At 57.2% G+C, this 115,343-nt stretch carries 106 protein-coding genes (2 of these 106 cut by a window edge); 60 read left to right on the plus strand and 46 right to left on the minus strand.

From position 1 onward, the window contains the following. Together lolA and HBN61_RS02455 are read right to left on the minus strand one after the other, a co-directional pair. Window positions 1–505, minus strand: the 5' portion of a protein-coding gene (gene lolA / locus HBN61_RS02450; protein ID WP_170046102.1) for an outer membrane lipoprotein periplasmic chaperone LolA. It extends 119 nt beyond the left edge of the window; the window shows 505 of its 624 coding nt (coding positions 1–505); its start codon is at window positions 503–505; the stop codon falls past the left edge of the window. A 52-nt stretch (window positions 506–557) separates the two neighbouring features. Next, complete coding sequence (locus tag HBN61_RS02455) at window positions 558–2,960, minus strand: DNA translocase FtsK (protein WP_169965316.1); 2,403 nt, start codon at window positions 2,958–2,960, stop codon at window positions 558–560. Window positions 2,961–3,386: 426 nt separating this feature from the next. On the opposite strand from HBN61_RS02455, the gene aat reads away from it, so the two are divergent. The 3 genes from aat to infA all read left to right on the plus strand — a co-directional run bounded on the left by aat (window position 3,387) and on the right by infA (window position 5,208). After that, window positions 3,387–4,067, plus strand: a complete 681-nt coding sequence (gene aat, locus HBN61_RS02460) for a leucyl/phenylalanyl-tRNA--protein transferase (RefSeq protein WP_170046103.1) — start codon at window positions 3,387–3,389, stop codon at window positions 4,065–4,067. Window positions 4,068–4,181: 114 nt separating this feature from the next. Beyond that, window positions 4,182–4,889 carry an arginyltransferase gene (locus HBN61_RS02465; protein WP_170046104.1) on the plus strand — a complete coding sequence of 236 codons (708 nt, stop codon included), beginning with the start codon at window positions 4,182–4,184 and terminating at the stop codon, window positions 4,887–4,889. 100 nt (window positions 4,890–4,989) lie between these two features. Then, a complete protein-coding gene (gene infA / locus HBN61_RS02470) occupies window positions 4,990–5,208 on the plus strand; it encodes a translation initiation factor IF-1 (RefSeq protein ID WP_002553999.1) in 219 nt (72 codons plus the stop codon). Between the two features lie 117 nt (window positions 5,209–5,325). Here infA and clpA read toward each other — a convergent pair whose 3' ends face one another. Further along, window positions 5,326–7,596 (minus strand): ATP-dependent Clp protease ATP-binding subunit ClpA, encoded by a 2,271-nt coding sequence (gene clpA / locus HBN61_RS02475; RefSeq protein ID WP_094992609.1) that lies wholly within the window; start codon window positions 7,594–7,596, stop codon window positions 5,326–5,328. A gap of 29 nt (window positions 7,597–7,625) precedes the next feature. Next, entirely contained in the window at window positions 7,626–7,988 is a 363-nt protein-coding gene (gene clpS / locus HBN61_RS02480) for an ATP-dependent Clp protease adapter ClpS (RefSeq protein ID WP_047274327.1), read from the minus strand. A 224-nt stretch (window positions 7,989–8,212) separates the two neighbouring features. Here clpS and HBN61_RS02485 point away from each other — a divergent pair, with 224 nt between their 5' ends. After that, on the plus strand, window positions 8,213–8,485 hold the full coding sequence (locus HBN61_RS02485) for a cold shock domain-containing protein (protein ID WP_170046157.1): 273 nt from the start codon (window positions 8,213–8,215) through the stop codon (window positions 8,483–8,485). A 77-nt stretch (window positions 8,486–8,562) separates the two neighbouring features. On the opposite strand, the gene icd is transcribed toward HBN61_RS02485, so the two are convergent. Beyond that, window positions 8,563–9,819, minus strand: coding sequence for an NADP-dependent isocitrate dehydrogenase (gene icd, locus HBN61_RS02490; RefSeq protein WP_094992611.1), 1,257 nt, complete (start codon window positions 9,817–9,819; stop codon window positions 8,563–8,565). A 466-nt stretch (window positions 9,820–10,285) separates the two neighbouring features. Between icd and HBN61_RS02495 the strand changes: the two genes are divergently transcribed. The 26 genes from HBN61_RS02495 to HBN61_RS02620 all read left to right on the plus strand — a co-directional run bounded on the left by HBN61_RS02495 (window position 10,286) and on the right by HBN61_RS02620 (window position 42,278). Beyond that, the gene (locus HBN61_RS02495) at window positions 10,286–12,508 is read left to right on the plus strand and encodes an NADP-dependent isocitrate dehydrogenase (RefSeq protein WP_170046105.1); all 2,223 of its coding nucleotides are present in this window, start codon (window positions 10,286–10,288) and stop codon (window positions 12,506–12,508) included. A 148-nt stretch (window positions 12,509–12,656) separates the two neighbouring features. Then, window positions 12,657–13,103: an NUDIX hydrolase gene (locus tag HBN61_RS02500; protein ID WP_169965324.1), complete on the plus strand. Its 447-nt coding sequence runs from the start codon at window positions 12,657–12,659 to the stop codon at window positions 13,101–13,103. Window positions 13,104–13,162: 59 nt separating this feature from the next. Next, window positions 13,163–14,296: a tRNA 2-thiouridine(34) synthase MnmA gene (mnmA, locus tag HBN61_RS02505; protein WP_170046106.1), complete on the plus strand. Its 1,134-nt coding sequence runs from the start codon at window positions 13,163–13,165 to the stop codon at window positions 14,294–14,296. Continuing rightward, the gene (gene hflD / locus HBN61_RS02510) at window positions 14,293–14,913 is read left to right on the plus strand and encodes a high frequency lysogenization protein HflD (RefSeq protein ID WP_070411976.1); all 621 of its coding nucleotides are present in this window, start codon (window positions 14,293–14,295) and stop codon (window positions 14,911–14,913) included. The genes mnmA and hflD overlap by 4 nt, the downstream gene beginning before the upstream one ends. 130 nt (window positions 14,914–15,043) lie before the next feature. Next, window positions 15,044–16,414, plus strand: a complete 1,371-nt coding sequence (gene purB / locus HBN61_RS02515; protein ID WP_070411975.1) for an adenylosuccinate lyase — start codon at window positions 15,044–15,046, stop codon at window positions 16,412–16,414. Window positions 16,415–16,496: 82 nt separating this feature from the next. Beyond that, window positions 16,497–17,663 carry a ribosomal protein uL16 3-hydroxylase gene (locus HBN61_RS02520; protein WP_170046107.1) on the plus strand — a complete coding sequence of 389 codons (1,167 nt, stop codon included), beginning with the start codon at window positions 16,497–16,499 and terminating at the stop codon, window positions 17,661–17,663. Next, on the plus strand, window positions 17,656–18,078 hold the full coding sequence (locus HBN61_RS02525; RefSeq protein ID WP_094992616.1) for a GNAT family N-acetyltransferase: 423 nt from the start codon (window positions 17,656–17,658) through the stop codon (window positions 18,076–18,078). The genes HBN61_RS02520 and HBN61_RS02525 overlap by 8 nt, the downstream gene beginning before the upstream one ends. A 151-nt stretch (window positions 18,079–18,229) precedes the next feature. Next, on the plus strand, window positions 18,230–18,973 hold the full coding sequence (locus tag HBN61_RS02530) for a secretin N-terminal domain-containing protein (RefSeq protein ID WP_094992617.1): 744 nt from the start codon (window positions 18,230–18,232) through the stop codon (window positions 18,971–18,973). 232 nt (window positions 18,974–19,205) lie between these two features. Further along, complete coding sequence (aceA, locus tag HBN61_RS02535; protein ID WP_047274311.1) at window positions 19,206–20,531, plus strand: isocitrate lyase; 1,326 nt, start codon at window positions 19,206–19,208, stop codon at window positions 20,529–20,531. Window positions 20,532–21,071: 540 nt separating this feature from the next. Further along, window positions 21,072–21,485 carry an NADH-quinone oxidoreductase subunit A gene (locus HBN61_RS02540; protein WP_003446990.1) on the plus strand — a complete coding sequence of 138 codons (414 nt, stop codon included), beginning with the start codon at window positions 21,072–21,074 and terminating at the stop codon, window positions 21,483–21,485. Window positions 21,486–21,495: 10 nt separating this feature from the next. After that, window positions 21,496–22,170, plus strand: coding sequence for a NuoB/complex I 20 kDa subunit family protein (locus HBN61_RS02545; protein WP_094992618.1), 675 nt, complete (start codon window positions 21,496–21,498; stop codon window positions 22,168–22,170). Window positions 22,171–22,244: 74 nt separating this feature from the next. Further along, complete coding sequence (gene nuoC / locus HBN61_RS02550; RefSeq protein WP_094992619.1) at window positions 22,245–24,029, plus strand: NADH-quinone oxidoreductase subunit C/D; 1,785 nt, start codon at window positions 22,245–22,247, stop codon at window positions 24,027–24,029. A gap of 2 nt (window positions 24,030–24,031) precedes the next feature. Further along, the gene (gene nuoE, locus HBN61_RS02555) at window positions 24,032–24,529 is read left to right on the plus strand and encodes an NADH-quinone oxidoreductase subunit NuoE (protein ID WP_047274305.1); all 498 of its coding nucleotides are present in this window, start codon (window positions 24,032–24,034) and stop codon (window positions 24,527–24,529) included. Next, window positions 24,526–25,881: an NADH-quinone oxidoreductase subunit NuoF gene (nuoF, locus tag HBN61_RS02560; RefSeq protein ID WP_094992620.1), complete on the plus strand. Its 1,356-nt coding sequence runs from the start codon at window positions 24,526–24,528 to the stop codon at window positions 25,879–25,881. The genes nuoE and nuoF overlap by 4 nt, the downstream gene beginning before the upstream one ends. A 132-nt stretch (window positions 25,882–26,013) precedes the next feature. Continuing rightward, the gene (gene nuoG / locus HBN61_RS02565) at window positions 26,014–28,728 is read left to right on the plus strand and encodes an NADH-quinone oxidoreductase subunit NuoG (protein WP_094992621.1); all 2,715 of its coding nucleotides are present in this window, start codon (window positions 26,014–26,016) and stop codon (window positions 28,726–28,728) included. Then, window positions 28,725–29,732, plus strand: a complete 1,008-nt coding sequence (gene nuoH / locus HBN61_RS02570; protein ID WP_047274301.1) for an NADH-quinone oxidoreductase subunit NuoH — start codon at window positions 28,725–28,727, stop codon at window positions 29,730–29,732. The genes nuoG and nuoH overlap by 4 nt, the downstream gene beginning before the upstream one ends. A gap of 12 nt (window positions 29,733–29,744) precedes the next feature. Next, window positions 29,745–30,293, plus strand: a complete 549-nt coding sequence (nuoI, locus tag HBN61_RS02575; protein WP_016780194.1) for an NADH-quinone oxidoreductase subunit NuoI — start codon at window positions 29,745–29,747, stop codon at window positions 30,291–30,293. A 9-nt stretch (window positions 30,294–30,302) separates the two neighbouring features. Continuing rightward, window positions 30,303–30,806 carry an NADH-quinone oxidoreductase subunit J gene (gene nuoJ, locus HBN61_RS02580; RefSeq protein ID WP_169965334.1) on the plus strand — a complete coding sequence of 168 codons (504 nt, stop codon included), beginning with the start codon at window positions 30,303–30,305 and terminating at the stop codon, window positions 30,804–30,806. 1 nt (window position 30,807) lies between these two features. After that, window positions 30,808–31,116, plus strand: a complete 309-nt coding sequence (gene nuoK / locus HBN61_RS02585; protein ID WP_003446970.1) for an NADH-quinone oxidoreductase subunit NuoK — start codon at window positions 30,808–30,810, stop codon at window positions 31,114–31,116. Beyond that, entirely contained in the window at window positions 31,113–32,966 is a 1,854-nt protein-coding gene (nuoL, locus tag HBN61_RS02590; RefSeq protein WP_094992623.1) for an NADH-quinone oxidoreductase subunit L, read from the plus strand. The genes nuoK and nuoL overlap by 4 nt, the downstream gene beginning before the upstream one ends. Window positions 32,967–33,004: 38 nt before the next feature. After that, window positions 33,005–34,537, plus strand: coding sequence for an NADH-quinone oxidoreductase subunit M (gene nuoM, locus HBN61_RS02595; RefSeq protein WP_170046108.1), 1,533 nt, complete (start codon window positions 33,005–33,007; stop codon window positions 34,535–34,537). A gap of 7 nt (window positions 34,538–34,544) precedes the next feature. Beyond that, entirely contained in the window at window positions 34,545–36,014 is a 1,470-nt protein-coding gene (nuoN, locus tag HBN61_RS02600; protein ID WP_094992625.1) for an NADH-quinone oxidoreductase subunit NuoN, read from the plus strand. A gap of 421 nt (window positions 36,015–36,435) precedes the next feature. Next, complete coding sequence (locus HBN61_RS02605) at window positions 36,436–37,287, plus strand: alpha/beta fold hydrolase (RefSeq protein ID WP_170046109.1); 852 nt, start codon at window positions 36,436–36,438, stop codon at window positions 37,285–37,287. 594 nt (window positions 37,288–37,881) lie between these two features. Then, on the plus strand, window positions 37,882–39,114 hold the full coding sequence (locus HBN61_RS02610) for a YcaO-like family protein (protein ID WP_170046110.1): 1,233 nt from the start codon (window positions 37,882–37,884) through the stop codon (window positions 39,112–39,114). A 4-nt stretch (window positions 39,115–39,118) separates the two neighbouring features. Then, window positions 39,119–40,075: a class I SAM-dependent methyltransferase gene (locus tag HBN61_RS02615; protein ID WP_170046111.1), complete on the plus strand. Its 957-nt coding sequence runs from the start codon at window positions 39,119–39,121 to the stop codon at window positions 40,073–40,075. Between the two features lie 85 nt (window positions 40,076–40,160). After that, window positions 40,161–42,278: a TonB-dependent receptor family protein gene (locus tag HBN61_RS02620; RefSeq protein WP_170046112.1), complete on the plus strand. Its 2,118-nt coding sequence runs from the start codon at window positions 40,161–40,163 to the stop codon at window positions 42,276–42,278. Here HBN61_RS02620 and HBN61_RS02625 read toward each other — a convergent pair. Next, entirely contained in the window at window positions 42,275–43,357 is a 1,083-nt protein-coding gene (locus HBN61_RS02625; RefSeq protein ID WP_094995144.1) for an AI-2E family transporter, read from the minus strand. The genes HBN61_RS02620 and HBN61_RS02625 overlap by 4 nt on opposite strands. A gap of 160 nt (window positions 43,358–43,517) precedes the next feature. On the opposite strand from HBN61_RS02625, the gene trhP reads away from it, so the two are divergent. Next, complete coding sequence (gene trhP / locus HBN61_RS02630) at window positions 43,518–44,873, plus strand: prephenate-dependent tRNA uridine(34) hydroxylase TrhP (protein ID WP_170046113.1); 1,356 nt, start codon at window positions 43,518–43,520, stop codon at window positions 44,871–44,873. A 30-nt stretch (window positions 44,874–44,903) separates the two neighbouring features. Here trhP and HBN61_RS02635 read toward each other — a convergent pair whose 3' ends face one another. Continuing rightward, complete coding sequence (locus tag HBN61_RS02635; RefSeq protein WP_169965347.1) at window positions 44,904–45,632, minus strand: dienelactone hydrolase family protein; 729 nt, start codon at window positions 45,630–45,632, stop codon at window positions 44,904–44,906. A gap of 59 nt (window positions 45,633–45,691) precedes the next feature. Further along, window positions 45,692–47,596, minus strand: a complete 1,905-nt coding sequence (gene htpG, locus HBN61_RS02640) for a molecular chaperone HtpG (RefSeq protein ID WP_170046114.1) — start codon at window positions 47,594–47,596, stop codon at window positions 45,692–45,694. Between the two features lie 336 nt (window positions 47,597–47,932). Here htpG and HBN61_RS02645 point away from each other — a divergent pair, with 336 nt between their 5' ends. Further along, a complete protein-coding gene (locus tag HBN61_RS02645; protein ID WP_094995140.1) occupies window positions 47,933–48,211 on the plus strand; it encodes a hypothetical protein in 279 nt (92 codons plus the stop codon). Between the two features lie 67 nt (window positions 48,212–48,278). Here the strand turns inward: HBN61_RS02645 and HBN61_RS02650 are convergent, their stop codons facing one another. The 12 genes from HBN61_RS02650 to sdhC all read right to left on the minus strand — a co-directional run bounded on the left by HBN61_RS02650 (window position 48,279) and on the right by sdhC (window position 62,873). Next, window positions 48,279–48,680, minus strand: coding sequence for an MAPEG family protein (locus tag HBN61_RS02650; RefSeq protein WP_094995139.1), 402 nt, complete (start codon window positions 48,678–48,680; stop codon window positions 48,279–48,281). Continuing rightward, entirely contained in the window at window positions 48,677–49,417 is a 741-nt protein-coding gene (locus tag HBN61_RS02655) for a DUF599 domain-containing protein (RefSeq protein ID WP_094995138.1), read from the minus strand. The genes HBN61_RS02650 and HBN61_RS02655 overlap by 4 nt, the downstream gene beginning before the upstream one ends. Window positions 49,418–49,569: 152 nt before the next feature. Further along, window positions 49,570–50,883: a branched-chain amino acid transport system II carrier protein gene (brnQ, locus tag HBN61_RS02660; protein ID WP_170046115.1), complete on the minus strand. Its 1,314-nt coding sequence runs from the start codon at window positions 50,881–50,883 to the stop codon at window positions 49,570–49,572. Between the two features lie 578 nt (window positions 50,884–51,461). Further along, entirely contained in the window at window positions 51,462–52,343 is an 882-nt protein-coding gene (sucD, locus tag HBN61_RS02665; protein WP_016780174.1) for a succinate--CoA ligase subunit alpha, read from the minus strand. Beyond that, window positions 52,343–53,509, minus strand: coding sequence for an ADP-forming succinate--CoA ligase subunit beta (gene sucC, locus HBN61_RS02670; protein ID WP_047274270.1), 1,167 nt, complete (start codon window positions 53,507–53,509; stop codon window positions 52,343–52,345). The genes sucD and sucC overlap by 1 nt, the downstream gene beginning before the upstream one ends. Window positions 53,510–53,735: 226 nt before the next feature. Then, window positions 53,736–55,172 (minus strand): dihydrolipoyl dehydrogenase, encoded by a 1,437-nt coding sequence (gene lpdA, locus HBN61_RS02675; protein ID WP_047274268.1) that lies wholly within the window; start codon window positions 55,170–55,172, stop codon window positions 53,736–53,738. A gap of 106 nt (window positions 55,173–55,278) precedes the next feature. Continuing rightward, complete coding sequence (odhB, locus tag HBN61_RS02680; protein ID WP_047274266.1) at window positions 55,279–56,499, minus strand: 2-oxoglutarate dehydrogenase complex dihydrolipoyllysine-residue succinyltransferase; 1,221 nt, start codon at window positions 56,497–56,499, stop codon at window positions 55,279–55,281. Between the two features lie 39 nt (window positions 56,500–56,538). Further along, window positions 56,539–59,370, minus strand: a complete 2,832-nt coding sequence (locus HBN61_RS02685; protein ID WP_169965353.1) for a 2-oxoglutarate dehydrogenase E1 component — start codon at window positions 59,368–59,370, stop codon at window positions 56,539–56,541. A gap of 259 nt (window positions 59,371–59,629) precedes the next feature. Beyond that, the gene (gene sdhB / locus HBN61_RS02690; protein WP_047274262.1) at window positions 59,630–60,334 is read right to left on the minus strand and encodes a succinate dehydrogenase iron-sulfur subunit; all 705 of its coding nucleotides are present in this window, start codon (window positions 60,332–60,334) and stop codon (window positions 59,630–59,632) included. A gap of 11 nt (window positions 60,335–60,345) precedes the next feature. Continuing rightward, the gene (gene sdhA / locus HBN61_RS02695) at window positions 60,346–62,121 is read right to left on the minus strand and encodes a succinate dehydrogenase flavoprotein subunit (protein WP_047274260.1); all 1,776 of its coding nucleotides are present in this window, start codon (window positions 62,119–62,121) and stop codon (window positions 60,346–60,348) included. A gap of 3 nt (window positions 62,122–62,124) precedes the next feature. Then, the gene (gene sdhD, locus HBN61_RS02700; protein WP_003446906.1) at window positions 62,125–62,493 is read right to left on the minus strand and encodes a succinate dehydrogenase, hydrophobic membrane anchor protein; all 369 of its coding nucleotides are present in this window, start codon (window positions 62,491–62,493) and stop codon (window positions 62,125–62,127) included. Continuing rightward, the gene (gene sdhC, locus HBN61_RS02705) at window positions 62,487–62,873 is read right to left on the minus strand and encodes a succinate dehydrogenase, cytochrome b556 subunit (protein WP_070411961.1); all 387 of its coding nucleotides are present in this window, start codon (window positions 62,871–62,873) and stop codon (window positions 62,487–62,489) included. The genes sdhD and sdhC overlap by 7 nt, the downstream gene beginning before the upstream one ends. A 351-nt stretch (window positions 62,874–63,224) precedes the next feature. Between sdhC and gltA the strand changes: the two genes are divergently transcribed. Next, window positions 63,225–64,514 carry a citrate synthase gene (gene gltA, locus HBN61_RS02710; protein WP_094995135.1) on the plus strand — a complete coding sequence of 430 codons (1,290 nt, stop codon included), beginning with the start codon at window positions 63,225–63,227 and terminating at the stop codon, window positions 64,512–64,514. Window positions 64,515–64,806: 292 nt separating this feature from the next. On the opposite strand, the gene actP is transcribed toward gltA, so the two are convergent. The 3 genes from actP to HBN61_RS02725 all read right to left on the minus strand — a co-directional run bounded on the left by actP (window position 64,807) and on the right by HBN61_RS02725 (window position 67,850). Then, complete coding sequence (actP, locus tag HBN61_RS02715; RefSeq protein WP_170046116.1) at window positions 64,807–66,465, minus strand: cation acetate symporter; 1,659 nt, start codon at window positions 66,463–66,465, stop codon at window positions 64,807–64,809. Beyond that, entirely contained in the window at window positions 66,462–66,773 is a 312-nt protein-coding gene (locus tag HBN61_RS02720; protein WP_047274253.1) for a DUF485 domain-containing protein, read from the minus strand. Before HBN61_RS02720 ends, actP begins: the two co-directional genes overlap by 4 nt. A gap of 225 nt (window positions 66,774–66,998) precedes the next feature. Continuing rightward, window positions 66,999–67,850, minus strand: coding sequence for a glycine betaine ABC transporter substrate-binding protein (locus tag HBN61_RS02725; RefSeq protein WP_094995134.1), 852 nt, complete (start codon window positions 67,848–67,850; stop codon window positions 66,999–67,001). 212 nt (window positions 67,851–68,062) lie between these two features. Between HBN61_RS02725 and HBN61_RS02730 the strand changes: the two genes are divergently transcribed. Next, the gene (locus tag HBN61_RS02730; RefSeq protein ID WP_170046117.1) at window positions 68,063–69,616 is read left to right on the plus strand and encodes a glycoside hydrolase family 17 protein; all 1,554 of its coding nucleotides are present in this window, start codon (window positions 68,063–68,065) and stop codon (window positions 69,614–69,616) included. Between the two features lie 48 nt (window positions 69,617–69,664). Here HBN61_RS02730 and HBN61_RS02735 read toward each other — a convergent pair whose 3' ends face one another. Further along, window positions 69,665–70,030: a hypothetical protein gene (locus tag HBN61_RS02735; RefSeq protein ID WP_094994003.1), complete on the minus strand. Its 366-nt coding sequence runs from the start codon at window positions 70,028–70,030 to the stop codon at window positions 69,665–69,667. 229 nt (window positions 70,031–70,259) lie between these two features. On the opposite strand from HBN61_RS02735, the gene mlaY reads away from it, so the two are divergent. Both mlaY and HBN61_RS02745 read left to right on the plus strand, forming a co-directional pair. Further along, entirely contained in the window at window positions 70,260–71,558 is a 1,299-nt protein-coding gene (mlaY, locus tag HBN61_RS02740) for a lipid asymmetry maintenance lipase MlaY (RefSeq protein ID WP_169965358.1), read from the plus strand. After that, window positions 71,551–72,339, plus strand: a complete 789-nt coding sequence (locus tag HBN61_RS02745) for an MlaA family lipoprotein (RefSeq protein ID WP_170046118.1) — start codon at window positions 71,551–71,553, stop codon at window positions 72,337–72,339. The genes mlaY and HBN61_RS02745 overlap by 8 nt, the downstream gene beginning before the upstream one ends. A 251-nt stretch (window positions 72,340–72,590) precedes the next feature. On the opposite strand, the gene HBN61_RS02750 is transcribed toward HBN61_RS02745, so the two are convergent. Next, window positions 72,591–73,535, minus strand: coding sequence for an RHS repeat domain-containing protein (locus HBN61_RS02750; protein ID WP_170046119.1), 945 nt, complete (start codon window positions 73,533–73,535; stop codon window positions 72,591–72,593). 741 nt (window positions 73,536–74,276) lie between these two features. Between HBN61_RS02750 and HBN61_RS02755 the strand changes: the two genes are divergently transcribed. Next, on the plus strand, window positions 74,277–74,627 hold the full coding sequence (locus tag HBN61_RS02755; protein ID WP_169965939.1) for a DUF6124 family protein: 351 nt from the start codon (window positions 74,277–74,279) through the stop codon (window positions 74,625–74,627). A gap of 83 nt (window positions 74,628–74,710) precedes the next feature. Here HBN61_RS02755 and HBN61_RS02760 read toward each other — a convergent pair whose 3' ends face one another. Next, window positions 74,711–75,871: a patatin-like phospholipase family protein gene (locus HBN61_RS02760; RefSeq protein WP_169965941.1), complete on the minus strand. Its 1,161-nt coding sequence runs from the start codon at window positions 75,869–75,871 to the stop codon at window positions 74,711–74,713. Between the two features lie 27 nt (window positions 75,872–75,898). Continuing rightward, on the minus strand, window positions 75,899–76,831 hold the full coding sequence (locus HBN61_RS02765) for a lipid A biosynthesis lauroyl acyltransferase (protein ID WP_094994009.1): 933 nt from the start codon (window positions 76,829–76,831) through the stop codon (window positions 75,899–75,901). A gap of 120 nt (window positions 76,832–76,951) precedes the next feature. Between HBN61_RS02765 and minC the strand changes: the two genes are divergently transcribed. From minC to HBN61_RS02800, 7 genes are all read left to right on the plus strand, one after another. Further along, window positions 76,952–77,689 (plus strand): septum site-determining protein MinC, encoded by a 738-nt coding sequence (gene minC, locus HBN61_RS02770; RefSeq protein WP_094994010.1) that lies wholly within the window; start codon window positions 76,952–76,954, stop codon window positions 77,687–77,689. Window positions 77,690–77,889: 200 nt separating this feature from the next. After that, window positions 77,890–78,702, plus strand: coding sequence for a septum site-determining protein MinD (minD, locus tag HBN61_RS02775; RefSeq protein WP_094994011.1), 813 nt, complete (start codon window positions 77,890–77,892; stop codon window positions 78,700–78,702). Between the two features lie 3 nt (window positions 78,703–78,705). After that, the gene (minE, locus tag HBN61_RS02780; RefSeq protein WP_003175252.1) at window positions 78,706–78,960 is read left to right on the plus strand and encodes a cell division topological specificity factor MinE; all 255 of its coding nucleotides are present in this window, start codon (window positions 78,706–78,708) and stop codon (window positions 78,958–78,960) included. Between the two features lie 90 nt (window positions 78,961–79,050). Continuing rightward, entirely contained in the window at window positions 79,051–79,686 is a 636-nt protein-coding gene (locus tag HBN61_RS02785; RefSeq protein WP_170046120.1) for an RluA family pseudouridine synthase, read from the plus strand. 128 nt (window positions 79,687–79,814) lie between these two features. Beyond that, the gene (locus HBN61_RS02790; RefSeq protein WP_094994012.1) at window positions 79,815–81,104 is read left to right on the plus strand and encodes a M18 family aminopeptidase; all 1,290 of its coding nucleotides are present in this window, start codon (window positions 79,815–79,817) and stop codon (window positions 81,102–81,104) included. A gap of 135 nt (window positions 81,105–81,239) precedes the next feature. Beyond that, the gene (locus HBN61_RS02795) at window positions 81,240–81,422 is read left to right on the plus strand and encodes a hypothetical protein (protein WP_048365256.1); all 183 of its coding nucleotides are present in this window, start codon (window positions 81,240–81,242) and stop codon (window positions 81,420–81,422) included. A 119-nt stretch (window positions 81,423–81,541) separates the two neighbouring features. Beyond that, the gene (locus tag HBN61_RS02800; protein ID WP_094994014.1) at window positions 81,542–83,701 is read left to right on the plus strand and encodes a mechanosensitive ion channel family protein; all 2,160 of its coding nucleotides are present in this window, start codon (window positions 81,542–81,544) and stop codon (window positions 83,699–83,701) included. Here the strand turns inward: HBN61_RS02800 and HBN61_RS02805 are convergent. Then, window positions 83,698–84,420 (minus strand): UTRA domain-containing protein, encoded by a 723-nt coding sequence (locus HBN61_RS02805; RefSeq protein WP_170046121.1) that lies wholly within the window; start codon window positions 84,418–84,420, stop codon window positions 83,698–83,700. The genes HBN61_RS02800 and HBN61_RS02805 overlap by 4 nt on opposite strands. Before the next feature lie 331 nt (window positions 84,421–84,751). On the opposite strand from HBN61_RS02805, the gene HBN61_RS02810 reads away from it, so the two are divergent. The 6 genes from HBN61_RS02810 (at window position 84,752) to HBN61_RS02835 (ending at window position 90,030) form a co-directional block, all read left to right on the plus strand. Beyond that, window positions 84,752–85,819 (plus strand): ABC transporter substrate-binding protein, encoded by a 1,068-nt coding sequence (locus tag HBN61_RS02810; RefSeq protein ID WP_170046122.1) that lies wholly within the window; start codon window positions 84,752–84,754, stop codon window positions 85,817–85,819. Window positions 85,820–85,920: 101 nt separating this feature from the next. Further along, window positions 85,921–86,736: an alkaline phosphatase family protein gene (locus tag HBN61_RS02815; RefSeq protein WP_170046123.1), complete on the plus strand. Its 816-nt coding sequence runs from the start codon at window positions 85,921–85,923 to the stop codon at window positions 86,734–86,736. After that, window positions 86,733–87,569: an ABC transporter permease gene (locus HBN61_RS02820; RefSeq protein ID WP_094994018.1), complete on the plus strand. Its 837-nt coding sequence runs from the start codon at window positions 86,733–86,735 to the stop codon at window positions 87,567–87,569. The genes HBN61_RS02815 and HBN61_RS02820 overlap by 4 nt, the downstream gene beginning before the upstream one ends. Then, window positions 87,556–88,356, plus strand: coding sequence for an ABC transporter permease (locus HBN61_RS02825; RefSeq protein WP_170046124.1), 801 nt, complete (start codon window positions 87,556–87,558; stop codon window positions 88,354–88,356). Before HBN61_RS02820 ends, HBN61_RS02825 begins: the two co-directional genes overlap by 14 nt. After that, window positions 88,353–89,342, plus strand: a complete 990-nt coding sequence (locus HBN61_RS02830; RefSeq protein WP_170046125.1) for an ABC transporter ATP-binding protein — start codon at window positions 88,353–88,355, stop codon at window positions 89,340–89,342. The genes HBN61_RS02825 and HBN61_RS02830 overlap by 4 nt, the downstream gene beginning before the upstream one ends. A gap of 34 nt (window positions 89,343–89,376) precedes the next feature. Continuing rightward, on the plus strand, window positions 89,377–90,030 hold the full coding sequence (locus HBN61_RS02835; protein ID WP_094994021.1) for an HAD family hydrolase: 654 nt from the start codon (window positions 89,377–89,379) through the stop codon (window positions 90,028–90,030). A 42-nt stretch (window positions 90,031–90,072) separates the two neighbouring features. Here the strand turns inward: HBN61_RS02835 and HBN61_RS02840 are convergent, their stop codons facing one another. Beyond that, a complete protein-coding gene (locus HBN61_RS02840; protein WP_169965956.1) occupies window positions 90,073–91,035 on the minus strand; it encodes a putative NAD(P)H-quinone oxidoreductase, PIG3 family in 963 nt (320 codons plus the stop codon). Between the two features lie 139 nt (window positions 91,036–91,174). Here HBN61_RS02840 and HBN61_RS02845 point away from each other — a divergent pair, with 139 nt between their 5' ends. Next, window positions 91,175–93,256 carry a carboxy terminal-processing peptidase gene (locus tag HBN61_RS02845; protein WP_169965958.1) on the plus strand — a complete coding sequence of 694 codons (2,082 nt, stop codon included), beginning with the start codon at window positions 91,175–91,177 and terminating at the stop codon, window positions 93,254–93,256. 91 nt (window positions 93,257–93,347) lie between these two features. Here HBN61_RS02845 and HBN61_RS02850 read toward each other — a convergent pair whose 3' ends face one another. The 4 genes from HBN61_RS02850 to HBN61_RS02865 all read right to left on the minus strand — a co-directional run bounded on the left by HBN61_RS02850 (window position 93,348) and on the right by HBN61_RS02865 (window position 95,660). Next, window positions 93,348–93,803: an SEL1-like repeat protein gene (locus HBN61_RS02850; protein WP_094994024.1), complete on the minus strand. Its 456-nt coding sequence runs from the start codon at window positions 93,801–93,803 to the stop codon at window positions 93,348–93,350. Further along, a complete protein-coding gene (locus HBN61_RS02855) occupies window positions 93,804–94,172 on the minus strand; it encodes a hypothetical protein (protein WP_094994025.1) in 369 nt (122 codons plus the stop codon). Next, window positions 94,169–94,507, minus strand: a complete 339-nt coding sequence (locus HBN61_RS02860; protein ID WP_094994026.1) for a helix-turn-helix domain-containing protein — start codon at window positions 94,505–94,507, stop codon at window positions 94,169–94,171. The genes HBN61_RS02855 and HBN61_RS02860 overlap by 4 nt, the downstream gene beginning before the upstream one ends. 415 nt (window positions 94,508–94,922) lie before the next feature. Beyond that, window positions 94,923–95,660 (minus strand): FKBP-type peptidyl-prolyl cis-trans isomerase, encoded by a 738-nt coding sequence (locus tag HBN61_RS02865; protein WP_094994027.1) that lies wholly within the window; start codon window positions 95,658–95,660, stop codon window positions 94,923–94,925. A gap of 266 nt (window positions 95,661–95,926) precedes the next feature. On the opposite strand from HBN61_RS02865, the gene HBN61_RS02870 reads away from it, so the two are divergent. Both HBN61_RS02870 and HBN61_RS02875 read left to right on the plus strand, forming a co-directional pair. Further along, window positions 95,927–97,741, plus strand: coding sequence for a di-heme-cytochrome C peroxidase (locus HBN61_RS02870; RefSeq protein ID WP_170046126.1), 1,815 nt, complete (start codon window positions 95,927–95,929; stop codon window positions 97,739–97,741). Between the two features lie 46 nt (window positions 97,742–97,787). Beyond that, window positions 97,788–98,924, plus strand: coding sequence for a catalase family protein (locus HBN61_RS02875; protein ID WP_170046127.1), 1,137 nt, complete (start codon window positions 97,788–97,790; stop codon window positions 98,922–98,924). A 74-nt stretch (window positions 98,925–98,998) separates the two neighbouring features. Here the strand turns inward: HBN61_RS02875 and cysB are convergent, their stop codons facing one another. The 4 genes from cysB to HBN61_RS02895 all read right to left on the minus strand — a co-directional run bounded on the left by cysB (window position 98,999) and on the right by HBN61_RS02895 (window position 102,014). Then, complete coding sequence (gene cysB, locus HBN61_RS02880) at window positions 98,999–99,973, minus strand: HTH-type transcriptional regulator CysB (protein WP_047277772.1); 975 nt, start codon at window positions 99,971–99,973, stop codon at window positions 98,999–99,001. A gap of 105 nt (window positions 99,974–100,078) precedes the next feature. Continuing rightward, window positions 100,079–100,588, minus strand: a complete 510-nt coding sequence (locus HBN61_RS02885) for a universal stress protein (RefSeq protein WP_170046128.1) — start codon at window positions 100,586–100,588, stop codon at window positions 100,079–100,081. An 83-nt stretch (window positions 100,589–100,671) separates the two neighbouring features. Continuing rightward, window positions 100,672–101,589, minus strand: a complete 918-nt coding sequence (locus tag HBN61_RS02890) for a 5'-nucleotidase (protein ID WP_094994031.1) — start codon at window positions 101,587–101,589, stop codon at window positions 100,672–100,674. 38 nt (window positions 101,590–101,627) lie between these two features. Then, entirely contained in the window at window positions 101,628–102,014 is a 387-nt protein-coding gene (locus tag HBN61_RS02895; protein WP_170046129.1) for a thioredoxin family protein, read from the minus strand. Here HBN61_RS02895 and HBN61_RS02900 point away from each other — a divergent pair. Together HBN61_RS02900 and HBN61_RS02905 are read left to right on the plus strand one after the other, a co-directional pair. Beyond that, window positions 102,013–102,459 carry a PilZ domain-containing protein gene (locus HBN61_RS02900; protein WP_170046130.1) on the plus strand — a complete coding sequence of 149 codons (447 nt, stop codon included), beginning with the start codon at window positions 102,013–102,015 and terminating at the stop codon, window positions 102,457–102,459. The two genes, HBN61_RS02895 and HBN61_RS02900, sit on opposite strands and share 2 nt — an antisense overlap. A 131-nt stretch (window positions 102,460–102,590) precedes the next feature. Further along, window positions 102,591–103,667: a 3-deoxy-7-phosphoheptulonate synthase gene (locus HBN61_RS02905; RefSeq protein WP_094994072.1), complete on the plus strand. Its 1,077-nt coding sequence runs from the start codon at window positions 102,591–102,593 to the stop codon at window positions 103,665–103,667. A gap of 59 nt (window positions 103,668–103,726) precedes the next feature. On the opposite strand, the gene ppk2 is transcribed toward HBN61_RS02905, so the two are convergent. From ppk2 to HBN61_RS02920, 3 genes are all read right to left on the minus strand, one after another. Then, complete coding sequence (ppk2, locus tag HBN61_RS02910; RefSeq protein ID WP_094994033.1) at window positions 103,727–104,896, minus strand: polyphosphate kinase 2; 1,170 nt, start codon at window positions 104,894–104,896, stop codon at window positions 103,727–103,729. A gap of 174 nt (window positions 104,897–105,070) precedes the next feature. Further along, on the minus strand, window positions 105,071–105,577 hold the full coding sequence (locus HBN61_RS02915; RefSeq protein WP_094994034.1) for a macro domain-containing protein: 507 nt from the start codon (window positions 105,575–105,577) through the stop codon (window positions 105,071–105,073). A gap of 161 nt (window positions 105,578–105,738) precedes the next feature. After that, a complete protein-coding gene (locus HBN61_RS02920; protein WP_094994035.1) occupies window positions 105,739–106,020 on the minus strand; it encodes a GNAT family N-acetyltransferase in 282 nt (93 codons plus the stop codon). Window positions 106,021–106,502: 482 nt separating this feature from the next. Between HBN61_RS02920 and oprI the strand changes: the two genes are divergently transcribed. Next, window positions 106,503–106,754 (plus strand): outer membrane lipoprotein OprI, encoded by a 252-nt coding sequence (gene oprI, locus HBN61_RS02925; protein ID WP_003172710.1) that lies wholly within the window; start codon window positions 106,503–106,505, stop codon window positions 106,752–106,754. Window positions 106,755–106,877: 123 nt separating this feature from the next. Here the strand turns inward: oprI and HBN61_RS02930 are convergent, their stop codons facing one another. From HBN61_RS02930 to HBN61_RS02940, 3 genes are all read right to left on the minus strand, one after another. Beyond that, complete coding sequence (locus tag HBN61_RS02930; protein ID WP_170046131.1) at window positions 106,878–107,933, minus strand: L,D-transpeptidase family protein; 1,056 nt, start codon at window positions 107,931–107,933, stop codon at window positions 106,878–106,880. Between the two features lie 109 nt (window positions 107,934–108,042). Beyond that, a complete protein-coding gene (locus HBN61_RS02935) occupies window positions 108,043–108,336 on the minus strand; it encodes a hypothetical protein (protein ID WP_003446817.1) in 294 nt (97 codons plus the stop codon). A 58-nt stretch (window positions 108,337–108,394) separates the two neighbouring features. Next, window positions 108,395–109,000, minus strand: a complete 606-nt coding sequence (locus HBN61_RS02940) for an arylesterase (RefSeq protein ID WP_170046132.1) — start codon at window positions 108,998–109,000, stop codon at window positions 108,395–108,397. Between the two features lie 10 nt (window positions 109,001–109,010). Between HBN61_RS02940 and HBN61_RS02945 the strand changes: the two genes are divergently transcribed. The 4 genes from HBN61_RS02945 to HBN61_RS02960 all read left to right on the plus strand — a co-directional run bounded on the left by HBN61_RS02945 (window position 109,011) and on the right by HBN61_RS02960 (window position 113,698). Further along, the gene (locus tag HBN61_RS02945; RefSeq protein WP_094994038.1) at window positions 109,011–109,694 is read left to right on the plus strand and encodes an ABC transporter ATP-binding protein; all 684 of its coding nucleotides are present in this window, start codon (window positions 109,011–109,013) and stop codon (window positions 109,692–109,694) included. After that, complete coding sequence (locus HBN61_RS02950; RefSeq protein ID WP_170046133.1) at window positions 109,694–112,198, plus strand: ABC transporter permease; 2,505 nt, start codon at window positions 109,694–109,696, stop codon at window positions 112,196–112,198. The genes HBN61_RS02945 and HBN61_RS02950 overlap by 1 nt, the downstream gene beginning before the upstream one ends. A 34-nt stretch (window positions 112,199–112,232) precedes the next feature. Next, a complete protein-coding gene (gene greB / locus HBN61_RS02955; protein WP_094994040.1) occupies window positions 112,233–112,730 on the plus strand; it encodes a transcription elongation factor GreB in 498 nt (165 codons plus the stop codon). Between the two features lie 110 nt (window positions 112,731–112,840). Then, window positions 112,841–113,698 carry a PI-PLC domain-containing protein gene (locus HBN61_RS02960; RefSeq protein WP_170046134.1) on the plus strand — a complete coding sequence of 286 codons (858 nt, stop codon included), beginning with the start codon at window positions 112,841–112,843 and terminating at the stop codon, window positions 113,696–113,698. 46 nt (window positions 113,699–113,744) lie between these two features. Here HBN61_RS02960 and HBN61_RS02965 read toward each other — a convergent pair whose 3' ends face one another. From HBN61_RS02965 to HBN61_RS02975, 3 genes are all read right to left on the minus strand, one after another. Next, on the minus strand, window positions 113,745–114,053 hold the full coding sequence (locus HBN61_RS02965; protein WP_170046135.1) for a class I SAM-dependent methyltransferase: 309 nt from the start codon (window positions 114,051–114,053) through the stop codon (window positions 113,745–113,747). 284 nt (window positions 114,054–114,337) lie between these two features. Further along, on the minus strand, window positions 114,338–114,775 hold the full coding sequence (locus tag HBN61_RS02970) for a DoxX family protein (RefSeq protein ID WP_094994043.1): 438 nt from the start codon (window positions 114,773–114,775) through the stop codon (window positions 114,338–114,340). A 103-nt stretch (window positions 114,776–114,878) separates the two neighbouring features. Then, a protein-coding gene (locus HBN61_RS02975; protein ID WP_170046136.1) for an MltF family protein crosses the window boundary here: on the minus strand, window positions 114,879–115,343 show its final stretch. It continues 954 nt past the right edge of the window; 465 of the gene's 1,419 nt are visible here — the last part of the coding sequence; the start codon falls outside the window, past its right edge; it ends in the stop codon at window positions 114,879–114,881.

Genomic DNA, 115,343 nt, shown 5'->3' on the forward strand with positions numbered 1-115,343 from the left:
TTAATTGCATTTCACTGATGTTGCCCTTACGGAAAGACAAACGAAGCGAATCGAACAGGGTGTCTTTGGTTTTAGGTTTCAGGATGAACTCCATGACCTCTCCCTGCGTCTTGGAGCTTACGTCATAACTTTGTTCAATTTTTGAGACGTCTCCCGACAACAGCAAAGCAGGCGTCTGGGTCAAGCGCTCATCCAGCTTCTTGATCGTCGCCTGCTCCAGATCCGGGTCCCAGAGGGTCACTTTCTTGCCATCAGAAATCATGGTCTGTTCTTGAGGCGCATCGGTGTGCCAATAGAACAGCCCCGGACGCTTGACCGACATGTCACCGGTCGTTTCCTGCAATTGGGTGCCGCTGCCATCCAGCGTCAACTGACTGAAACGGGCAGTGATGGTGTTGGACTGCCCCAGCAGTTGGCCTAACCGCTTTACATCCTGTTCGCCGGCATGAGCCGCAAGAGAAGACATAGCCAGAACCGGTAGCAACAGCATGCTGACAAAACGCATGAAAACCCTCTTTGATTAGTTAAACCAGGCCCGCGCGTACACCGCGGGCCGATCAGTCGCGTATTGGAGCTGGCGCCAGAACTTCACGCGAGCCATTAGTATTCATAGAGGTTACAACCCCGGCCATTTCCATGGATTCAATCATGCGTGCCGCGCGGTTGTAGCCGATTTTCAATTTTCGCTGAACGGCTGAGATAGAGGCACGACGGCTTTCCAGCACAAACTGGACAGCTTCGTCATACAAGGCGTCGGTTTCCGCATCCTCTCCACCGTCGCCATTTGCGCCTTCAAAGCCGCTGCCCGCTTCCTCCACCCCGTTGAGGATGTCGTCGTTGTAATCCGGGCTGCCGCGCAGCTTCCAGGCCTCGACCACACGGTGAACTTCTTCGTCGGATACAAACGCGCCATGCACGCGAATCGGCAGGCTGGTTCCCGGTGGCATGTACAGCATGTCACCATGGCCCAAGAGTTGCTCGGCGCCGCCCTGATCGATAATGGTCCGGGAGTCAATCTTGCTCGACACCTGAAACGCCATGCGCGTCGGAATGTTGGCCTTGATCAGACCGGTTATCACATCCACCGAGGGACGCTGGGTCGCAAGAATCAAGTGAATCCCTGCGGCACGGGCTTTCTGCGCGATACGGGCAATCAGCTCCTCCACCTTCTTGCCGACGATCATCATCATGTCGGCAAACTCGTCAACCACCACCACGATGGTCGGCAATTTGGTCAGCAACGGCGCTTCGTCGTGGATGCTTTCGCGCTTGTACAGCGGATCGGTCAACGGTTCGCCAGCCTCTTGGGCATCTTTGATCTTCTGGTTGAAGCCGGCAAGGTTACGCACGCCCATCTTGGCCATCAGCTTGTAGCGACGCTCCATCTCCGCCACGCTCCAGCGCAGGGCGTTGGCGGCGTCTTTCATGTCGGTCACCACCGGGCACAGCAAGTGCGGAATGCCTTCGTAGATCGACAGTTCAAGCATTTTCGGGTCAATCATGATCAGCTTGGCGTCTTCCGGGCCCGACTTGAACAGGATCGACAGGATCATCGCGTTGACACCTACCGACTTACCGGAACCCGTTGTACCGGCCACCAGCAAATGCGGCATTTTCGCCAGATCGGTAATGACCGGCTTACCACCAATGTCATGCCCCAATGCCAAGGCAACGGGCGACTTGGCATTATCAAATTCGGGAGTCGACAGCACCTCGCTGAAGCGCACGATCTGGCGGTCTTCGTTGGGGATCTCGATACCCACGGTGGTTTTACCGGGAATGACTTCAACCACGCGCACGCTGGTTACCGCCAGGGAACGTGCAAGGTCCTTGGCGAGGTTGGCGATGCGGCTGACCTTGACGCCTGCTGCAGGCTGAATTTCATAACGGGTAATCACCGGGCCAGGGTGGATCGAGTCCACCGACACCTCTACGCCAAACTCCTTGAGCTTGATCTCTAGCAAATGCCCCACCGCCGCGAGTGATTCAGGGGAGTAGTTGAGCTGCTTCTTTTCGGCCGGATCAAGAATCGAGATCGGTGGCAGCGTGCCCTCAACCGCACTGTCGACAAACAGTGGAACCTGTTTTTCTTTTTGCACGCGTTTGCTGGGTTCCGGCGCCTTGGCGGGTGCAGGGGCAATCACTGCCGGCACATGTTTTTCACGTTCGGACATGTGTTTGCTCAGGGCCTGCTCACGCTCGATCAGGCGTTCCTTGGCCTTGGCTTGCTCGCGCTTGTCGGGAACGCTCGGCGCTACCACTTCATTGACACGGGTATCGACTTCTCGCAATTGCGCGTGCAGTTGCTTGCGCTCGGCGCGGTCCGACCACCAGCGATTGGCGGCGCCCTGGATCAATTCGAACAGATCAAGAGTGATCTTGCCCGTGAGGTCCATCACCTTGAACCACGACAGGTCGGTAAATACGGTCAGACCAAATAGAAACAGAGCAATCAGCAGCAGCGTACTGCCTTGTACATTCAACGCGTTCTTGGCCAGATCGCCCAGGCTTTCACCCAGCGCCCCACCGGCGCCAGCCGGCAGGCCGGAAGCCGAGTGAAAATGAATGTGGGCCAGGGCTGCGCCTGACAGCACCAGAAACACCAGCCCGATCAGGCGCCACGAAAACAGCCAGCCGCTCCACTGCCAGGGCTGATGCCGCTCACGGAAGATCTGATAAGCCTTGACCGCCAGCAGCAGCGGGAAGATATAAGCGAAGTAGCCCAGCACCATGAACAGGATGTCTGCGCTGTAAGAACCGGCAGGCCCGCCGAAATTCTGCACATCCACCACGCGGCTGTTGTGACTCCAACCGGGATCGTCCTTGCCATAGGTCAGCAACGCCATCATCAGGAACAGGCAAAGGGCGCCAATCGCAATCAATGCACCTTCCTTGAGCCGGTAGTGCAGTTGCTGACGCCAGAGAGGAACTTCTTTAGGTGCTGCTGTGGATTTCTTCAAAACGCGTGTTTTCCTGCGCCTGTGGCGCGCCCAACAATTGATTGACTGCAAAAATACTGCTCACGGCGAGCAGGTGACAAGTTCAGACATGAAACTGGACTAGCCTTACACACAGCCTTGTACTATTACGTGTTTTTCCATGACCAGCCCGCCATGTAAAACAGTGAATACTGTGCAGCTTAGAACAGCTCAAACAGGCGGGCCATTGTACGGGTTTGCGCCGCCGATGCCATGCTGGCACCCGAGGTTACAGAAATTGTCTTGTACAACGCCCCAACGCGCCAATTTGAGCATGCATTGCCTTATGTGACAAAGACTTATAACAGGCCCGACACAGCCCCCTGAATTGACTGCCAGATCGACTGAGACCGCACTTGCGCGACAGAGTTGCAGCCGCCCTCCCCTTCTACTGTAAGACTCAATGCCATGCTGACCTGGTTGAAACGCGACTCCCTGACATTCCCGCCCCTGGCCAACGCCATGCGCGAGCCCAATGGTTTACTTGCCGCAGGCGGCGACTTGTCGGCTGACCGCCTGATTCAAGCTTATCGTCATGGGTGTTTTCCGTGGTTTTCCGAGGGCCAGCCCATCTTGTGGTGGTCACCAGACCCTCGCACGGTGCTATTTCCGCAAGAGCTCCATGTTTCACGCAGCCTGGGCAAATTGCTGCGCCAGCAGCGATACACCGTGACCTTCGACCGTGATTTTCGGGCTGTCATCCACGCATGCGCAGCGCCACGCACCTACGCCGATGGCACGTGGATCACGGACGACATGCAAAACGCTTACATCGAACTTCACGAACGTGGACACGCCCATTCTGTAGAGGTGTGGGAGCACGATGAACTGGTGGGCGGATTATATGGCCTGGCGATGGGCCAACTGTTTTTTGGCGAATCCATGTTCAGCCGCGCAGATAACGCGTCAAAAGCAGGATTTGCCACGCTGGTCAAACAGCTTCAAGCGTGGGGATTTGTCTTGATTGACTGTCAGATGCCTACCCGACATCTCGAAAGCCTCGGTGCGCGGTCAATTCCGCGCGCACAATTCGCCAACTATCTGCATAACCACCTGGATCAACCGACAAGCGCCAAGTGGCCCCGCTAATCAACGCCCGACAATTAAAACTGCCGCACTGGCCGCGGGCGAACAGTCGTGGTTTAACAGGCGAGTTTTCCGAGCTGGCTTACACTTAATTCAAAGATTCACCGAGGGCCGATCATGACCGAGCTGGCGCGTTTGAAGTTTTATGCCACTCAACCTCACGCTTGCAGCTACCTGCCCGATGAACAAGCTACGACGCTGTTCCTCGATCCCAGCCAGCCGATGGACGTGCAGGTGTATGCCGACTTGTCCGAAATGGGCTTTCGTCGCAGTGGTGACCACCTTTACCGCCCGCACTGCCTGCGATGCGACGCATGCACAGCGGCACGTATTCCTGTGGCGCTTTTTAACCCGAACCGTCAGCAGAAACGCATTTTCAAGCGCAATGCCGACCTGCACGTGCAAGTGGCCAGGCCGGGCTTCAGTGAAGAACACTTCGACCTGTATCAGCGCTACATCGAGCAGCGCCATGCCGATGGCGACATGTACCCACCGAGTCGCGATCAGTTTTCGACCTTTCTGGTGCGTGATCTGCCATTTTCCAGATTCTATGAGTTCCGGCTGGACGGACGGTTACTGGCGGTGGCCGTGACGGATGTGCTGCCTAACGGCTTGTCTGCGGTTTACACCTTTTATGATCCCGACGAAGAGCGCCGCAGCCTGGGCCGCTATTGCATCCTGTGGCAAATCACCGAGGCGGAGCGCCTTGGACTGGAGGCCGTTTACCTGGGCTACTGGATCAAAAACTGCAAAAAAATGAATTACAAGACCGAATACAGGCCTATTGAACTGCTGATTAACCAAAGATGGAGCACTCTTTACTGAACCCCCTTGGCGTGAACCCCACTTTTCGGGCACAATGCACGCCGCTTTTGCCTGGCGCAGTTGCACCGGGCCATTCACTGGACACCGAGGGCTTTACTGCATGTCGAAAGAAGACAGCTTCGAAATGGAAGGCACTGTCGTCGACACCCTGCCCAACACCATGTTTCGCGTGGAGTTGGAAAATGGGCACGTCGTAACCGCGCATATCTCCGGCAAGATGCGCAAGAACTACATCCGTATTCTTACCGGTGACAAAGTGCGCGTCGAGCTGACGCCCTATGACTTGAGCAAAGGGCGCATCACTTACCGCGCTCGCTAATCAAGTCAATACAAAACGCCCGGTTCTGCCGGGCGTTTTTGTTTGCCCGGGATTTGTCAGCGTCCGCTTACTCCATAAAAAAAGCGCCTTTCGGCGCTTTTTTTATACTTGGCTGCTTTAAGCCATTTCGACAGCCGTTTCAAACTCAAAGGTCAATTCGCCATCTTTCAGGTCGATGTGGACCACACCGCCATGATCGGCCAATTCGCCAAAGAGGATTTCTTCCGCCAGCGGGCGCTTGATCTTGTCCTGAATCAGACGCGCCATCGGACGCGCGCCCATCAGTACATCGTAACCACCCGCTGCCAGCCAGCCCCGCGCTGCATCGGTGACGTCAAGCTGTACGTGTTTGTCTTCCAGCTGCGCCTGAAGCTCGGTAAGGAACTTGTCCACCACACTTTTGATGACCTCGTGACTGAGGCGACCAAATTGAATAATGGTGTCCAGGCGGTTACGGAACTCCGGCGTGAAGCTTTTCTTGATCGCTTCCATGGCATCGGATGAGTGATCCTGGAAGGTGAACCCGATCGAAGCCCGAGATGCTGTCTCAGCCCCTGCGTTAGTGGTCATGATAATGATCACGTTGCGGAAGTCGGCCTTGCGCCCGTTGTTGTCAGTCAGCGTGCCGTGATCCATGACCTGCAGCAGCAGGTTAAAGACTTCAGGGTGCGCCTTCTCGATTTCATCGAGCAGCAACACGCAATGCGGCTGCTTGGTGATTGCCTCCGTCAGCAAACCGCCCTGATCGAAGCCCACGTACCCCGGAGGAGCACCGATCAGACGCGAGACGGTATGGCGTTCCATGTACTCGGACATGTCGAAGCGCACCAGCTCGACGCCCAGCGCTTTAGCCAGTTGACGCGCCGCTTCGGTTTTACCCACACCCGTCGGGCCCGCGAACAGGAATGACCCTACCGGCTTGTCAGGTGACTTGAGCCCTGCACGTGACAGCTTGATGGCTGTCGACAATGAATCAATGGCCGCATCCTGACCAAACACGGTCAGCTTCAGGTCACGCTCAAGGTTGCGCAGGAGTTCTTTATCAGAACTGGAGACATGCTTTGGCGGGATGCGGGCAATTTTCGCCACGATGTCTTCGACCTGCTCGACCTCGATACGCTTGACGCGTTTCTCAACCGGCTGCAGGCGCTGGTAAGCACCCGCTTCGTCGATAACATCAATGGCTTTGTCCGGCATATGCCGATCGTTGATGTAGCGTGACGCCAATTCGGCCGCGGCACGCAACGATTCGTCGCTGTATTCGATGCTGTGGTGCTGTTCAAATCGCCCCTTCAGCCCGCGCAGAATGCCTATCGTGTCTTCAACCGACGGTTCGGAGACATCCACTTTCTGGAAGCGACGCGCCAGAGCCCGGTCCTTCTCGAAAATACCGCGAAATTCCTGGAAGGTCGTGGAACCAATGCAACGGATATCGCCGGAAGACAACAGGGGCTTGAGCAGGTTGGACGCGTCCATCACGCCACCCGATGCAGCGCCAGCACCAATGATGGTGTGGATCTCATCGATAAACAGGATCGCTTGAGGGCGCTTCTTCAGCTCACCCAGCAACGCCTTGAAACGCTTCTCGAAGTCGCCACGGTATTTGGTGCCAGCCAGCAATGCACCAAGGTCCAGCGAATAGACGATGCTATTGGCCAGCAAGTCCGGGACCTGATTATCAACAATACGTTTAGCCAGGCCTTCAGCAATCGCGGTTTTACCCACACCGGCCTCGCCAACCAGCAACGGGTTGTTTTTGCGACGTCGGGCCAGAATTTGAGCCACACGCTCAACTTCATGCTCACGACCAACCAACGGATCAATACGGCCCTGGCGGGCCAGTTCGTTCAAGTTGCTGGCATAGGCGTCCAGCGGATTGCTTGAAGAAGAGGACTCGCCCCCTTCCTCGTCTTGCATGTCTTGCTCGCCGTCAGAATGCTCGCCATGCCCCGGCACCTTGGAGATGCCGTGCGCGATGAAATTCACCACATCAATACGGGCAACACTTTGCTGCTTGAGCAGGAAGACAGCTTGGCTTTCCTGCTCGCTGAAAATGGCCACCAGCACGTTGGCGCCCGTGACTTCGCGCTTGCCGGAGCTTTGGACATGGAACACCGCACGCTGCAAGACCCGCTGAAAACCGAGCGTAGGCTGGGTCTCACGGTCTTCATCGTGAACGGGGATCAGGGGCGTTGTGGAATCAATAAACTCTTGCAGGTCATGCTTGAGTTTGTCGAGGTTTGCGCCGCAGGCGCGTAGAACGGTTGCGGCTGCCTCATTATCTAAAAGCGCAAGAAGGAGGTGCTCTACCGTCATGAATTCATGACGCTTGGAGCGGGCTTCCTTGAAGGCAAGATTGAGGGTGACTTCGAGCTCGCGGTTTAACATGGCTTCACCTCATACCCAAGTGGTCGGCGTTAACCGTCCTTCTCGATTTCACAGAGTAGCGGATGCTGGCTTTCGCGTGCGTACTGGTTTACCTGCATGGCCTTGGTCTCGGCGATGTCGCGGGTAAAGATGCCGCACACTGCCCGTCCTTCTGTATGAACGGCCAGCATGACCTTGGTCGCCAATTCGCGATTCAAGTTAAAAAACACCTCAAGTACTTCGACGACGAAATCCATGGGCGTGTAGTCATCGTTGAACAAAACCACCTTGTACATCGGCGGCGCCTGAAGTGCGGGCTTAGCCTCTTGCACAGCCAAGCCAGCGGAGTCGTCGTCATCAAAATCGGGTCGATCCTGATTGAATGTTAGTCGAATCTGGCTGATTGCATGCATGGAAAGAAAGGTTCGTCGTTGTGCGGTTACAGTGATGGAGGCAGGCGCGTCAAATTTCAACAGCGCCGCCGCGTGACCTTGACTATCGGTAAAACGGTGTTACAACCATTGGTACCCAATGTGGGGAGTAAAGGTCCGCACAGTCAACCACTTTCAGGGTCGATGTGCGAGTGAACTGGATGATACTCCAGTGATGGAGTTGTTTGCAGCAGAGGGATATGAGTATGCAAGGCACGGTCAAGTGGTTCAACAATGCCAAAGGCTTCGGCTTTATCAACACGGACGCCAAGGAAGGCAAAGATGAACAAGGAGACAAGATCGACTTTTTCGCCCACTTTTCAGCCATTAAAATGGACGGCTACAAGACGCTTAAAGCGGGCCAGCCAGTCAATTTCGAAATCATTCAAGGCCCCAAAGGCCTGCATGCCGTGAATATAACAAGCAGCAAAGTCGCCTCTGCCGCGACCGCCACAGAGGCCAACAGCCTCTCGGTCTGACCCGCCGATCCCACAGTCAGCACCATAAAAAAGGCCGATTCACTCACGTGAGTCGGCCTTTTCTGTTAATGCCATGCCTACATATGGGCAATCAGCGCATCGCCAAAACCTGAAGATGACACCAGCTTGGCGCCCTCCATCAGGCGCTCGAAGTCGTAAGTCACGGTTTTGGCCGAGATCGCACCATTAGTGCCCTTGATGATCAGGTCCGCCGCTTCAGTCCAGCCCATGTGCCGCAGCATCATCTCAGCCGACAGAATAAGGGATCCGGGGTTGACTTGATCCTTGCCCGCGTATTTGGGCGCCGTGCCATGAGTCGCTTCGAACATGGCAATGGTGTCGGACAGGTTTGCACCTGGCGCAATGCCAATACCGCCGACTTCAGCAGCAAGCGCATCGGACAGGTAATCGCCATTGAGGTTGAGCGTGGCGATCACGTCGTACTCTGCGGGTCGCAGCAGAATCTGCTGAAGCATGGCGTCGGCAATGGCGTCTTTGACGATGACATTGCGCCCCGTTTTCGGGTTCTTGAATTGCATCCACGGCCCGCCGTCGAGCAAGGTTGCGCCGAACTCTTGAGCCGCCACTTCATAGGCCCATTCCTTGAAAGCACCTTCGGTGAATTTCATGATGTTGCCTTTGTGCACGATGGTCAGCGACTCGCGGTCGTTATCCACGACATATTGCAAGGCTTTACGCGCCAGACGCTTGGTGCCCTCTTTGGAAACTGGCTTGACGCCAATACCGCAATCCTGATCGAAACGGATTTTGGTCACGCCCATTTCTTCTTTCAGGAACTTGATGACTTTATTGGCTTCGGGCGAACCGGCCTTCCATTCGATGCCGGCATAAATGTCTTCAGAGTTCTCGCGGAAGATGGTCATGTCCACATCACCCGGCTTTTTGACCGGACTGGGCACGCCTTCGAACCAACGCACCGGGCGCAGGCAGACATACAGATCGAGTTGCTGGCGAAGAGCCACGTTCAGCGATCGAATACCGCCACCGACCGGCGTGGTCAGCGGCCCCTTGATCGACACAACGTATTCCTTGACGGCATCCAGTGTTTCCTGTGGTAGCCAGGTGTCCTGATCGTAAACCTGAGTCGCCTTCTCGCCTGCATACACCTCCATCCAGGAGATTTTACGCTTGCCGCCGTAGGCCTTGTTCACGGCAGCATCCACTACTTTGATCATGACCGGGCTGATGTCGACACCAATGCCATCACCCTCGATGTAAGGAATGATCGGGTTATCGGGCACGTTCAGGGAGTGGTCTGCGTTGACGGTGATTTTTTCACCTGCGGCTGGAACCTTGATCTTGTTGTATCCCATGCTGAACTCCATATGTGGGTTTAACATCTATGCCGCTCTCGAGCGTAACCCAGTTGAATGGGCACGCAAACCGAATGTTCTACATACCCGGTTACATGCCTGCCACAGCGCCCCTGACAACCCCGGATACAAAGGGCCTGGCGACAAATCACAGGGCGATATGCGAACGCTTCTTAGACCAATGGATGACCACTGATCCACCTCAGCCCTCGCCGGAACATTAGTGACCTATGTATACTGCGCCGGTGACCGCGGAGTCATCGCGAGGCACCACACTGCAATGAGTCTTTCAGGCCTAGAAAGGCTGAGCCGTTACCCCGGCTCGACCGCTTGACGCTCTACTGATGCATTCACATCACCGCGAAGAACCTCGACTTTCGGCTCATTGTTCACTGTGAACGAAAGCGCCTACCCTGCGCATCTCGAGAATCTGAGCACGCTCAGCAAAGAAGAGAGTTAATCCGAAATGCCCACCCGTTCGAAGATCATCTATACCTTCACCGACGAAGCTCCGGCCCTCGCCACCTATTCACTGCTGCCTATCATCGAAGCGTTCACCGCGCCGGCTGATATCGCTGTTGAGACGCGCGACATCTCTCTGGCAGGCCGAATCCTTGCCAGCTTCCCCGAGCAATTGGGTGCCAAGGCTGTAGCGGACCACCTCGCCGAATTGGGCGCCCTGGCCGTTACCCCTGAAGCCAATATCATCAAGCTGCCTAATATCAGCGCCTCGGTCCCGCAATTGCAGGCCGCGATCAAAGAACTGCAAGCGCAGGGCTTCGATATCCCGGATTACCCTGAGTCTGTAACCACTGACGCCGAGAAAGACGTTAAAGCGCGTTACAGCAAAGTCATGGGCAGCGCCGTAAACCCGGTACTGCGCGAAGGCAACTCCGACCGCCGCGCCCCGCTGTCGGTGAAAAACTACGCGCGCAAGCACCCGCACAAAATGGGTGCCTGGGCCGCAGACTCCAAGTCCCACGTGGCTCACATGAGCGAAGGCGACTTCTACGGCAGCGAAAAAGCAGCCCTGATTGAAGCCCCGGACAACGTCAAAATCGAATTGATCGCTCAAGACGGCACCACTACCGTCCTGAAAGAAAAAACGGCCGTACAGGCCGGCGAGATCATTGATTGCTCCGTGATGAGCAAAAAAGCCCTGCGCCAGTTCGTAGCGGCCGAAATCGAAGACGCCAAGAAACAAGGCGTACTGTTTTCGGTGCACTTGAAAGCCACCATGATGAAGGTCTCCGACCCGATCATGTTTGGTCAGATCGTGGCCGAGTTCTACAAAGACGCGCTGGAAAAACACGCTGACGTCCTGAAAGAAATCGGTTTCAACCTGAACAACGGCATCGGTGACCTGTACGCCCGCATCAAGGCCCTGCCTGCGGACAAGCAAGCCGAAATCGAAGCGGACATCCAGGCGGTCTACGCCAATCGTCCTGCGCTGGCCATGGTTAACTCCGACAAAGGCATCACCAACCTGCACGTGCCGAGCGACGTCATTGTCGACGCCTCGATGCCCGCCATGATCCGCGACTCCGGCAAGATGTGGGGCACCGACGGTCAGTTGCACGATGCCAAGGCCGTGATCCCGGACCGCTGCTACGCCACCATTTACCAGGCGGTTATCGAAGACTGCAAGCAACACGGCGCCTTCGATCCGACCACCATGGGCAGCGTGCCGAACGTCGGCCTGATGGCACAAAAAGCCGAAGAGTACGGCTCCCACGACAAGACCTTCCAAATCAAGACAGACGGCGTGGTTCGCGTGAGCGACAGCAACGGCAACGTGTTGATGGAACAAAAAGTCGAAGCTGGCGACATCTGGCGCATGTGCCAGGCCAAAGACGCGCCGATCCGTGACTGGGTCAAACTGGCCGTCAACCGTGCTCGCGCCAGCAACACCCCGGCTGTCTTCTGGCTCGACCCAAAACGCAGCCACGACGGCGTGATGATCGAGAAAGTTCAGGCTTACCTGAAGGATCACGACACCAGCGGCCTGGACATTCGCATCATGTCCCCGGTCGAAGCCATGAAATTCACGCTGGAGCGCACCCGCAAGGGTCTGGACACCATTTCGGTGACCGGTAACGTTCTGCGCGACTACCTGACTGACCTGTTCCCGATCATGGAACTGGGCACCAGCGCCAAAATGCTGTCGATCGTTCCGCTGATGAATGGCGGCGGCCTGTTCGAAACCGGCGCTGGCGGTTCGGCGCCCAAGCACGTGCAGCAACTGCTGGAAGAAAACTTCTTGCGCTGGGACTCGCTGGGTGAGTTCCTGGCGCTGGCAGCTTCCCTGGAGCACCTGGGCACGACTTACAACAACCCGAAAGCGTTGGTGTTGGCCAAAACCCTGGACCAGGCCACCGGCCAGTTCCTCGACAACAACAAATCGCCATCGCGCAAAGTCGGCAATATCGACAACCGCGGTAGCCACTTCTACTTGGCACTGTACTGGGCACAAGCCCTGGCAGCCCAGACTGAAGACAAAGACTTGCAAGCCCAATTTGCCCCTGTGGCAAAAGCCATGGCCGAGAACGAAGCAACCATCGTTGCCGAACTCAACGCTGTTCAGGGCAAGCCGGTAGACATCGGTGGTTATTACCACGCCGATGCCGACAAGCTCAGCAACGTAATGCGCCCTAGCGCCACGCTGAACGCGATCATCGCGTCGGTGTAAGAGCAACACCGCAACACCACAAACCCCGGCCCACGACGCCGGGGTTTGTGTTTTTGGCCCCCCGTGTTGCGACACCTGCACATTTGGGGCTTGGCACAAACTTTCTGTAGCATCCAGAACCCCACCACCTTCAAGCCGAGCAGATTTCATGGAATGGAAACCCCACATCACGGTTGCCACAGTCGTCGAGGACCACGGCCGCTTTCTCATGGTCGAAGAACTGAAGCACGAACGTGCCGTGCTTAATCAACCTGCCGGGCACCTGGACCCCAATGAAAGCCTCCTCGAAGCCGCGATTCGCGAAACCTTTGAAGAAACTGGCTATGACGTCGAATTGACCGGCGTGATCGGCATTTACCTGTACACCGCCCCCAGCAATGGTGTGACGTATCAGCGCGTGTGCTTTGCAGGCAAAGTGCTCAAGCATCACCCCGACTCGCCCCTCGATACCGGGATTATCGGCCCACTGTGGTTGACCCGAAACGAACTACTCGCACAGCGCCATCGCTGGCGCAGCGAACTGACCCTGCGCTGCATTGATGATTATCTGGCCGGCAAATTGTTCGACCTCTCGTTAATCCGCCCTTCGGTTTAGCCTTGAGCGCTCGGGCCTGCTAGAATCGCGTCCTTTTTCAAGACACTCATTGAACCCCTATGCGTGATCCAGCCTTAGTCGCCCCCGAAAAACAGCGCGTCATTGTCGGCATGTCCGGCGGTGTTGACTCTTCCGTTTCCGCCGTTCTGCTCATGGAGCAGGGCTATCAGGTGGAAGGCCTGTTCATGAAGAACTGGGAGGAAGACGACGGAACGGATTACTGCACCGCCATGGATGACTTGGCAGACGCCCAGGCCGTGTGCGACAAAATCGGCATCAAGCTGCACACTGCCAACTTTGCCGCCGAATACTGGGACAACGTGTTTGAACACTTCCTGGCCGAATACAAGGCCGGGCGCACGCCCAACCCGGACATCCTGTGCAACCGTGAAATCAAGTTCAAGGCGTTTCTCGACTACGCCCTGATGCTTGGCGCCGACCTGATTGCCACCGGCCACTACGTGCGCCGTCGCGACCTCGAAGGCCGCACTGAGCTGCTTAAGGGCCTGGACCCGAACAAGGATCAAAGCTACTTCCTGCACGCCGTCGGCGGCGAGCAAATCGCCCGTACCCTGTTCCCGGTCGGCGAACTGGAAAAGCCCGAAGTGCGTAAAATTGCCGAGAAACACGGCCTGGCGACCGCCAAGAAGAAAGACTCCACCGGCATCTGCTTCATTGGTGAACGCCGCTTCAGCGACTTCCTCAAGCAATACCTGCCCGCGCAGCCGGGCGAGATCAAAACCACCGAAGGCGAGGTCATCGGCCGTCACCACGGTCTGATGTATCACACCATTGGCCAGCGGCAGGGTCTGGGTATTGGCGGCCTCAAAGATGCCAGCGACGAGCCGTGGTACGTGCTGCACAAAGACCTCGAAAACAACGAGCTGATTGTCGGTCAGGGTAACGATCACCCATGGCTGTTTTCGCGCGCCCTGCTGGTTTCGGAAATCTTTTGGGTCAACCCGATTGATCTCGGCAACCCGCTGCGCCTGACCGCCAAAGTGCGCTATCGCCAGAGCGATCAGCCGTGCACGCTGGAAAAAACCGCAAGCGGCTACCGCGCGACCTTCGATGACCCGCAACGCGCCGTTACTCCTGGCCAGTCCGTGGTCTTCTACGAGGGTGACGTGTGCCTGGGCGGCGGCGTGATCGAAGTTGCTGAACCCTGGTCCAACAAGGGCGAACAGGCATGAATGCCACCCAGGAACAACTGATCGCGCTCGGCGGTGTTTTTCTGGCTGCCGTGCTGGTGGACAAGATCGCGCGTACCGGCCAGGTTGGTGAAGCTGACCTGGCCTGCATGCTTGGCACATTGCTGGTGCGCGACCCGAAAGACACGCTGGAAGTGTTTGGCGGCGACGACATCAACCTGCGCGAGGGTTACCGTGCGCTCATCGGCGCCCTTGAGCGCGATCCCAATACCTTGCAGCGCGAACCTTTGCGCTACGCACTGTCGATGCTCAATCTGGAGCGCCAACTGGCAAAGCGCGATGACATGCTTGAACTCATCGGCAAACGCTTGCCGCAGATCCAGTCGCAGGTCGAGCACTTCGGTCCGGCCCATGAAAACGTAGTAGCTGCGTGCGGCGCACTGTATCAGGACACCCTGAGCACCCTGCGACAGCGGATTCAGGTTCACGGCGACATGCGCAACCTGCAACAACCCAACAACGCCGCCAAAATTCGCGCGCTGCTGCTGGCAGGGATTCGCTCGGCACGCTTGTGGCGGCAATTGGGCGGTCACCGCTGGCAGCTGGTATTCAGCCGTCGCAAACTGCTCAAAGAGCTATATCCAATGCTGCGCGGCTAAAAACCGCCAGAACACACACTCTTGTAACGTCGCTTTCGCGTAAGACGCCGGTCACTTGGCAACGGACCGGCCGTTTTTTTCATGTATGATACGCGCCCCATTTCGTTGCCCGACTGTCCGAGAACACCCCATGAAGCTCTCTTCGCTCACTGCGGTTTCCCCTGTTGACGGCCGCTACGCCGGCAAAACCCAGGCCCTGCGCCCTATTTTCAGCGAGTACGGTTTGATCCGTGCCCGCGTACTGGTTGAAGTTCGCTGGCTCCAGCGTTTGGCCGCTCACGCCGCCATCCCTGAAGTACCGGCCTTCTCCGCCGAAGCCAACGCCGTTCTGAATGAACTGGCCGAGAACTTCTCTCTGGAACACGCCGAACGCGTCAAAGAGATCGAACGCACCACCAACCACGACGTCAAAGCCATTGAGTACCTGCTCAAGGAACAGGCCGCCAAGTTGCCTGAACTGGCCAACGTCAGCGAATTCATCCACTTTGCCTGCACCAGCGAGGACATCAACAACCTGTCCCACGCCCTAATGCTGCGCGAAGGCCGCGATGACGTGATGCTGCCGCTGATGCGTCAAACTGCTGAAGCCATCCGCGAGTTGGCCATCCGCTTCGCCGACGTGCCGATGCTGTCGCGCACCCACGGCCAACCGGCGTCGCCTACCACTCTGGGTAAAGAGCTGGCCAACGTGGTTTACCGTCTGGAGCGCCAGATCGCTCAAGTGGCCGCGGTACCGCTACTGGGCAAAATCAACGGCGCCGTAGGCAACTACAACGCCCACCTGTCGGCCTACCCGCAGATTGACTGGGAAGCCAACGCCCGCGCCTTCATCGAAGACGAACTGGGCCTGGGCTTCAACCCGTACACCACGCAGATCGAACCGCACGACTACATTGCCGAGCTGTTCGACGCCATTGCGCGCTTCAACACCATCCTGATCGACTTCGACCGTGATATCTGGGGCTACATCTCCCTGGGTTATTTCAAACAGCGCACCATCGCTGGCGAAATCGGTTCGTCGACCATGCCGCACAAGGTCAACCCGATCGACTTCGAAAACTCCGAAGGCAACCTGGGTATCGCCAACGCACTGTTCCAGCACTTGGCCAGCAAGCTGCCAATCTCCCGCTGGCAGCGCGACCTGACCGACTCCACCGTGCTGCGCAACCTCGGCGTGGGTTTTGCCCACAGCGTGATCGCGTACGAAGCCAGCCTCAAAGGCATCAGTAAGCTGGAGCTCAATGCCCAGAAGATCGCTGCGGATCTGGATGCCTGCTGGGAAGTCCTGGCTGAGCCTATCCAGACCGTCATGCGTCGCTACAACATTGAAAACCCGTACGAGAAGCTTAAAGAGCTGACGCGCGGCAAGGGCATTAGCCCTGAAGCGCTGCAGACTTTCATTGATAGCCTTGAAATGCCGGAAGCGGCCAAGGCCGAGCTGAAGCTGCTGACCCCTGCCAATTACATCGGCAACGCGGTCGAACAGGCCAAGCGCATCTGATCGCTGTACCACCTACTAACGCCCGGCCGTGCCGGGCGTTTTTATTCCCGAATACAAAGCGCAACTTTTCAATAGGTTACACATGAATCCTGATCTTCCTCTTCAACTTCTGGGCGGCATCACTGCACGCGAATTCATGCGCGACTACTGGCAGAAAAAACCGCTGCTGATCCGACAGGCAATCCCTGACTTCGAAAGCCCGATCGATGCCGACGAACTGGCCGGTCTGGCGCTTGAAGAAGAGGTCGAATCGCGACTGGTCATCGAGCACGGCGAACGCCCGTGGGAGCTGCGCCGCGGGCCTTTTGCCGAAGATGAGTTCGGCAAATTGCCCGAGCGCGAATGGACCCTGCTGGTACAAGCGGTGGATCAATTCGTGCCGGAAGTGGGCGAGCTGCTGGAGAACTTTCGGTTCCTGCCAAGCTGGCGTATTGACGATGTGATGATCAGCTACGCCGCGCCCGGCGGCAGCGTAGGCCCGCACTTCGACAATTACGACGTGTTCCTGCTGCAAGGGGCCGGCAAGCGCCACTGGCAGATCGGTCAGATGTGCGACTCAGACAGCGCACTGCTGGAACACGCCGACCTGCGTATCCTGGCTGACTTCGAGGCCACCGACGAGTGGACCCTGGAACCCGGCGACATGCTGTATCTGCCGCCACGCCTGGCCCACTGCGGAGTGGCAGTCGACGACTGCCTGACGTACTCGGTCGGTTTCCGCGCGCCGAGCGCAGCTGAAGTACTGACTCACTTCACCGACTTCCTGAGCCAGTACCTGCCCGATGAAGAGCGCTATACGGACGCCGACGCGCAACCGGTCAGCGACCCGCATCAGATCCAGCACGATGCGCTGGATCGCCTCAAAGGGCTGCTCGCTGAGCACATGAGCGATGAACGCATGCTTCTGACCTGGTTCGGCCAATTCATGACCGAGCCAAGATATCCGGAACTCGTGGTTGGCCCCGAACTCGAAGAGGAAGACTTGCTGGGCAGTCTCGACCAGGGCGCGGTATTGATTCGCAACCCGAGCGCCCGCTTAGCCTGGTCTGAAGTGGATGAAGACCTGTTGTTGTTTGCCAGCGGCCAGAGCCGCCTGCTACCGGGCAAACTGCGCGAGCTCTTGAAAATGATCTGTGCGGCTGATGCCTTGCACGCTGAAAACCTCGGCCCATGGCTGGCCGATGAAGATGGACGCAACCTCCTCTGTGAGCTGGTTAAACAAGGAAGCCTGGGGTTCGCTGATGAATAGAATTCACGTACGTGTCGCCGACTGGCAAAAGGATAACGCCGAACTTCGACGCATCCGTGAAGCGGTGTTTATTAATGAACAGCAGGTGCCGCCCGAGCTGGAGTGGGATTCGGACGATAGCAGCGCCGTGCACTTTCTGGCGTTTGAGGGTGATTACCCGATTGGCACGGCCAGGCTCCTGGCTGACGGCCATATAGGCCGGGTATCCGTGCTCAAGGACTGGCGCGGGCTGAAAGTTGGCGACGCGCTGATGCAAGCCACCCTCAAAGAAGCCGAAAAACGCGGCCTGAAAGAGCAGAAGCTAAGTGCGCAAGTGCACGCTACGCCTTTCTATGAACGACTCGGGTTCAAGATTGTGAGCGAAGAGTTTCTGGAGGCGGGCATTCCGCACGTGGACATGGTGCGCTGCGCCTGACACGAGCGATCCCCGTTGCTGGATAAGAAAACGCCCTGCCATCTTCGGATCGCAGGGCGTTTTGCCAAGTGTCATTCAACCTCGTCACATTTGCGCCGACAAACTGGCAAACTGCCCTCATCCCTTTTCAAGCCTTGCGGAGATAACAGACATGGTCTTACGCCCCCTCATCGCCGGTCTGATGTTGCTGTTCAGCCTCAACGCCGTTGCCGACACCCAAGTCATCACCCTGAAAAACCGCACCAGCGCAGACTTACTGCCGGTTGCACAGCAGTTTATCGGCAAGGACGGCAACGTCAGCGTTTACGGCAATCAACTTATCGTCGAGGCGCCGTCAGAGAAAATCCAAAGCCTGGAAGCGCTGCTCAGACAACTCGACAAACCTGCACGCCGTTTACTCATCACCGTCGACACCAGCGATAACAACCTGCCGGACACCAACAGCAGCACACGGGTTTACAGCACCGCCAGCCGTGACGGCGGCGTTCAGCAAATTCAGGCCACTGAAGGTGTGCCTGCATTGATCCAGACAGGCCAAAGCATTCCCCAGACCAGCACCCAGACCGACGCATACGGGCGCCTCTCTGCACAAACCACTTACCGCACTGTGACCCGGGGTTTCTACATCACAGCCAGTGTTACAGGTGAAACGGTACACCTGGCGATCAGCACCAACCGCGACCGCATGAGCCAGGAACAACCGGATGTAGTGAACGTGCAAAGTACCGACACACAAGTCAGCGGCCCCCTTGGACAATGGATCACAGTGGCGGGCATCAGCGGCCAGAATCAAGCAGGGCAGCAGGGCCAAACCCTTACGTACTCGACCCAAAACCGGGACGACATGACATTGCGGGTCAAAGTCGACGCGCTCGACCAAAAGGGCCAAAACTGACTGACGGGTCGTATTAGACCAAATATGTAGTGCAACCATAAAAGCACTACAAAACGTTTGACGGCTCAAAAAAGCGAAGGCATGATGGCCCCGCTCCCGCCGATCAGAGGCCCTGCAAAGCGCCCCCGACCGCAAGCGAGAAGCCATTCACGCACGTATACGAACAAAATGGTTGTGTGCCTGGTGGAGCAAAAATTTTTCAACCCAGACCTATGCGACGAGGTTTATCACCATGGCACTGACACGCGAACAGCAAATTGCAGCCCTCGAGAAAGACTGGGCCGAAAACCCACGCTGGAAAGGCGTGACTCGCGATTACTCCGCTGCTGACGTGGTCCGCCTGCGCGGCTCGGTTCAACCCGAGCACACCTTTGCAAAAATGGGCGCCGAAAAGCTGTGGAAACTGGTGACTCAGGGCGCACACCCGTCCTTCCGTCCTGAAAAAGATTTCGTCAACTGCATGGGCGCCCTGACCGGGGGCCAGGCAGTACAACAGGTTAAAGCCGGCATCCAGGCTATCTACCTCTCGGGCTGGCAAGTGGCGGCAGATAACAACTCTGCCGAATCCATGTACCCCGACCAGTCGCTGTACCCGGTGGACTCCGTTCCAACCGTGGTCAAGCGCATCAACAACTCGTTCCGTCGCGCCGACCAAATCCAGTGGAAATCCGGCAAAAACCCGGGTGATCAAGGTTACATCGACTACTTCGCACCCATCGTGGCAGACGCTGAAGCTGGCTTCGGCGGCGTACTCAACGCTTACGAGCTGATGAAGAACATGATCGAAGCGGGCGCCGCGGGCGTTCACTTCGAAGATCAACTGGCCTCGGTTAAAAAATGCGGCCACATGGGCGGCAAGGTATTGGTTCCAACCCAGGAAGCGGTACAGAAGCTGACGGCTGCGCGACTGGCTGCCGACGTGGCGGGCGTGCCAACCATCATTCTGGCCCGTACGGATGCTAACGCTGCCGACTTGCTGACCTCTGACTGCGACCCGTACGACAAGCCTTTTGTGTCCGGCGAACGCACCAAGGAAGGCTTCTACAAAGTGCGCGCTGGCCTGGATCAAGCCATTGCCCGTGGCCTGGCCTACGCACCGTATGCCGATCTGATCTGGTGTGAAACCGCCAAGCCGGACCTGGACGAAGCCCGTCGCTTTGCTGAAGCCATCAAGAAGGAATACCCGGACCAGATTCTGTCCTACAACTGCTCGCCTTCCTTCAACTGGAAGAAAAACCTGGACGACGCGACCATCGCCAAATTCCAGCGCGAGCTGTCGGCAATGGGCTACAAGCACCAGTTCATCACCCTGGCCGGCATCCACAACATGTGGCACAGCATGTTCAACCTGGCGCATGACTACGCCCGTAACGACATGACCGCCTACGTGAAGCTGCAAGAACAGGAATTTGCTGATGCTGCCAAAGGCTACACCTTTGTTGCGCACCAGCAAGAAGTAGGCACTGGCTACTTCGATGACATGACCACCGTGATTCAGGGTGGCTCGTCCTCGGTCACCGCCCTGACCGGCTCGACTGAAGAAGAACAGTTCCACTGATTGCCCGGCAACCAGTGAAACGACGGCCATTGCCTCGCCTGTAAAGAACAATCGCAATGCCTTGAACATAGCGCCCCGACCGGTTCGGGGCGTTTTTTTATTTGGATTTCGTGAAAATGTGCCCGCACGCCGACCAAAACCTGACCCAGATCCATACATCGAAAACAAAATCAGGTTAGAAAACCAAGTTCGAAACTTGCAACGGCTACATATATAAGCCAACTTGCGCAGGCAGGCTAAGCTGTAAAACAACACATTCGCACCCAAACGATATTCATTATCATTTGTAAGCGATCTGGTGCTTAGCCGTGCAAACAAAACATCATTGCTGAAATAAGCTGTAAGGCCCGCATCACGTGGCCTACGTAGACTTTGGAGGAAGCTATACCACTAAAGGACTGAATTAATTCATCTTAGAAAATTTACTTGCTGGGTGTTTAGCCATAAAATCCCGCCCATCAATTGCGCTGCGACATATCGTCACTGCTTTATTACCTTTTTGAGCTCAGAGACATTGGCTCTCTGTTAAGGATTACCAGCATGCCCGAAGCGACAGGACTCATAGCCCACAACTGGGGCTTTGCCATTTTCCTTCTCGGCGTTGTCGGCCTTTGTGCCTTCATGCTTGGCGTCTCCAGCCTCCTCGGGTCAAAAGCCTGGGGCCGCAGCAAAAATGAACCGTTCGAGTCCGGCATGCTACCCACCGGTGGCGCCCGCTTGCGGCTCTCCGCAAAATTCTATCTGGTCGCGATGCTGTTCGTGATCTTCGATATCGAAGCCCTCTTTCTCTTTGCCTGGTCTGTGTCTGTTCGCGAAAGCGGCTGGACCGGATTCGTCGAAGCTCTCGTTTTCATAGCAATTCTGTTGGCAGGCCTTGTCTACCTATTTCGGGTGGGTGCTCTTGATTGGGCACCGGAAGCTCGTCGTAAGCGGCAGGCCAAGCTGAAACAATGAGGCTTTGGCGATGCAATACGAACTCACCAGGATCGACCCGGATGCTCCTAACGAGCAATACCCGATCGGCAAACGGGAAACCGTTGCCGATCCGTTAGAAGATCAAGTCCACAAAAACATTTTCATGGGCAAGCTTGAAGACGTGCTGAACGGTACGGTCAACTGGGGGCGTAAAAACTCCCTGTGGCCGTACAACTTCGGTCTGTCGTGCTGCTATGTGGAAATGACCACCGCCTTCACGGCGCCCCACGACATCGCGCGCTTTGGCGCCGAAGTTATCCGGGCCTCGCCGCGCCAGGCGGATTTCATGGTTATTGCCGGTACCTGCTTCATCAAGATGGCGCCGATCATTCAGCGTCTCTACGAGCAAATGCTTGAACCTAAATGGGTCATCTCCATGGGTTCGTGCGCCAACTCCGGTGGCATGTACGACATCTACTCCGTGGTTCAAGGGGTGGACAAGTTTTTGCCCGTGGACGTTTACGTACCCGGCTGCCCACCCCGCCCTGAGGCTTTCCTGCAAGGCTTGATGCTCTTGCAAGAGTCGATTGGCCAGGAGCGTCGCCCACTTTCCTGGGTCGTTGGCGAACAAGGCGTGTACCGCGCCGAGATGCCATCGCAAAAGGAACAGCGCCGCGAACAGCGTATTCAGGTGACCAACCTGCGCAGCCCCGACGAAGTCTGATCCAGCCCCGCGTCTTTTTTATAGAACGAGACACTGGCTTCATTCTTTACGTTGAACGAAAGCGATAAAAAACCATGACTACAGGCTCCGCTCTGTACATCCCGCCTTATAAGGCTGACGACCACGATGTGGTTGTCGAACTGAATAACCGTTTTGGCCCTGATGCATTCACTGCCCAGGCCACGCGCACCGGCATGCCGGTGCTTTGGGTTGCCCGCGCCAAACTGGTCGACGTGCTGACCTTCCTGCGCAACCTGCCAAAACCCTACGTCATGCTCTATGACCTGCACGGTGTCGACGAACGTCTGCGCACCAAGCGTCAGGGCCTGCCATCGGGTGCCGACTTCACTGTGTTCTATCATCTGATGTCGCTTGAGCGTAACAGCGACGTCATGATTAAGGTCGCCCTGTCCGAAGGCGATCTGAGCCTGCCGACCGTGACCGGGATCTGGCCGAACGCCAACTGGTACGAGCGGGAAGTGTGGGACATGTTCGGCATCGACTTTGCCGGGCACCCGCACCTGTCGCGCATCATGATGCCCCCGACCTGGGAAGGTCACCCGCTGCGCAAGGACTTTCCTGCACGCGCCACGGAATTCGACCCGTACAGCCTGAGCCTGGCCAAAGTCCAGCTGGAAGAAGAAGCCGCACGCTTCAAGCCTGAAGACTGGGGCATGAAGCGTTCCGGCGAAAACGAGGACTACATGTTCCTCAACCTGGGGCCGAACCACCCTTCGGCTCACGGTGCCTTCCGCATCATCCTGCAACTGGACGGCGAAGAAATCGTCGACTGCGTGCCTGACATTGGCTACCACCACCGTGGCGCCGAAAAAATGGCCGAGCGCCAGTCGTGGCACAGTTTCATCCCGTACACCGACCGTATCGATTACCTCGGCGGCGTGATGAACAACCTGCCGTACGTGCTCTCGGTTGAAAAACTGGCCGGGATCAAGGTACCGGACCGCGTCGACACCATCCGCATCATGATGGCCGAGTTCTTCCGTATCACCAGCCACCTACTGTTCCTGGGGACCTATATCCAGGACGTGGGCGCCATGACGCCGGTGTTCTTCACCTTCACTGACCGTCAACGCGCCTACAAAGTGATTGAGGCGATTACCGGTTTCCGTCTGCACCCGGCCTGGTACCGCATCGGCGGTGTTGCTCACGACCTGCCTCGCGGCTGGGAAAAACTGGTTCAGGAATTCGTCGAGTGGATGCCAAAGCGTCTGGACGAATATCAAAAAGCCGCTCTGGACAACAGCATCCTGCGAGGCCGTACCATCGGCGTTGCACAGTACAACACCAAAGAAGCCCTCGAATGGGGCGTTACAGGTGCTGGCCTGCGTTCTACCGGGTGCGACTTCGACCTGCGTAAGGCGCGTCCCTACTCGGGCTACGAGAACTTCGAGTTCGAAGTGCCGTTGGCGGCCAATGGCGATGCCTACGACCGTTGCATCGTGCGTGTCGAAGAGATGCGCCAGAGCCTGAAAATCATTGAGCAGTGCATGCGCAACATGCCGGCCGGCCCGTACAAGGCGGATCACCCGCTGACCACGCCGCCGCCCAAAGAGCGCACCTTGCAGCACATCGAGACCTTGATTACGCACTTCCTGCAAGTTTCGTGGGGCCCGGTCATGCCGGCCAACGAATCCTTCCAGATGATTGAAGCGACCAAGGGCATCAACAGTTATTACCTGACGAGCGATGGCGGCACCATGAGCTACCGCACCCGGATTCGCACCCCAAGCTTTGCCCATTTGCAGCAGATCCCTTCGGTGATCAAAGGCGAAATGGTCGCGGACTTGATTGCGTACCTGGGTAGTATCGATTTCGTTATGGCCGACGTGGACCGCTAAGCATGAACAGCACGCTTATCCAGACAGACCGTTTCGCCCTTAGCGAAACCGAGCGCTCGGCCATCGAGCACGAGATGCATCACTACGAAGATCCGCGCGCAGCGTCGATCGAGGCGCTTAAGATCGTTCAGAAAGAACGTGGCTGGGTGCCGGACGGCGCGATTTATGCCATTGGCGAACTGCTGGGCATCCCCGCCAGTGACGTCGAAGGCGTGGCCACATTCTACAGCCAGATCTTCCGCCAGCCGGTCGGTCGACACATCATTCGCGTATGCGACAGCATGGTCTGCTACATCGGTGGTCACGAGTCCGTGGTCAGCGAGATCCAGACCAAGCTGGGCATCGGCCTGGGCCAGACCACAGCAGACGGTCGCTTCACGCTGCTGCCGGTGTGCTGCCTGGGCAACTGCGACAAGGCGCCTGCGTTGATGATCGACGACGACACTTTCGGTGATGTCCAGCCATCGGGCGTTGCAACGTTGTTGGAGGGCTACCCATGACCCTGACTTCTTTCGGACCTGCCAACCGCATTGCGCGCACGGCAGAAACCCATCCCCTGACTTGGCGCCTGCGTGACGACGGCGAGCCGGTGTGGCTTGACGAATATCAAGCCAAAAACGGCTATGCGGCGGCTCGCAAAGCCTTCGCTGACATGGCTCAGGACGACATCGTCCAGACCGTGAAAGACGCTGGCCTCAAAGGTCGCGGCGGTGCTGGTTTTCCCACCGGCGTGAAGTGGGGGCTAATGCCCAAAGACGAATCCATGAACATCCGTTACCTGCTGTGTAACGCCGATGAGATGGAGCCCAACACCTGGAAAGACCGCATGCTGATGGAGCAACTGCCCCATCTGCTGATTGAAGGCATGCTGATCAGTGCCCGTGCACTGAAAACCTACCGTGGCTACATCTTCCTGCGTGGCGAATACACCACAGCGGCCGTGCACCTGCGCCGCGCCGTCGAAGAAGCCAAGGCCGCGGGCCTGCTGGGCAAAAACATTCTGGGCTCGGGATTTGATTTCGAACTGTTCGTGCACACCGGTGCCGGGCGTTATATCTGCGGTGAAGAAACCGCACTGATCAACTCCCTTGAAGGCCGACGTGCCAACCCGCGTTCCAAACCGCCTTTCCCGGCGGCCGTGGGCGTTTGGGGCAAGCCAACGTGCGTCAACAACGTAGAGACCCTGTGCAACGTACCGGCCATCATCGGCAACGGCGTTGACTGGTACAAATCCCTGGCCCGCGAGGGCAGCGAAGACCACGGCACCAAGCTGATGGGCTTCTCCGGCAAGGTCAAGAACCCCGGCCTGTGGGAACTGCCATTTGGCGTGACTGCGCGCGAGCTGTTCGAAGATTACGCGGGCGGCATGCGAGACGGCTTCAAGCTCAAGTGCTGGCAGCCGGGCGGCGCCGGTACAGGCTTCCTGCTGCCTGAACACCTGGACGCACAAATGTACGCCGGCGGGATCGCCAAGGTGGGTACCCGCATGGGTACGGGCCTGGCCATGGCCGTGGACGACAGCGTCAACATGGTCTCGCTGCTGCGCAACATGGAGCAGTTCTTTGCCCGCGAGTCGTGCGGTTTCTGCACGCCTTGCCGCGATGGCCTGCCATGGAGCGTCAAGCTGCTGATGGCCATCGAGAAAGGTGAAGGCCAGCCGGGCGACATCGAGACCCTGCTGGGTCTGGTGGGTTTCCTGGGCCCGGGCAAGACGTTCTGTGCCCACGCACCGGGCGCCGTGGAGCCACTGGGCAGCGCAATCAAGTACTTCCGTCCAGAATTCGAAGCCGGCATTGCGCAAGCAAAACCCGGCGTTCCACCTCTGGCACGCCCGATTGTAATCGGCGCGTAACGTTCTGAATGAGGGTGGTCCGTGCCGCCCTCTGATCGTTCGATAACGCCGTAAGGCTGGGTAGCTTCGAACGAATAACAAGATTCCATTAGCCACGCCCGCTGACACCGGGCCAACGAAGACCTTTGAACCATGGCCACTATCCACGTAGACGGCAAAGAGCTCGAAGTCGATGGGGCAGACAACCTGTTACAGGCCTGTCTGTCGCTGGGACTCGATATTCCGTATTTCTGCTGGCACCCTGCCCTGGGCAGTGTTGGCGCCTGCCGCCAGTGCGCAGTCAAGCAATACACCGACGAGAACGACACCCGTGGTCGTATCGTGATGTCCTGCATGACCCCGGCCACTGACGGAAGCTGGATTTCCATCGACGACGAAGAAGCGAAAGTGTTTCGTGCCAGCGTTGTCGAATGGCTGATGACCAACCACCCGCACGACTGCCCTGTGTGCGAAGAAGGCGGTCACTGCCACCTGCAAGACATGACCGTGATGACCGGTCACAACGAGCGCCGTTATCGTTTCACCAAACGCACCCACCAGAACCAGGAACTTGGCCCGTTCATCGCTCACGAGATGAACCGCTGCATCGCCTGTTATCGCTGCGTGCGTTTCTATAAAGACTACGCTGGCGGTACTGACCTCGGCGTATTCGGCGCTCACGACAACGTGTACTTCGGTCGCGTTGAAGACGGCGTTCTCGAAAGCGAGTTCTCGGGCAACCTCACCGAAGTCTGCCCGACCGGTGTGTTCACCGACAAAACCCACTCCGAGCGCTACAACCGCAAGTGGGACATGCAATTCGCGCCAAGCATCTGCCACGGTTGCTCCAGCGGCTGCAACATCAGCCCGGGCGAGCGTTATGGCGAATTGCGCCGCATCGAAAACCGCTTCAACGGTTCGGTCAACCAGTATTTCCTGTGTGACCGTGGTCGCTTCGGTTACGGCTACGTAAACCGTACCGATCGCCCGCGTCAGCCGCTGCTGGCCGACGGCAACAAGCTGAGCGTCGACGCTGCACTGGACAAGGCAGCCGAACTGCTGCGCGGTCGCAATATTGTGGGTATCGGTTCGCCTCGCGCCAGCCTCGAAAGCAATTTCGCACTGCGCGAGCTGGTAGGCGCCGAGCATTTCTACTCGGGTATCGAAGCCGGTGAGCTGGAGCGTATCCGTCTGGTGTTGCAAGTCCTCAAGGACAGCCCGCTGCCGGTGCCGAACCTGCGCGATATCGAAGACCACGACGCGATTTTCGTCTTGGGCGAAGACTTGACCCAGACCGCCGCGCGTATGGCTCTGTCGTTGCGTCAGTCGGTCAAGGGCAAAGCCGAAGACATGGCCGACGCCATGCGCGTTCAGCCGTGGCTTGACGCGGCGGTGAAAAACATCGGTCAGCACGCGCTGAACCCGCTGTTCATTGCCAGCCTTGCAGAAACCAAGCTGGACGACGTGGCTGAAGAATGCGTTCACGCCGCGCCGGACGATCTGGCCCGCATCGGTTTCGCCGTGGCTCATGCCCTCGATGCCAGCGCGCCTGCCGTTACCGGACTGGACACTGAAGCTCAGGCACTGGCGCAACGCATTGCCGACGCCTTGCTCGCCGCCAAACGTCCTCTGATCATTGCCGGTACTTCACTAGGCTCCAAAGCCTTGATCGAAGCGGCGGGCAACATTGCCAAAGCCCTGCACCTGCGCGAAAAAGCCGGTTCCATCAGCCTTGTCGTGCCTGAAGCCAACAGCCTTGGCCTGGCCATGCTCGGCGGTGAATCGGTAGACGCCGCGCTGCAAGCGGTGATTGACGGCCAGGCCGACGCCATCGTGGTACTGGAAAACGACCTCTTCACCCGCGTAGATGCCGTGAAAGTGAACGCTGCGCTGGACGCAGCCAAAGTCGTGATCGTTGCCGACCATCAGAAAACCGCCACCACCGACCGTGCCGACCTGGTACTGCCAGCGGCCAGTTTCGCTGAAGGCGACGGCACACTGGTCAGCCAGGAAGGCCGCGCCCAGCGCTTCTTCCAGGTGTTTGACCCACGTTATCTGGACGCCAGCAACCTGATCCACGAAGGCTGGCGCTGGTTGCACGCCCTGCGCAGCACCCTGCTGAACAAACCGGTCGACTGGACGCTGCTGGACCATGTGACTCAGGCTACAGCCGCCTGCACGCCTGAACTGGCCGGCATCGTTGAAGCGGCGCCTTCGGCGGCCTTCCGCATCAAAGGCCTGAAACTGGCCCGCGAACCGCTGCGCTACAGCGGCCGCACGGCCATGCGCGCCAACATCAGTGTGCACGAGCCGCGTACCCCGCAAGACCCGGACACTGCGTTCGCCTTCTCCATGGAAGGCTACTCGGGCTCCGTTGAGCCACGTCAGCAAGTGCCTTTTGCTTGGTCGCCGGGTTGGAACTCGCCACAAGCGTGGAACAAGTTCCAGGACGAAGTCGGCGGTCACATCCGTGCGGGCGATCCAGGCATTCGACTGATCGAAAGCAAGGGCGATTCGCTAAGCTGGTTCGCCAACATTCCGGGCGCATTCAACCCGGCGCGTGGCACTTGGCAAGTGGTGCCGTTCTATCACCTGCTGGGCAGCGAAGAAAATTCTTCGAAAGCCGCGCCGGTACAAGAACGCATTCCTGCCGCCTATATTGCGCTGGCCAAGTCCGAAGCCGATCGCCTGGGCGTTAATGACGGTGCACTGCTCAGCCTGAACGTAGCCGGTGTGAGCCTGCGTTTGCCGCTGCGTATCAATGAAGAACTGGGTGCTGGCCTGGTGGCATTGCCTGCCGGTCTGGCCGGTATCCCGCCAGCGATCTTTGGCCTTACCGTTGACGGTTTGCAGGAGGCAGCCCAATGACCTGGTTCACGCCTGAAGTGATCGACGTGATTCTCTCGGTGGTCAAAGCCGTGGTAATCCTGCTCGCCGTGGTGGTATGCGGTGCGCTGTTGAGCTGGGTCGAGCGCCGCTTGCTCGCCCTGTGGCAAGACCGTTACGGTCCGAACCGCGTCGGCCCGTTCGGCGCGTTTCAGATCGCCGCTGACATGATCAAAATGTTCTTCAAGGAAGACTGGACACCGCCGTTTGCCGACAAGGTGATTTTCACTTTGGCACCGGTTGTGGCCATGAGCGCCTTGCTGATCGCCTTCGCGATTATCCCCATCACCCCGACCTGGGGTGTGGCGGACCTGAACATCGGGATCCTGTTCTTCTTCGCCATGGCCGGCCTGTCGGTGTACGCGGTGTTGTTCGCAGGCTGGTCGAGCAACAACAAGTTCGCCCTGCTCGGCAGCCTGCGAGCCTCGGCTCAGACTGTTTCGTACGAAGTGTTCATGGGCCTGTCGCTGATGGGTATCGTTGTACAGGTTGGCTCGTTCAACATGCGCGATATCGTTGAATATCAAGCGCAGAACCTGTGGTTCATCATTCCGCAGATCTTCGGTTTCCTGACCTTCTTCATTGCCGGCGTCGCCGTGACTCACCGTCACCCGTTCGACCAGCCGGAAGCGGAGCAGGAACTGGCCGATGGTTACCACATTGAATATGCCGGTATGAAATGGGGCATGTTCTTCGTCGGTGAATACATCGGGATCGTGTTGATCTCGGCGTTGCTGGTAACTCTGTTCTTCGGTGGCTGGCACGGGCCTTTCGGCATCCTGCCGCAGATTCCGTTTATCTGGTTCGCCCTGAAGACCGCGTTTTTCATCATGATCTTCATCCTGCTGCGCGCTTCTATTCCGCGCCCTCGGTATGACCAAGTGATGGATTTCAGCTGGAAGTTCTGCCTGCCGCTGACCCTGATCAATTTGCTGGTAACCGCCGCAGTCGTGTTGTTGAACACGCCCGCCGGCGCGGTTCAGTGAGGATAGAGACCCATGTTCAAGTACTTGTTTGACATCGTGCATGGCACCTACACCCAGCTTCGCAGCCTGGTGATGGTGTTTGGCCATGCCTTCCGCAAGCGTGACACGCTGCAATACCCGGAAGAACCGGTCTACCTGCCACCGCGTTACCGTGGCCGGATTGTCCTGACTCGCGACCCGGACGGCGAAGAGCGTTGTGTTGCCTGTAACCTGTGCGCCGTGGCGTGTCCGGTAGGCTGCATCTCGCTGCAAAAAGCCGAAACCGAAGATGGTCGCTGGTACCCGGAGTTTTTCCGCATCAACTTCTCACGCTGCATTTTCTGCGGCTTGTGTGAGGAAGCCTGCCCGACCACCGCCATCCAGCTCACGCCGGATTTCGAAATGGCCGAGTTCAAACGTCAGGATCTGGTGTACGAGAAAGAAGATCTGCTGATCTCCGGTCCCGGCAAGAACCCTGACTACAACTTCTATCGTGTTGCGGGTATGGCCGTTGAAGGCAAGCCGAAAGGCGCTGCTCAGAACGAAGCCGAGCCGATCAACGTGAAGAGCTTGCTGCCTTAAGGAAGAACGATGGAATTCGCTTTCTATTTCGCATCGGGTGTTGCTGTCGTGTCCACGCTGCGCGTGATCACCAACACCAACCCTGTGCACGCCCTGCTCTACCTGATTATTTCGCTGATTGCCGTGGCGATGACCTTCTTCAGCCTCGGCGCGCCCTTTGCCGGCGTCCTCGAAGTGATCGCTTACGCCGGCGCCATCATGGTGCTGTTCGTGTTTGTGGTGATGATGCTTAACCAGGGCCCGGCCTCAGTGACGCAGGAGCGTCACTGGCTCAAACCCGGTATATGGATCGGACCGAGCATTCTGTCCGCCATCCTGCTGGCCGAACTGCTGTACGTGCTGTTCGCACAGCAGAGCGGCGCTGCCATCGGTCAAACCACCATTGATGCAAAAGCCGTCGGCGTGAGCCTGTTCGGCCCGTATCTGCTGGTGGTCGAACTCGCCTCCATGCTGTTGCTTGCAGCAGCGGTGACGGCGTTCCACTTGGGCCGCAACGAGGCGAAGGAGCAATAAGATGCCTGGAATACCTTTGGAACATGGCCTTGCGGTAGCAGGCGTCCTGTTCTGCCTCGGTCTGGTTGGACTGATGGTTCGCCGTAACATTCTCTTCGTATTGATGAGTCTGGAAATCATGATGAACGCTGCTGCACTGGCGTTCATCGTTGCCGGTGCACGCTGGGCGCAACCGGATGGACAGGTCATGTTCATTCTGGTGATCACCCTGGCAGCCGCCGAGGCCAGTATTGGCCTGGCGATCCTGCTGCAGCTGTATCGCCGCTTCCACACGCTTGATATCGATGCTGCCAGTGAGATGCGCGGATGAACCTTCTCTTTCTGACTTTCGTATTCCCCCTGATCGGCTTTTTGCTGCTGTCGTTCTCCCGTGGACGCTTCAGCGAAAACCTCTCGGCCCTGATCGGCGTTGGCTCCATCGGCCTGTCGACCCTTGTGGCCGCGTACGTGATCTGGCAATTCAACGTCTCGCCGCCTGAAGGCGGTCACTACACGCAAGTGCTGTGGCAGTGGATGGCGGTGGGTGAGTTCAAGCCGAACTTCGCCCTGTACCTGGACGGTCTGTCCGTCACCATGCTCGGCGTGGTGGTCGGTGTAGGCTTCCTGATCCACATCTTTGCCTCGTGGTACATGCGCGGTGAAGACGGCTACTCGCGCTTCTTCGCTTACACCAACCTGTTTATCGCCAGCATGCTGTTCCTGATCCTGGCCGATAACCTGCTGTTCGTGTACTTCGGCTGGGAAGGCGTGGGCCTGTGCTCCTACCTGTTGATCGGTTTCTACTACAGCAACCGCAACAACGGTAACGCCGCACTCAAAGCGTTCATCGTGACCCGCATCGGCGACGTGTTCATGGCCATCGGCCTGTTCATTTTGTTCCAGCAATTGGGCACGTTGAACATTCAGGAGCTGCTGGTTCAGGCACCGCTCAAGTTCCAGGCCGGCGATTTCTGGATTGTACTGGCGACCCTGATGCTGCTGGGTGGTGCGGTCGGTAAATCGGCGCAGCTGCCCCTGCAAACCTGGCTGGCAGACGCCATGGCCGGCCCGACGCCGGTGTCGGCACTGATTCACGCCGCTACCATGGTGACCGCAGGTGTTTACCTGATCGCGCGTACCCACGGCCTGTTCACACTGGCGCCTGAAGTGCTGCATCTAGTGGGCATCGTGGGAGGTGTGACACTGGTACTGGCCGGTTTTGCGGCACTGGTGCAAACCGACATCAAACGTATCCTCGCCTATTCCACCATGAGCCAGATCGGCTACATGTTCCTCGCCTTGGGCGTCGGAGCATGGGATGGCGCGATTTTCCACCTGATGACCCACGCCTTCTTCAAGGCATTGCTGTTCCTTGCTTCGGGTGCGGTGATTGTTGCCTGCCACCACGAGCAGAACATCTTCAAGATGGGCGGTCTGTGGAAGAAACTGCCACTGGCTTACATCAGCTTCATCGTCGGCGGCGCGGCCTTGTCTGCACTGCCTCTGCTGACCGCAGGCTTCTACTCCAAAGACGAAATTCTTTGGGAAGCATTCGCCAGCGGCAACAACGAGTTGCTGTACGCCGGTCTGGTGGGTGCCTTCATGACTTCGCTGTACACCTTCCGCCTGATCTTCATCACCTTCCACGGTGAAGCCAAGACACAAGCCCATGCAGGCCATGGTGTGTCGTACTGGCTGCCACTGAGTGTACTGATCGTCCTGTCGACCTTTATCGGCGCCATGATCACGCCTCCACTGGCGGGTGTACTGCCACAAAGCGTTGGCCATGCCGGCGGCGAAGCCAAGCACAGCCTGGAAATCGCCTCGGGTGCCATCGCATTGGCGGGTATCCTGCTGGCCGCCCTGCTTTACCTGGGCAAGCGTCGTTTCGTGACGGCTGTGGCCAACAGCGGTATTGGTCGCTTCCTGTCGGCCTGGTGGTTTGCTGCATGGGGCTTCGACTGGCTGTACGACAAACTGTTCGTCAAACCGTACCTGTTGATCTGCCGCCTGCTGCGCAAAGACCCTCTGGATCAGACCATCGGTCTGGTACCGAAGATGGCCAAGGCCGGGCACAACGCCCTGAGCCGCAGCGAAACCGGTCAACTGCGTTGGTACGCTGCTTCCATGGCTGCCGGTGCGGTACTGGTCATGGGCGCCATCGTACTGGTAGCGGTCTGATATGAACCTTCGACATTGCGAAAGGAATTGAGCCCGTCATGATTCTGCCTTGGCTAATCCTGATCCCCTTTATCGGCGGCCTGCTGTGCTGGCTGGGTGAGCGCTTCGGCGCCACCTTGCCACGCTGGATTGCGTTGCTGACCATGTCCCTTGAACTTGCGCTCGGCCTCTGGCTGTGGGCGCACGGGGACTACCACTTGGCACCTAACCCGGGCGCAGCCCCGGCCTGGGCGCTTGAGTTCCAGCACACCTGGATCGAACGCTTCGGCATCAGCGTGCACTTGGCGCTCGATGGCCTGTCCCTGCTGATGATCTTGCTCACCGGCTTGCTCGGTGTGCTGTCGGTCTTGTGCTCCTGGAAAGAAATCCAGCGTCACGTGGGCTTCTTCCACCTGAACTTGATGTGGATCCTGGGCGGTGTGGTCGGCGTGTTCCTCGCCATCGACCTGTTCATGTTCTTCTTCTTCTGGGAAATGATGCTAGTGCCGATGTACTTCCTCATCGCGCTCTGGGGTCACAGTTCATCGGACGGTAAGAAAACCCGCATTTACGCAGCGACCAAGTTCTTCATCTTCACTCAGGCTTCCGGCCTGATCATGCTGGTGGCGATCCTCGGTCTGGTGCTGGTCAACTTCAATGAAACCGGCGTGCTGACCTTCAGCTATGCCGAGTTGCTGAAAACCAAGATGTCACTCACTACCGAGTACATTCTGATGCTCGGCTTCTTTATTGCCTTTGCCGTGAAACTGCCGGTTGTACCGTTTCACTCCTGGTTACCGGATGCTCACGCACAAGCGCCGACTGCAGGCTCGGTCGACCTGGCCGGTATCTTGCTGAAAACCGCGGCGTACGGTTTGCTGCGTTTCGCCCTGCCCCTGTTCCCGAACGCTTCGGCCGAATTCGCGCCGATTGCCATGCCCCTGGGTCTGATCGGGATTTTCTACGGCGCATTCCTCGCTTTCGCACAAACCGACATCAAGCGTCTGATCGCTTTTTCCAGTGTTTCCCACATGGGCTTCGTACTGATCGGGATTTACTCCGGCAGCCTGCTGGCTCTGCAAGGCGCTGTGATCCAGATGCTGGCGCACGGTGTATCGGCGGCGGCGCTGTTTATTCTCAGCGGTCAGCTGTACGAGCGCCTGCACACCCGTGACATGCGTGAAATGGGCGGTTTGTGGTCGAAGATCGCCTACCTGCCGGCCATTAGCCTGTTCTTTGCTGCCGCGTCGCTGGGCTTGCCGGGCACCGGTAACTTTGTCGGCGAGTTCCTGATCCTGATTGGCTCGTTTGCCAGCTTCCCTTGGGTCACGGCGATTGCCACGACCGGCCTGGTGTTTGGCTCGGTCTACTCGTTGATCATGATTCACCGCGCCTACTTCGGCCCTTCCAAGTCGGACGCCGTACTGGCCGGCATGGACGCACGTGAAATGATCATGGTGCTCGGTCTGGCGGTACTGCTGATTTTCATCGGCGTGTACCCGCAACCGTTCCTCGACACCTCTGCTGCGACCATGAATGGCGTGCAGCAATGGCTCGGCACCGCCTTCACTCAACTCGCTTCGGCCCGGTAAGAGCGCTATGGAATTCACGATCCAACACTTTATCGCGCTTGCTCCACTGTTGATTACCAGCATCACCCTCGTTGTGGTGATGCTGGCAATCGCGTGGCGCCGCAACCACTCACAGACCTTCCTGCTCTCGGTAGCGGGTCTCAACCTGGCACTGCTGTCGATCTTCCCGGCGTTGAAAGTCGCTCCATTGGCCGTCACTCCGCTGTTGATGCTGGACAACTTTGCTTACCTGTATATCGGGCTGATCCTGGTCGCGACCCTGGCCTGCGTGACACTTGCGCATGCCTATCTGGGTGAAGGCGGTACAGGTTACCCGGGCAACCGCGAAGAGCTTTACTTGTTGATGCTGCTGGCAGCGTCGGGCGGTCTGGTACTGGTCAGCGCACAACACCTGGCAGGCCTGTTCATCGGTCTGGAACTGCTCTCGGTCCCTGTCTACGGGCTCGTGGCCTATGCCTTTTTCAACAAACGTTCACTGGAAGCCGGCATCAAATACATGGTGCTGTCGGCCGCCGGTTCAGCGTTCCTGTTGTTTGGTATGGCCTTGCTCTACGCAGAAGCCGGCAGCCTGAGCTTCAGCGGCATCGGCCATGCGTTGGCCGCTACCGGTGCTCCGAGTGCCATCGCGCAGCTCGGTTTGGGGATGATGCTGGTCGGTCTGGCGTTCAAGCTGTCGCTGGTGCCTTTCCACCTCTGGACGCCGGACGTGTACGAAGGCGCTCCGGCGCCCGTAGCGGCATTTTTGGCGACCGCTTCGAAAGTCGCGGTATTTGCTGTGATGGTACGGTTGTTCCAGATCTCTCCTGCCGCCACCACCGGCGTCATGAGCGACGTACTGACCGTGATCGCGATTGCCTCGATCCTGTTCGGTAACTTGCTGGCACTCACGCAAACCAACCTCAAGCGTCTGCTGGGTTATTCGTCCATCGCCCACTTCGGCTACCTTCTGATTGCTCTGGTCGCCAGTAAAGGCATGGCCATGGAAGCCATCGGCGTCTACCTGATCACCTACGTACTCACCAGTCTGGGTGCGTTCGGTGTGATCACATTGATGTCCTCGCCTTACAAAGGCCGTGACGCGGACGCCCTGTATGAATACCGCGGCCTGTTCTGGCGCCGTCCGTACATGACCGCCGTACTGACGGTGATGATGCTGTCGCTGGCCGGCATTCCCCTGACCGCAGGCTTCATCGGCAAGTTCTACATCATTGCTACCGGTGTTCAGGCGCAGCAATGGTGGCTGGTGGCTTCCCTGATCCTGGGCAGTGCCATCGGCGTCTTCTACTACCTGCGTGTGATGGTCACTCTGTACCTTGTTGAACCGAAACTGCATCGCCACGATGCTCCGCTCAATTGGGAACAGCAAGCAGGCGGCGTGATGTTGCTCGCTGTGTCGGTATTGGTTTTCGTGCTGGGTGTTTACCCTCAGCCGATGCTGGAACTGGTACAACGCGCCACCCTGGGCTTGCTGGGCTAACCCCTCTCGCTCGACCCGCTACCCCGTGAAAGCCTGGCTTTCACGGGGTATTTTTTTATCAGCTGTTTATAAACAGCCCGCGAGTTGGGTAATGCCAAAATAGTTCTGAATATTGATTGCCAAAGACTCGATATTGATACTTACCTACACACTGTTAATTCACCCACGCTTAGCCATTGGCACTGCTTTCCCCTCTGCTGTTTATATCTTGCGAAACACTCAGCAACGACAGCAGCCTGCGCCTCTATACGTCCCCTTCCTGCACATACAAATCATCAAACACTTATTACAAAACTGAAAAACACGGTGCATTGACAGGTATTTTTATCCCTCATACATTCGCTTCCTCGCGAGCTTCCTGCCTTAGAAATAATAAATAGAACTGCGCACCGACTTTTTAAATACCAAAGGAAAATGACCCATGCAGACTCTTCACCAGTCCAGCGGTTATTACTCAACGACCGATGGCCACCAGTTGTATTGGGAACGTCATGGAAACCTCGGCGGCGAACCCGTTTTCTTTATTCACGGCGGACCAGGCGGAAACTGTAATGAAAAACATCTGCTGTTCTTTGATCTTAAGCACGTTGATGTCGTTTTATTTGATCAACGGGGCTGCGGGCGCTCCACGCCCCAAGGGCGATTGACGGATAACAATACGAATGCACTGGTTCAAGACATAGACGCTCTGCGCCATTACTTTGGATTTGAACGCATCAGCGTGCTCGGGGTGTCATGGGGCAGTTGGCTGGCACTGAAATATCAGCACCGGTTCAAGCATCGCGTTAACCAGTGCGTTGCTGCGTCGGTATTTGCTCCTGAACAAAAAGTGTTTAGTGCCTATGAACAGATACTCGTGCAAACCCTTGAACGTTTACCCGATGTAGGCTTGACCCTCAAGCAAACCTACAAGGCGCTATGCACAGGTAGCCACGAAGTCCGCCGCGCTGCAGCGCTCAACTGGAGCAAGGCCCATCTCGCAGGGATCATGTCCGATGAGCAACTGGAAGACTTTGTAGACAGCTCAGCCATCGCCTCCATCCGTCTCGAACTGCACTATCACCTCAACCGCTATTTCTTCACCCCTGAGGACCTGAACCTTCGAATCGGCCCCAACACGACCCTTATCCAGGGAATAGACGACCCATGCGGACTGCTGAGCATGCGCTGGCTGCAAGAGCGCTCGAGCGGCCCAAGCTTGCTGGTCAAGGCAGGCCACAATGCACTTGAGCCCACCTTACTGAGCCACATCCGACAAACACTCGCCCCATAAGGCTTTAGTAAGAAAATACTGCCTATCGCGTCGAACTCTCGCTTAATTCCTGAAATGAGTGATGTGCCCTACACAATTTAAAAAAACGCCCTGACTGTAAAAAAGCACTCTATTGACAGCCCTACAATAAACACCTCACACACTCACCCTTGTACCTACACTCAAGTTCACGCCTCCGTATTATTAAACGCCGGGCACACCCGCATTCCAGCGCCTTCCCACACCAACTGAACAGTGAATAGCACCGAACAAAAATAAACATGTACCAAAACATTAATTCGCTCGCACAAGTTGAAACTGCGTTCATTGACAGCCAAGAATACAGGCAACTAAATTAAAAGCGCGCTTAGGACGCCTAAGCCAACTCAATATTTCAATTAAATTTCAATCCACTTAAAGCAGGTTTTCAATATGGGCTACCACATGGCTATGAACACCCAGGCACTGCCTGATGCAGACTCACTGGACTCCCAGTCCGAGCAGCAGCTTATCGATCAACTTGAATTGTCCGATGCCGAGAAAGAAGAACTCCACGCTGACTAACTCCGTAAGGAGGGAACGTTTCTGACTTCCCTCCTTACACCGGACTCTCCCATGACGACATTAATTCCTCCTGACGAACGTGAGCTTTCTTTGCCCGAGGCGTATGCAAGAGTGCTTCAAGAGCTGAACTGCCTCGGGCTGGCCTGCTCCGTTCGTACACTCGGAGAGCGCATTGTGAACACTCGCGTGATGCTGAGTGACGCCAACTCAGGGCATCAGGGGGTCGGTTCCGGAAAAGGCTACACTGACAGCGCCTTGGTTGGAGCCCACTATGAAGCCTTGGAACATTACCTGAGCGAGCATCATGAGATGCACGTCGGGGTTGAACTGCGTCCTGCAAATCGATTCACGCGCGACGGTATCTTTCACGACGACAGTCTTCTGGATAGCGTCATTCAACACACTCAGGCCAGCATCGCCAGCCGCCTTTACCACAGCCCTCTCGACACAGCGTCCTTCTATTACCCGATCGCTTTTAGCTTGCCTGACTACCCCGGCAGGCCGTTGGCAGGTGACACATTTGATTACGCAGGTATACGCCGCTACTTCAGCAACAGCGGCATCGCCATTGGCGCCACCTACCAGGAAGCAGCTCTGCACGCCATCAATGAATGCCTTGAGCGCGATGCACTCTCACTCTTCCTGCTCAGCCATTTTTACTACCGGCACGACCGGCCACTGCGCAGGGTCCAACGCCCGCAGGCACGCCACCCTCTCTGCAACCTTTGGCAGGAAGCTGAGACAGAGTTGCATGCCGAAGTCATTCTGCTCGACATCAGCAGTGAGTTTTGCGTCACCACCTGTATGGCTTTCACCCACTCCGGTAACCAGCCCATCACCCTTTTCGGCTGCGGCACGTCATTAAGTGCGTCCCATGCGGCAGCTCGCGCACTTACCGAACTGGTGCAAGTCCGTTGGGCGGCAACCCGCGCCGACACAGCGCAACATATCGACTTGCAAATGCGCCATTTAGCTGCGTTTCCTCGCCTGCAGCGCTGCCTGCGCCTGGATATAGACGACCTGATGATGCATACCCGCCAGCAACTGGTCGCGCTGCCAATGCACGGCGCCCTAGGCACGCTGGACGAGCAGATCCACGTCATCGCCCGTGATGTACGCGCGCACAACCGCGAACTGGGTATCAGCACCCTCTATCAAACGGACAGGGGTACCACCCTGGCCAACGTCGTGATCCCGGGGCTTGAGCGTTTTTATATTGTGAGCACCGGCAACGTTGTTATTCCCCAAGCCCGGGGACAGGCGCTCAATGAGTGTGTCAGGTGATGCCATGACTCATGCCCTGACCGTACACCGCGAGCAGCACGTCCAGCAGCAGATACACACGCTCTGCAGCATGACGGTGCATCAACACGCGTCGTGGACAGAACCCCTTGGTCCCGGGCTGAACAACGTGTTTATGCTTAATATCGAGGACTCGCTCTGGGTGGGCCGCAAAACGCTGACAACGGCCTTCGGCGGCCGACAGCACCTGTCCAGCCTGATCCGGCCCTCCATGTTGCTCGGGCGTTTTACCCGCATTATTTACGGGAGCCATGGCGTCACTGTGCAGTTCATCACGGCAGGCGAAGCAGAAAAGACACAGCTCTTTCAGCGAGCGCCCAACCTGACGGGCAGCGAGCTGTACTTTCCCTTCCCCGTCCTTGATAGCCATGCACAGGAGTACGTCATGCATGAAGAACACTGGCGCTTTAGCGAAAAACTGGCCCAGACACTGAATGAGGATGAACGACACTTTCGAGACCATTGCACCGCCTTGCTGCAAAGTCGACTCAAGCCCGGCGCCCGACTGCTAGACCCGGCATGTTCCACCGGCGCATTCATAGCGTCCATGGCCAGTGCGTTGCCCCACACCCGTTGTATCGGCGCCGACTGCTCGTTAAGCATGGTGGAGCAAGCGCGCACCCATCATCGATTACCCAATCTGCAGTTTCACCATCGTGCTGCACAAGAAGCGCCTCAGCCCACAGCCGAATGCGATGTTTTATTTCTGCGCTTCCTGAATGCCGAGGTGATGAGCAGAGACCACGCGCAACACTTGCTAATGATGCTGTTGAAGCACTTGAAACACGGCGCAATGGCCATCGTGTTCGGGCATACCCCGGTGCTGCCCAACATACGGTATTGGGCACATGCGGCTGGATTGAAGCTCATCTCTTCCTTGGCCGCTCGGCCGGATCACTTGGAGTTGTTCGAGTGCTATGTATTGCAATCGCCTGTGGACTAACACATTAGGCCAGTTTGGCAGTTGCGAGCGATTCTCGCCTTGTATAGGCTTGCGCGCCGCCCGCCCAACCCTGGACCTGTCATTCATGCGTTCTATCCGCTTTGCACTGCTGCCTTTGGCCCTTGCCTGTGCTTCTTGCGCCCTCGCAGAGACACTTGAGCTGGGAGAAGTGCAAGTACGCAGTCAAGAAAGCAGTGAGCTGGACATAGCCCGAGCCCGGATGAATGAAGTCCCCGGCGCCAGCAATGTGATTGATTTGAACACCGTTGAAACCGGCCGGACGAGCAGCAATACCGACGTGCTCGCGTACCAGCCTGGCGTCTATGCACAGTCATCGGGCAATGACGGTGCCAAGGTTTCAGTGCGCGGTTCCGGCCTTAATCGCGCGCCGGGTGCCCACGGCTCAGGGCTGTACGTGATGTTTGACGGGCTGCCGCTGACAGGCCCCGGTGGCACCCCTTATGAATTATTTGAACCGTTATGGCTCAGCCGCGCAGAAGTCCTGCGTGGCGCCAATGGGTTTGACACCGGTGCACTGGCCTTGGGCGGCTCGATCAACTACGTCACCCGCACCGGCTACGACGCGACCCCGCTGCAGGTGCGTTATGAAACAGGCAGCTACGGTTATCAAAAACGTCAGCTCAGCTCAGGGCAAGTACTGGGCGATCTTGATTACTACATCTCCCTGAATGACGCCACTACCGACGGTTATCAAGACCATACCCGGGGTAGCAGCAAAGGCGTTGCGGCCAATGTCGGTTATCGCTTCAACCCGCAACTGGAGACGCGTTTTTATTTGCGCTATCGCGAGACTGATAACCAACTGGCAGGCCGTGTTACCAAAGACCAGATCAAGCATCATCCACGCTCGGCCAACCCTGCTTATGTCAAGGGAGATTACAGCCGTCCTCAACCGGGAAGTACCTGGTTCGCCAACAAAACGACGATGTACCTGGACGACGACTCGCAGCTTGAAACCGGACTGGTGTACCACGACTACCCGATGGACCTGCGTGAAGGCCCTAACGGGCTGAAAGTCGCGTATACCGATGTCAGCGGCACTTTGAACTACAAACGCCGTGACACCGTGTTCGGGCTGGAAAGCAAGACAACCGTGGGCTTGCGTAGCACCAAGCACCTGCCCAATAGCGGGGCATCGGAATACGTGCGAATTCCTGCGGGAAACACCGCGGCGTATCCTGCGGGCACAAAGATGCGCGACTTCAGTTACCAGGGTTCGGACACGGTGCTGCACGCCGGCAATGACCTGGAGCTGATGCCCGATCTATGGCTCACCACGGGCATGGCCCTGATCTACACCCGCCGTGAGAGCGACGTGAGCTATCCGGACAGCGGCGGCAAGGTCAGCCAGCATGATTGGGATTACGCGCCACGTGTCGGCCTGCGTTACGCGTTCAATCCCGCGTTGCAGGTGTATGGCAATGTGAGTCGCTCCGTCGAGCCGCCGCATCCCTGGTCGATGATCTGGGGCTCGCCTTTTACGTTTCCTGTCAATAATGGCCCGGCCACTGGTCGTCAAAGCACACCTGTCGCTTTACACAATCAAACAGCCACCACTCTTGAGTTGGGGGGCCGGGGTGATGCCTGGTTTGGTCAATGGGATCTCGCCTGGTATTACTCGGCCATTCGGCATGAACTACTCAGTGTCGAGACGCAAGCTGCAACCGCCACTCAAGCGCCAATTATCGGCGAATCCAATGCCAGCCCAACCGTCCACCAAGGGATTGAGGCCGGACTCAACAGTCTGTTGTGGGAAAAAGACGGTATTGGCAACGTCTCGTTGCGCCAGGCATACACCTTCAGTGATTTCCACTACCGCAATGATGAACGTTTTGGCAGTAACGCGTTGCCCGGCATTCCCCGTCACTACTATCAGGCCGAGCTTCGCTACGACCATGCGCAAGGGTTCTACGCCGGGGTCAATACGCAAGTGGCCTCGCGCATGGCCGTGGATTACGCCAATTCGTATCACACCTCTTCCTACATGTTGTGGGGAGCAACATTCGGGTATGCCTCACCCAAGAAAGACTGGCAAACCTGGCTAGACCTGCGCAACCTGACACGCCAGCGCTATGCCGCTACCGTCACCCCAGGGTATGACGACAACGGCAAGGACGCCGCGCGCTCGACCCCCGGCGAAGGCATGGGCGCCTACGTCGGGGTGTCATACAACTTGCGCTAGTTGCGTGGCTGAATGTCGGCGGGCAGTCGCACTTTGCGGCGCGTCCCGCTGAACAGCCCCCAGCTGGAGAGAAAAAGGGCAGCGATCAATGGCCCGATCACAAAGCCATTTAGGCCAAAGATGGCCATACCGCCCAACGTGGATATCAGAATCAGGAAGTCCGGCATTTTGGTGTCTTTGCCGACCAGAATCGGGCGCAGCACGTTATCCACCATGCCGATCACCAAAACCCCATACAGCGCCAGTACCACCCCCTCCCATACCTGACCTGTCACCAGAAAGTAAATGGCCACGGGAGCCCAGACGATCCCGGCGCCCACGGCGGGCAGCAGAGAGAGAAACATCATCAACACTGCCCAGAACAATGAGCTGTGGATACCCAGGAACCAAAACATCAGTCCGCCCAGAGCGCCCTGTGTGATCGCAACCGCCAAGTTGCCCTTGACCGAAGCCCGCACCACGCGACGCAGTTTGAGCTGCAGCAAACGCTTCTGCTGCTCCGCCAGCGGAACTGCATTACGAATGGTGCGCACCATCTGCTGGCCATCACGGATAAAGAAATACAACAGGTACAGCATGATGAAAAAACTCACCACCAGTTCGAAAGTACTCTGACCAAAACTGAAGACTTGGGTGGCAAAGAACTGACTGCCTTCCAAAGCGCCTTTGGACACTTTCTCACTCAAACCGGCGATATTGCCCAGACCAAAGCGATCCAGCCAATTCTGTACATTCATCGGCAAGATGTCTTTGAACTGCATGACGTAGCTGGCGACGTTGATCTTGCCGCTCTGCACGTCGTTGTAGAGCATGGCCACTTCCTGCACCAGCAAGGCGGTGGTGATGATGACCGGCAAAATGGCAATCACGGTACAGATGCCCAGGGTGGCAAATGTCGCTAGGTTGCGCCGCCCCTTGAACTTGAGCACTAATTTGCGTTGTAAGGGGGCGAACAGAATCCCCAGAGCGACTGCCCAGAAAATCGCACCGTAGAACGGCAACAAGATCCAGATAAAAGCAATTGTGACCAAGGCCAACAATAACAGCAGGGTTTTGCGTTGCAGGCTTGTTTCGTTCATAGGCCGTCCATGTCAGTAAGGCGCGCATTCGTCGGTTAGCGCCAGCTTAGTCCGCAAAGCGTCTGCCAAGTGCCATCGTTGCTGCATAAAGCATAGATCCAGATCAACATTCCACTGTTTAAGCCCGATTACTATCGCGCCCTTTGCGAATGGCTCGACTATGTCCCTTGCACCGCCCGAACTCCTCGCCCCTGCCGGCACCCTGAAGAACATGCGTTACGCCTTCGCTTATGGCGCCGATGCCGTGTACGCAGGCCAACCGCGCTACAGCTTGCGGGTGCGCAATAACGAATTCGACCACGACAACCTGGCTATAGGCATTAAAGAAGCGCAGGCCCAAGGCAAACGTTTTTACGTCGTGGTCAACATCGCCCCGCACAATGCCAAGCTGCGCACCTTTCTCAAGGACCTGGCGCCAGTGATCGCCATGGGCCCCGATGCGTTGATCATGTCCGACCCCGGTCTGATCATGCTAGTGCGCCAGCACTTCCCGCGCATGCCAATCCACCTGTCAGTGCAGGCCAATACCGTGAATTGGGCCAGCGTCGAATTCTGGCGTCAGCAAGGGCTTAGCCGAATCATCCTGTCGCGCGAATTATCGCTGGAAGAAATCGAAGAGATTCGTCAGCAAGTGCCTGACATGGAACTGGAGATCTTCGTGCATGGCGCGTTGTGCATGGCTTACTCCGGTCGGTGTCTGTTGTCCGGCTACATGAACAAGCGAGATGCCAATCAGGGCAGTTGCACCAACGCCTGCCGCTGGAAGTATGACGCTGCCCCCGCCACCGAGAATGAACTGGGCACAATCGTGAACGTGGCTGACCCGTCTGTGGAGCCGACATTAGGCGTGGGCCGGCCGACTGACGAGGTGTTTCTGCTGCATGAAACCAGTCGTCCTGAAGAGCCAATGGCGGCGTTTGAAGACGAACATGGCACTTACATCATGAACTCCAAGGACCTGCGCGCCGTACAGCACGTGGGCCGGTTGACGCAAATGGGCGTGCACTCGCTGAAAATCGAAGGCCGCACCAAGTCGCACTTTTACTGCGCGCGGGCCACTCAGGTGTACCGCAAGGCCATTGATGACGCCGTGGCAGGGCGTGAGTTTGATCGCAGCCTGATGACGGATCTGGAGTCTCTGGCGCAACGCGGATACACCGAAGGCTTCCTGCGCCGCCATGTGCATGACGAATACCAGAACTACCTGCATGGCAGCTCACTGTCCCAGCGTCAGCAGTTTGTGGGCGAGCTGACCGGGGAACGGCGCAACGGCATGGCCGAGGTCAAGGTCAAAAACCGGTTTTCCGTGGGCGATCATCTGGAACTGATGACCCCGCGCGGAAACTACCACTTCGATCTTTATCAATTACTCAACACTGCCAACTTGCCAATTGAGGTTGCGCCCGGGGATGGCCACACGGTGTACCTGCCAATCCCCGATCAAGTGGATTTGAGCTACGCCTTGCTGATGCGGGATCTGACCATCAGCGAGACGATCAAACAGGCTGCGCTGTAAACGCGCACGGGCGTAACAAGGATCAAGTGGTCAATCCCTGAACACTTCATCCAGCAGGTTATGCATGGCGATGAAGGCGCGCTTGGCGGTTTTCGCGTCATACATCATCTTGCCCGGAACGTTGGCGTGTGGATCAGTGAACGAGTGCACGGCGCCACCGTAGCTGACCAACTGCCAGTCAACGCCCGCTGCATTCATCTCGTTTTCAAAGGCCGGGAGCTGCTCGTTGGGTACCAAGGGGTCGGACGCACCGTGCAGCGCCAGCACCGCCCCTTTGATGCTGTTCGCATCAATGGGGTTAGGCGTATCAAGGGTGCCGTGGAAGGATATGGCGGCTTTGAGCGGTGCACCACCGCGGGCCAGCTCCAGCGAACAACAGCCTCCAAAACAAAAGCCGAAGGTTGCCAATTTGGCGCTGTCGACTTTGGCAAACGAGGTGTTGCGCAAGTTATCGTAAGCGGCCCACATACGTTTGCGCAGCAAGGCGCGGTCGTTTTTCAGCGGCATCATCGCAGCGCCCGCCTCATCAGCATTAGCAGGACGTATGCCTTGACCGTACAAGTCGGCAATCAATACCACATAGCCCTGTTCGGCCACGGACTTGGCAATCTCTTCAGCCCCTGCGCCAATGCCCATCCAATTGGGCGCCATGAGCAAGCCCGGCAACGGATCCACTCGGCTTGAGTCATAGGCAAGACGGCCCTCGTAAGGCTGGCCATCGATTTGATAGATCACCGACTGGAGCGTTATTGATTCCATTGAAAACCTCTGAGTTCAAAACAAAAAAAACCCGCCGAAGCGGGTTTTTTATAGACGTCTTACACGGACAACTCAACTAACAACTTATTCAGACGACGGACATAGGCCGCCGGATCTTTCAAGCTGTCGCCAGCCGCCAGTGCTGCTTGATCGAAGAGTATGTGCGACAAGTCGCCAAAACGCTCTTCACTTTGCTCCGCATCCAGTTTCTCGATCAGCGGATGAGCCGGGTTGAATTCGAAGATAGGCTTCGAATCCGGAACTTTCTGTCCGCTGGCTTCCAGAATCTGGCGCATCTGCAAGCCAAGGTCCTGCTCGCCTATCGCCAAAATGGCCGGTGAATCGGTCAGACGGTGCGAAACACGCACTTCACTGACGCTGTCGCCCAATGCCGTCTTGATGCGCTCAACCAGACCTTCTTTAGCCTTGGCCACTTCTTCTGCGGCTTTCTTGTCCTCTTCGGAGTCCAGATTGCCCAGATCAAGGTCGCCACGCGCCACGTCAACAAAGGTTTTGCCGTCAAATTCGCTGAGGTAGCTCATCAGCCACTCATCAATACGGTCGGTCAACAGCAGCACTTCGATGCCTTTCTTGCGGAAGACTTCCAGGTGCGGGCTGTTTTTAACCTGAGCATAGGTTTCACCGGTCAGGTAGTAGATCTTGTCCTGACCTTCCTTGGCGCGCTCAAGGTAGTTCGCCAGGGAAACCGTTTGCTCGCCGCCTTCCTCGTAGGTTGAAGCGAAGCGCAGCAGCCCGGCGATTTTTTCTTTGTTGGCGAAATCTTCAGCCGGACCTTCTTTCATCACCTGACCGAAGTTTTTCCAGAAGCCCTGGTATTTCTCAGGCTCGTTTTTCGCCAGTTTTTCCAGCATGTCCAGGACACGCTTGGTCAGCGCCGACTTCATGGAATCGATGATCGGGTCTTTTTGCAGGATTTCACGCGACACATTCAACGACAGGTCGTTGGAGTCGACCACGCCTTTGATAAAACGCAGATACAGCGGCAGGAAAGACTCAGCCTGATCCATGACGAATACGCGCTGTACGTACAGCTTCAGGCCTTTAGGCGCTTCACGCTGGTAGAGATCAAACGGAGCGCGGGCCGGCACATAGAGCAACGAACTGTATTCCAGCTTGCCTTCGACCTTGTTATGGCTCCAGGCCAACGGGTTTTCGAAGTCGTGGGCGATGTGCTTGTAGAACTCCTGATATTCCTCGTCCTTGACTTCAGCGCGAGGTCGAGTCCACAAGGCGCTGGCGCGGTTAACGGTTTCCCATTCCAGCGCAGGTGCTTCTTCGCCTTCTGCGCCAGCCTGCTCTTTAGGCAGTTCGATGGGCAAGGCGATGTGGTCGGAGTATTTTTTAATGATGTTGCGCAGACGCCAGCCATCAGCGAACTCTTCTTCACCGGACTTGAGGTGCAGCACAATTTTGGTACCACGCTCAGGCTTCTCGACAGTAGCAACTTCGAACTCGCCTTCGCCCTTGGACGACCAGTGCACGCCTTCGCTGGCAGGGGTACCGGCACGACGGCTGAACACGTCTACTTTGTCTGCAACGATAAAGGCGGAGTAGAAGCCCACACCGAACTGACCGATCAAGTGCGAATCTTTCTTTTGATCGCCCGAGAGGTTTTTCATGAAATCGGCGGTGCCGGACTTGGCAATCGTGCCCAAGTGGGTAATCACGTCGTCACGGTTCATACCGATGCCGTTGTCTTCGAGGGTGACGGTCTTGGCGTCCTTGTCGAAGCTCACACGGATTTTAAGTTCGTCGCCGCCTTCCAGAAGTTCTGGCTTGGACAGCGCTTCAAAACGTAATTTGTCGACAGCGTCAGAGGCGTTCGAGATCAATTCGCGAAGGAAGATTTCCTTGTTGGAATACAGCGAATGGATCATGAGGTGCAACAGTTGCTTGACCTCGGTCTGGAAGCCCAGGGTTTCCTTTTGAGTTTCCACGCTCATTGTTATAAAACTCCAATTTGATGGCATGAGCCACGCCCTAGAGGGTTGGCGGCGGGATGTCATGAAAGTTGGGGCTGGTACTGAAATTTCAAGGCCTGTGTTTTGAATCTACCCCAGCCCCCTCGTCATTGCGGGTTAACGCACCCGGTTAAGGGCCTCTAAACAGGGCATTACGACGATATTACCGTGCCATGACTAATCTGCTTGGCTTGTCAGTCGGTGACTGCGTAGAATTCGCGCGCGGCGTGCATTTATATATCTGCACACCCAAGGAACTTAAGCTATCGGCCTGTGCTCAAACGGCCGGTAGATATACTCAATAAGGAGAAACACCCCATGCGTAAGACTTTCGCTGTTGCCTTGATGTTGGCTGCTTCCCTCGGTCTCGCTGCTTGCGACAAAAAATCCGAAGATAAAGCACAAGACGCTGCTCAACACTCCGAGCAAGCTCAAGAAAAAATGAATGAAGCACAAGACAAAGTAAACGAAGCTGCAAAAGAGAACGCCGAAGCCGCTAAAGATCAGGCTGAGTCGAACAAAGCCGCTGCTGAAGAAGCCGCTCCGGCTGCTCCAGTTGCACCTGCTGCTACAGAAGCTGCTCCTGCTACCAAGTAATTCATTTACTTGGCTGCAAAAGAAAGCCCGCTCAATGCGGGCTTTACTTTGTCTGCGATTTGCCGAGTCAGACCAACAAACTTTTGAATGCAGGACTCAACATTAACAAGAGTGTGCAAAGCATCCCGACCACCCACGCCAGAGAGCGTTGCAACGCCCTATCAGCCCAGTAACACAGCAAAAACACAATGCGTGCGCACACAAACACAATGGCCAATGTGTCAATTAGCAAACCCTGTGTTTGGGTGGTGTGCGCCATCAATACAGCCGCCGAGAACAGCATGAAGGCTTCAAAACTGTTCTGATGCCCCGCCAGTGCTCGCGCGCCCAGGCCTGTCAAACGCGCCTGTTGTTCACGCGGTAATTGATTGTCATAGCCGCCCTGCTCTTTCATGGCTTTGGCCACGGGCACGCGTGCAATAAAGATCAACAGTGCGCTGATAAAAACACACCAGAAAGGAATACTCATGGGGTTGCGTCCTTGTTTGACTCAGGCAACGGCGCCTCAGTCGGGGTGTAGACCATGACACTCAACACGTCAGAATGAAACTCGCGTCGGTATAAAACCACGACGACACCCGCGCTCATCAGCATAAACAACCACGGGCTGACAAACCACGCCAGCATGGTCATGCCGAAGTAATACGAACGCAGGCCAAAGTTGAACTGGTTGGCTGCCATCGAAATCACTTTGGCCGCGCGCAATGCAAATGCCTTGCGCTCTTGTTCCGCAACATCGCGCTCGCCAATCATGGGCGCCGATCCAATGAGGATGGCGGCAAAGTTGTATTGGCGCATGCACCAGCTGAAGGTAAAGAAGGCATAAACGAATACCAGTGCCAGGCACAACAACTTGATTTCAGACATGCCCTGCGACGCTTGTTGCACCATGGGGATATCTGCCAACAGCGACACCGCCCGCTCCGATGCGCCCAGCACAGTCAGAATACCCGCGAGAATAATCAGGGTGCTGGAGGCAAAAAAGGATGCATTGCGTTCCAGATTGCCAATCACACTCGCGTCGGCAATGCGGTTGTCGCGCAATAGCATGCGGCGCATCCAGTCCTTTCGATACAAGTGCAAGACGCTGGCCAGACAGGCCGTGTCACGCGCTTTCCAGGTGGCATAGCGTGTGTAGCCACCCCAGCACACGACAAACCAGAGTGCGGCTAAAAGATGAGTCCAATTTGACTGAATGAACGACATGGGTTTTCCCGAAGCGCACGTGAGGGTAAGAGTTATGCACTTGCGTTCGACGCTTTAGCCAGCAAAAAGACACGCCCATAAAAAATGCCCTGTATCAAATTGATACAGGGCATTTTCATGTCGTCATTGCCCGCTTGTGGCGGGCTGAATGATTACGCCAGCGCTTCTTGACGCTTGCCCAGCATGCGGTCGCAAATCACCGCACCCAACAGAACCACCAGAGAAGGCACCAGCCACGCCAGCCCTTGCTCACTGAAAGGCATGTTAACCAGTCGATCAGGAATCCAGCCCGCCATGCCAGCCCCTTTAAGGGCATCGATGGAACCGAAGATGAAGGACACCAGCATCACCGGGCCCACGATTCGTGCTTGAGCGTGCCACAAGCCTTTGCAGAAACTCAGCGCCACCAGCACGATGCACGGCGGGTAAATCGCTGTCAGCAACGGAATGGAGAACGCGATCAACTGAGTCAGGCCCAGGTTGGACACCGCCAGCGAGAAGACTGCCAGTATCACCACCAGAGCCTTGTAGGACAGTGGCAGAACAGTACTGAAGTATTCAGCACAGGCGCAGGTCAGACCGACCGCAGTTACGAGGCAGGCCAGTGCAATCAATACCGCCAGAAAACCGCTGCCCAACGATCCAAAGGTGTGTTGTACGTAAGCGTGCAGTACCGCAGCGCCGTTGGTGGCACCCGCAGCCACTTCATGGCTGCCCGAACCGAGACGGAACAGGCTGACATACACCAGCGCCAGGCCCACACCTGCGATCAAACCGGCAATGATTGCATACCGGGTGATCAACTTCGGTGACTCCACACCACGGGAGCGGATGGCATTAACAATGACAATGCCGAATACCAATGCACCCAGCGTGTCCATGGTCAGATAACCATTGATGAACCCTTGGGAGAATGGCGCGGCAACGTATTCCGGGGTTGCCACGCCAATGTCGCCAGCCGGCAACGCAAACGCAGCAATGCCGAGGATCGCCAGCGCGATGATTTTCAGCGGCGCCAGAAAACGCCCTACGGTGTCCAAAAGGCGGCCCGGGTACAGTGAAACGAAGAACACGATAAGGAAGTACACCGAGCTGTAGAGGAACAGCGCCAGCGGGCTTTCACCGGTCAAAGGCGCGAGGCCGACCTCAAACGACACGGTGGCCGTACGCGGGGTCGCGAACAGCGGACCTACCGCCAGGTACGCAACCGCAGCCAGCAAGCCGCCAGCGATTTTACCGATCGGGCTACTCAGCGCATCCATACCGCCGCCGACTTTCGCCAGCGCCACAACGGTGATGACCGGCAAGCCTACAGCCGTGGTCAGAAAGCCCAATGCAGCAATCCAGACATTAGGTCCGGCTTGCAGGCCAACGATCGGCGGGAAAATGATATTGCCAGCCCCAACGAACAGGGCAAACGTCATAAACCCAAGCGCCAGGATGTCCTGGCCTTTCAATACTTTCATTACGGAAATACCACACTACTGAATCGGAATTTAGAGGGGGAATTTCCCGTGCGGATGTGGGAAATGCTGTCGAACTGTATAAGTCCAACCCGTCTAGCGCGTGGCTTCCTTGTGGGATGCGAACGCAGAATTGGCTGTCAGATTACCCATTTTTTTCCTGCAACGCACTGTTGCAGGGCGCTCTGTCCGATGAACGAACGCAGTTGTCGCTTTGATGACATCGAAATTCGCCTTGGTGTGCTTTTCCTACAAGACGAGTCATAACAACCTACGCTTTCAATCACTAATCTGCTGGCAAACCTGCCAACAGGGTGTGCAAGCTTTGGAGCCATTGAAGAGTAGCGCGAGAGAGCATCACAGGTCGTAAGGGTCGTTAAAACGCTATCGCGGTTTTCGGCTGGGCGCGCAGAAACATGACGGCGCACTAGAACCTCAAGCATTCCGGAACGGCGTCGATCCCGGCTTGCCTATGTGATATCAGCTCTGCCATAGCGCTTTTCAATGCACCGGAGCCTGAACGCACAAAGGCCACCCGAAGGTGGCCTTTGCCTGGTGTAACAGTCAGCTAAGCCAATGGCTTATTTGATTGCCCAGCCAGTCAGCTCGGACAACGCCTTGCCGATGTCTGCCAGCGAACGCACGGTTTTAACGCCTGCGTCTTCCAGAGCAGCAAACTTCTCGTCTGCAGTGCCCTTACCGCCAGAGATGATTGCGCCAGCATGGCCCATGCGCTTGCCTGCGGGGGCAGTCACACCAGCGATGTAGGAAACAACCGGCTTGGTCACGTTTGCCTTGATGTAAGCAGCCGCTTCTTCTTCAGCCGAACCGCCGATCTCACCGATCATAACGATCGCTTCGGTCTTCGGGTCTTCCTGGAACAGCTTCAGAATGTCGATGAAGTTGGAACCAGGAATCGGGTCACCACCGATGCCCACGCAAGTCGACTGACCGAAACCGGCGTCAGTGGTCTGCTTGACAGCTTCGTAAGTCAGGGTGCCGGAACGCGACACGATGCCTACTTTGCCTGGCAAGTGGATGTGACCTGGCATGATGCCGATCTTGCATTCGCCCGGCGTGATCACGCCTGGGCAGTTAGGGCCGATCAGGGTCACGCCCAGCTCGTCGCACTTAACTTTAGCGTCCAGCATGTCCAGGGTAGGAATGCCTTCAGTGATGCACACGATCAGTTTGATGCCACCGAACGCTGCTTCAAGGATAGAGTCCTTGCAAAACGGAGCCGGTACGTAAATAACGCTGGCAGTTGCACCCGTAGCCGCAACAGCTTCTTTTACGGTGTTGAAAACAGGCAGGTCCAGGTGAGTGGTACCGCCTTTGCCCGGCGTAACGCCACCGACCATTTTGGTGCCGTACTCAATGGCTTGCTGGGTGTGGAAGCTACCCTGCGAACCGGTGATGCCCTGGCAGATAACCTTGGTGTCTTTATTGATCAGGACGCTCATTACTTGCCCTCCGCAGCTTTGACAACTTGTTGAGCAGCGTCGGTCAAGCTGGTAGCAGCGATGATGTTCAAGCCGCTTTCTGCCAGTACTTTAGCGCCCAGTTCAGCGTTGTTGCCTTCAAGGCGCACAACCACCGGGATTTTAACGCCGACTTCTTTCACTGCACCGATGATGCCTTCGGCAATCATGTCGCAACGAACGATGCCGCCGAAGATGTTGACCAGTACTGCTGCAACATTGCTGTCGGACAGAATGATCTTGAACGCTTCAGTTACGCGTTCTTTGGTAGCACCGCCGCCAACGTCGAGGAAGTTGGCTGGCTTGCCGCCATGCAGGTTGACGATATCCATGGTGCCCATGGCCAGGCCAGCACCGTTAACCATGCAGCCGATGTTGCCTTCCAGCGCTACGTAGTTCAGTTCGAACTGGGCAGCGTGCGCTTCGCGCGGATCGTCCTGGGACGGATCGTGGAAAGTCTTCAGCTTAGGCTGGCGGTACATGGCGTTAGCGTCGATGTTGATTTTCGCATCGAGGCAGTGCAGATCGCCGTCAGTCTTGATGACCAGCGGGTTCACTTCCAGCAGGGCCAGATCGTGGTCCTGGAACAGTTTGGCCAAACCAACGAAGATCTTGGCGAACTGGGAAACCTGCTTGCCTTCCAGACCCAGCTGGAAAGCCAGCTCACGACCCTGGAATGGCTGAGCGCCAACCAGTGGATCGATCGTGGCTTTAAGAATTTTTTCAGGCGTATCGTGAGCGATTTTCTCGATGTCCACGCCACCTTCGGTGGAAGCCATGAACACGATACGGCGGCTCGAACGGTCAACGACAGCGCCCAGGTACAGCTCTTTAGCGATATCAGTGCACGATTCAACCAGGATCTTGGTGACCGGCTGACCATTGGCGTCAGTCTGGTAGGTCACCAGACGCTTGCCCAACCACTGTTGTGCGAATGCTTTAGCGTCTTCTTTGCTGCGAACCAGCTTTACACCGCCCGCTTTACCGCGACCACCTGCGTGAACCTGGGCTTTTACAACCCATTCGGTTCCGCCGATTTTGTCGCATGCTTCTGCGGCCGCTTCCGGGGTATCTACTGCATAACCCTTGGATACTGGCAGGCCGTATTCAGCGAACAGCTGCTTACCCTGATACTCGTGAAGATTCATGCTTTTTACCGTCTTCGTTAGGTACTGCGCATTCGGCGCTGCACTTTTATTAGTGCCGCACCACCTGTGACTGCTGCTTGCACTGTTTCGACAAACCCGACACCCGCGTGGGCAGAGTCGGGCCTGATTGAAACGGGACAAGACTGCGTCCGGCGGAAGTTCCGCGGTGAGGCTTGCGAGCAAGGCTCACGACGGGCAAACCGCCGTGGTTTCTTATTGTCTGGTCTTAACGTTTCTTACGGTTGGCAATGTGGATGGCGCCGCCATTCACTGCCAGCGCTGCTTCGTGCAACGCTTCGGACAAGGTTGGATGGGAGAAAACCATCATGCCCAAGTCCTCGGCACTGGTGCCGAACTCCATACCGATAGCGCCCTGCTGTACCAGCTCTGCAGCGCTCGGGCCAATCACGTGGACGCCCAGTACGCGGTCAGTTTTGGCATCAGCAATGACTTTTACAAAGCCACCGGTGTCGTTTGCTGCCATGGCACGGCCACTGGCTGCGAACGGGAAGGTGCCGACGTTAACTTCAACGCCTTCAGCTTTCAAGGCCTGTTCGGTTTTACCGACCCACGCGATCTCCGGGTGCGTGTAAATAACCGATGGAATCAGGTCGTAGTTCATCTCGGTCTTGTGACCTTTAATGCGCTCGACAACCATGATGCCTTCTTCGGAAGCCTTGTGAGCCAGCATCATGCCGCGCACCACGTCACCAATGGCGTAGACGCCCGGTACGCTGGTGGCGCAATGATCGTCAACAAACACGAAGCCGCGTTCGTCAATGGTCACGCCGCTGTCGGCTGCCAGCAGCTCGGTGGTCACCGGACGGCGGCCTACCGCTACGATCAGCTTGTCGAAGGTAATGGTCTGTTCGCCGTTGGCGTCGGTGTAGGTCACAACGACTTCTTCGCCGTTCACCTTGGAACCGGTTACGCGGGCGCCCAGCTTGATGTCCAGACCTTGTTTGGTCAGGGTTTTGTAGGCTTCCTTGGACACAGCAGCATCAGCCGCCATCAGGAACGTATCCAGGGCTTCCAAAACAGTGACCTGAGCCCCCAGACGCGACCATACCGAACCCAGTTCCAGGCCGATTACGCCAGCGCCGATTACGCCAAGACGCTTGGGTACGGACTGGAATTCCAGGGCGCCGGTCGAATCAACGATTACGTTGTTGTCCACTGGAGCCGGTGGAATGTCGATCGGACGCGAACCCGAAGCCAGAATCACGTTCTCGGCTTCGATGATTTCGACGCTGCCGTCAGGCTTGGTCAGTTCAACTTTCTTGCCGGCCAGCAATTTGCCGTGACCTTGCAAGGACGTCACGCCATTTGCCTTGAACAGGGTCGCAACACCGGAAGTCAGACCTTTAACGATGTTGGCCTTGCGGCCTACCATCGCCGGCACGTCCATCTTCACTTCACCGGTGCTGATACCGTGGATGGCGAACGCATCCTTGGCTTCGTGGTACTTCCAGGAGCTGTCCAGCAGCGCCTTGGATGGAATGCAGCCAACGTTCAGGCACGTACCGCCCAGCGCCAGTTTGCCTTCCTTGTCGGTGTATTTTTCGATGCAAGCAGTCGAAAGGCCCAGTTGAGCGGCCTTGATGGCTGCAACGTAGCCACCAGGGCCCGCACCAATCACTACAACGTCAAATTTCTGAGACATGTAAAAGAATCCTCTTTTAGCGACAAGCTTCAAGCCGCGAGCTGCAAGCCAAAGCCAGGCCGCGAACGACACAAGGCTTCAGACTTGCAGCTCATGGCTGCTTCTATCAGATATCCAGCAGCAGACGCGCCGGATCTTCCAGCAGGTTTTTGATTGCTACCAGGAAACTTACAGCTTCTTTGCCGTCGATCAAGCGGTGATCGTAAGACAGAGCCAGGTACATCATCGGACGGATGACCACCTGACCGTTGACGGCCATAGGACGCTGAAGGATGTTGTGCATGCCCAGGATCGCAGCTTGCGGCGGGTTAACGATCGGGGTCGACATCATCGAACCAAACGTACCACCGTTTGTGATCGTGAACGTGCCGCCGGTCATTTCATCAATCGACAGCTTGCCGTCACGGGCTTTCTTGCCGTAGGCAGCGATGCCGCCTTCGATTTCAGCCAGGCTCATCAGCTCTGCATTACGCAGAACAGGAACCACCAGGCCGCGGTCGCTGGAGACGGCAACGCCGATGTCTGCGTAGCCGTGGTAAACGATGTCGGAACCGTCGATAGATGCGTTGACAGCCGGGAAGCGTTTCAGCGCCTCAGTGGCGGCCTTCACGAAGAACGACATGAAGCCCAGACGCACGCCGTTGTGGGACTTCTCGAACAGGTCCTTGTACTTCGAACGCAGTGCCATGATTTCAGTCATGTCCACTTCGTTGAAGGTGGTCAGCATCGCCATGTTGGACTGCGCTTCAACCAGACGCTTGGCCACAGTGGCACGAACGCGGGTCATTGGAACGCGTTTTTCAACACGGTCGCCAGCAGCGAATACCGGTGCAGTTGCAGCCGGTGCAGCGGCTTTGGCAGGTGCGGCAGCAGGAGCAGCTTTTTTGGCCGCTACAGCAGCAACAACGTCTTCCTTGGTCACACGACCACCTTTGCCAGTACCGGCAACGGAAGCAATGTTGATGCCGTTTTCTTCAGCGATTTTACGAGCCGCCGGTGCAGCGATCGGGTCATCTTCGCCATCGGCAGCAGGTGCAGCGGCTTGAGCGGCAGGAGCAGCGGCAGCCGGTGCAGCAGGAGCAGCAGCGCCGCCTTCAACGATGGAGCCCAGTACTTCGTCGGACAGAACGGTGTCGCCTTCGTTCTTAACGATTGCGCCCAGTACGCCATCAGCAGTGGCCAGTACTTCCAGCACAACTTTGTCGGTCTCGATGTCAACGATCAGGTCGTCACGCTTTACAGCGTCGCCCGGTTGCTTGTGCCAGGTGGCAACGGTGCCGTCGGCAACCGATTCCGGAAAAGTTGGGGCTTTAATCTCGATAGCCATGTTCGTGGTTCCTTTAATTCGGTTCAGTGCGCGAAGGCGTTAAACAGTAAACGCATCTTGCAACAGTTTGGCCTGTTGCTCGGCGTGCATCGATGCATAACCACAAGCAGGTGCAGCAGAAGCGTCACGGCCCGCGTACTCAAGTACGAGCGACTTGTCGTGACCGCCAATGATGCGGCGCATGTGATGCTGGCTGCAGTACCAGGCACCCTGGTTCATCGGCTCTTCCTGACACCACACTATGTGTTTCAGGTTTTTGTACGGAGCCAGGACTTCAATCAAGTCGTCCTCAGGGAACGGATACAGCTGCTCAAGACGCACGATGGCGATGTCTTCACGACCTTCGGCACGGCGTTTTTCCAACAGGTCATAGTAGACCTTGCCGCTACACAGCACGATGCGCTCGACTTTCGCCGGATCCTGCGCGTCGATTTCCGGGATAACGGTCTGGAACGAACCTTCTGCCAGATCTTCCAGGGTCGAGACGGCCAGCTTGTGGCGCAGCAACGACTTCGGCGTCAGAACCACCAGCGGCTTGCGCAGCGGACGGATAACCTGACGGCGCAGCAGATGGTAGATCTGTGCCGGCGTGGTCGGTACGCATACCTGAATGTTGTGTTCGGCGCACAGCTGCAGGTAACGCTCAAGACGTGCCGAGGAGTGCTCAGGGCCCTGACCTTCATAACCGTGTGGCAGCAACATAGTCAGACCGCACAGGCGACCCCACTTGTGCTCGCCGCTGGTGATGAACTGGTCGATAACGACCTGCGCACCGTTGGCGAAGTCGCCGAACTGGGCTTCCCAGATCACCAGCGCGTTTGGCGTGGTGGTCGAGTAACCGTATTCAAACGCCAATACCGCTTCTTCCGACAGCAACGAGTCGTACAGATCAAAGCGAGGCTGACCTTCGTACAGGTGCTGCAGCGGAATGTAGGTGCTGGCGTCTTTCTGGTTGTGCAACACGGCGTGACGGTGCGAGAACGTACCGCGACCGATGTCCTGACCCGTCATGCGGATCGGGTGACCTTCGAACGCCAGGGTCGCGTATGCCATGGTTTCGGCATAACCCCAGTTGATCGGCAGGCCGCCGGCTTGCATTTTTTGACGGTCTTCGTAGATCTTCGACACCTGGCGCTGCATGACGAAGCCTTCTGGGATTTCCAGCAGCTTGGCCGACAGTTCTTGCAGGGTTTTCAGATCAAAACGCGTGTCATGGCGCGCTGTCCAGGCATGGCCCAGGTACGGACGCCAGTCTACGAACAGCTCTTTGTTTGGCTCTTTGACCAGACTCTTCACAACATGCAGACCGTTGTCCAGCGCGTTGCGGTATTCGTCGATCTTGGCCTGAACGCGATCTGCGTCAACCACACCTTCCTGAGTCAGACGATCGGCATACAGTTCACGCGTGGTGCGCTGTTTGGCAATCTGCTGATACATCAGCGGCTGGGTGCCGTTTGGCTCGTCGGCCTCGTTGTGACCGCGACGGCGGTAGCAGAACAGGTCGATCACGACGTCACGCTTGAACTGCATGCGGTAGTCGATGGCCAGTTGAGTCACGAACATGACGGCTTCAGGGTCATCACCATTCACATGGAGAATCGGCGCCTGGATCATTTTCGCAACGTCGGTGCAGTACTCGGTCGAACGCGAGTCCAGCGGGTTGCTGATGGTGAAGCCCACCTGGTTGTTAATCACCAGGTGTACGGTGCCGCCGGTCTTGAAGCCGCGTGTTTGCGACATCTGGAAGGTTTCCATGACCACGCCCTGACCTGCGAATGCAGCATCACCGTGGATGGAAATCGGCAGAACCTTGTCGCCCGTCTTGTCGTTACGACGATCCTGGCGTGCACGTACAGACCCTTCAACCACCGGAGAAACGATTTCCAGGTGGGACGGGTTAAACGCCATTGCCAGGTGAACTTCGCCACCGGAGGTCATGACGTTGGAGGAGAAGCCCTGGTGGTATTTAACGTCACCGGAACCCAGCTCGATCTTTTTCTTGCCTTCGAACTCGTCGAACAACTCGCGCGGGTTTTTACCGAAGGTGTTCACCAGGACGTTCAGACGACCACGGTGGGCCATGCCGATGACGATTTCCTTGGTGCCGTAGTTGCCCGAACGCTGGATCAGCTCGTCCAGCAATGGAATCAGGCTCTCGCCGCCTTCCAGACCGAAACGCTTGGTGCCCGGGTATTTGGTCCCCAGGTATTTTTCCAGACCTTCGGCAGCCGTGACGCGCTCAAGCAGATGGCTTTTGACTTCAGCCGAATACGTTGGGCGGCCGCGCACGCTTTCGAGGCGCTGTTCAAACCAGTGGCGCTGCTCGGAATCGACGATGTGCGTGAACTCTGCGCCAATGGTGCGGCAATATGTCTGCTGCAACGCTTCGAGAATTTCGCGTAGGCTCGCTTCCTCTTTGCCGATGTACAGGTCGCCGGCACGGAAGGTCGTATCAAGATCGGCATTGGTCAAGCCGTAATGATTGATCGACAGGTCTGCAGGTGCAGGACGCTGCCACAGCCCCAGCGGATCAAGCTGGGCTGCCTGGTGGCCGCGCATCCGATAGGCCTGGATCAATCGCAGCACTTCAACCTGCTTCTTCTCGTGCTCACTGCTCACGCTCCCGGCGGAAACCGGTTGGGCGCGGCGCTGGTTCTTTGCCAGCAGCACGAAATGATCGCGGATTGTGGAGTGCGAAACATCGTTGGCAGAGTTGCCGTCAGTCGGCAACGTCTGAAATTTGGTGCGCCATTCTTCTGGCACAGCGTTAGGGTCGTGCAGGTAGAGCTCGTAGAGCTCTTCCACATAGGCAGCGTTACCACCTGAAAGATAGCCGCTGTTCCACATGCGCTGCATCACGCTTTCTTGCATGCTTGGTCACCCTCGGTTAGGGGACACCATCGACGAGAACACCAGAGCATGCTTGAGAAAGTCCGAATACAGCGACTAAAACAAGCCACTTAGGATCACGCTGATAGTCCGGGTACCAGCCCGGATGCCCCTGCTGGTCTCATTTCTTCAAAATAAGAGCCGCAACTTTGTGAGCTGCTGCTCAGGTTAAAACTACGGCGCCGGTTGAAGCCTGCGCCGTAGCATCTTCGGTTACAGCGATCTACGGTATAGCGGTGTATCAGACGCCGCTTTGCAGCAGCATGCTACGCACGTGGCCGATGGCCTTAGTCGGGTTCAGACCTTTAGGGCACACGTTTACGCAGTTCATGATCCCGCGGCAGCGGAATACGCTGAACGGGTCATCCAGTGAAGCCAGACGCTCGCTGGTCTTGGTGTCACGGCTGTCAGCCAGGAAACGGTAGGCTTGCAGCAGTGCAGCAGGGCCCAGGAACTTGTCCGGGTTCCACCAGAAGGACGGGCACGAAGTCGAGCAGCAAGCACACAGGATGCACTCGTACAGACCGTCGAGCTTTTCACGCTCTTCTGGCGATTGCAGACGCTCGATGGCCGGGGCCGGCGTATCGTTCTGCAGGAATGGCTTCACCTTCTCGTATTGCTTGTAGAAGATGCTCATGTCGACGACCAGGTCACGGATAACCGGCAAACCTGGCAGAGGACGGATCACCAACTTGTTACCTTTTACGACAGCGGACAGTGGCGTTACGCACGCCAGACCGTTTTTGCCGTTGATGTTCATGCCGTCCGAGCCACAAACGCCCTCGCGGCAAGAGCGACGATAGGAGAAACCTTCGTCCTGCTCTTTGATCAGGGCCAGAACGTCCAGCACCATCAAGTCTTTACCATTGGTATTGACCTGGAACTCTTGCATGAACGGTGCAGCGTCCTGATCCGGGTTGTAGCGATAAACACTGACTTTCAACATATCGGCCACCCTTAGTAAGTACGAACCATTGGCTGGAAGGTCGGAACGGTTTTCGGCGAGAAATTCACCGCACGCTTGGCTACGCGCTTCTCACCCGGGAAATACAGGGTGTGGCACAGCCAGTTAACGTCGTCACGATCTTCGTAGTCTTCACGGGCGTGAGCACCGCGCGATTCTTTACGGGTTTCAGCAGCGATTGCAGTGGCTTCTGCCACTTCAAGCAGGTTTTGCAGCTCAAGTGCTTCGATACGGGCCGTGTTGAACGCCTGGCTCTTATCGTTGATTTTCACGTTGGCGATGCGCTTGCGCAGCTCTTGCAGCTGGGCAATACCCTTCTGCATGTATTCGCCGGTACGGAATACACCGAAGTAGTTCTGCATGCAGCTTTGCAGCTCTTTACGCAGGGTTGCCACGTCTTCGCCATCAGTGCGCGAGTTCAAGCCATCCAGACGCGCCAGAGCAGCGTCGATATCAGCCTGACGTGGACGAGCGTAATCAACGCCTTCTTTCAGGGTCTGCTCAAGGAACAGGCCAGCAGCACGACCGAACACCACCAGGTCGAGCAGCGAGTTGCCGCCCAGACGGTTGGCGCCGTGAACCGATACGCAAGCCACTTCACCGACCGCGAACAGGCCAGGAATGATTGCGTCGTTGCCTTCAGCGTCCTGAGTAATTGCCTGACCATGAATGTTGGTGGCAACACCACCCATCATGTAGTGGCAAGTAGGAACGACTGGAACTGGCGCCAGAACCGGGTCGACGTGCGCAAATGTTTTGGACAGTTCGCAGATGCCTGGCAGACGGCTGTGCAGAACTTCTTCACCGAGGTGATCAAGTTTCAGCATCACGTGGTCGCCATCCGGACCGCAACCGTTACCCGCGATGATTTCTTTAACCATCGAGCGAGCGACTACGTCACGGCCAGCGAGGTCTTTGGCGTTCGGAGCATAACGCTCCATGAAACGCTCGCCGTGCTTGTTGATCAGGTAACCACCTTCACCACGGCAACCTTCTGTAACCAGTACACCCGCGCCGGCGATGCCGGTTGGGTGGAACTGCCACATTTCGATGTCCTGCACCGGAACGCCTGCGCGCAGTGCCATGCCAATACCGTCACCGGTGTTGATCAGTGCGTTGGTGGTCGAGGAGTAAATACGGCCCGCACCGCCAGTCGCCAGTACGGTCGCATTAGCGCGAACGTAAGAGGTTTCACCGGTTTCAATGCAGATGACGATCATGCCAACAAAGGCGCCGTCTTCGTTTTTCACCAGATCCACACCGTAGTATTCGTTCAGGAATACAGTGCCAGCCTTGAGGTTGGCCTGGTACAGGGTGTGCAACAGTGCGTGGCCGGTACGGTCCGCCGCAGCGCAAGTACGTGCCGCCTGGCCGCCCTTGCCGAAATCCTTCGACTGACCGCCGAAAGGACGCTGGTAAATACGGCCCTGCTCGGTACGGGAGAACGGCAAGCCCATGTGCTCAAGTTCAAACACGGCTTCCGGACCTACGGAACACATGTATTCGATAGCGTCCTGGTCACCGATGTAGTCGGAGCCCTTGACGGTATCGTACATGTGCCAGCGCCAGTCATCGTTCGGGTCTGCAGACGCGATGGCGCAAGTGATGCCACCCTGAGCCGATACGGTATGCGAACGGGTCGGGAAGACTTTGGTAATTACAGCAGTCTTGTGACCGCCTTGTGCCAGCTGCAGAGCAGCACGCATGCCAGCACCGCCGCCGCCTACAATAATGGCGTCGAACGAAAGTGTATTAACTGTGTTAGCCATGACTCAGATACCCCAAAGAATCTGCACACCCCAGACGAAGTAAGCGAACATTGCAACGCCGCATACTGCCTGGAAGAGGAAACGTACTGCTGTCGCGGACTTGCCCAGCGCCATTGGCGTGAGGTAGTCAGTCGCGATGGTCCACATGCCGACCCAGGCGTGAGCGCCGAGTGCAACAAGGGCCAGCAGGCTGAAGATACGCATCCAGTTGCTTGCGAACAGCTCATGCCATTGGGCGTAGCCAATGCCTGGGTTCGCAACGAGGTACCCGATCAGGAAGATGAAATAAGCCGCTAGAACGACCGCAGACACACGCTGTGCCATCCAGTCATAGAGGCCCGAACGCGACAGGTTCGTAACGCTGGTTACCATATCCAAACTCCCGCCAGAACGATCATCACCACGGAAATGACGATTACGATTTTCGAGCCCAGTTTGCCGCCTTCCAGCGTCTCACCGATGCCCATGTCCATGATCAAATGGCGAATACCTGCCACCAGGTGGTACAGCAAGGCAGATAGCAGGCCCCACGCAACGAATTTGGCCAGCGGACTGGTCAAGCATGCCTTCACCTCGGCAAAACCTTCTTCCGAACCCAGGGATTTGCTCAATGCATAAAGCATGATGCCCAGGCCGAGAAAGAGAATGATGCCCGATACACGGTGCAGAAATGACGTAACGCCGGTAATGGGGAGTTTGATGGTCCTTAGGTCTAGGTTTACAGGTCGTTGGCTATTCACGGCTTTTTTCACACTGAAGAGCCCCTAACAATCAGGGCAAGTTTGTTGGGATGTGCACTGGTCAGGTACCCACCACCCAGGGAGTGACGACCCCCATCTAAACGGGCCCAAAAGCCCCTGGCGGTCGGCTGCCGAGTATAGACAGTTAGGTCACTAATGACAACGCAATCACCTCCCCCTAATAGCGCATTGCAATGCAGCTACAAAAGGCGTAAACGGCAGGGATAATCGTTAAAAAACGCTCCTGAAAGCCTTGTACAGCAAGACTTTAGGCAAATTGACATTCAAATTTATCTCACTATAGTGGTGCGGGCCCTGCGTGGGGGGTCTGTCTGATGATTTCAAGCATAAATAGGAGGCCACATGGCTGACAAAAAAGCGCAGTTGATCATCGAGGGCGCAGCCCCCGTCGAACTGCCCATTTTAACTGGCACCGTGGGTCCCGATGTAATCGATGTGCGAGGCCTCACGGCCACGGGCCGGTTCACATTTGACCCTGGCTTCATGTCGACCGCGTCCTGCGAGTCGAAGATCACCTATATTGATGGTGACAACGGTATCCTGCTGCACCGCGGCTACCCGATCGAACAACTGGCCGAACACTCTGACTACCTTGAAACCGCTTACCTGCTGCTGAACGGCGAACTGCCGACCGCAGAGCAGAAAGCCCAGTTCGTCAGCACCGTCAAGAACCACACCATGGTTCACGAACAGCTGAAGACCTTCTTCAACGGCTTCCGTCGCGACGCCCACCCGATGGCCGTCATGTGCGGCGTAGTTGGCGCCCTGTCTGCCTTCTACCACGACTCCCTCGACATCAATAACCCGCAGCATCGCGAAATTTCCGCGATCCGCCTGGTTGCCAAGATGCCGACCCTGGCCGCTATGGTTTACAAGTACTCCATGGGCCAACCCATGATGTACCCACGTAACGACCTGAGCTACGCCGAAAACTTCCTGCACATGATGTTCAACACACCGTGCGAGATCAAACCGATCAGCCCGGTACTGGCCAAGGCCATGGATAAGATCTTTATCCTGCACGCCGACCACGAACAGAATGCCTCGACTTCCACCGTACGCCTGGCAGGCTCCTCGGGTGCCAACCCGTTCGCCTGTATTGCTGCGGGCATCGCCGCACTGTGGGGCCCTGCCCACGGCGGCGCCAACGAAGCCGTGCTGACCATGCTCGACGAAATTGGCGATGTCTCCAACATCGACAAGTTCATCGCCAAGGCCAAGGACAAAAACGATCCGTTCAAACTGATGGGCTTCGGTCACCGCGTTTACAAAAACCGTGACCCGCGCGCAACGGTCATGAAAAAGACCTGCGACGAAGTTCTCAAAGAGCTGGGCATCCAGAACGATCCGCAACTCGAACTGGCCATGCGCCTGGAAGAGATCGCCCTGACCGACCCGTACTTCATCGAGCGCTCGCTGTACCCGAACGTCGACTTCTACTCGGGGATCATCCTCAAGGCGATCGGCATTCCAACCAGCATGTTCACCGTGATCTTTGCCCTGTCGCGCACCGTAGGCTGGATCTCGCACTGGAAAGAAATGCTCTCCAGCCCGTACAAAATCGGCCGTCCGCGCCAGCTGTACACCGGTTACGAGCAGCGTGACCTGACCAAACTCGAAGACCGCAAGTAAGCGCCTGCCCAACGACAGCGCTCTGCCTGCAACGAATACGGCCTCTATCTGATAGAGGCCGTATTTTTTTGCCCGCAAGCCGCACACCAAGATCACGCTAAGCGCCCTGCAATCATTGCTAAGACAGGCAACTACGATCACAGCCCTGGACACCCGGCCGCTTGACGAATCACGCTAACCGTCCCACACAAGCTCCGGTTTGCCACATCGGACGCGCTGCCCGTGATGCACAAAAAATCCCCCTGCCTTTCGACAGAGGGATTTTTCAGTAGCCCAGCCTTACATTATTTTCTTAGTGCGACACCGCCCCGCTCGCCCCCAGGCCCGTCTGCGAACGCACAAACTGAGGGAAGAACAACGCACGCTCTTTCTCTGCCGACTTGGATTTGTCAGTGATCGAGAAGAACCAGATCCCCACAAACGCAATGATCATGGAGAACAGCGCCGGATACTCGTAAGGGAAGATGGCTTTTTCATGATGAAGGATCTGTACCCAAATGGTCGGGCCCAGAATCATCAAGCCGACTGCGCTTACCAGCCCCAGCCAACCACCAATCATTGCACCGCGCGTGGTCAGGTTTTTCCAGTACATGGAAAGCAGCAACACAGGGAAGTTACAACTGGCTGCGATGGAGAACGCCAGGCCCACCATGAACGCAATGTTCTGGCTTTCAAACAAGATGCCAAGGCCAATCGCCAGCACGCCGAGGGCGATGGTGGTGATTTTCGAGACACGAATCTCGTCCTTGTCGTTCGCCTTGCCCTTTTTAATGACGCTGGCATACAAGTCGTGAGACACCGCCGAAGCACCTGCCAACGTCAGGCCCGCGACCACCGCCAGAATCGTTGCAAAAGCGACGGCGGAAATGAAGCCCAGGAAGATACTGCCGCCCACGGCATCGGCCAAATGCACAGCCGCCATGTTACTGCCGCCCAGCAGCGCGCCTGCCGCGTCTTTAAACGCAGGGTTCGTGCTGACAAGGATGATCGCGCCGAACCCGATGATGAACGTCAGAATGTAGAAGTAACCAATGAAGCCAGTCGCATAGAGCACGCTCTTACGGGCTTCCTTGGCATCACTCACGGTGAAGAAGCGCATCAGAATGTGCGGCAGACCGGCAGTACCGAACATCAGTGCCAGACCGAGGGAGAACGCCGAGATCGGATCTTTGACCAGACCGCCCGGGCTCATGATGGCTTCACCTTTAGGATGAACCTGCACCGCTTCGGCAAACAGCGAGTTGAAGTCGAAGTTGACGTGTTTCATGACCATCACAGCCATGAACGTTGCACCGGACAACAACAGCACGGCTTTGATGATCTGTACCCAGGTGGTGGCCAGCATGCCACCGAACAGCACATACAGGCACATCAGGATGCCCACCAAGATCACCGCAACGTGGTAATCGAGACCGAACAGCAACTGGATCAGCTTGCCCGCACCGACCATCTGGGCGATCAGGTAAAACGCCACCACCACCAGCGATCCGCAGGCCGACAGGGAGCGGATCTGAGTCTGCCCAAGACGGTAGGACGCCACGTCGGCAAAGGTGTACTTGCCCAAGTTACGCAGACGTTCCGCAATCAGGAACAGGATGATGGGCCAGCCCACCAAAAAGCCGATGGAATAAATCAGGCCATCGTAGCCAGAGGTGTACACCAGCGCGGAAATACCCAGAAAGGACGCGGCCGACATGTAGTCACCCGCAATCGCCAGACCGTTCTGAAAACCGGTGATCTTGCCGCCCGCGGCGTAGTAGTCCGCCGCCGACTTGTTACGCTTGGAGGCCCAATACGTAATGCACAGTGTTGCACCTACGAACACCACAAACATGATGATCGCTGACACGTTAAGGGGTTGCTTCTGCACCTCACCGGTCAGGGCCTCGCCCGCCCAGACGCCAGAAGACAAGGCTGCCAGGCCCAGTGTTGCCAATAGACGCCGGATCATTGCGCAGCCTCCTTGAGAATTGCATTGTTCAGGTCGTCAAACTCGCCATTGGCCCGGTGGATATAAATAGCTGTCAGCACAAAGGCTGAAACAATCAGCCCGACACCAATCGGTATTCCCCAAGTAATGGACGAACCGGGGCTCAATTTCGCCCCCATGATGTGCGACCCGTAGGCAATCAACAGGATAAAGCCGGCATATAACCCAAGCATGATCGCCGATAGAATCCAGGCGAAACGCTCTCTTTTTTTGACCAGCTCCTTGAAACGGGGGCTGTTTTGAATCGTGAGGTAAATGCTGTCGTTCATTATTTTTGTCCTCGCAGCACAGATGAGATGGAACGATTTCACTATTAGGGGGCTTGAATTTCTAAGCCAGACGACTTTAGTAGTAGAACCGTCTTCCACTGTAGCCCCCGGTTTATCTGGCCTGCATGGAAGTTGACATCATTTTGCCTACCCCAGAAACGCAAAAACCGCCTGACGCACGCATCAGGCGGTTACGCAAACACCGAGCTAGACACCTCGCTGTTTTTATTGAGTCCACGCAGCTACTCGATCGGGGTGCTTGGCTACCCACTCCCGAGCCGCCACTTCTGGCTTCTCACCTTCCTGTATGGCCAGCATCACTTCGCCAATTTCGTCTTTCGATGCCCACTGGAATTTTTTCAAAAAGGCCGCCACCTCCGGTGCTTTGCTGTCCAGCGCTTTGCTGCCAACACTGTTAACGGTTTCTGCGGCCCCGTAGACCTGCTTTGGGTCATCCAGAAAGCGCAGTTTCCATTTGGCAAACATCCAGTGCGGCACCCACCCAGTGACCACCACCGGCTGTTCTTTGGCATAAGCCCGCCCAAGCTCTGACGTCATGGCCGCGCCGGAACTGGCTTGCAGTTTATAACCAAGGCCGTAATCCTTGATCGCCTGGTCCGTTTTGAGCATCACACCAGACCCCGCATCAATCCCGACTATTTTCTGTTGATAACCCTTGTCCTCTTTAAGATCGGCAATTGACGTGGCTTCAACATAGTCAGGCACGATCAAACCGATTTTTGCGTCCTTAAAGTTGGGCCCGTAATCCACCACCTTGTCCTTATTCTTCGCCCAATACTCGCCATGGGTGACCGGCAACCAGGCGGACAACATAGCGTCCAGCTTGCCGGTGGCCACGCCCTGCCACATGATCCCGGTTGCCACCGGCATCAACTTCACGTCATAGCCCAACTTCTGCTTAATCACTTCTGCGGCCACATGGGTTGTGGCCACACTGTCCGACCACCCATCGACGTAACCTATATTAAGTGTAGGTTTCGCCTGCGCGCAGACTGCGCCCGCCCCCAAAGCCAGCACCAAAGCAGCCCCCACACTCAAGCGTCGTCGCATCGTCATCAATGAATCCTCACCGTGTCGGGCCCGACGGGTGCCGGACCGCTTGAACCCGTAGCTCGATGATCAACCTCTGAATCACTGCAACCTGCTCTGACGGCGACCTCAAGCCAGCTGCAAGCGACATGCGCTTAGACGTAACAAAATCATTCACACATGCTGGGCAGCCCTAATTGCAGGTAAGATGCGCGGCTTTGCTCCCATACGGCCTGACCATGTCTGCGACTGCCCGCTTCCCCACCCTACCCTACCTCTTCGCGTGCGTGCTGAGCCTGTTTGCCGTGGCCGGTTTCTGGTACGGCTTAGGCCAACCCGTGATCCTGCCCGATGCGGCCACGCCAACCCACAAGTTGCAGTGCGCCTCGTATACGCCGTTCGGTAAGGATCAATCACCCTTCGATCAACCGTTCGTGCCGCGCATTGAGCAAATGGATGCTGACCTGGCCCTGCTGGCCACGCGTTTTAATTGCGTACGCACCTACTCGCAGGCCGGTCTTGAAGCTTTGCCCGAGCTGGCTCGCAAACATGGGCTCAAAGTCATGATGGGGGCCTGGGTAAGCCGTGACCCGGTAGCCACCGCCGAAGAAGTCAATGCGCTGATTGCATCGGCCAATGCCAACCCGGATATCGTCAGCTCGGTCATCGTGGGTAATGAGGCGCTGCTACGCAAAGAAATCACTGCCCCGCAGTTGGTCACGCTGATCGAGCAGGTGAAGAGCCAGATAAAACAACCCGTCACCTATGCGGACGTCTGGGAGTTCTGGCTGCAACACCCGGAAATCGCGCCCGCTGTCGACTTCCTGACCATTCACCTACTGCCCTATTGGGAAGATGACCCTGCCGGGATCGATCAGGCGGTTAACCATGTCGCACAAATTCGCCAAGCCTTCGGTAGCAAGTTTGCGCCCAAGGACATTGTGATCGGTGAAACCGGCTGGCCCAGCGAGGGTCGCCAGCGCGAAACAGCACTGCCAAGCCGGGTCAATGAAGCCCGTTTCATTCGTGGTTTTGTGACCCTTGCCGAGCAGAACGGCTGGAAATACAACCTGATTGAAGCCTTCGATCAACCCTGGAAACGCGGCAGTGAAGGTGCTGTCGGGGGTTACTGGGGCTTGTTCGATGCGGACCGTCAAGACAAAGGGATACTCGCAGGCCCTGTGACCAATCTGCCGCACTGGCCCGTCTGGCTAGGTCTCGGCGTCGCATTATTGATCGCTACCTTACTGATTGGCGGCCGGGTTCGCAGCAGCCGTGCTGCACTGCTGTTGCCTGCTTTGGGCGCACTGTCGGGGTGCACGATCATTGCCTGGGCTGAACTGGCGTCTGTCACCAGCCGCTTTGCCGGAGAATGGCTATGGGCCGGGATCCTGTTGGGACTCAATCTGATCGTCATGGCCCATACCGCGCTGGCATTAGGGCAAAAAGACGGATGGCGCGAGCGACTGTTCAATGTGCTCGAACGCCGCGCTGGCTGGTGGTTGGCCGCTGCCGGGTTTGCCGGAGCCGTAATGATGCTCGGCCTGGTGTTTGAACCGCGCTATCGCAGCTTCCCGAGTGCTGCGCTGTTGCTGCCGGCACTGGTATACCTGCTGCGCCCGGTGCGCGGGCCGCGCCGTGAGTTCGGGTTACTGGCGTTTATTATCGGCGCGGGCATCCCCTTGCAGCTGTACCGCGAAGGCCTCAGCAACGAACAGGCGTGGGGTTGGGCGATGGTAAGCGTATTACTGGTGATGGCATTGTGGCGCAGCTTGAGACTGCACCACCGGTAATTGCTGCAACGCTGCGCGAGGCTGCATGGGATACAACCCTCGCGCGGTTTAAATCCGCTTGGCCCTCACCAGTCGCAACCCTGCAATCACCACCGCAAACACAGCGAGACTGGCGTTATACAACGCCAGTGCTGGCAGCCCAAAAGCCAATGCCAGCACCGCCAAAGCATTACCAAGAGGGCCACGCACAAAAAAGGCCACAACCGCAGTGGCAATCGCAGCCCAACCCAACACCCTGAAATGAATCAACAAGCCCAAATTCGCGCGCAACTGGCACTCCCAGCGGGTCGCCTCAGCCACGCAGGTGCCCACCCACTGCGGATCTTCCATCAAGCCATAGCGCAGGCCATAACCAGCAGCCAGCCACACGGGCACAGCAATGAGCAGCAATATCAACGGCAAACGAGGGCGCATAACAACTCCGATAGGCAAAAGCGGCGCTCAGCTTAATCATACTTGTCGGGTATGCAAGCCTTGCAATCAGATATCTGTTCACTAAAGTCAATCAACGTGTATCGTCTGGTAGCCAATTGCCGCCTGCGACACGTAGGGGGATTTATTTAGGGGTGCAAAAGGCACTTCGAAGGTAGCCCTGTGGTCATAGCCTGCGAATCTTCTCAGCACCTTCTCTAGGATAGTCTTCATGCTTCGTTCTCTGTCCCTCCTTGCCTTGCTCGGCGGCCTTGTATTGAGTGCGTCCGCACAGGCGGTCGATGTCGACCCCGCAACCTATGGCTACCCGATCACCAATCCGTTTGAAGCCACCATCGCCACCACGCCACCGGAGATGCGCCCGTATCTACCGAGCGAAGATGACATTCGACAATCGGATTACAGCCTGACCCTGCGCCCTGAGCGCGAGTTCACCCTGCCCGCCAACTTTTGGGCAGTCAAAAAACTCACCTACCGCATGGCCCGACAAGATCACCCGGCGCCCTTGATGTTCCTGATTGCCGGCACCGGCGCCCCCTACAACAGCAGCCTCAACGAATTTCTGAAAAAACTGTTTTACCAGGCCGGTTACCACGTGGTGCAGCTCTCATCGCCCACCAGCTATGACTTCATGAGCGCCGCCTCACGCTTTGCAACGCCCGGCATCAGCCAATACGATGCCGAAGACCTCTACCGCGTCATGCAAGCGGTGCGTGCGCAGCAGGCCGATGTCCCGGTGACCGACTACTACCTCAGCGGCTACAGCCTGGGCGCGCTGGACGCAGCCTTTGTCAGCCACCTGGATGAGACGCGCAAGAGCTTCAACTTTAAAAAAGTGCTGATGCTCAACCCGCCAGTCAACCTGTACACCTCCATCAGCAACCTCGACAAACTGGTACAGACCGAAGTCAAAGGGATCAACAACAGCACCACCTTCTACGAACTGGTGCTGAACAAATTGACCCGGTACTTCAAACAAAAAGGCTACGTCGACATCAACGCTGCACTGGTGTACGACATCCAGAACTCCAAGGAACGACTGACCAACGAACAAATGGCGATGTTGATCGGCACCATGTTCCGTTTCTCGTCAGCCGACATCGTGTTCACCTCCGACCTGATCAACCGTCGTGGGCTGATCACGCCGCCCAATTACCCGATCACCGAAGGCACCAGCCTCACGCCGTTCCTCAAGCGCTCACTGCAGTGCGACTTCGATTGCTACCTGACTGAGCAAGTCATCCCCATGTGGCGGGCCCGCACCGATGGCGGAACGTTGTTGCAATTGATCGATCAGGTGAGCCTGTACGCCCTGAAGGACTACCTGCAAAACAGCCCGAAAATTGCCGTCATGCACAACGCCGACGACATCATCCTCGGCCCTGGCGACCTTGGGTTTCTGCGTAAAACCTTTGGCAATCGGCTGACTGTCTACCCGTATGGCGGCCATTGCGGCAACCTCAACTACCGTGTCAACGCTGACGATATGCTGGAGTTCTTCCGTGGCTAAACATTTATTTCTGGTTGCCGCCCTGCTCAGCGCTGGCGTTGCCCAAGCGGACAACAGCAAGGCCAACCTTGAACGAACCGCAGATGTCGATGGCTTCACCCAACCCTTGAAACTCCTCAAGTTCAATCCCGGGCTGGATCAACGCGAGTTTGAACGCGCCACCATGAACGCCCTGAGCGTTTATGACCCGCTGGAGCCGGTGAACCGCCGGATCTACCACTTCAACTACCGCTTCGATCAGTGGGTGTTCCTGCCGGTGGTCAATGGCTACCGCTACGTGACGCCAAGCTTTGTGCGCACAGGCGTGAGTAACTTTTTCAACAACTTGGGCGACGTCCCCAACCTGTTTAACAGCCTGCTGCAACTCAAGGGGCAGCGCTCCCTGGAAACCACCGGGCGACTGTTGTTGAATACCACCTTAGGGGTCGGCGGCCTGTGGGACCCGGCCACGTCAATGGGCCTGCCGCGCGTCAGCGAAGACTTCGGTCAGACCTTGGGTTTCTATGGCGTTCCAGGTGGGGCTTACTTGATGCTTCCGATTCTTGGCCCGTCCAACCTGCGGGACACCACCGGGTTAGTGGTCGACTACGGCGTCAATCAGGAAATCAACTTCCTCAACGTGCCACACGAAAGCACGCGTCACCCGGAAATTTGGGTATTGGGCGCTGTCGACAAGCGCTACACCACCAGCTTCCGTTATGGACAGTTCGATTCGCCATTTGAGTACGACAAATTGCGTTATATCTACACCGAGGCACGCAAGTTACAGATTGCTGAATAAGTAGTTAGGGGCTGAGGCACTGACCTCAGCCCTTAACTTCCCCCCCAAAAAGAGTGCCCACCTTCTAAACGTTAATCAAACGCCCTGCACGCATAGCCACGCACGGCCATGTTAAATCTTGAACCCTTCACAACCACGACGCTGCTGACCGTTGTGAGAGACCCGACTTAAATCACCCAACTATTGTAGATCGCCACTGAGCACTCAATGTGCTGCACAATCACTGCACATTGAGTTCCGCCTTTTTTAATTTAGACGCTGACGCTGCTTAATCGCCCCAAACTATCATAAGACAGCGTGCGACCCGCTTCGTCTTTTATCAGGCTTCCATCCGCATCATAGCTAAATTCAATTCGAGATGGATATTCAGGCTGCAAGGAATGAGTGACCGCCATTAATTGGCAGGGATCAGCGCTGTTAGTGTATTCGTAAAAACTCTCGTTCCTGCCACCCTTAAAGGCAGTTTCTAAATAGGTAATATTATCTTGAGCATCAAACGCGAATACTTGGCTCTCAATCACCTTGCCGTAAGGATCAACCGGTGCCTGACTGCCACTGCAGGTATATTCCATCAAACGACCACGGGAATCATAGTCATACTGCTCATCCCGCAGCACCTCATCGCCTTGATTTAAAATACGTCGAGACAGTCTGTCGGCCGCATCATACGCTTGATAAAGCGTCTGAATGACATTGTTACCCAAGTCAAACGTCCTGAGCGTTTCACGACCAAAATCATCGTATTCAAGATCTATCTTCAAGCGCTGACTTCCATCAACGGTTTCAATGCTCTTAAGCTGCCCAAAATCATCATAGGTGAACACTGAGCGGGTCGTTCCCAGTTCAGTCGCAATCAATTGGGCTGTCCGAGGGTCATAGTCATAAGTCTGGGTTTGCCCAAGCACATCGACATAGCTGAGTATTCGCGATTGACGGCTGTACTCATAATGCATAACTCGCGGAGGTTCACCCACTTGCACACGACTTTCGCTTTTAATTTCCCCTGTACTGAAGTATTCGCGTGTCAGTGTATTACCCCCTTCTACAGTTGATAGTAAACGGGCGTTCTCGGCATCATATTTATAGGTTGCAGTACTCTCCACAGCGATTCGCTCTTCAGGGTCTTCACCCAATTCAGGACGATACACATAATGGGTTTCCAGACCACTGGGGCGCATGACCTTGTAGGGTTGCATTTCACCGCTCTTAAGGATGCTCCGATCAACTTGTCGTGCAGCCGCGGCAAGTTGATCGGAGCATCCCTAACAGTCCTGCCGGATTCCCCGCAATGACCCCTCTGACCACAGGGTCTTTCAAGCTTACGTTTACAGCACGCCCTGCCACTCGATGAGCCCAAGCCGGTTGCGATGCCTGTTTTTTATCTTTACGTGCCATAAATCGCTCTCCGATAAATATCGACTAGCCACTGAGAAATTAATTGCTATTAGCACTCTTGGGTAAATCAAGACGAGTGGAATAGCAATTTTTCCTACACTTCGTGCGACGTGTAAGACCCTACGTGGATTAAGCGCGTTTATTTAAAATCGCGAAACTGTCAAACTTGACAGGTATTTATGCATACAGCCCACGCGCCTCTCAGCCACCCAAATCAGCCATTTCGTACGACGTTTCTCTTTCAAATATCCGACATATCCGAGAAAATCCCGCTCGCTTGCGCCCAGTCAAATCGAGGTCTAGTCTCGGCCCATCGCTGCACATTCAGCGGTCGGGTTTAGTCGCCCGTTTTGTATGCGGCGCAAGGCGCCACCTCCGCGAGGCGCTTTTTTTACGGCCTGCGTTTTATGGTGGCCGTGCGCAGGGCGCCCTCGTGGCGCGCCGGGTTCCGTATACACCGGTCGACTAACCTGCGTACGGCTGCCACCCCCTCGTTTAGTCGCGACAGGTGATAGCTCCTTTTATGTATACGGAGTTGCCCCATGAAAAAGATCGTCCCCGACCCACCCGCTTTCACCCTGCAAGACGCTGCGCCGTGCGATCCACAGTTGTTGGACCGGGCCGCCGCCGATCGCGCGCTTGATTACTACCTGCACGGCCATAAGCCCACTCGCCCCGTGGACACGACCACGTATGCCATCGCGAACAGCGTCAATTTAGAAGCGGCTTTGGCCCAAGCGTCAGACTTGTTGCGCTGCGCCGGGGCATCGGCGACTGAGGCGGGGAATGGCATGAGCGGGCCTGCGCGCGACCTGGTGTTGTCGATCACACATTTGGTTGCACTGGCCAAAGCCTACGTTGATAAGTCGCTGGACAGTCTGACAACGCACTGACGCAGCACGCGCCTGAGTGCAAGCAGGCGCGACACAACAGGTTGTGCCGCCGGGCATCCGCTCCCGGTGCGCGTCAACACCCCCTACAGATTGTGGGCGTCAATGCCCAAAAAGCGCGAGAGTGCTTCGCGTTGGGCCAGCGCATCCTTGCGCCCCAGTTCGATCAACTCGGTGCAGTACCCCTTCTCGAACAACAAATAGCTGAGCACACCTGCGCCACTGGTTTTGGTCGCACCCGGCCCACGTAAAAACAGGCGCAGGGCGGCGGGCAGTTCATGGCGATGCCGCGCGGCAATTTCGTCGAGGGGCTGGCTGGGGGCAATCACCAGCACGTCCACCGGCGCCAGGCCCGGGCCGTGGGGTTGGTCGGGCAGTAAACGGCTGAAGTGGTTCAGGCGCTCCAGCAGTTCAATGTCGCTCTCAAGGCTGTCAATAAACGTACTGTTGAGCAGGTGGCCGCCGATTTGCGCCAGACTCGGTTGTCGGGCGTTTAAATGGCGCGCTTGTGCGCCTGCCGTGTCCGGCCCTCGCGGGTTGCCGCTGACACCGACCACCAACACCCGCGTAGCGCCCAGATGCAGGGCCGGGCTGATAGGCGCAGACTGACGCACGGCGCCATCACCGAAGTACTCTTCGCCGATGTTGACCGGAGCAAATAAAAGCGGGATGGCCGAGCTGGCCAGCAGGTGTTCGACCGTCAAGGCGGCTGGCCGCCCGATACGGCGATGGCGCAACCAACCGTCGATGGCGCGCTCACTTTGGTAAAAGGTCACGGCCTGGCCCGAGGTATAGCCAAAAGCAGTCAGTGCCACGGCGCGCAACTGCTGCGCCGCAATGGCCTGATCGATCCCCGAAAAGCTGATGTTGTCGTTGAGCAAATCGCGCAACGGCGAACTGTTGAGCAGCGCCACCGGAGCCTGAGGGCCAAGCCCCAACACACTGCGACTCACAAAACGGCTGGCCTGATGAATCACGCCCGGCCAGTCACTGCGCATCACCCGATGGCTTTCGAGGTGCCGCCAGAAGGCGGTCAATCGCTCGACGGCGAGGGTAAAGTTCAGTGCGCCGCTGGCCAGGCTGACTGCATTGATCGCCCCGGCCGAGGTGCCGACGATAACCGGGAACGGGTTGGGCGCGCCCGCGGGCAGCAACTGGGCAATGGCCGCCAGCACCCCCACCTGATACGCGGCACGCGCGCCGCCGCCCGAGAGAATCAGGCCGGTTACCGGCGGCACGCCGCTCACCGACGGGCGCCCTGCAGGCGGCGCGGGTCAGCGGCGCGCGTCGTACAACTTGGGCTCGCCCGGCGGGCGGGTTTTGAAACGGCGGTGAGCCCACAGGTATTGCTCGGGGCATTCGCGAATGGCCCGTTCGACCCACTGATTGATGCGCAGGCAATCGGCCTCATCGCTTTCTCCGGGGAAATCCTTCAAAGGCGGATGAATCACCAATTTGTAACCACTGCCATCCGCCAGCCGTTGTTGAGTAAAGGGCACAACCTGCGCTTTGCCCAGCTTGGCAAACTTGCTGGTGGCGGTCACGGTTGCCGCCTGAATGCCAAACAAGGGCACGAAGATACTCTGCTTGGCGCCGTAGTCCTGATCCGGCGCGTACCAAATCGCACGGCCTGAACGCAGTAACTTGAGCATGCCGCGAACGTCATCACGCTCCACCGCAAGCGAATCCAGGTTGTGGCGCTCGCGGCCGCGTCGCTGAATGAAGTCGAACAGCGCATTCCCATGCTCGCGGTACATGCCATCGATGGTGTGTTTTTGCCCGAGCAAGGCGGCGCCGATCTCCAGCGTCGTGAAGTGGAAAGCCATGAGGATCACGCCCTTGCCTTCCAACTGCGCCTGCTTGAGATGCTCCAGCCCTTCTACATGGGCCAGCTTGGCCAGACGCGGCTTAGGCCACCACCAGCTCATGGCCATTTCAAAAAACGCGATACCGGTTGACGCAAAGTTTTGCTTGAGCAAGCGCTTGCGCTCAGCGGCGCACTTTTCGGGGAAGCACAATTCAAGGTTACGCGCGGCAATGCGCCGACGAGCACCGGCAACCCGGTACATCAGCGCACCCAACACACGCCCTAACCCCAACTGCACTTTATAAGGTAGCTGCACCACCAGCCAAAGCACGCCAAGGCCCAACCACAGCGGCCAAAAACGCGGGTGTAAAAAAGCAGCACGAAAACGCGGGCGATCCATTAATGATTCCGGACAGACACAAGGGCCGGGCATTCTACATCGTTCGACCCCGCTTGCGGCTCGCGGGCGTTCTCGTTATAAGTCTCAGCACTTTAAGTGACAAGCCGCAGTAAACCGACCATGAGCCAAACCGAATCGCTAGACCAAGCCCCTGTGTTCCAGCTTAAGGGCAGTATGCTCGCCATCACGGTGCTGGAACTGGCCAAAAACAACCTTGACGCCCTGGATCGCCAACTGGCTGCCAAAGTGGCACAAGCCCCGAATTTCTTCAGCAACACCCCGCTCGTCCTGGCATTAGACAAAATGCCCGCCGGCGAAGGCGCCATTGATTTGCCGGGCCTGATGCGCGTCTGCCGCCAACATGGCCTGCGCACCCTGGCCATTCGCGCCAGCCGCATTGAAGACATTGCCGCCGCGATTGCCATCGACCTGCCCGTGCTGCCGCCGTCCGGCGCACGTGAGCGACCGATTGAGCCGGTCGAAGCCGAGGTCAAGAAAAAGCCCGAAAAACCGCCCGAGCCGGTGGTCAAACCGACCCGCATCATCACCAGCCCCGTACGCGGTGGCCAGACGGTGTATGCCGAAGGTGGCGACCTGGTGGTCATGGCGGCGGTCAGCCCCGGTGCGGAACTTATGGCCGATGGCAACATCCATGTGTACGGGCCAATGCGCGGTCGTGCACTGGCCGGACATAAAGGCAATACCAAGGCGCGGATTTTCTGCCAGCAGTTGAGCGCCGAACTGGTGTCGATTGCCGGCAAGTACAAAGTGTCGGAAGACCTGCGCCGTGATCCATTGTGGGGTGCAGGGGTTCAAATCAGTCTGTCAAGTGACATGTTGAACATCACCCGTCTTTAACGGATACTCTCGCCATTTTCCAACCATCTCAAAAGCGTAGAGAAAACAGTTTAAACCTTGTAGGAAATCAACAATCAGCCAGCGCTTACTCATGTAAACGCCGAGCTGCACGATCATCCGCCAGGACTGTTCACCTGCCGTCGTTAATAGAGATGTTATTCAGGGGCTAAAAAGTCCTTTTTCCTTAGGGGTGAAACACCTTGGCCAAGATTCTCGTGGTTACATCCGGCAAGGGTGGTGTGGGTAAGACCACCACCAGCGCCGCTATCGGTACCGGCCTCGCACTGCGCGGCCATAAAACAGTCATCGTCGACTTCGACGTTGGCCTGCGTAACCTGGACTTGATCATGGGCTGCGAGCGCCGCGTGGTGTATGACTTCGTGAACGTGGTCAACGGCGAAGCCAACCTGCAACAGGCACTGATCAAAGACAAGCGCCTGGAAAACCTGTACGTGCTGGCCGCCAGCCAGACCCGTGACAAGGACGCATTGACCAAGGAAGGCGTCGAAAAAGTTCTGATGGAACTCAAAGAAACCTTCGAATTCGTGGTGTGCGATTCCCCGGCCGGTATCGAGACCGGTGCGCACTTGGCCATGTACTTCGCAGACGAAGCGATTGTCGTGACCAACCCTGAAGTTTCCTCGGTACGTGACTCGGACCGCATGCTCGGCCTGCTGGCCAGCAAGTCCAAGCGTGCTGAAGAAGGCCAGGACCCGATCAAGGAGCACTTGTTGCTCACCCGTTACAACCCGGAGCGCGTCAGCAGCGGAGAAATGCTCGGCGTTGAAGACGTCAAGGAAATCCTCGCCGTGACCCTGCTGGGCGTGATTCCGGAATCCCAGGCTGTTTTGAAAGCTTCCAACCAAGGCGTGCCCGTCATTCTTGACGACCAGAGCGACGCTGGCCAGGCCTACAGCGATGCGGTTGATCGCTTGCTGGGCAAGACCGTGGAACATCGTTTCCTCGATGTTAAGAAGAAGGGATTCTTCGAGCGTATCTTTGGAGGCAACTAAACAATGAAATTTCTCGACTTCTTTCGCGCCAACAAAAAGCCAAGCACCGCGTCGGTCGCGAAAGAGCGTCTACAGATCATCGTGGCGCACGAACGCGGCCAACGGAGCACTCCGGATTACCTGCCCGCCTTGCAGAAAGAGCTGGTAGAAGTGATTCGTAAATACGTCAATATCGGCAACGATGACGTGCATGTCGCGCTGGAAAACGACGGCAGCTGCTCGATTCTGGAACTCAACATCACCCTGCCAGATCGTTAACCGATCCGGCCGACACCACGGCGACCTGGGCGCCTTCTTTGCGGAGAAGGTTCCCACGTCGCCGTTGGCGTTTCTCAAGAGGCTGTTTTAATGCCGTTGTCGAACATCCATATCATCCATGAGGACGCTGGCGTTCTTGTGGTCAACAAACCGACGTTGCTGCTGTCCGTGCCCGGCCGCGCAGAAGACAACAAGGATTGCCTGATTACCCGTCTGCAAGAAAACGGCTACCCCGAAGCGCGCATCGTGCATCGCCTTGATTGGGAAACGTCCGGGATCATTTTGCTGGCGCGGGATGCTGACACCCACCGCGAATTGTCTCGCCAGTTTCATGACCGTGAAACCGAAAAAGCCTACACCGCATTGGCCTGGGGCCAACCGGCGCTGGACAGCGGCACCATCGATTTGCCACTGCGCTACGACCCGCCGACCAAACCCCGGCATGTGGTGGATCACGAATTCGGCAAAAACGCGCTCACCTTCTGGAGAGTCCTGGAGCGCTGCGGTGATTACTGCCGTGTGGAACTGACGCCGATCACCGGCCGCTCGCATCAACTGCGGGTGCACATGCTGTCCATCGGCCACCCGCTGCTGGGCGACGGCCTGTATGCCCATGAACAGGCACTGGCCGCCTACCCGCGACTGTGCCTGCACGCCAGCATGCTGAGCTTCACCCACCCGCAAACGGGTGAGCGCCTGCGCTTCGAGTGCCCGGCGCCCTTCTGATCCCAGGCACACCCCGTGCGTCGTCGCTGTCGAGAAACGAAAGCAACGACGACGGGATTCACCCGCTCTTGGGATCAAATTGTGTGGCCAATGCGCTAAACTCGCGGCCTTGCTGTCTGGAGTAACTTATGCGCGAAGAGTTGAACCAAGGCCTGATCGACTTTCTCAAGGCCTCCCCTACCCCCTTTCATGCCACCGCCAGTATGGTTCTGCGTCTGGAGGCCGCCGGTTATCAGCGCCTCGACGAACGCGAGACCTGGTTCACTGAAGCCAACGGGCGCTATTACGTCACTCGCAACGACTCCTCCATCGTGGCTTTCAAGCTGGGCCGTCACTCGCCCTTGCACGGTGGCATTCGCATGGTCGGCGCGCACACAGACAGCCCCTGCCTGCGGGTCAAGCCTCAACCCGAACTGCAGCGCCAGGGCTTTTGGCAACTGGGCGTCGAAGTGTACGGCGGTGCCTTGCTGGCGCCTTGGTTCGACCGCGACCTGTCGCTGGCCGGGCGCGTCACTTTCCGCCGCGACGGTAAAGTCGAAAGCCAGTTGATCGATTTCAGGGCGCCCATTGCGACCATTCCGAACTTGGCGATCCACCTCAATCGCGCCGCCAACGAAGGCTGGGCGATTAACCCGCAGACCGAATTACCGCCGATTCTGGCCCAGGTCGCGGGCGATGAACGTGTGGACTTCCGCGCCTTGCTGACCGACCAACTGGCCCGCGAGCACGGCCTTAACGCTGACGTGGTGCTCGATTACGAGTTGAGCTTCTACGACACCCAGAGTGCCGCAGTGATCGGTCTCAATGGCGATTTCATCGCCGGCGCCCGTCTCGACAACCTGCTGTCGTGCTATGCCGGGCTGCAAGCGCTGCTCAATACCGAGACCGAAGAAACATGCTTGTTCGTGGCCAATGACCACGAAGAGGTCGGCTCTTGTTCGGCCTGCGGCGCCGATGGCCCGATGCTGGAGCAGATCCTGCAACGCCTGCTGCCCGAAGGGGATGAGCTCGTCCGTACCCTCCAGAAATCCCTGCTGGTGTCTGCTGACAACGCTCATGGCGTTCACCCCAACTACGCCGACAAACACGACGCCAACCACGGTCCGAAACTCAATGCCGGACCGGTGATCAAGGTCAACAGCAATCAGCGTTACGCCACCAACAGCGAAACGGCCGGTTTCTTCCGCCACCTGTGCATGGCCGAAGAAGTACCGGTGCAAAGTTTTGTGGTACGCAGTGACATGGGTTGCGGTTCCACCATCGGCCCGATCACGGCCAGCCACTTGGGTGTACGCACCGTGGATATCGGCCTGCCTACCTTCGCCATGCATTCCATTCGCGAACTGGCCGGCAGCCATGACCTGGCGCATTTGGTCAAAGTGCTGAGCGCGTTCTACGCCAGCCAGCAACTCCCCTGAAGCCGAGCGGAGCGGGCCTGCCCCGCTCCGTTAGCTGTAATGTGCGGGCGTACGGCTCAATTTTGATACACGTCACCGCACACTTTCACAATCGGGCCTAGACTGGAGCCCATTCATTCCTTCAGGTCCATAACAATGATCGAGATGTCTGCGTTCCACTCCATGATGATTCCCATTGTGTGCGGCATGTTGCTGCTGACTATCGGTTTCACCCTTCGTGAGCGAACCAGCGGCATCGGCGTCCTGATGATCTGGTGCGGCATGCTGCTGATTTTCGGCACCATCGTGTTCAAGATTCTGGCCAAGCTGAATTCCTGAACGCCTGAGCTTTTTTCGCAAAATCCAGCGATGATTGATTTCATGTGTGACAAGAAATGAATCATCGCTGCCCCTAGCGTACACTCGGTCAACCTGCCCCCCTTGAGGTTGATCGCCCAGTGCTTGTTCGTTTGTTCGCCCTGCCTTATTTACTGCTCGTTTGCGTACTGACGCTATCGCCCCTGACGTCTGCGCACGCGGTCGGCTTGCCCGGCCTGTTAGGCAGCCCGGATAAAACCCAGGCTCAACCCACCGAGCCTCTGGGCCAGTCGCTGGACGAAGTGATTAAAAACCTGGAGAACGATCAGCAGCGCAGCAAACTGTTGGCCGATTTGAAGAAGCTGCGCGACGCCACCAAGAAGGCGCAACCCGAAGCTGAAATCGGCGTGCTTGGGCTAATCGGCAGCACCCTCACCGACCTTGAAAAACAGTTCATGGGCACAGACAGCCCGACCTCGCGCTGGGCACGAGAAATCGAACAGGCACAAGACGAACTCAACGACCTGATGTTGCCTGCCAGCCAATGGCTGCCGATCATTTTTGCCTTTGCGCTCATCATCATGGTCTGGAGCCTGCTGGCCGCGCTGCTGATTTGGGTCAGCCACCGGGTGCGCCTGCGCTTTGGCCTGAGCGAAGAATTGCCGCAGCATCCCAAGGCGGTAGACATGCTGCGTTTTGCCCTGCGCAAGTTGGGCCCGTGGCTGGTGGCCTTGATGATCACCGTGTACATGAGCTATTCGCTGCCGTCTTCGCTGGGCAAGGATTTGGCCATGGTGCTGGCGTATGCGCTGGTCATCGGCACCTGTTTTTCGGCCATTTGCGTGATTGCTTTTTCCCTCCTCGATGGCCCGCATCGCCACCGCGCCCTGCACATCCTGCGGCATCAGGCCTTTCGCCCGCTGTGGTGGATCGGCAGCTTTGCTGCCTTCGGCCAAGCCCTCAGCGACCCACGGCTGGTGGCCACGCTGGGTGTGCACCTGGCACACACGGCCGCCACGTTTGCCAATGTCATGGCTGCGCTGTCCACCGGCTTGTTCATCATTCGCTTCCGCCGCCCGATTGCTCACCTGATTCGCAACCAACCTCTTTCCCGACGCCTGACCCGGCGCGCCTTGAGCGACACCATTGAACTGCTCGGCACGTACTGGTGGATTGCAGCGCTGATTCTGGTGGGCATCTCGCTGGCCGCGACGTTTATCTCGGCGGGCGACACCAGCACTGCGTTGCGGCAGTCGTTGATCTGCACCGTGTTGGTGGTGCTGTGCATGGTCATTAACGGCCTGGTACGTCGGCACGCGCAAAAACCGCAACGCGGGCACAAGCGGCACGCCCTGTACTCCGAACGCCTGAAAAGCTTCGTCTACACCCTCGCACACCTGGTGGTGTGGCTGGTGTTCATCGAGCTGGGCCTGCGGGTATGGGGCCTGTCGCTGATTCGCATCACCGAGGGCGACGGCCATGAGATCACCGTCAAACTGTTCGGTCTGGGCGGTACGCTGCTGTTTGCCTGGCTGATCTGGATTCTGGCCGATACGGCCATCCACCATGCCCTGACCCGTTCACGCAAAGGGCTGGCCAACGCCCGCGCGCAAACCATGATGCCGCTGATCCGCAACGTGCTGTTCGCGGCCATTTTCATCATTGCGCTGATTGTGGCCCTCGCCAACATGGGCATGAACGTGACGCCCCTGCTGGCCGGTGCCGGTGTTATCGGTCTGGCCATTGGTTTCGGCGCGCAGTCATTGGTTGCGGACTTGATTACTGGCCTGTTCATCATCATTGAAGACTCGCTGGCCATCGACGATTACGTGGACGTCGGCGGCCACTTGGGCACTGTCGAAGGGTTGACCATCCGCACCGTGCGCTTGCGTGACATCGACGGCATCGTGCACACCATCCCGTTCAGCGAAATCAAAAGCATCAAGAACTACTCGCGCGAATTCGGCTACGCGATCTTTCGCGTGGCCATTCCTTACAACATGGAAATCGATGACGCGATCAAGTTGATGCGCGAGGTCGGGCAAAAGATGCGCTCCGACCCGCTTCAGCGTCGCAATATCTGGTCACCGCTGGAAATTCAGGGGGTTGAAAGTTTTGAATCGGGCAGCGCGATTTTACGTGCGCGCTTCAAGACCGCGCCGATCAAGCAATGGGAAGTGTCGCGCGCGTTCAACCTGTCGCTCAAACGGCACCTGGACGAAGCCGGGCTCGATCTGGCCACGCCGCGCCTGAGCGTGCAGGTGATCACGGCAGGCAGCGGTGTTTTACAAAAGGATTAATCCTGCCCCTGCACCTCGACGCCAACATGGATGGCGTCATGTCGCCAGTATTCCAGGTCGCAGTCGATCAGCCGCCCGTGCTGATCGTAGTTGACCCGTGCGATGCGTAGCCCCGGACTGCCCATCGACACTTTCAAGGCAGCGGCGGCGGCCACCGGCAAGGCTGTGGGCACGATCTCGAATTGCACCCGACCGTAATGCAAATCGTAGTGGCGGGCATACAGCTCGGTGATCGACTGCGTCAGATCAAACTCCAAAATCCGTGGGAAGTATTGTGGATTCAAGTAGTGCTCTACATACAGCACCCGTCGTCCGTCGATACGCCGTCCCCGGCAAATTTGAATCACGCTGGACAGTGCCGGTAACTTCAAACGCTCGCACACGGCGGCAGACGCAGGCTGCAACCGCGCCGAAATCACATCCGTGGTGGGCACTCGCCCTTGGGCGCTGACCATCGCGTGAAAATGACTGCGCTGCATCAGGTTGTAGGCCAGTCGCGGTGGCGAGATAAACCAGCCGCGCCGCTCTTCGCGGTACACCACCCCTTGGGCTTCGAGTTGCAAGAGTGCTTCGCGCACCGTCACCCGCGTGGTGTCAAACAACTCACTGAGTTTGCGCTCTGCAGGCAATTGGCTGCCGCAGGCCAGTAAACCGTGCCCGATTTGCTCCTGCAGCGCACGGCTAATGGCTGTCACCGCCTTGGGGGCTTCTTCACGCATAACGTTACCTATCTGGACTAGTCCAGCACCAAATATGGGCAAATGCGGGCCATTTGCTCCACGATCCTGAGGTGCCAAGCCTAGGCAGCTCACATGACTGTTCGATGACATGCCTTGCCATTACTGTCGCCAATGTCCCGAAAAACGCGGCTAACGCCATGGTCTACGCTTACTTGCAATGCGTGCGCTGGCCTCAATCTGCCCGTGCGCAGTGGATGCCGACATCAAAGTGTCATACGCCCGGCCTAAATTGGCTCAGGTATTGCTGACCTAGACCAACACCCTGAAAAAGCCCCATAAAAAAACGAGTGAAAAAACCAAGGAGCTACGGATGAAACAGTTTTTTCTGGCATCACTGTTAGGTTCAAGCATCGCTCTGTGCAGCACGGCCATGGCCGCCGACGTCGATTTGAAAACCCTCGAAGCAGCTGCCCGCGCCGAAGGCGTGATCAACAGCGTGGGCATGCCCGATGAGTGGGCCAACTGGAAAGGCACGTGGGCCGATTTGAACACGCTCTACGGCTTGAAGCACATTGACACCGACATGAGTTCAGCCCAGGAAGTGGCCAAGTTTGCAGCTGAAAAAGACAACGCCAGCGCCGACATCGGTGACGTGGGCGCTGCGTTCGGGCCGATTGCCGTGGCCAAAGGCGTGACCCAGCCCTACAAGCCGACCACCTGGGAGCAAATCCCCGACTGGGCCAAGGACAAAGACGGCAACTGGGCGCTGGCCTACACCGGCACTATTGCGTTTATCGTCAATAAAAAGCTGCTGCACGGTTCCGATGTGCCGACCAAATGGGCTGACCTGAAAACCGGAAAGTACAAAGTGTCTATCGGTGATGTCAGCACCGCGGCCCAAGCCACCAATGGTGTACTTGCCGCTGCACTGGCCAATGGCGGGAATGAAGAGAACATTCAGCCGGCACTGATCATGTTTGCTGACATCGCCAAACAAGGGCGCCTGTCGCTGGCCAATCCGACCATCGCCACGCTGGAAAAAGGCGAAGTCGAAGTGGGTGTTGTCTGGGACTTCAACGGCCTGAGCTACAAGGCCAAGATGGCCAACCCCGATGACTATGTGGTGCTGATCCCCTCGGATGGCTCCGTCATTTCGGGGTACACCACCCTCATCAACAAATACGCCAAGCACCCTAACGCAGCTAAATTGACCCGTGAGTTCATCTTCAGCGATGCAGGGCAAATCAACCTTGCAAAGGGCAACGCTCGGCCGATTCGGGCTGATCACTTGACGCTGCCAGACGACGTGCAACGTAAGTTGCTGCCAAATGAGCAATACAAAGGCGTAACCCCGATCAAAGATGCCGATGCCTGGGAGAAAACGTCCAAGGCCCTGCCTCAGCTGTGGCAGGAAGAAGTCATCATTAATATGCAGTAACGCCCTAACCCCTGTAGCCGCTTCGCCGCAGACTGCGATCCACCGCGCAGCCTGCGGCAGTGGCTGGCAGGCGGCATGCTCTTTCGCTTGCGGAGTGGTAGATGAAACACAAGGTCATTTTGGTAGTACTCGACGGACTCAATTACGAAGTTGCCCGCCATGCCATGGGGCATTTGCAGGCGTATGCGGGTGCCGAACGGGCAGCCCTGTACAAAATGGCGTGTGAATTACCCTCACTGTCGCGCCCGCTGTACGAGTGCATCCTGACCGGCGTATCGCCCATTGACAGCGGCATCGTGCACAACAATGTGTCGCGTCTGTCCCACCAGCGCAGCGTGTTCCACTACGCCCGCGCAGCGGGCCTGAGTACGGCCGCCGCGGCCTATCACTGGGTCAGCGAACTGTATAACCGCTCGCCGTTTATCATCCCGCGTGACCGCCACACCGAAGCACCGGATTACCCGATCCAGTACGGGCATTTTTACTGGACCGATCACTACCCCGACTCGCACCTGTTCGCTGACGCAGAGCATTTGCGTGTTAAACATTCGCCCGACTTCCTGCTGGTGCACCCGATGAACATTGACGATGCCGGGCACAAACATGGCCTGGACTCGGCGCAGTACCGAAACAGTGCGCGCTCGGCCGACATCATTCTGGCTGACTACCTGCAAGGCTGGCTGGACGCGGGTTATCAGGTGCTGGTGACTGCCGACCATGGCATGAACAATGACCGCTCGCACAATGGCTTGCTCGACGAGGAACGCCAGGTCCCGCTGTTTGTGCTGGGCGAGGCGTTCAGCTTCAACCCCGACGTTGAACCTCGGCAAACCGAGCTGTGCGGCACGGTATGCCAATTACTGGGCGTGGCCCATGACAAGCCCGTGTGTCACGACCTGCTGAGGCCCGCCCCATGAGTCGAGGGAAATGGCTCGCCTTGTTATGCCTGCTGCCGTTCGCGGTGTTTTTTATCGTGTTCCAGATCGCACCCTTGGTGTGGGTGCTGATTCACAGCGTGCAATCGCAAGACAGCGGCTGGGGCCTGGCCAACTTCAGCAAAATTGTCAGTTCAAAGTTTTACAGACAGGCGATTCAGCACAGCCTGGAGATCAGCTTCTGGTCGAGCGTATTTGGCATTGTGATCGCGGTGCTGGGCACTTATTCACTGCGCAAAGTGGATTCGCGGCTGCGTAATTTCGTCAACGCCTTTGCCAACATGACCAGTAATTTCTCCGGCGTGCCGCTGGCCTTTGCCTTCATCATCCTGCTGGGGTTCAACGGCAGTATCACGATCATGCTCAAACAGGCGGGGATCATCGAGGATTTCAACCTGTACTCCAAAACTGGGCTGATCATTCTTTACACCTATTTCCAGATCCCGCTGGGCGTGTTGCTGCTGTACCCGGCTTTCGACTCGCTGCGTGAAGACTGGCGCGAATCAGCTTCGCTGCTGGGCGCCAACAGTTGGCAATTCTGGCGTTTTATTGGCTTGCCGGTACTCACCCCCGCCCTGCTTGGCACGTTCGTGATTTTGCTGGCCAATGCCTTGGGCGCTTACGCCACGGTTTACGCATTGACCACCGGCAACTTCAACGTATTGCCGATCCGGATTGCCGCGTTGGTATCGGGCGATATCAGCCTCGACCCGAACATGGCCAGCGCCCTGGCCGTGATTCTGGTGGGTTTGATGACCTTGGTGACGCTGGTGCATCAGTGGCTGTTGAAGAGGACTTACCATGTCGCGCGCTGAATCCACATCCGCCAGCCTGTATCACCGTAGTGTGGTCTGGCTGCTGTTCCTGATCCTGCTGCTGCCGTTACTGGGCACGCTGATCTACTCCATCGCCAGCAGTTGGTCGGCCACCATTGTGCCCAGCGGGTTCACCTTCAAGTGGTACATCCAGTTGTGGGGCGATCCGCGATTTCTGGCGGCATTCGGGCAGTCGCTGCTGGTCTGCGTGGCAGCACTGGCGCTGTCGGTGGTGCTGATTTTGCCGTTGCTGTTTGTGGTGCACTACCACTTCCCGAAGCTCGACGCGCTAATGAACATTCTGATCCTGCTGCCCTTTGCCGTGCCGCCCGTGGTGTCGTCGGTGGGCCTGCTGCAACTGTATGGCTCCGGCCCGCTGCAAATGGTGGGAACCCCGTGGATTCTGATTGGCTGTTACTTCACTGTCGCGCTGCCCTTCATGTACCGCGCTATCACCAACAATCTGCAGGCAATCAACCTGCGCGACTTGATGGACGCTGCTCAATTGCTGGGCGCCAATACCTGGCAAGCTGCGTTTCTGGTGGTGCTGCCCAACTTGCGCAAAGGCTTGCTGGTAGCGCTGCTGCTGTCGTTCTCATTCCTCTTCGGTGAGTTCGTGTTTGCCAACATTCTGGTGGGCACCCGCTACGAAACCCTGCAGGTGTTCCTGAACAACATGCGCAACAGCAGCGGCCATTTCACCAGCGCACTGGTGATCTCTTATTTCCTCTTTGTATTGGTGCTGACCTGGGTTGCCACCTTATTGAACAAGGACAAAAGCCAATGAGCTTCGTCAGCGTCGAACATCTGCAAAAAAGCTATTCCGGCACCCCGGTGTTCAGCGACATCAATTGCAGCATCGCCAAGGGAGAATTCGTCACCCTGCTCGGCCCGTCGGGGTGCGGCAAGTCCACCCTGCTGCGCTGTATTGCCGGGCTGACGCCCGTGGACGAGGGCACAATCCTGCTCGACGGTCAGGACATTGTCCCGCTGAGCCCGCAAAAGCGCGGCATTGGCATGGTGTTTCAAAGTTACGCGCTGTTCCCCAACATGACGGTCGAGCAAAATGTGGCCTTTGGCCTGCGCATGCAAAAGGTCAATGCCAATGACAGCCACAAGCGGGTAAGTGAGGTGCTGCAACTGGTGGAGCTTAATGACTACGCCAAACGTTACCCGCATCAGTTGTCGGGGGGGCAATGCCAGCGCGTGGCGCTGGCGCGCTCGCTGGTCACTCGCCCGCGCCTGTTGCTGCTGGACGAGCCACTGTCTGCACTGGATGCACGGATTCGCAAACACTTGCGCGAGCAGATTCGTCAGATCCAGCGCGAACTTAACTTGACCACCATCTTCGTGACCCACGATCAGGAAGAAGCGCTGACGATGAGTGATCGCATCTTCTTGATGAACCAGGGCCGCATTGTCCAAAGCGGCAATGCGCAAACCCTGTACGCAGCCCCGGTGGATGCCTTTGCGGCCGGTTTTATTGGTAACTACAACCTGCTGGATCCGGAGGCGGCCACGCGCCTGTTGCAACGTCCGGTTACCAGCCGGATCGCAATCCGTCCAGAGACCCTTGGATTAAGCCTGCAAGGCGAACCCGACGCACTGATCCGCAGCCACAGCCTGCTGGGCAATGTGATCCGCTATCGCGTAGAAGTCCGCGGCGTGGAGTTGATCGTCGACGTGCTCAATCGCTCATCGGCGGATTTGCTCCCGGATGGCCAGCGGGCTGCCCTGACCATCGATCCAAGCACCCTGTGTGAGGTAGCCTGATGTTCTTGAATTCACTGAAAAGAGAGTCGCGCTGATGGCTTTGGCAATTTTTGATCTGGACGAAACCCTCATTCACGGCGACTGCGCCACCCTGTGGAGCGAACAGATGGGCCGTTTGGGCTGGGTCGACCCCGAGTCGTTCATGAAGCGTAACAATGAACTCATGGATGCCTACAGCCGGGGCGAGCTGGCCATGGAGGCGTACATGGCATTCAGCCTTGAGCCAATGATCGGCCGCACACCTGAAGAGATTGAACACCTGGTCGAGCCCTGGGTGGAAGACGCTATCGAGCCGATCATATTCAGTGACGCCACCCGCACCATTGCTGCCCATCGCAAGGCCGGAGACCGGATTTTGGTGATTTCCGCCTCAGGCACCCATTTGGTCAAGCCAATTGCAAAACGCCTGGGCATCGATGAGGTGCTGGGCATTGAGCTGGAGATCAAGCACGGGGTATACACGGGCAACACCGTTGGCACGCTGACGTACCGCGAAGGCAAGATCACCCGCTTGCTGGAGTGGCTGGACGCCGAAGAAGAAAATCTGGAAGGGGCGAGTTTTTATTCCGATTCACGCAACGACTTGCCGCTGCTGCTGAAAGTGGATCACCCGCACACGGTCAACCCTGACCCGGTATTGCGCGAGCACGCTGAAAAAGCCGGGTGGCCGGTTCATCACTGGAAGTAAGCGCCCAAGCCCCTCTCCGCACAGGACAGGGGCTTGGCCGATTTACACCAGGCTGGGGTCAATCACCAGCACCAGCTTGCCGGACACCTGATTGCCGGCCAACTCATCAAACGCTTCTTGCGCCTGCTCAATCGGGAAGGTTTTAGCCAGTTGTGGGCTCAAACGATTCTCGGTGAACAAAGGCCATACTTGCTGACCCAAATCACTGAGCAAGTCCGCTTTGAACTGGTCATCACGGCTGCGCAGGGTCGAACCCAACAGCTGGATCCGCTTGCCCAGTACGATGGCCAGATCCAGCTCAGCCTTGCGCCCGCCCATCAAACCGATCAGCACCCAGCGACCGTCCTGAGCCAGCAACGTCAGGTTGGACTCCACGTAATTGGCACCCACCGGGTCCAGCACCACGTCGAACGGCCCCAGCGCCTTGAGGCTGTCGAGCCCCTCGTTACGCAGCACGCCACCTTGCGCCCCCAGTGCTTGGCAATACGCCAGGCGCTCTGCAGACCCCACACTGACCCAGCACGGGCTGCCAAAGGCTTTGCACAGTTGAATGGCGGCTGAACCGACGCCACTCGCACCTGCGTGTAACAGCACTTTTTCACCGGGTTTCAAACCGGCCAGCTGGAACAAGTTCAACCAGGCTGTGCTGTACACCTCGGGCAATGCCGCGGCTTCAACCAGCGACAAACCTTCAGGCACCGGCAAGGCATGGCGCGCATCCACCACCACTTCCTCGGCCATGCCGCCCCCGGCCAGCAGCGCACATACCCGGTCACCCACTTGCCACGACGATCCGGGGCCAACTTCGCTGATCACGCCCGAACATTCCAGGCCCAGCACGTGACTGGCGCCTGGCGGTGGCGGATAGAGCCCCGCACGCTGTAAAAGATCGGCACGGTTAAGCCCCGCTGCCGCCACACGAATCCGAATTTGCCCTGCATCGCAGGTGGGACTTGGCTCTTCAACCCACTTCACTTGACCTTCAACGCCTTGCAATGCTTTCACAGTGCCTCCATAGTGAGTCCGGACTGAGCCCGGCGCTGAAGCACCGGGCTTTTTGCATTATGCGACCGGTCCTTGATGGAACCGGCGACTTCAAAGACGGCCTAATATGCGTTATCAATTGCCCCCGCGTCGAATCAGCATGAAGCATTTATTCCCTAGCACCGCACTTGCCCTATTCATTGGCCTCGGCGTTTTACCGCTTTCGGCCAATACATTCGCCGCTAACAGTTGGGATAACCTTCAGCCCGATCGTGATGAGGTAATTGCCAGTCTTAACGTTGTTGAGCTGCTCAAGCGCCATCATTACAGCAAGCCGCCACTGGATGACGCACGTTCCGTGATCATCTATGACAGCTACCTGAAGCTGCTCGACCCCTCGCGCAGTTATTTCCTGGCCAGCGATATTGCCGAATTCGACAAATGGAAAACCCAATTTGACGATTTCCTCAAAAGCGGCGACCTCAACCCTGGCTTCACGATCTACAAGCGCTACCTGGACCGGGTTAAATCGCGTCTGGACTTCGCTCTTGCAGAGCTGAACAAGGGGGTCGACTCGTTTGACTTCAACGCCAAAGAGACACTGGAGGTCGACCGCAAGGACGCGCCGTGGCTCAAGACTGAAGCCGAACTCAACGACCTGTGGCGCAAACGCCTTAAAGACGAAGTGCTGCGCCTGAAAATTGCTGGCAAAGAGCCTGCAAAAATCCAGGAACTGCTGACCAAGCGTTACAAGAACCAATTGTCGCGCCTTGATCAGACCCGCAGCGAAGACATCTTCCAGGCGTATATCAACACCTTCGCCATGTCTTACGACCCGCACACCAATTACCTGTCGCCCGATAATGCGGAAAACTTTGACATCAACATGAGCCTGTCGCTGGAAGGCATTGGCGCCGTGTTGCAAAGCGATAACGACCAAGTGAAGGTCGTGCGTCTGGTGCCAGCAGGCCCGGCGGACAAGACCAAGCAGGTTGCCCCGGCGGATAAAATCATCGGCGTTGCACAAGGCGACAAAGAGATGGTCGACGTCATCGGCTGGCGTCTGGACGAAGTGGTCAAGTTAATTCGCGGCCCTAAAGGCTCTGTCGTGCGCCTGGAGGTGATTCCGGCCAGCAATGCGCCGAATGACCAGACCAGCAAGGTTGTGTCCATCACCCGCGAAGCCGTGAAGCTTGAAGAGCAAGCGGCCAAGAAGTCGATCCTGAACCTGAAACAGGACGGCAAAAACTACAAACTTGGCGTGATTGAAATTCCGGCCTTCTATCTGGACTTCAAGGCATTCCGTGCCGGTGACCCGAATTACAAGAGCACCACCCGCGACGTCAAGAAACTGCTGACCGAGTTGCAGAAGGAACAAGTCGATGGCGTGATTATCGACCTGCGCAACAACGGGGGCGGTTCGTTGCAGGAAGCAACCGAGCTGACCAGCCTGTTCATCGACAAGGGTCCGACCGTGCTGGTGCGTAATGCTGACGGCAAGGTCGATGTCCTGGAAGACGAAAACCCGGGCGCTTTCTACAAAGGCCCGATGGCGTTGCTGGTTAACCGCCTGTCGGCATCGGCGTCGGAGATTTTTGCCGGCGCCATGCAGGATTATCACCGCGCGCTGATCATCGGTGGCCAGACCTTCGGCAAAGGCACCGTGCAGACCATTCAACCGCTTAACCATGGCGAACTGAAACTGACACTGGCCAAGTTCTACCGGGTTTCCGGTCAGAGCACCCAGCATCAGGGCGTTCTGCCTGACGTCGCATTTCCGTCGATCATCGACACCAAGGAAATCGGTGAAAGCGCACTGCCTGAAGCCATGCCATGGGACACCATCCGCCCGGCGATCAAGCCTGCGGTTGACCCCTTCAAGCCTTTCATTGCCAAGCTCAAGGCGGACCATGAAGCGCGCACGGCCAAGGATGCGGAATTCATCTTTATCCGTGACAAGCTGTCGTTGGCAGACACGTTGATGAACGAGAAGACCGTCAGCCTGAATGAAGCCGAGCGCCGCGCGCAGCACGCCGACATTGAAGCCAAGCAACTGGCGATGGAAAACGCCCGTCGCCAGGCCAAAGGCGAAGCACCGCTCAAGGAAATGAAGAAAGAAGACGAAGATGCTCTGCCGGTCGAGCCTGAAAAGACCAAACCGGAAGATGACGCTTACTTGAGTGAGACCGGGCGCATCTTGCTGGACTACCTGAAGCTCAATGGTCAGGTGGCCAAAAGGTAACGGTTGATCGGCAACAGTGGATTGATTCACCGATGTAAAAAGGGCGGGCCGCGTGAAGCGGCCCGCCCTTTTTATTGGCACGGTCGCCGGGTTAGCCCGACACGGCCTGATAGCGACGGGCCTGCTCGGGATCGGCCAGCAATCCCGGACCACCTTGCTCATACAACGCTGCCAATTTGATCGGTGCCAAGGGATGACCCGCATTGGCCGCCATGATCCACCAGCGCACCGCTTCGGCGGCATCAGGCGCTTTGTTCACGCTTCCTGCAAGGCTGAACACGCCGACTTGGTAGGCGGCTTTGCCATCGCCCGCCAGACCCGCCAGGCGCAACAGACGCACGCCCTCCTCCTTGGCGCCCAGCCCTTGACCGCGAAAGGCCAGGATGTGGCCATAGAAGCTTTGAGCGTCGGTATCACCCAGGTTAGCCATGCGCGCAAACTGACCTTCCATCCAGCGCCATAACCACGGCTGGCGTACACACCAGCGCCAGTGAAATAACCTGCGCGCCAGCCAGTAGCTTAAGCGCGCCTTAAGTCGCCAGAACACTCAGGCCTCCTCATGTTCGTACGCATGTTCAAACACGCGTACCACTTCAGAAGCATGCCAGGACGCGGCGGCTACGCCATCCGGCGGGCCGCTGAAACGCCCCAGTCGTTGCACACATTCGAAAAAACCGGTGCGCGGCAAACGACTGGCCCCCTGGCTGATGACCAATGAGCTGCGCAAGGGCTGCTCGGCCTTGGTATCCAGGGCAGCCAAATGTTCGAGGGCGGCCGTCAGGGTCAGCATTGCCGGGCTGGGCAACTGCAAGCGTTCCAGCAACGCACGGTAGGTCACCAGATGCCGCTGTCGGCGCGCCTGATCGAGTTCAGCCAGCAATCCGTCCCAGTGTTGACGACTGATGCGCACGCTCATGACGCGTCCCTCCATCCAGTGATGCCCAACTCCCAACCGAGGCTGCGACTGATGGCGCTGTCGGGCAGTCGTTCGCCGCTTTCGATCATGCTCAGGTAAGACGGGCTGATGCCCACCGTGCGTGCCAGCGCCTCAAGTGCCAGCCCTTTTGCTTCGCGCAAGCTTCGCAGTTGATCAAGCCCTGGCAGTGCCTGCTCAGGCTCTGGCGCGGGGGGTGCCTCGATGGGTGCCAACGGCTGATTCAAGCCCGCCGCCTTGAGCAGTGCCTGATAGCTTTCCCATGAAAGAACCGCGTACTCGGGTTCACCGTTGCGCTTGATAATTTGAAGATCCATTACTAAACCCCGTCAGACTTTTAAGTAAATCGAGTCGGAACTTTCCTTAGAAGCTTAATCCTAACAGCCGATAAGGTCTTGGGGGTTTTTGTTCTGACGCAGGATAAAAATCATCGAGCAGTGGAGAACAGCCAGCGGGGAGAAAAATGTTATCCACACAAATTGTGGATAACCTTGTGAACAGAGCTGATTTTGGCCTCTGAGAGGCCCGTTCTATAAGGGCTGCGCTCAGATCGGGCATTTTTTACACACATAAAAAAACCCACAAATTCATTGACTTGGCAGTCAACTGGCACTAGCGCTCAAGGCTTACAGCCTTGGTGAGGCCCGCCACAGAGTGGACCAACCGCGTAAGAAGGGGACTACAAAAACGCAAACGCCCCGTCGAGACGGGGCGCTGTGTGTCGCGAAACGCTTATTTGCTGGCAGGTGCTGCCGGAGCAGTTTCCTGGTCAGCGTTTGCCGGATCTTTGATGCCCAGCAGTTCCAGGTCAAATACCAGCACCGAGTTGGCCGGAATGGCCGGGCTTGGGCTTTGAGCGCCGTAAGCCAGCTCGCTAGGAATGTACAGCTTGTACTTCTCGCCCACGTGCATCAGTTGCAAGCCTTCAACCCAACCCGGGATCACGCCGCTTACCGGCAGATCAATCGGGCTGCCGCGCTCAACCGAGCTGTCGAACACCTTGCCGTCGATCAGTTTGCCTTCGTAGTGAACCGTCACAACGTCGGTCGCTTTTGGCTGTGGACCATCCGCTTTCTTGATCACTTCGTATTGCAAGCCAGAAGCTGTGGTGGTGACACCGGCCTTCTTGCCGTTTTCTTCGAGGAATTTTTTGCCTGCAGCAGAGGCTTCTTCACTCATCTTGGTCAGACGCTCTTCTGCACGCTTTTGCAGCGCCGAGAAGGCTTCGATCAGCTCATCATCTTTGAGTTTCTGCTCTTTCTTGCCAACGGCATCTTCGATGCCCAGGGCGACGGCTTTGGAATCCAGATCATCCATGCCTTCTTGAGCCAGGCTCTTGCCCATGTTCAGGCCAATGCCATAAGAAGCTTTTTGTGCCGGAGTTTTCAGCTCTACGCTGGTCTGCGAATCGCAACCCGCCAGTACCAGGCTTACCAGAGCCACAGCTGCCGCCAACCGATGCTGTTTCATGCTATTTCCTTGTTCATGCGCCAAATGGGCAATCGAATAAAGCCGCGAGCTTATCAGGCGGCCGCGACCAATGGCTACCGGCATGAGAGCGACAAAACGATCAGAAGTTCACGCTTAAAACACAATTCATAATCGCCGCAACTTTTGTTAACACTTAAGGCAGTCTGTCAAGGCTTGCGCACTTTTTCCAGAGGGAACTAATGGCTACTTGATGCCAGCCACTCTGTAAGGCATAAGACTGTAAAAAATTGACAAGGAGCGTGACAGTGCGTCTGTTTTACCGTGTTCTGCTAATCCTGCTGGTGGCCGTGGCGGGGCTGATTGCAGTGGTCGTTTATTTCACCGCCAATCCTCACTTACCTGCCTATAAGGCGCCGCAGCACCTGCATTATCTGGATCAATGGAGCCCGGCAGACCGCCAGACGTATTACTACACGCCCCAAGGCACTCAAGTAAAAGGTTTGCGCTACAACTGGTTCAGTGCGCTGGAGCTGCCATTTTCGCAGCAACCCTTCGCCGCGCCCGAGTATTTGGCGCGCTTCGGGTTTCTGGTCGAGCCACAACAAAAAGCCAGTGCGGCCAACCCCGGCAACTTGCCTGTGGGCTTCACACGCCACAGCAACCCCGGCAGCACGGTCGAGTACCTCGACATCACCTGCGCCGCCTGCCACACCGGCGAACTGCGTTATCAGGGGCAAGCCTTGCGCGTGGATGGCGCGCCGGCCCAGCACGTGCTGCCCTCAAGCGTACCCACCCTGCGCGGTGGCAGCTTCGGCCAAGCGTTAGTGGCCAGCCTGGCCGCCACGTATTACAACCCCTGGAAATTCGAGCGTTTTGCCCGCACCGTGCTGGGCGATGACTATGACGCGCAGCACAAACAGTTGCGCAGCGAGTTCAAAGCCTCGTTAGACAATTTCCTTGCCGTGGCCTGGAATGACACCCATCGCGGCCTCTACCCCACGTTGGAAGGCCCCGGCCGCACGGACGCCTTCGGCCGCATAGCCAATGCCAGCTTTGGCGACGCGATATCCCCTGACAACTACCGCGTGGCCGACGCCCCCGTGGATTACCCGCATTTATGGGACATGTGGACGTTCGATTGGGTGCAGTGGACCGCCTCGGCCAAGCAGCCGATGGCACGCAATATCGGGGAAGCCCTGGGCGTCGGTGCCACCCTGAATTTCTTCGACAGCCATGGTCAGCCATTACAAGGTGATGCACGTTACCCCTCGAGTGTTCGGGTAACTGATTTGCACCTGATTGAAGAAACCCTGCAAAAACTCAAACCGCCGGTGTGGCCTGAAGCCCTCTTCGGCCAGATCGACCGCCCGTTGGCCGCCAAAGGACGAGCCCTGTTCTCCGAAAACTGCGCCGGGTGCCACGTGCCGCAGGTCAAGGACGAAGATGGCCGCCGCGTGCAACAGCTCACGGTGATCCCGCTGGACGTGATTGGCACCGACCCCAATACCGCGAATAACATCGCTGATAACCGCTACGACGTGAGCGCCCTGCAATGGGACCCGGCTGAGTTGGCGCAGATGAATGTCACATTGTTCCCACACAGCGATGAACCGTTGGACTTGCATCAACTGTCCGTTGCCAAAGGGTTGGCGTACATCACCGCCTTTGTTGAAAAGCATGCGTACAACGCTGCCGGAATCAGTCCGCAGGAACAGGATCGCCTGAATGGGTATGGGCTGCCGATTGCCGTGCAAGAGGTGCGCGCTTACAAGGCTCGGCCGCTGGACGGGATCTGGGCCACGGCGCCGTATTTGCACAACGGCTCGGTCCCCACCTTGTATCAGTTGCTGTCGCCTCAGTCCGAGCGCGACGAAACGTTTTACCGCGGCACGTTTGAGTACGATCCGCGTCATCTGGGGTATCGCACCGAAGCCTTTGACGGTGGCTTTGTGCTCGACACCCGCATCAGTGGTAACCACAACAGCGGCCATGAATTTCGCGCCGGGCCGCAGGGTAATGGCGTAATCGGGCGCTTGCTGCACCCTGAAGAACGCTGGGCCTTGCTGGAGTACCTGAAGGTACTCGGCAGCCCGCTTGAACAACAGTTGCCCGCGCTATGAGAGGGCCATTGCGAAGCTCGGCCTCAATCACTAAAAGGATGTTTGTATGCTGACCACTCTTTGGACGCGCCTGGGCTCATGGCTGGGCAAGTTGCTGCTGGCACTGATCGCGCTGGGGTTAATCGGCTGGGCGTTGGCCACCGGCTGGTATGCCTGGCAGCACCGCGGGCCCGTGTCGACTCAAGAAGAAATCCCGGCCGGTGAAGCCGCAATGACCCGGGATACGATTCAGACCGCCATCAAAATCGTCGATCAGCACCGGGAAAACACCCGCTACCTGCGCGATGCTCACGCCAAGGCACATGGCTGCGTCAAAGCGGAGGTTGAGGTGTTGAACGACCTTGACCCGGCCCTGCGTCAAGGTGTCTTCGCCGAGCCCGGCAAGACCTGGCACGCCGTGATGCGCCTGTCCAACGGAAACGCTTACCCGCAATTTGACAGCATTCGCGATGCACGGGGCATGGCTATCAAATTGCTAGATGTTCCGGGCACCCAATTGATGGCCAGTCAACAAGGCCGAACCGAACAGGATTTTGTGATGTTCAACCATCCCAATTTCTTCGTCAGCGATGTGGCCGAGTACCGACAAAACATCGGGGCGCAGGCCGACGGCAAAAAAGTCATGGCGTTCTTCCCGTCATGGAACCCGAAAGACTGGCAGGTTCGTCATTTGTTCATTGCCTTGGCGACGCTGTCACCTGCCCCGGCCAGCCCGATACAAACCACGTATTTTTCGGTCTCGCCTTACAAATTTGGCAGCGTAAACGCCAAATTCCGGGTAGCACCCGACCCTGATCGATGCCCGGCCTACGCCCTGCCCGAGCAGAACCAGGCGCTGCCTAATTTCTTGCGCAATGCGCTGACTCAACAACTGTCCACGGACCGCGTACCTGCCTGTTTCGTGTTGCAAATTCAGCGTCAGAACGCCAATCGCTACATGCCGATCGAGGACACCAGTATTGAGTGGCAAGAGTCGCAGGCACCGTTCGAGACGGTGGCGCGGGTCACTGTGCCCGCGCAAGACTTTGATACCCCAAGCCAGAACCTGACGTGTGACAACCTGTCGTTCAACCCGTGGCACGGGATTGACGCGCATCGGCCCATTGGCGGCATCAACCGGTTGCGCAAGGCCGTGTATGAGTCGGTCAGCGACTACCGCCACTCTCGCAACGCCGAACAGTAATCGCACAGCGGCCCGTCTCAGGCAGACGGGCCTTGCCGCTAGTCCTCCCCGGTTACCGGGACGGACATGAGCGTTTAGTGAACGGGTAATTCGACGCCTTCGAACAGGTCTTCAAGCTCTTGTTTGTTATGGCACTGGATAGCTTTGGCCATCACTTCGCGGGTCAGGTGCGGCGCAAATTTTTCGATGAAATCGCACATAAAGCCGCGCAGGAACGTGCCACGTCGGAAACCGATTTTGGTGATGCTCGACTCGAACAGCTCGCTGGCGTCCAGCACCACCAAATCTTTATCAAGGTTAGTGTCGACGGCCATTTTGGCCACGATCCCAACCCCCAGCCCAAGGCGGACATAGGTCTTGATGACGTCGGCGTCGGCTGCGGTGAACACCACTTTGGGTGTAAGACCACGGTGGCTGAACGCTTCGTCAAGCTTCGAACGGCCGGTGAAACCGAACACGTACGTCACGATAGGGTATTCGGCCAGTGCTTCAAGGGTCAGCTTGGGTAGCTTGGTCAGCGGATGCCCCTGAGGCACCACGACGCAGCGGTTCCAGCGATAGCACGGCATCATCACCAGGTCGCCGAACAGTTCAAGGGCTTCAGTGGCAATGGCGAAATCAACGGTGCCATCTGCCGCCATTTCGGCGATTTGCATCGGCGAGCCCTGGTGCATGTGCAGCGAGACATCCGGGTATTGTTTGATGAAGTTGCTGATTACCGGCGGCAAGGCATAACGCGCTTGCGTATGGGTGGTCGCAATCGACAGGGTGCCTTTCTTCTCGTTGGAGAACTCTTGGGCAATCTGCTTGATGCTTTCAACTTTGCGCAGGATCTCGCCTGCCGTGGTGATGATACGCTCGCCTGCCGGCGTGACGCGGGTCAGGTGCTTGCCGCTGCGGGCAAAGACTTCGACGCCCAATTCGTCTTCAAGCAAGCGAATCTGTTTGCTGATACCCGGCTGTGAGGTGTAAAGGCTTTGTGCGGTGGCGGAAACGTTGAGGTCGTGGTGCGCCACTTCCCAGATGTAGCGCAATTGTTGAAGCTTCATATGCATCCCTCAAAGCAAATAGACGCCAAGGGTATCGGCGGCGGTATATAACTATATGGAAGGTCAGAAGAAGAAATCTAGAACTTTTTTATCGTTATGAGCCCTCTATGCGCCTTCACCATCCGTGCGACGCCGGCGCTGCAGCAGCGGCACCAGGTACACCGGCATTTGCGCCAGCTCGATGACCTGCGCTGCAGTACGTCCCAAACGGCGAAGCCCTGCGGTGGACTGGCCATGACTGCCCAGAATCAACAGGTCAACCGCCAGGCTGTTCGATTGCTGCAAAATCACCTGCGCCGGCTCCCCCTGAATCGCCTTGACCGAGCGAATCAGGGCCAGTTCCTGCCCGCCTTCGCCCAACTCGTCGCGCAGGCTTTGCAATACCCGCAGCTCAATGTTCGACAACATGGTGCTCATGCCCTGACGGTGCAGCGCGCTGAATGCCTCTTCATCGAGATAACTCTGCAACACCGACTCAGCGAACAGCCCCATTGGCTCCACGGCATGCACCACGTACAAGTCCGCGCGGAAGGTCCGCGCCAGTCCCAAGGCGTGCTGCATCACCAGCGGCGCATAAATACCGAGGTCATTGGCAAACAGTATCGAGCGAATCATGCCACCTCCCTCGACTCAATGATTGGCCGAGATGGATTCAGCTTAGCAGCGCCAAGGGAAGTGCGAGGGCTATCACCTTGATGTCAGTCGGCAGGCAAATCCGGCCGTTCATTGCTGATACCGTGGGGCACATGCCCGGTCGCAACCACTTGGCGGGCGCGCTCGCAATGACCGGCCTGATCGTCGAAAAACACGTCAGCAGCGAAGGCTTCGAGAAAGGCTGACTTGTCCAGGCCACCCAAAAACAGCGATTCATCCAGCCGGATGTCCCAGTCACGCAGGGTGCGAATCACCCGCTCATGGGCGGGCGCCGAGCGCGCCGTCACCAGCGCTGTGCGAATCGGACAGGCGTCATCCGGGAATTCACGCTGCAACAGGTTCAGCGCCTCCAGAAACCCCTTGAAGGGGCCGCCGCGCAACGGGCTGCGCGCCGAGTCACGCTCCAGGGATTGAAATGCTTCGATACCGCCCGACTGGTACACGCGCTCGGCTTCGTCCGAAAACAGCACGGCATCCCCGTCAAACGCTATGCGCAGTTCTTTGTTTTCAGCCCGCCGCGTGCCTCCGGACAAAATCGTCGCGGCCGCGAAGCCGGCGTCCAGCGCGCTACGGACATCATCGGCGTGGGTTGATAAAAACAAGTCGCAGCCAAAGGCATTGAGATAAGGATGGGGATTGCGCCCTCCTGAGAAGGCCGCCCGGGAAATGGCCAGCCCGTAATGCTGGATCGAATTGAAGACCCTCAAGCCGGTATCGGCGCTGTTGCGCGAGACCAGCACCACTTCAACGCGCTCGCGGCCGAGGGTGGCATTGAAGCTCAACAGCTTTTGCACTAGTGCAAAGGCATCTCCCGGCGCCAGCACTTCATCTTCATGCTCAATCTGGTACTGGCGATACGCTTCAATGCCCCGGGCCAGATAGACCTCATGGCTTTCACTCAGATCGAACAGGGCGCGGGACGAAATCGCCAGCACCAACTTGCCTTTCAAGCCTTTACTCATGTCGCCTCCACAGGGTGTGCATGGGGTGAACGACCGGTTCAAGGCAGTTCGTCCGGTTCCGTCATCAAGGCCAGCCGGATGTGATGCGCCAGCTCGCCTTCACTCAAACGCGATTTCAATTCGCCATAACATTGGCCGTCCCGCACCACAAACAGTGTCGGCAAATGGAAAATCCCATAGCGCTGCACCAAACCACCGTTATCGCCTGCGTCAATCCAGCACAGCCGGTCAACGGGCAGCACCATCGCGGGCAACATTTGGCGGGCGACTCGGCAGCTCGAACACCCGGCGCCAGTGAATATCACCAGTGAGGTACCGGGCAGTTCCAGCAAATGCCGGTCCGCATCAAAATCTGTCAGTTCCATTTCACCCACTATACTGAGGCAAACAATATCAAAGTGCTGGCACTTGGAGTGTGCGTTCATGGGTCGCTTTTTACCCCACCCAGATGATATTCCCGCTGAGATTACGCCCCGCGAACAACCCGCCCTTTCACGCCAGAAGCTGCACTCTATCAGCCTTGGCGGCGTTTCATGCAACAGCGATCGAGGCTGGAAGCGTGGAGCAGCCGTCGACATTCACATGCCTACCCTGGGTCAGGATGCACATTACGCGGGCTACATCGCCTGGTGCGAAAAACGTGCACAGGGCTACCGTGTTGGCATTACCTTTACCGATGCCTCGACGCTATTTGGCGCACGCATGGGCGAACAGGTGTGTCAGATCGAACACTTTTACCGCTTGCAGCGATTACAAAACCCGCAGGTAGACAACATAGAAGCACTGGCGCTGGAATGGATCAGCCTCAATGCTGTGGAGTTCTCTCAAGCCACCCTGGAGCGCGCGCTGGGTCAACCGGCACTGGATTAAACCTGCGTGTGCCCATTGTCGGATAACCGCTTTACGCGTTAAGGTTCGGCTCCCCGTTGCGCTCAATCATGCTGTGCTCCGCCGCACGGGGATCGCTGGCGGCCGGCACCCGTGACCTGACGAGTAACACGATGGCTGATTTACCGATCGACGACCTAAACGTTGCCTCCAACGAAACCCTGATCACACCTGAACAGCTCAAGCGCGAGATGCCTCTGCGTGAAACTGCGTTGCAGACTGTGACCAAAGGCCGTGAGGTGATTCGCAACATCCTGGATGGCAAAGACCATCGACTGTTCGTTGTCATCGGGCCTTGCTCGATCCACGATATCAAGGCTGCCCACGAATACGCCGAGCGCCTCAAGGCCCTCGCCGCTGAAGTCAGCGATACGCTGTACTTGGTCATGCGGGTGTATTTTGAAAAACCACGCACCACCGTCGGCTGGAAAGGCCTGATCAACGACCCGTACCTGGATGACTCGTTCAAGATCGAAGACGGTCTGCACATCGGGCGTAAACTGTTGCTCGACCTGGCTGAAATGGGCCTGCCGACTGCGACTGAAGCGTTGGACCCAATCTCCCCGCAATACCTGCAAGACCTGATCAGCTGGTCGGCCATTGGTGCCCGCACCACCGAATCGCAAACCCACCGCGAAATGGCTTCCGGCCTGTCTTCGGCCGTTGGCTTCAAGAACGGTACCGATGGTGGCCTGACGGTAGCGATCAACGCCTTGCAATCAGTTTCCAGCCCGCACCGCTTTCTGGGTATCAATCAGGAAGGCGGCGTCTCGATTGTCACCACCAAAGGCAACGCATACGGCCACGTCGTACTGCGCGGCGGCAACGGCAAGCCGAACTACGACTCCGTGAGCGTCGCCCTGTGCGAGCAGGCGCTGACCAAAGCGAAAATTCGCCCGAACATCATGGTCGATTGCAGCCACGCCAACTCCAACAAAGACCCGGCCTTGCAGCCACTGGTCATGGAAAACGTGGCCAATCAGATCGCCGAAGGCAATCAGTCGATTATCGGCCTGATGGTCGAAAGCCATTTGAACTGGGGCTGCCAGGCCATCCCTAAAAACCTTGAAGATTTGCAATACGGTGTGTCGATTACCGATGCGTGCATCGACTGGGCAAGCACCGAGAGCACCCTGCGCAGCATGCGTGCCAAGCTCAAGGATGTTCTGCCTAAACGTGCTCGCGGCTAACCACCGCCACGGCTGAACCTGCAGGGGCGCACCCGCCCCTGCAGGAGCTTTACACCGTTCTACAACGGAATCGAAGCCCGGCGTTCGCCGCGCTCATACACCACGTTGGCGCGTCCCACGATCAAAGGATCAAGCGCACCGATACCTTTCAAATCCTTATCGGCATACGGCAACTTGTGCAGTACATAGCGCATGGCGCTCAACCGCGCGCGCTTCTTGCAATTGGACTTGATCACGGTCCAGGGTGCATCCGAGGTATCGGTGTACGAGAACATGCCTTCCTTGGCCTTGGTGTAATCGTCCCACTTGTCCAGAGACGCCAGATCGATCGGGCTGAGTTTCCAGTGTTTAAGCGGATGTTTCTCGCGTTCTTTAAAACGTCGACGCTGCTCATCCCGGCTGACTGAAAACCAGAACTTGATCAGGTGGACGTTACTGCGCACCAGCATGCGTTCGAAATCCGGTGTCTGGCGCATGAACTCCAGGTATTCATCGTCCGAACAGAAGCCCATCACCCGCTCAACGCCAGCGCGGTTGTACCAGCTTCGGTCAAACATCACGATTTCACCTGCTGTGGGCAAATGCTGAACATAGCGCTGGAAATACCATTGGCCACGCTCTACTTCGCTGGGTTTCTCCAGCGCGACAATACGCGCACCCCGAGGATTGAGGTGTTCCATGAAACGCTTGATCGAACCGCCCTTGCCCGCCGCATCCCGCCCTTCGAACAGAATGACGACTTTCTGGCCAGTTTCCTTGACCCAGGCTTGTAGCTTGAGCAGTTCAACTTGCAGGCGATATTTCTCGCGCTCGTAGTTACGGCGCGACATCAGGTTCTTATAGGGGTAATTGCCTTTGCGCCAATCCGGTGCCAATTGATCGTCCGGGTGCAGGGGGCGCTGGTGAAACACCGACTCGCTTTCCTGGCTCAGCAACGCATTGCGCAACACCACCGCATCGTCGGGAGACATGCCCGACATCAAGGTGCCCAAGGTCTGGATAAGCCCCTGCGTATCGCCCTGCGGAATTTGCTGAAGGATGTCTTTGACCGCCGCACTGGTCGCTGCCTGGCGCGACTGAATTTTATCTTCGACTACATGCCGCTGAAGTTGCGCCGGGCTCTGCGTCGGGGCGACATCACCGGACTGGGCGCGGCGTGGGCGGACGCTGCGTGGCGCTTTTTTGGCTGCGGGCTTTACAGAAGCAGTGCGAGTGACCACATCGGTCATAAGATTTCCTTAAATGAACGGCGGATGATTCAAATAAATACAGCATCTGTCACCCAACACCCTAGACACAGATCAAAAACCTTCCGATCAGATTCGCAGCAAACGCAGGCACCCCGCGAGAACGACATACTCGCGGGGTGCAGGTTGTGCGTTTTAAACGTGAGTGCCGCGACGTTAACCCAGTTGCTCGTCCGCTTTTATACCCTTGCGATACACCTCATACACGATGACATCAGCGTTGAGTTCGCCCAGGTACTTTTCAATCAGAGGCTTGACGTCTTGCCATTCCAGCCCGCCGACGCCGGTGGCCAGACGCGGTAACGCCACGCTTTTGATGTGCTCGTCAGTCACATACCGGGCCAGTTCCCGCAAGGCATGCCCAACGTTTTTCAGGGTTGCCTTGCCGGGCTTGGCGGCATGACCGGCGTGTAGGGAGTCTTGAGTCAACAGGTTCACAATGCTGCGCACCCCACCCTTGTCATCCACACCCGACCAGCACCAGATCTCACCGGGCTGCGGTGCCTTGCTGTGGGCGGCGTGACGATAGTCCGCCACCAGGGATGGCCAACGCTCACGCAGAGCCAGCGCCAGGCCGGTATCGAAAGGATCCTGAGGCGCAATGCCGTGAGCAATCACCTGCGCTTGACTCAGTAAAATGTCGCCTTCGACTTCACGGATCATATGCGTTCTCTCCACAGTCAATAATCCGGGCTCGGCAACGCGCCTCCCCCGCCTGATTCCAGACTAAGCGAGGGGGTCAGTGTTCACGTTGATTCAGGTCAATAGCGGCAAGAAGGGCGTCGAGTGACGCCCGGGGTGGCGGGCAGCGAGCATAAAAGGGATCACAGTTTGGCTGGAGTACGCTTGTGGCGTTCCATATAACGCTCCACGTAAGAACATGAAGGAATTACGTCATAGCCCATCTTCTCGGCGTAATCGAGTGCTTCTTCAGTCAATGCGGCAGCAATTCCGCGACCACGCAGGGCGTTGGGAACAAAGGTGCGGTAGATATCCAGAGTCTGCTTGCCCAGATCCATGTAGGTCAGGTAAGCACGATGACCGTCGACAGTGGTCTCAAACTGGTGACCTGCCTGGTCATGGTGGATGGACAACGCCTCGCTCATCATTACTCCTCGCGGGTCTTGAACCGTGACCCCTACCTTACTGTTGTTTTTCCGCCGAGGGAACCACTGCGCACCAAGCGTTGACCTTGCGCAGTAGCAAGATGCCAGCCTGTGTAAAGCGTAGTCAAACTCGAGATAAACGCTCGCTAAACTCGACCTGACCGAAGCGTCTCTCGCTCAGCCTCATGCCAGTCCATTGAACATTTTGCGGAATGTTGAAGCTATGACGAGAATCCGGCGCTAAAGTCACTTGAAACCTGACACCCTATCCCCACATAGGGCGATGTGCTTAGTGCGTCAAACCGACTGTTTTACAAGCACAATCTGTTAAAGCTAGCCCATGGCCAGTCATTACCAATTATTTTTTTTGGTTCTTGCGCTAGGTCAGTTTACTTACTACAAGTAATGGGTAGTATGTACGCCGGCTGTTTCCTCATGTTGAAGGAGCAGCTTCAATTAGAAAGTCCTTGAAGGGGAACACGATGAACAACGTTCTGAAATTCTCTGCTCTGGCATTGGCCGCAGTTCTGGCTACCGGTTGCAGCAGCGTATCTAAAGAAACTGAAGCCCGTCTGACTGCAACTGAAGATGCAGCAGCACGTTCCCAGGCTCGTGCTGACGAAGCCTACCGTAAAGCTGACGAAGCGCTGGCTGCTGCTCAAAAAGCACAACAGACTGCTGATGAAGCTAACGAACGTGCTCTGCGCATGCTTGAAAAAGCAAGCCGCAAGTAATAGTCCTTCGGGGCTGTTACCAGCCGACCCATTTTATGGGTCGGTTTTTTTTGCCTGAGATATTTTCAACAGGCAAAAAAAAGCCGCCGCAATCACCGACTGCGGCGGCTTTTTAGTGATCGATTACTGCACGTAATCGAGCGACTCGCCCTGCGGCTCTTCACTTAGGCCAGGAACTTGCGGCACTACAGCAGTGCTGATTCCAATTTCGGCGGGTACACCCGTTTCTGCCACCACAACAGGGAACGCTTTTTCCTTGTCGATCTGAATAGTGTCTTCAAGCGCTTTGTGCTTGAGCACAAAGTTCATAAAACCAGCCCACTTTTGCTCTTTGTCTTCTTGCGTCAAATGCGACTTGTCGCTCTTGGCGAGCAGAGAACCGTCTTTGACGTTTAAGGGCTCGTGCACTTCCAGGTACACCTTGCCGCCACTTACACCCATCTTGTAGGGCTCGTTGATGATGCGAACAGGCGTTCCCACCGGCACCAGTTGCGACATTTGCAAGACGTTCTTGTTCAGCATGCGGAAACAGCCGTGGCTAGTGCCGGTGCCAATACCAAACTTGGCATTGGACCCATGGATCAGGTAACCCGGCATGCCCAGCGTAAACTTGAAAGGCCCCAGAGGGTTGTCAGGGCCGGCTGGCACCACGTTGGGCAACGGATCACCATTGCGGGCGTGTTCGGCCTTGATCGACGCGGGAGGCGTCCAGGTCGGGTTCGGTGTCTTGGCGGTGATGCGGGTCTGGCCCACTGGCGACCCCCAGCCCTCACGACCAATGCCCAGCGGAAAGGTATACACCTTGTTTTGATCCTTGGGGTAGTAATACAACCGGTATTCGGCCAGGTTGATCACGATCCCTTCCCGCTTGCCGGGGGGCAGGATGAACTGCGTCGGTAACACGATATCGGTGTCCACCAGCGTGCCGTCGGGATTCTTTTTGACCGGCAACCAGGCATCGATGCCCGGGTTGGCGGCAATCATCTCTGAATAGCCCAGCTCATGCTCATTGCCCAGATCTGCGAAAGAGTCTTCGTAGCGGCCCTTGATGATTTGTACTTGCCCGACCACGTCTTCACCGGGCGGCGGCAACGGAAATTCAAGAGCAGCAACAGGGCCTGCCACACACAGTGCGGCAACTGACAGACAACGGGTGACGGCAGGTAGGCGCGACAACATCCGGAACATCCTTCGCATAATCAACGGGGGACAAAAAGGGGAAAGTGTACACGCAGCCTGCCGGGTTCAGGAGGCGGCGTACCTCGCAAAAATGGTCAGACGAGGTAGATCATAGTTCAAAGCGCAATTCAGGCCAGATCGGCTCGGTGCCACGGCGCTGCGATTCAATGATTGCGCGGCACAGCGGACACAGACGGTGGTCTTGAAATACCTTGCGCGTCACGTCCGACCAGCGCGGCTGCGCAGGCAGCAACGAGCCGCATAACGTACGGTCGATGGTGCCTCCCAGCTCCAATTGACGCGTCACCAGATGCACCCGTACCTCCTGGCAGGCGAACAAATCGAGCTGTTCGTCAGGCTCGATCAGTTGATAGGCATATAAAGACCAGGCAGGACGCGACATCGGGGGCTCCAAATCGGGGGGGCGCCACCTTAGCCGAAACGCTGCGACTAGAAAAGCATCAAAGCAACGGTTTTAGCACAGGCCACACATTATCCAGCAGACGCTTCTGTGCAGCGGCTGCAGGGTGCAAGCCATCTGCCTGCATCCACTGGGGATTGCCCCCGACGCCCTCAAGGAAAAACGGCACCAGCGCGATCTGTTTTTCAGTAGCCAGCTGCGTATAAACCTCGGCGAAGGCGTCGGTGTAACGTTTGCCATAATTGGGTGGCAACTTCATTCCTAACAGCAGCACCTTGGCGCCCGCGGTTTTGGCGCTATCGATCATACCGGCAAGATTTTGTTTCAATTGAGCCGGCAACTGACCGCGCAAGCCGTCATTACCCCCCAATTCGACAATCACCACATCCGGTTTATGCTCTGTAAGCAGCGCAGGCAAACGCGCAAGACCGCCCGCACTGGTATCACCACTGATAGACGCATTGACCACCTGATCGGGGTGACCTTCCTGTGCAAGTCGCTGCTCAAGCAAAGACACCCAGCCCAGCCGGGTATCCAGGCCGAAACCCGCGCTGATACTATCGCCGACGATCAAAATTGTTCCCGCCGCTGCGTTCTGCGCCATGCACATCAGGGCCAGAGCAGCACTTAAAAACCACACACGCATCGGATTCTCCATGGGCGAACGTATTCTCACCGCGCAGAACCTTAGCAAAGTGGTACCCAGCGCGGAAGGCGAGTTAATCATCCTTCATCCGCTGAACCTCGAACTGCGTCAAGGCGACAGCCTGGCCATCGTCGGCGCATCCGGCTCTGGCAAATCCACACTGCTGGGATTATTGGCCGGGCTCGACCTGCCCAGTGCAGGCGAAGTCATCCTCGCAGGGCGCGCGTTGAGCACCTTGGACGAAGACCAGCGCGCCAGGGTTCGCGCCGAACATGTCGGCTTTGTGTTTCAGTCCTTTCAACTGCTCGACAGCCTTAACGCACTGGAAAACGTCATGTTGCCGATGGAGCTGGAAGGCCGCAAAGATGCCCGCGAACACGCCCGCCACCTGTTGGAGCGCGTCGGACTGGGTCAGCGCCTGAGCCATTCACCGCGCCAACTGTCCGGCGGGGAACAGCAACGCGTGGCCATCGCCCGCGCGTTCGCCGCCGAACCCGATGTGTTGTTCGCTGATGAACCCACCGGCAACCTCGACAGTCACACGGGTGAGCGCATCACCGATCTACTCTTTGAGCTCAATCAAGAGCGTGGCACCACGCTGGTGCTGGTGACTCACGACGAACGCCTAGCACACCGCTGCCGGCGCCTGATCCGCCTTGAAGCCGGCCAGTTGGTCGGCCCTCTGGAGCCTTGATGGCACGTTTGCCCCTGCTACGCCTGTTGAGCCTTGCCATCCGCCAGCTGCTGCGCGATGCGCGGGCAGGCGAACTGCGCGTTCTGTTCTTCGCCCTGCTGGTGGCGGTGGCGGCGAGTACCGCTATCGGTTATTTCGGTGCGCGCCTGAACGGCGCAATGCTGCTGCGAGCCACAGAGTTCCTTGGCGCCGATCTGGTACTCGATGGCACCTCCCCCGCTCGTGACGAACAGGTTCGCTTAGGGAAGGAATTGGGCCTTAAACACGCGCGGATCGTAGAGTTCTCCAGCGTGATTGCCACCGACAACGGTATTCAACTGTCCAGCATCAAGGCCGCAGACGATGCCTATCCCTTACGCGGCGAACTGAAAAGCGCAGCAAAACCTTACGCTCAAGAGCAGCCCGGCGGCGGCCCGAAACCGGGTGAGGCCTGGGCCGAATCACGCCTGCTGACAGCACTGGACCTCAAGGTCGGTGATCCGATCGAGGTGGGTTCAAAAACGGTGCGCATCACCCGCGTTCTGACTTACGAACCCGACCGGGCTGGCAACCTTTACAGCCTGACCCCACGGGTACTCATCAACCTGGATGACTTGGACGCCACCGGCATCGTACAGCCCGGTAGCCGGGTCAATTTCCGCGAGCTGTGGAGCGGCGAAGCACCCGCGCTGGCGTCCTATCGCCAAGTCATACAGCCCGGACTCGATGCCAACCAACGTTTGCTGGACGCTCGCGACGGCAATCAGCAAATCGGCGGCGCGTTGGGCAAGGCCGAGCGCTACCTGAACATGGCCAGTCTGGTCGCCGTATTGCTGGCGGGCGTTGCCGTGGCACTGTCGGCCACCCGTTTTGCCAATCGCCGCTTCGATGCCAGCGCGCTGCTGCGCTGCCTGGGGTTGTCCCGGCGCGAAACGCTAATCCTGTTTGCCCTGCAGCTCACCGTGCTCGGGTTGCTGGCCAGTGTGGCAGGCGCGTTGACGGGCTGGCTCGCGCAGCTTGGTTTGTTCGCCTTGCTCCATGATTTATTGCCCGCCGACGTACCGCCGGGCGGCCTGCTACCTGCCCTTGCCGGCATGGGAACCGGGCTGGTGGCGCTGGCAGGTTTCGCCTTGCCGCCGCTGGCCGCGCTGGGACGAGTGCCTCCGCTGCGGGTGTTGCGTCGCGACCTGCTGCCCATCCCCGCCAGCACCTGGAGCATCTATGGCGCGGCCCTGCTCGCGCTTGGGCTGATCATGTGGCGCATGAGCCTTGATCTGGTCCTGACATTTGCCCTGCTGGGTGGCGGTATTCTGGCCGCACTGGGTTTGGGCGGCTTGTTGCTAATGGGCCTGCAAAGTCTGCGCCGTCTATTGGCGGGCGCCTCGTTACCGTGGCGACTCGGGCTGGGACAACTGCTGCGCCACCCGCTGGCGGCCGCCGGTCAAGCCTTGGCGTTCGGGCTGATTCTGCTGTCGATGGCGCTGATTGCCCTGTTACGCGGGGAACTGCTGGACACGTGGCAAAACCAACTCCCCAAAGACGCGCCCAATTACTTTGCGCTTAACATCCTGCCTGCTGACAAAGACGCTTTTGGGGCGCGACTGATGCAACTGCAAGCCAAGGCCGCGCCGCTTTATCCCGTCGTACCGGGTCGCTTGATCAGCATCAATGGTGAAGCCGTGCAGGGCCTCGTAAGCAAGGACTCCAGCGGCGACAAAGCCATTCAACGCGACTTGAGCCTGACCTGGGCGGCCAACCTGCCCGCGGGCAATGAATTGACAGCGGGCCAATGGTGGACCCAACAACCCGGCGACGGCATTCCCGGCGTTTCGGTCGAGGCCAAAGTGGCCCAAAGCCTCAAACTGAAACTGGGTGACCACCTGACCTTCAGCGTCGGCGGTGCCCGGCGTGAAGCACAAGTCACCAGCCTGCGCAGCATCAACTGGGACAATTTCCAACCCAACTTCTTCATGATCTTCCAGCCTGGCACTTTGCAGGACTTGCCGGCCACCTACCTCACCAGTTTCTATCTGGCGCCGGGCCATGACCGGGAAATCATCGAACTGTCCCGCCGTTTCCCGGCGGTGACGATTTTGCCCATTGAAGCCCTGTTGGCCCAACTGCGCAGCATCCTTGCGCAAGTCACCATCGCAGTCGAATACGTGCTGTTGTTTGTGCTGGCAGCCGGTATGGCGGTGCTGTTTTCTGGCTTGCAATCCACCCTGGACGAACGCATCCGCCAGGGCGCTTTGCTCCGTGCACTGGGGGCCCAGCGCACGCTGTTAATCAAGGCGCGCCGGATCGAGTTTGGCCTGCTCGGCGCCACCAGCGGGCTACTCGCCGCCATCGGCGCCGAACTGGTCAGTCTGGTGCTGTACCGCTTTGCGTTCGATCTGCCATGGCACCCGCACCCGTGGCTATTGTTGCTGCCAGTGGCGGGCGCCTTGATGGTGGGTGCCGCAGGTGTCTTCGGTACACGCAAAGCCCTCAATACCAGCCCGCTGACAGTGCTGCGCGAGGGCTGATAGACTCGCGACCTTCTCCCCCAATGGATTGCCCATGAGCCGCTATCGCCCACCACGCCCTGCTGGCACCGCGCTGATCACTCCCGAAGGTGAAGCGCGGATGCGGGCCGAGCTGCACGAGTTGTGGCACGTGCGTCGTCCCCAGGTCACGCAATCTGTCAGCGAGGCCGCAGCGCAGGGCGATCGCTCTGAAAACGCCGAATATACGTACGGCAAAAAGATGCTGCGTGAAATCGACAGCCGTGTGCGATTCCTGACCAAGCGTCTCGAAAGTCTCAAAGTGGTAAGTGACAAGCCCAGCGATCCTAATAAGGTGTATTTCGGTGCTTGGGTCACGATTGAGGATGAAGACGGCAAACACGCGCGCTACCGCATTGTCGGCCCGGATGAACTGGATTTGAAACAGGGGTTGATCAGCATCGACTCACCCCTGGCCCGCGCATTAATCGGCAAGCCGCTGGATGCTCAAGTGCAAGTCCAGACCCCTACCGGCGAACAATGGGTGTGTATCGTGGCGATCGACTACCCCTGATGTAGAGCGCCTGCTAAAGATGTAGCCACATATGTATTAGCCGTTCATCCAATCATTCCAGTTCTATGCTCAGGTTAATCAACCAACGGTCATTCAAGGAGTGAAAGACCATGAGCACGAAGAACAACCGTTACTGGATGAGTGACGTTCCCGGCCTACAGCATTTGCATATTGGCGAACTCATATTGCCAGGCAGCCATGACTCCGGGAGCGACAAGGAAGCGCCCAACTTCCAGTGGCCACAAGCGATTACCCAAGACGTATCCCCCAAGAAACAGCTGGAGCATGGCATCCGGGCACTGGATTTAAGGGTGGCGTTCTACGCCAAGTACCCAGTCGCAGACGCGCGACGCTTTCAGTTATTCCACGGCACATCATCGGGCCGTACAGTCGAGCACGACATCCTGCAGATGCTCAGGCAATTCTACGCAGACAAACAATCGCAAAAAGAAATCGTTGTGCTGGATTTCCACGAGTTCCGGGACTTCACACCCCAAGCCCACGAAGAGCTGCAAGCGCTAATCTCAAAGGTGCTCGGCACATTGATCATCCCGGAAAAATGCGCTCGGTTAACACTTGAGGCGCTATGGAAAGAACACCCGGGCGCAACGGTCGTGGCGGCCTACAATCACGACACTGACTCGCCGCTGCTGTGGCGAGGCGTGGACCAACGCTGGAGCGGTGAAAACCTGATATCCACCCATCACCTCAAACGCTTTATGGACAGCACGCTCGATCGGTATAAAAGCCCTTATAAACTTGTTGCCATCCAGTGCGCCAAGTATGTATTACCGCTGCATGTTCCCGATGATTTCAGTGACAAAGTCAATACCTGGTTCAAATCGGACAATGCAGAAAGTTATATACAACACTTTTTTATCATCAACACCGACTGGGCAACACGCAGCGAACTGGTGAATCATTGCAAACATGCCAATGAAATAAGAGCTCACCAACAGCGCTCATAAGGGTGTGCGCCAAGTAATGCATATAAAGACTTGGCGCAGAGACGCGTTAACGCAACGTAATCAGCCCTTGGCGAGAAACGCGTACCAGGTTGTGGATGACGGCCTCGGCCTGGTGTTGACGGGGTGACTGAATCACGGCCAAGTCAAAGCTGTCATTGGCAAACCGCGCTAAAGCGTCACCCTCTTCCACAAACTGAATCAAAAACGCCGAAGCCCGACCTTTCCTGCGCGGCCAACCGTCCAGATAGCGCAACAGCGTGGGCTGATGTTTGCCACCCAGGAGGATTTTAGGATTACGAAAAGTTTGATTGGCCGTGATCGGCGCGAGACGTACAAGGGGACGTGGCTGACTCATTTATCGGGTTCTCCGCCTCAGGATTCTGCGTGGCAGGTGAGAGGCAACACCGAACCAGCGCTTTAGCGGTATTTCAAGGCCTGTTACCGGCCTCTTGGGTGATCAGTCGAACACCCGGCGCCCCGCAAGTAGCTGTTTAAATCGGCGCAAGAAAACATCCTAGATAAACCCGGTTACAGCTGTCAAGAATCACGTTCCGGGGCGATCAGCGACGCAGAGAATCAAGAACACAGGCAAGCCTGCTCGACGCGTCCTTTTGCACAAGAGCGAGCAGGCTTCATGGCTTACTTGTTGGCAATCGCCTGATCCAGTGACAGCTTGCCAGCACCCTCGATTAAAACGGCCAACGTACCGCCCAGCAAGGCCAGCGCAAACTCATAGCCGTTGTTGGCCATGAACAGACCGTTGCTGATATGCACCGTGAAAATCGCCACCAGTAACGTGAAGGTCAGCCCCAACGCTGCAGGCCGGGCCAACAAACCGATAATTAGCGCCAGACCGCCGAAGAACTCCGTGCCGCCCGAGAGCAGTGCCATCAATGTTCCCGGCGCCAGGCCAATGCTTTCCATCCACTGCGCCGTGCCCGCCAGCCCACCGCCACCAAACCAGCCAAAGAGTTTTTGCGAACCGTGGGCAGCGAAGATGATCCCGACCAGAACGCGCAAAACAGTCAAGCCGTAGCCCGCGTGAGTCCCCAAAACGGTATGGGTGAATTTGTTCATGGTGCAGTCCTTTTGTTAATCAGGTTGGGATGTGCCGCCATACTAATCAGTTTTTAGAATGTTAATAGCCGAATAAATCCAAGATAACTATCAGTTATTTCGATTATTTTCGAAGTGCCAGCTTCGGTTCATCAGGCTCCAATGAGTCGCGCTCCCGATCGAAGGCCAAAAAGTATTTATTCACACTATTAACATAGCTGACCGCCCCCATTCCCACCTGCTCCATGGCAATGCGCTCAACCTGAAAGAACCATTGGTTGGGGTTCAACCCCCGGCGTTTAGCCTCGGCGCGCATGCCTTGCACGCGCTCGGGGCCCATGTTGTAGGCCGCCAGTACAAACGCCATGCGCTCGCGTTCATTCAACTTGGGGCTGGCAAAGAACTTGCGCCGAATCATCGCCAGGTATTTGGCCCCGGCCTGCACATTGTTGTCGACGCTTTGAATGTTGTTGACCCCCACCCGTTGCGCCGCCGAAGGAGTGATTTGCAACAATCCCATGGCCCCGCCAGAGCCTTTGGCATTGGGGTTGAGTGTGGACTCCTTGAACGCCAACGCCGCCAGATTGAG

It is taken from the genome of Pseudomonas sp. WS 5071 (assembly GCF_012985765.1).
Lineage (GTDB): Bacteria > Pseudomonadota > Gammaproteobacteria > Pseudomonadales > Pseudomonadaceae > Aquipseudomonas > Aquipseudomonas lundensis_A.

What these genes read in the sequence shown, in the direction of transcription:
- trhP (WP_170046113.1), top strand. Translation starts at nt 43,518, where the DNA reads ATGTCCCTTGCACCGCCCGAACTCCTCGCCCCTGCCGGCACCCTGAAG.
- HBN61_RS02520 (WP_170046107.1), top strand. Translation starts at nt 16,497, where the DNA reads ATGAATCCTGATCTTCCTCTTCAACTTCTGGGCGGCATCACTGCACGC.
- clpA (WP_094992609.1), bottom strand. Translation starts at nt 7,596, where the DNA reads ATGTTAAACCGCGAGCTCGAAGTCACCCTCAATCTTGCCTTCAAGGAA.
- HBN61_RS02500 (WP_169965324.1), top strand. Translation starts at nt 12,657, where the DNA reads ATGGAATGGAAACCCCACATCACGGTTGCCACAGTCGTCGAGGACCAC.
- nuoG (WP_094992621.1), top strand. Translation starts at nt 26,014, where the DNA reads ATGGCCACTATCCACGTAGACGGCAAAGAGCTCGAAGTCGATGGGGCA.
- ppk2 (WP_094994033.1), bottom strand. Translation starts at nt 104,896, where the DNA reads ATGACCGATGTGGTCACTCGCACTGCTTCTGTAAAGCCCGCAGCCAAA.
- HBN61_RS02865 (WP_094994027.1), bottom strand. Translation starts at nt 95,660, where the DNA reads ATGAAACAGCATCGGTTGGCGGCAGCTGTGGCTCTGGTAAGCCTGGTA.
- nuoL (WP_094992623.1), top strand. Translation starts at nt 31,113, where the DNA reads ATGAACCTTCTCTTTCTGACTTTCGTATTCCCCCTGATCGGCTTTTTG.
- HBN61_RS02735 (WP_094994003.1), bottom strand. Translation starts at nt 70,030, where the DNA reads ATGCGCCCTCGTTTGCCGTTGATATTGCTGCTCATTGCTGTGCCCGTG.
- HBN61_RS02750 (WP_170046119.1), bottom strand. Translation starts at nt 73,535, where the DNA reads ATGCAACCCTACAAGGTCATGCGCCCCAGTGGTCTGGAAACCCATTAT.
- HBN61_RS02940 (WP_170046132.1), bottom strand. Translation starts at nt 109,000, where the DNA reads ATGCGTGTGTGGTTTTTAAGTGCTGCTCTGGCCCTGATGTGCATGGCG.
- HBN61_RS02720 (WP_047274253.1), bottom strand. Translation starts at nt 66,773, where the DNA reads ATGAACGACAGCATTTACCTCACGATTCAAAACAGCCCCCGTTTCAAG.
- HBN61_RS02945 (WP_094994038.1), top strand. Translation starts at nt 109,011, where the DNA reads ATGGGCGAACGTATTCTCACCGCGCAGAACCTTAGCAAAGTGGTACCC.
- HBN61_RS02625 (WP_094995144.1), bottom strand. Translation starts at nt 43,357, where the DNA reads ATGAACGAAACAAGCCTGCAACGCAAAACCCTGCTGTTATTGTTGGCC.
- HBN61_RS02620 (WP_170046112.1), top strand. Translation starts at nt 40,161, where the DNA reads ATGCGTTCTATCCGCTTTGCACTGCTGCCTTTGGCCCTTGCCTGTGCT.
- greB (WP_094994040.1), top strand. Translation starts at nt 112,233, where the DNA reads ATGAGCCGCTATCGCCCACCACGCCCTGCTGGCACCGCGCTGATCACT.
- actP (WP_170046116.1), bottom strand. Translation starts at nt 66,465, where the DNA reads ATGATCCGGCGTCTATTGGCAACACTGGGCCTGGCAGCCTTGTCTTCT.
- minC (WP_094994010.1), top strand. Translation starts at nt 76,952, where the DNA reads ATGAGCCAAACCGAATCGCTAGACCAAGCCCCTGTGTTCCAGCTTAAG.
- HBN61_RS02615 (WP_170046111.1), top strand. Translation starts at nt 39,119, where the DNA reads ATGACTCATGCCCTGACCGTACACCGCGAGCAGCACGTCCAGCAGCAG.
- HBN61_RS02965 (WP_170046135.1), bottom strand. Translation starts at nt 114,053, where the DNA reads ATGAGTCAGCCACGTCCCCTTGTACGTCTCGCGCCGATCACGGCCAAT.
- HBN61_RS02540 (WP_003446990.1), top strand. Translation starts at nt 21,072, where the DNA reads ATGCCCGAAGCGACAGGACTCATAGCCCACAACTGGGGCTTTGCCATT.
- HBN61_RS02935 (WP_003446817.1), bottom strand. Translation starts at nt 108,336, where the DNA reads ATGTCGCGTCCTGCCTGGTCTTTATATGCCTATCAACTGATCGAGCCT.
- nuoF (WP_094992620.1), top strand. Translation starts at nt 24,526, where the DNA reads ATGACCCTGACTTCTTTCGGACCTGCCAACCGCATTGCGCGCACGGCA.
- nuoN (WP_094992625.1), top strand. Translation starts at nt 34,545, where the DNA reads ATGGAATTCACGATCCAACACTTTATCGCGCTTGCTCCACTGTTGATT.
- htpG (WP_170046114.1), bottom strand. Translation starts at nt 47,596, where the DNA reads ATGAGCGTGGAAACTCAAAAGGAAACCCTGGGCTTCCAGACCGAGGTC.
- mnmA (WP_170046106.1), top strand. Translation starts at nt 13,163, where the DNA reads ATGCGTGATCCAGCCTTAGTCGCCCCCGAAAAACAGCGCGTCATTGTC.
- HBN61_RS02465 (WP_170046104.1), top strand. Translation starts at nt 4,182, where the DNA reads ATGACCGAGCTGGCGCGTTTGAAGTTTTATGCCACTCAACCTCACGCT.
- nuoH (WP_047274301.1), top strand. Translation starts at nt 28,725, where the DNA reads ATGACCTGGTTCACGCCTGAAGTGATCGACGTGATTCTCTCGGTGGTC.
- HBN61_RS02795 (WP_048365256.1), top strand. Translation starts at nt 81,240, where the DNA reads ATGATCGAGATGTCTGCGTTCCACTCCATGATGATTCCCATTGTGTGC.
- HBN61_RS02905 (WP_094994072.1), top strand. Translation starts at nt 102,591, where the DNA reads ATGGCTGATTTACCGATCGACGACCTAAACGTTGCCTCCAACGAAACC.
- cysB (WP_047277772.1), bottom strand. Translation starts at nt 99,973, where the DNA reads ATGAAGCTTCAACAATTGCGCTACATCTGGGAAGTGGCGCACCACGAC.
- nuoI (WP_016780194.1), top strand. Translation starts at nt 29,745, where the DNA reads ATGTTCAAGTACTTGTTTGACATCGTGCATGGCACCTACACCCAGCTT.
- sdhA (WP_047274260.1), bottom strand. Translation starts at nt 62,121, where the DNA reads ATGGCTAACACAGTTAATACACTTTCGTTCGACGCCATTATTGTAGGC.
- HBN61_RS02855 (WP_094994025.1), bottom strand. Translation starts at nt 94,172, where the DNA reads ATGAGCGTGCGCATCAGTCGTCAACACTGGGACGGATTGCTGGCTGAA.
- HBN61_RS02860 (WP_094994026.1), bottom strand. Translation starts at nt 94,507, where the DNA reads ATGGATCTTCAAATTATCAAGCGCAACGGTGAACCCGAGTACGCGGTT.
- nuoC (WP_094992619.1), top strand. Translation starts at nt 22,245, where the DNA reads ATGACTACAGGCTCCGCTCTGTACATCCCGCCTTATAAGGCTGACGAC.
- HBN61_RS02920 (WP_094994035.1), bottom strand. Translation starts at nt 106,020, where the DNA reads ATGAGCGAGGCGTTGTCCATCCACCATGACCAGGCAGGTCACCAGTTT.
- HBN61_RS02610 (WP_170046110.1), top strand. Translation starts at nt 37,882, where the DNA reads ATGACGACATTAATTCCTCCTGACGAACGTGAGCTTTCTTTGCCCGAG.
- HBN61_RS02790 (WP_094994012.1), top strand. Translation starts at nt 79,815, where the DNA reads ATGCGCGAAGAGTTGAACCAAGGCCTGATCGACTTTCTCAAGGCCTCC.
- HBN61_RS02835 (WP_094994021.1), top strand. Translation starts at nt 89,377, where the DNA reads ATGGCTTTGGCAATTTTTGATCTGGACGAAACCCTCATTCACGGCGAC.
- gltA (WP_094995135.1), top strand. Translation starts at nt 63,225, where the DNA reads ATGGCTGACAAAAAAGCGCAGTTGATCATCGAGGGCGCAGCCCCCGTC.
- HBN61_RS02815 (WP_170046123.1), top strand. Translation starts at nt 85,921, where the DNA reads ATGAAACACAAGGTCATTTTGGTAGTACTCGACGGACTCAATTACGAA.
- HBN61_RS02645 (WP_094995140.1), top strand. Translation starts at nt 47,933, where the DNA reads ATGCGTAAGACTTTCGCTGTTGCCTTGATGTTGGCTGCTTCCCTCGGT.
- sdhB (WP_047274262.1), bottom strand. Translation starts at nt 60,334, where the DNA reads ATGTTGAAAGTCAGTGTTTATCGCTACAACCCGGATCAGGACGCTGCA.
- HBN61_RS02635 (WP_169965347.1), bottom strand. Translation starts at nt 45,632, where the DNA reads ATGGAATCAATAACGCTCCAGTCGGTGATCTATCAAATCGATGGCCAG.
- clpS (WP_047274327.1), bottom strand. Translation starts at nt 7,988, where the DNA reads ATGCATGCAATCAGCCAGATTCGACTAACATTCAATCAGGATCGACCC.
- HBN61_RS02545 (WP_094992618.1), top strand. Translation starts at nt 21,496, where the DNA reads ATGCAATACGAACTCACCAGGATCGACCCGGATGCTCCTAACGAGCAA.
- nuoM (WP_170046108.1), top strand. Translation starts at nt 33,005, where the DNA reads ATGATTCTGCCTTGGCTAATCCTGATCCCCTTTATCGGCGGCCTGCTG.
- HBN61_RS02950 (WP_170046133.1), top strand. Translation starts at nt 109,694, where the DNA reads ATGGCACGTTTGCCCCTGCTACGCCTGTTGAGCCTTGCCATCCGCCAG.
- HBN61_RS02930 (WP_170046131.1), bottom strand. Translation starts at nt 107,933, where the DNA reads ATGTTGTCGCGCCTACCTGCCGTCACCCGTTGTCTGTCAGTTGCCGCA.
- HBN61_RS02765 (WP_094994009.1), bottom strand. Translation starts at nt 76,831, where the DNA reads ATGGATCGCCCGCGTTTTCGTGCTGCTTTTTTACACCCGCGTTTTTGG.
- HBN61_RS02895 (WP_170046129.1), bottom strand. Translation starts at nt 102,014, where the DNA reads ATGAACGCACACTCCAAGTGCCAGCACTTTGATATTGTTTGCCTCAGT.
- minE (WP_003175252.1), top strand. Translation starts at nt 78,706, where the DNA reads ATGAAATTTCTCGACTTCTTTCGCGCCAACAAAAAGCCAAGCACCGCG.
- HBN61_RS02890 (WP_094994031.1), bottom strand. Translation starts at nt 101,589, where the DNA reads ATGAGTAAAGGCTTGAAAGGCAAGTTGGTGCTGGCGATTTCGTCCCGC.
- oprI (WP_003172710.1), top strand. Translation starts at nt 106,503, where the DNA reads ATGAACAACGTTCTGAAATTCTCTGCTCTGGCATTGGCCGCAGTTCTG.
- HBN61_RS02820 (WP_094994018.1), top strand. Translation starts at nt 86,733, where the DNA reads ATGAGTCGAGGGAAATGGCTCGCCTTGTTATGCCTGCTGCCGTTCGCG.
- icd (WP_094992611.1), bottom strand. Translation starts at nt 9,819, where the DNA reads ATGGGATACAACAAGATCAAGGTTCCAGCCGCAGGTGAAAAAATCACC.
- nuoE (WP_047274305.1), top strand. Translation starts at nt 24,032, where the DNA reads ATGAACAGCACGCTTATCCAGACAGACCGTTTCGCCCTTAGCGAAACC.
- HBN61_RS02830 (WP_170046125.1), top strand. Translation starts at nt 88,353, where the DNA reads ATGAGCTTCGTCAGCGTCGAACATCTGCAAAAAAGCTATTCCGGCACC.
- HBN61_RS02530 (WP_094992617.1), top strand. Translation starts at nt 18,230, where the DNA reads ATGGTCTTACGCCCCCTCATCGCCGGTCTGATGTTGCTGTTCAGCCTC.
- HBN61_RS02605 (WP_170046109.1), top strand. Translation starts at nt 36,436, where the DNA reads ATGCAGACTCTTCACCAGTCCAGCGGTTATTACTCAACGACCGATGGC.
- HBN61_RS02825 (WP_170046124.1), top strand. Translation starts at nt 87,556, where the DNA reads ATGTCGCGCGCTGAATCCACATCCGCCAGCCTGTATCACCGTAGTGTG.
- HBN61_RS02525 (WP_094992616.1), top strand. Translation starts at nt 17,656, where the DNA reads ATGAATAGAATTCACGTACGTGTCGCCGACTGGCAAAAGGATAACGCC.
- HBN61_RS02915 (WP_094994034.1), bottom strand. Translation starts at nt 105,577, where the DNA reads ATGATCCGTGAAGTCGAAGGCGACATTTTACTGAGTCAAGCGCAGGTG.
- brnQ (WP_170046115.1), bottom strand. Translation starts at nt 50,883, where the DNA reads ATGAAAGTATTGAAAGGCCAGGACATCCTGGCGCTTGGGTTTATGACG.
- lpdA (WP_047274268.1), bottom strand. Translation starts at nt 55,172, where the DNA reads ATGTCTCAGAAATTTGACGTTGTAGTGATTGGTGCGGGCCCTGGTGGC.
- HBN61_RS02900 (WP_170046130.1), top strand. Translation starts at nt 102,013, where the DNA reads ATGGGTCGCTTTTTACCCCACCCAGATGATATTCCCGCTGAGATTACG.
- purB (WP_070411975.1), top strand. Translation starts at nt 15,044, where the DNA reads ATGAAGCTCTCTTCGCTCACTGCGGTTTCCCCTGTTGACGGCCGCTAC.
- HBN61_RS02970 (WP_094994043.1), bottom strand. Translation starts at nt 114,775, where the DNA reads ATGAACAAATTCACCCATACCGTTTTGGGGACTCACGCGGGCTACGGC.
- HBN61_RS02960 (WP_170046134.1), top strand. Translation starts at nt 112,841, where the DNA reads ATGAGCACGAAGAACAACCGTTACTGGATGAGTGACGTTCCCGGCCTA.
- HBN61_RS02685 (WP_169965353.1), bottom strand. Translation starts at nt 59,370, where the DNA reads ATGCAAGAAAGCGTGATGCAGCGCATGTGGAACAGCGGCTATCTTTCA.
- aceA (WP_047274311.1), top strand. Translation starts at nt 19,206, where the DNA reads ATGGCACTGACACGCGAACAGCAAATTGCAGCCCTCGAGAAAGACTGG.
- HBN61_RS02805 (WP_170046121.1), bottom strand. Translation starts at nt 84,420, where the DNA reads ATGCGTGAAGAAGCCCCCAAGGCGGTGACAGCCATTAGCCGTGCGCTG.
- nuoK (WP_003446970.1), top strand. Translation starts at nt 30,808, where the DNA reads ATGCCTGGAATACCTTTGGAACATGGCCTTGCGGTAGCAGGCGTCCTG.
- nuoJ (WP_169965334.1), top strand. Translation starts at nt 30,303, where the DNA reads ATGGAATTCGCTTTCTATTTCGCATCGGGTGTTGCTGTCGTGTCCACG.
- sdhD (WP_003446906.1), bottom strand. Translation starts at nt 62,493, where the DNA reads ATGGTAACCAGCGTTACGAACCTGTCGCGTTCGGGCCTCTATGACTGG.
- hflD (WP_070411976.1), top strand. Translation starts at nt 14,293, where the DNA reads ATGAATGCCACCCAGGAACAACTGATCGCGCTCGGCGGTGTTTTTCTG.
- HBN61_RS02485 (WP_170046157.1), top strand. Translation starts at nt 8,213, where the DNA reads ATGCAAGGCACGGTCAAGTGGTTCAACAATGCCAAAGGCTTCGGCTTT.
- odhB (WP_047274266.1), bottom strand. Translation starts at nt 56,499, where the DNA reads ATGGCTATCGAGATTAAAGCCCCAACTTTTCCGGAATCGGTTGCCGAC.
- HBN61_RS02725 (WP_094995134.1), bottom strand. Translation starts at nt 67,850, where the DNA reads ATGACGATGCGACGACGCTTGAGTGTGGGGGCTGCTTTGGTGCTGGCT.
- mlaY (WP_169965358.1), top strand. Translation starts at nt 70,260, where the DNA reads ATGCTTCGTTCTCTGTCCCTCCTTGCCTTGCTCGGCGGCCTTGTATTG.
- HBN61_RS02885 (WP_170046128.1), bottom strand. Translation starts at nt 100,588, where the DNA reads ATGATTCGCTCGATACTGTTTGCCAATGACCTCGGTATTTATGCGCCG.
- HBN61_RS02730 (WP_170046117.1), top strand. Translation starts at nt 68,063, where the DNA reads ATGTCTGCGACTGCCCGCTTCCCCACCCTACCCTACCTCTTCGCGTGC.
- sucD (WP_016780174.1), bottom strand. Translation starts at nt 52,343, where the DNA reads ATGAGCGTCCTGATCAATAAAGACACCAAGGTTATCTGCCAGGGCATC.
- HBN61_RS02875 (WP_170046127.1), top strand. Translation starts at nt 97,788, where the DNA reads ATGCTGACCACTCTTTGGACGCGCCTGGGCTCATGGCTGGGCAAGTTG.
- infA (WP_002553999.1), top strand. Translation starts at nt 4,990, where the DNA reads ATGTCGAAAGAAGACAGCTTCGAAATGGAAGGCACTGTCGTCGACACC.
- sucC (WP_047274270.1), bottom strand. Translation starts at nt 53,509, where the DNA reads ATGAATCTTCACGAGTATCAGGGTAAGCAGCTGTTCGCTGAATACGGC.
- HBN61_RS02755 (WP_169965939.1), top strand. Translation starts at nt 74,277, where the DNA reads ATGAAAAAGATCGTCCCCGACCCACCCGCTTTCACCCTGCAAGACGCT.
- aat (WP_170046103.1), top strand. Translation starts at nt 3,387, where the DNA reads ATGCTGACCTGGTTGAAACGCGACTCCCTGACATTCCCGCCCCTGGCC.
- HBN61_RS02785 (WP_170046120.1), top strand. Translation starts at nt 79,051, where the DNA reads ATGCCGTTGTCGAACATCCATATCATCCATGAGGACGCTGGCGTTCTT.
- HBN61_RS02650 (WP_094995139.1), bottom strand. Translation starts at nt 48,680, where the DNA reads ATGAGTATTCCTTTCTGGTGTGTTTTTATCAGCGCACTGTTGATCTTT.
- HBN61_RS02495 (WP_170046105.1), top strand. Translation starts at nt 10,286, where the DNA reads ATGCCCACCCGTTCGAAGATCATCTATACCTTCACCGACGAAGCTCCG.
- HBN61_RS02845 (WP_169965958.1), top strand. Translation starts at nt 91,175, where the DNA reads ATGAAGCATTTATTCCCTAGCACCGCACTTGCCCTATTCATTGGCCTC.
- HBN61_RS02810 (WP_170046122.1), top strand. Translation starts at nt 84,752, where the DNA reads ATGAAACAGTTTTTTCTGGCATCACTGTTAGGTTCAAGCATCGCTCTG.
- HBN61_RS02655 (WP_094995138.1), bottom strand. Translation starts at nt 49,417, where the DNA reads ATGTCGTTCATTCAGTCAAATTGGACTCATCTTTTAGCCGCACTCTGG.